Origin of the sequence: Acinetobacter sp. V110_1 (assembly GCF_031798975.1) — a bacterium.
Lineage (GTDB): Bacteria > Pseudomonadota > Gammaproteobacteria > Pseudomonadales > Moraxellaceae > Acinetobacter > Acinetobacter nosocomialis_A.
This window is the reverse complement of record NZ_JAVQNN010000016.1, coordinates 57,672-147,297: the sequence shown is the minus strand read 5'-3', so window position 1 is coordinate 147,297 and position 89,626 is coordinate 57,672. Positions and strand designations below refer to the sequence as shown.

Annotated in this window: 82 protein-coding genes and 1 riboswitch (1 of these 83 running past the window's edge); of the genes, 37 read left to right on the top strand and 45 right to left on the bottom strand. The window is 38.9% G+C overall.

The genetic code is table 11. From position 1 onward, the window contains the following. Nucleotides 1-260 precede the first annotated feature (260 nt). Both elsL and RMA95_RS06100 read right to left on the bottom strand, forming a co-directional pair. Entirely contained in the window at nucleotides 261-764 is a 504-nt protein-coding gene (gene elsL / locus RMA95_RS06105) for a cell wall-recycling L,D-carboxypeptidase ElsL (protein ID WP_263614508.1), read from the bottom strand. A 151-nt stretch (nucleotides 765-915) separates the two neighbouring features. Next, nucleotides 916-1,284, bottom strand: a complete 369-nt coding sequence (locus RMA95_RS06100; RefSeq protein ID WP_311069894.1) for a YbaN family protein — start codon at nucleotides 1,282-1,284, stop codon at nucleotides 916-918. 104 nt (nucleotides 1,285-1,388) lie between these two features. Here RMA95_RS06100 and RMA95_RS06095 point away from each other — a divergent pair, with 104 nt between their 5' ends. From RMA95_RS06095 to dapE, 3 genes are all read left to right on the top strand, one after another. Continuing rightward, nucleotides 1,389-2,282 carry a DUF1853 family protein gene (locus RMA95_RS06095; protein ID WP_311069893.1) on the top strand — a complete coding sequence of 298 codons (894 nt, stop codon included), beginning with the start codon at nucleotides 1,389-1,391 and terminating at the stop codon, nucleotides 2,280-2,282. Nucleotides 2,283-2,394: 112 nt separating this feature from the next. Beyond that, the gene (locus RMA95_RS06090) at nucleotides 2,395-2,538 is read left to right on the top strand and encodes an entericidin A/B family lipoprotein (protein ID WP_002051109.1); all 144 of its coding nucleotides are present in this window, start codon (nucleotides 2,395-2,397) and stop codon (nucleotides 2,536-2,538) included. A 125-nt stretch (nucleotides 2,539-2,663) separates the two neighbouring features. Further along, a complete protein-coding gene (dapE, locus tag RMA95_RS06085) occupies nucleotides 2,664-3,797 on the top strand; it encodes a succinyl-diaminopimelate desuccinylase (RefSeq protein WP_263614511.1) in 1,134 nt (377 codons plus the stop codon). Between the two features lie 143 nt (nucleotides 3,798-3,940). Here dapE and RMA95_RS06080 read toward each other — a convergent pair whose 3' ends face one another. The 8 genes from RMA95_RS06080 to pilG all read right to left on the bottom strand — a co-directional run bounded on the left by RMA95_RS06080 (nucleotide 3,941) and on the right by pilG (nucleotide 15,110). Continuing rightward, nucleotides 3,941-4,822 (bottom strand): alpha/beta fold hydrolase, encoded by an 882-nt coding sequence (locus tag RMA95_RS06080; RefSeq protein WP_311069892.1) that lies wholly within the window; start codon nucleotides 4,820-4,822, stop codon nucleotides 3,941-3,943. 7 nt (nucleotides 4,823-4,829) lie between these two features. Then, nucleotides 4,830-6,239, bottom strand: a complete 1,410-nt coding sequence (locus RMA95_RS06075; RefSeq protein WP_311069891.1) for a radical SAM protein — start codon at nucleotides 6,237-6,239, stop codon at nucleotides 4,830-4,832. 237 nt (nucleotides 6,240-6,476) lie between these two features. Beyond that, nucleotides 6,477-6,944, bottom strand: coding sequence for a hypothetical protein (locus tag RMA95_RS06070; RefSeq protein WP_311069890.1), 468 nt, complete (start codon nucleotides 6,942-6,944; stop codon nucleotides 6,477-6,479). Continuing rightward, nucleotides 6,941-11,470, bottom strand: coding sequence for an Hpt domain-containing protein (locus tag RMA95_RS06065; RefSeq protein ID WP_311069889.1), 4,530 nt, complete (start codon nucleotides 11,468-11,470; stop codon nucleotides 6,941-6,943). Before RMA95_RS06065 ends, RMA95_RS06070 begins: the two co-directional genes overlap by 4 nt. Nucleotides 11,471-11,617: 147 nt before the next feature. Further along, nucleotides 11,618-13,699 (bottom strand): methyl-accepting chemotaxis protein, encoded by a 2,082-nt coding sequence (locus tag RMA95_RS06060; RefSeq protein WP_263614515.1) that lies wholly within the window; start codon nucleotides 13,697-13,699, stop codon nucleotides 11,618-11,620. A gap of 46 nt (nucleotides 13,700-13,745) precedes the next feature. After that, nucleotides 13,746-14,282, bottom strand: coding sequence for a chemotaxis protein CheW (locus RMA95_RS06055; protein WP_263614516.1), 537 nt, complete (start codon nucleotides 14,280-14,282; stop codon nucleotides 13,746-13,748). Between the two features lie 58 nt (nucleotides 14,283-14,340). Next, nucleotides 14,341-14,703, bottom strand: a complete 363-nt coding sequence (locus RMA95_RS06050; RefSeq protein ID WP_004705774.1) for a PleD family two-component system response regulator — start codon at nucleotides 14,701-14,703, stop codon at nucleotides 14,341-14,343. A gap of 23 nt (nucleotides 14,704-14,726) precedes the next feature. Further along, nucleotides 14,727-15,110, bottom strand: a complete 384-nt coding sequence (pilG, locus tag RMA95_RS06045; protein WP_263614517.1) for a twitching motility response regulator PilG — start codon at nucleotides 15,108-15,110, stop codon at nucleotides 14,727-14,729. Nucleotides 15,111-15,392: 282 nt separating this feature from the next. Here pilG and RMA95_RS06040 point away from each other — a divergent pair, with 282 nt between their 5' ends. The 4 genes from RMA95_RS06040 to RMA95_RS06025 are packed head-to-tail and all read left to right on the top strand — an operon-like array spanning nucleotide 15,393 to nucleotide 22,098. Next, nucleotides 15,393-16,031: a hypothetical protein gene (locus RMA95_RS06040; protein ID WP_311069888.1), complete on the top strand. Its 639-nt coding sequence runs from the start codon at nucleotides 15,393-15,395 to the stop codon at nucleotides 16,029-16,031. A 59-nt stretch (nucleotides 16,032-16,090) separates the two neighbouring features. Beyond that, the gene (locus tag RMA95_RS06035) at nucleotides 16,091-17,209 is read left to right on the top strand and encodes an efflux RND transporter periplasmic adaptor subunit (protein WP_311069887.1); all 1,119 of its coding nucleotides are present in this window, start codon (nucleotides 16,091-16,093) and stop codon (nucleotides 17,207-17,209) included. Between the two features lie 15 nt (nucleotides 17,210-17,224). Next, nucleotides 17,225-20,323, top strand: a complete 3,099-nt coding sequence (locus tag RMA95_RS06030) for an efflux RND transporter permease subunit (protein WP_311069886.1) — start codon at nucleotides 17,225-17,227, stop codon at nucleotides 20,321-20,323. A gap of 59 nt (nucleotides 20,324-20,382) precedes the next feature. Further along, nucleotides 20,383-22,098, top strand: a complete 1,716-nt coding sequence (locus tag RMA95_RS06025; protein WP_311069885.1) for a proline--tRNA ligase — start codon at nucleotides 20,383-20,385, stop codon at nucleotides 22,096-22,098. A gap of 45 nt (nucleotides 22,099-22,143) precedes the next feature. Here RMA95_RS06025 and RMA95_RS06020 read toward each other — a convergent pair whose 3' ends face one another. The 4 genes from RMA95_RS06020 to RMA95_RS06005 all read right to left on the bottom strand — a co-directional run bounded on the left by RMA95_RS06020 (nucleotide 22,144) and on the right by RMA95_RS06005 (nucleotide 24,085). Next, nucleotides 22,144-22,485, bottom strand: coding sequence for a YegP family protein (locus tag RMA95_RS06020; RefSeq protein WP_311069884.1), 342 nt, complete (start codon nucleotides 22,483-22,485; stop codon nucleotides 22,144-22,146). Between the two features lie 211 nt (nucleotides 22,486-22,696). Beyond that, nucleotides 22,697-23,041 carry a zinc ribbon domain-containing protein YjdM gene (locus RMA95_RS06015; protein ID WP_019457546.1) on the bottom strand — a complete coding sequence of 115 codons (345 nt, stop codon included), beginning with the start codon at nucleotides 23,039-23,041 and terminating at the stop codon, nucleotides 22,697-22,699. Nucleotides 23,042-23,131: 90 nt separating this feature from the next. Continuing rightward, nucleotides 23,132-23,488 (bottom strand): DUF488 family protein, encoded by a 357-nt coding sequence (locus RMA95_RS06010; protein WP_311069883.1) that lies wholly within the window; start codon nucleotides 23,486-23,488, stop codon nucleotides 23,132-23,134. A gap of 144 nt (nucleotides 23,489-23,632) precedes the next feature. Next, nucleotides 23,633-24,085 (bottom strand): SRPBCC family protein, encoded by a 453-nt coding sequence (locus RMA95_RS06005; protein WP_080746758.1) that lies wholly within the window; start codon nucleotides 24,083-24,085, stop codon nucleotides 23,633-23,635. Nucleotides 24,086-24,297: 212 nt separating this feature from the next. Here RMA95_RS06005 and RMA95_RS06000 point away from each other — a divergent pair, with 212 nt between their 5' ends. From RMA95_RS06000 to RMA95_RS05990, 3 genes are all read left to right on the top strand, one after another. Continuing rightward, on the top strand, nucleotides 24,298-25,020 hold the full coding sequence (locus RMA95_RS06000) for a folate-binding Fe/S cluster repair protein (RefSeq protein ID WP_311069882.1): 723 nt from the start codon (nucleotides 24,298-24,300) through the stop codon (nucleotides 25,018-25,020). A gap of 145 nt (nucleotides 25,021-25,165) precedes the next feature. Further along, complete coding sequence (locus RMA95_RS05995) at nucleotides 25,166-25,876, top strand: DsbC family protein (RefSeq protein ID WP_031981656.1); 711 nt, start codon at nucleotides 25,166-25,168, stop codon at nucleotides 25,874-25,876. Nucleotides 25,877-26,058: 182 nt separating this feature from the next. Beyond that, nucleotides 26,059-26,883 carry a tetratricopeptide repeat protein gene (locus RMA95_RS05990; RefSeq protein ID WP_311069881.1) on the top strand — a complete coding sequence of 275 codons (825 nt, stop codon included), beginning with the start codon at nucleotides 26,059-26,061 and terminating at the stop codon, nucleotides 26,881-26,883. A gap of 34 nt (nucleotides 26,884-26,917) precedes the next feature. On the opposite strand, the gene RMA95_RS05985 is transcribed toward RMA95_RS05990, so the two are convergent. The 4 genes from RMA95_RS05985 to RMA95_RS05970 form a co-directional block, all read right to left on the bottom strand. After that, entirely contained in the window at nucleotides 26,918-27,841 is a 924-nt protein-coding gene (locus RMA95_RS05985) for an AEC family transporter (protein WP_311069880.1), read from the bottom strand. A 62-nt stretch (nucleotides 27,842-27,903) separates the two neighbouring features. Continuing rightward, complete coding sequence (locus RMA95_RS05980; protein ID WP_311069879.1) at nucleotides 27,904-29,013, bottom strand: NADH:flavin oxidoreductase/NADH oxidase; 1,110 nt, start codon at nucleotides 29,011-29,013, stop codon at nucleotides 27,904-27,906. Between the two features lie 9 nt (nucleotides 29,014-29,022). Then, nucleotides 29,023-31,212, bottom strand: coding sequence for a TonB-dependent receptor (locus tag RMA95_RS05975; protein WP_311069878.1), 2,190 nt, complete (start codon nucleotides 31,210-31,212; stop codon nucleotides 29,023-29,025). A 132-nt stretch (nucleotides 31,213-31,344) separates the two neighbouring features. Continuing rightward, nucleotides 31,345-31,911 (bottom strand): DNA-3-methyladenine glycosylase, encoded by a 567-nt coding sequence (locus tag RMA95_RS05970; protein WP_311069877.1) that lies wholly within the window; start codon nucleotides 31,909-31,911, stop codon nucleotides 31,345-31,347. Between the two features lie 75 nt (nucleotides 31,912-31,986). Here RMA95_RS05970 and mutM point away from each other — a divergent pair, with 75 nt between their 5' ends. Together mutM and RMA95_RS05960 are read left to right on the top strand one after the other, a co-directional pair. After that, a complete protein-coding gene (gene mutM / locus RMA95_RS05965) occupies nucleotides 31,987-32,811 on the top strand; it encodes a bifunctional DNA-formamidopyrimidine glycosylase/DNA-(apurinic or apyrimidinic site) lyase (RefSeq protein ID WP_304393750.1) in 825 nt (274 codons plus the stop codon). Between the two features lie 19 nt (nucleotides 32,812-32,830). Then, nucleotides 32,831-33,121 carry a peptidylprolyl isomerase gene (locus RMA95_RS05960; protein ID WP_002051379.1) on the top strand — a complete coding sequence of 97 codons (291 nt, stop codon included), beginning with the start codon at nucleotides 32,831-32,833 and terminating at the stop codon, nucleotides 33,119-33,121. A gap of 14 nt (nucleotides 33,122-33,135) precedes the next feature. Here the strand turns inward: RMA95_RS05960 and RMA95_RS05955 are convergent, their stop codons facing one another. From RMA95_RS05955 to typA, 3 genes are all read right to left on the bottom strand, one after another. Further along, nucleotides 33,136-33,486 carry a gamma-glutamylcyclotransferase family protein gene (locus tag RMA95_RS05955; RefSeq protein WP_311069876.1) on the bottom strand — a complete coding sequence of 117 codons (351 nt, stop codon included), beginning with the start codon at nucleotides 33,484-33,486 and terminating at the stop codon, nucleotides 33,136-33,138. Between the two features lie 139 nt (nucleotides 33,487-33,625). Then, nucleotides 33,626-34,057: a large conductance mechanosensitive channel protein MscL gene (mscL, locus tag RMA95_RS05950; protein ID WP_069124034.1), complete on the bottom strand. Its 432-nt coding sequence runs from the start codon at nucleotides 34,055-34,057 to the stop codon at nucleotides 33,626-33,628. A gap of 255 nt (nucleotides 34,058-34,312) precedes the next feature. After that, nucleotides 34,313-36,148, bottom strand: coding sequence for a translational GTPase TypA (gene typA, locus RMA95_RS05945; RefSeq protein ID WP_004705742.1), 1,836 nt, complete (start codon nucleotides 36,146-36,148; stop codon nucleotides 34,313-34,315). Between the two features lie 178 nt (nucleotides 36,149-36,326). Here typA and RMA95_RS05940 point away from each other — a divergent pair, with 178 nt between their 5' ends. The 5 genes from RMA95_RS05940 (at nucleotide 36,327) to RMA95_RS05920 (ending at nucleotide 41,890) form a co-directional block, all read left to right on the top strand. Further along, entirely contained in the window at nucleotides 36,327-37,685 is a 1,359-nt protein-coding gene (locus tag RMA95_RS05940) for a uracil-xanthine permease family protein (protein ID WP_311069875.1), read from the top strand. Nucleotides 37,686-37,750: 65 nt separating this feature from the next. After that, nucleotides 37,751-38,764 (top strand): class I SAM-dependent methyltransferase, encoded by a 1,014-nt coding sequence (locus tag RMA95_RS05935; RefSeq protein ID WP_311069874.1) that lies wholly within the window; start codon nucleotides 37,751-37,753, stop codon nucleotides 38,762-38,764. A 21-nt stretch (nucleotides 38,765-38,785) separates the two neighbouring features. After that, the gene (locus RMA95_RS05930) at nucleotides 38,786-40,246 is read left to right on the top strand and encodes an amino acid permease (protein ID WP_004705739.1); all 1,461 of its coding nucleotides are present in this window, start codon (nucleotides 38,786-38,788) and stop codon (nucleotides 40,244-40,246) included. A 276-nt stretch (nucleotides 40,247-40,522) separates the two neighbouring features. Beyond that, complete coding sequence (locus tag RMA95_RS05925) at nucleotides 40,523-41,728, top strand: RtcB family protein (RefSeq protein WP_004705738.1); 1,206 nt, start codon at nucleotides 40,523-40,525, stop codon at nucleotides 41,726-41,728. A 3-nt stretch (nucleotides 41,729-41,731) separates the two neighbouring features. Beyond that, entirely contained in the window at nucleotides 41,732-41,890 is a 159-nt protein-coding gene (locus RMA95_RS05920; protein WP_004705737.1) for a hypothetical protein, read from the top strand. Between the two features lie 128 nt (nucleotides 41,891-42,018). Here RMA95_RS05920 and omp38 read toward each other — a convergent pair whose 3' ends face one another. Beyond that, the gene (gene omp38, locus RMA95_RS05915; RefSeq protein ID WP_233930502.1) at nucleotides 42,019-43,062 is read right to left on the bottom strand and encodes an outer membrane protein Omp38; all 1,044 of its coding nucleotides are present in this window, start codon (nucleotides 43,060-43,062) and stop codon (nucleotides 42,019-42,021) included. A gap of 379 nt (nucleotides 43,063-43,441) precedes the next feature. Between omp38 and RMA95_RS05910 the strand changes: the two genes are divergently transcribed. The 3 genes from RMA95_RS05910 to RMA95_RS05900 all read left to right on the top strand — a co-directional run bounded on the left by RMA95_RS05910 (nucleotide 43,442) and on the right by RMA95_RS05900 (nucleotide 45,814). After that, nucleotides 43,442-43,957 (top strand): GspH/FimT family pseudopilin, encoded by a 516-nt coding sequence (locus tag RMA95_RS05910; protein ID WP_311069873.1) that lies wholly within the window; start codon nucleotides 43,442-43,444, stop codon nucleotides 43,955-43,957. 108 nt (nucleotides 43,958-44,065) lie between these two features. Continuing rightward, nucleotides 44,066-45,241 carry a thiolase family protein gene (locus RMA95_RS05905; protein WP_311069872.1) on the top strand — a complete coding sequence of 392 codons (1,176 nt, stop codon included), beginning with the start codon at nucleotides 44,066-44,068 and terminating at the stop codon, nucleotides 45,239-45,241. A 129-nt stretch (nucleotides 45,242-45,370) separates the two neighbouring features. After that, a complete protein-coding gene (locus RMA95_RS05900; protein WP_240288015.1) occupies nucleotides 45,371-45,814 on the top strand; it encodes a VOC family protein in 444 nt (147 codons plus the stop codon). A gap of 51 nt (nucleotides 45,815-45,865) precedes the next feature. Here the strand turns inward: RMA95_RS05900 and RMA95_RS05895 are convergent, their stop codons facing one another. The 6 genes from RMA95_RS05895 to RMA95_RS05870 all read right to left on the bottom strand — a co-directional run bounded on the left by RMA95_RS05895 (nucleotide 45,866) and on the right by RMA95_RS05870 (nucleotide 53,663). Beyond that, nucleotides 45,866-46,219, bottom strand: a complete 354-nt coding sequence (locus tag RMA95_RS05895; protein WP_263614539.1) for a multidrug efflux SMR transporter — start codon at nucleotides 46,217-46,219, stop codon at nucleotides 45,866-45,868. Between the two features lie 73 nt (nucleotides 46,220-46,292). Continuing rightward, complete coding sequence (locus RMA95_RS05890) at nucleotides 46,293-46,778, bottom strand: DUF934 domain-containing protein (protein ID WP_311069871.1); 486 nt, start codon at nucleotides 46,776-46,778, stop codon at nucleotides 46,293-46,295. Beyond that, the gene (locus tag RMA95_RS05885) at nucleotides 46,771-48,414 is read right to left on the bottom strand and encodes a nitrite/sulfite reductase (protein WP_100191803.1); all 1,644 of its coding nucleotides are present in this window, start codon (nucleotides 48,412-48,414) and stop codon (nucleotides 46,771-46,773) included. The genes RMA95_RS05890 and RMA95_RS05885 overlap by 8 nt, the downstream gene beginning before the upstream one ends. Nucleotides 48,415-48,577: 163 nt before the next feature. Next, a complete protein-coding gene (locus RMA95_RS05880; RefSeq protein WP_311069870.1) occupies nucleotides 48,578-50,983 on the bottom strand; it encodes a glucose/quinate/shikimate family membrane-bound PQQ-dependent dehydrogenase in 2,406 nt (801 codons plus the stop codon). A 173-nt stretch (nucleotides 50,984-51,156) separates the two neighbouring features. Continuing rightward, nucleotides 51,157-52,389: a carbohydrate porin gene (locus tag RMA95_RS05875; RefSeq protein WP_077168775.1), complete on the bottom strand. Its 1,233-nt coding sequence runs from the start codon at nucleotides 52,387-52,389 to the stop codon at nucleotides 51,157-51,159. Nucleotides 52,390-52,544: 155 nt separating this feature from the next. Continuing rightward, nucleotides 52,545-53,663, bottom strand: coding sequence for a CaiB/BaiF CoA-transferase family protein (locus tag RMA95_RS05870; RefSeq protein ID WP_311069869.1), 1,119 nt, complete (start codon nucleotides 53,661-53,663; stop codon nucleotides 52,545-52,547). 210 nt (nucleotides 53,664-53,873) lie between these two features. Here RMA95_RS05870 and RMA95_RS05865 point away from each other — a divergent pair, with 210 nt between their 5' ends. From RMA95_RS05865 to RMA95_RS05845, 5 genes are all read left to right on the top strand, one after another. Beyond that, a complete protein-coding gene (locus RMA95_RS05865) occupies nucleotides 53,874-54,884 on the top strand; it encodes an AraC family transcriptional regulator (protein WP_002051267.1) in 1,011 nt (336 codons plus the stop codon). 171 nt (nucleotides 54,885-55,055) lie between these two features. Further along, on the top strand, nucleotides 55,056-56,261 hold the full coding sequence (locus tag RMA95_RS05860; protein WP_063099574.1) for an acetyl-CoA C-acetyltransferase: 1,206 nt from the start codon (nucleotides 55,056-55,058) through the stop codon (nucleotides 56,259-56,261). A 19-nt stretch (nucleotides 56,262-56,280) separates the two neighbouring features. Continuing rightward, nucleotides 56,281-58,416: a 3-hydroxyacyl-CoA dehydrogenase NAD-binding domain-containing protein gene (locus RMA95_RS05855; protein WP_311069868.1), complete on the top strand. Its 2,136-nt coding sequence runs from the start codon at nucleotides 56,281-56,283 to the stop codon at nucleotides 58,414-58,416. Nucleotides 58,417-58,580: 164 nt separating this feature from the next. Then, nucleotides 58,581-58,835, top strand: a complete 255-nt coding sequence (locus RMA95_RS05850; RefSeq protein ID WP_004712023.1) for a hypothetical protein — start codon at nucleotides 58,581-58,583, stop codon at nucleotides 58,833-58,835. A 15-nt stretch (nucleotides 58,836-58,850) separates the two neighbouring features. Continuing rightward, nucleotides 58,851-59,711 carry a patatin family protein gene (locus RMA95_RS05845; protein WP_311069867.1) on the top strand — a complete coding sequence of 287 codons (861 nt, stop codon included), beginning with the start codon at nucleotides 58,851-58,853 and terminating at the stop codon, nucleotides 59,709-59,711. Between the two features lie 29 nt (nucleotides 59,712-59,740). Here RMA95_RS05845 and RMA95_RS05840 read toward each other — a convergent pair whose 3' ends face one another. Together RMA95_RS05840 and RMA95_RS05835 are read right to left on the bottom strand one after the other, a co-directional pair. After that, entirely contained in the window at nucleotides 59,741-60,160 is a 420-nt protein-coding gene (locus RMA95_RS05840; protein ID WP_311069866.1) for a GNAT family N-acetyltransferase, read from the bottom strand. A gap of 12 nt (nucleotides 60,161-60,172) precedes the next feature. Next, complete coding sequence (locus tag RMA95_RS05835; protein ID WP_311069865.1) at nucleotides 60,173-61,384, bottom strand: SAM-dependent methyltransferase; 1,212 nt, start codon at nucleotides 61,382-61,384, stop codon at nucleotides 60,173-60,175. Between the two features lie 126 nt (nucleotides 61,385-61,510). Between RMA95_RS05835 and trhA the strand changes: the two genes are divergently transcribed. Together trhA and RMA95_RS05825 are read left to right on the top strand one after the other, a co-directional pair. Next, nucleotides 61,511-62,152, top strand: a complete 642-nt coding sequence (trhA, locus tag RMA95_RS05830) for a PAQR family membrane homeostasis protein TrhA (RefSeq protein WP_263614548.1) — start codon at nucleotides 61,511-61,513, stop codon at nucleotides 62,150-62,152. 134 nt (nucleotides 62,153-62,286) lie between these two features. Beyond that, entirely contained in the window at nucleotides 62,287-63,597 is a 1,311-nt protein-coding gene (locus RMA95_RS05825) for an MFS transporter (protein ID WP_311069864.1), read from the top strand. Between the two features lie 68 nt (nucleotides 63,598-63,665). On the opposite strand, the gene RMA95_RS05820 is transcribed toward RMA95_RS05825, so the two are convergent. Continuing rightward, on the bottom strand, nucleotides 63,666-64,109 hold the full coding sequence (locus RMA95_RS05820) for a hypothetical protein (protein WP_039246416.1): 444 nt from the start codon (nucleotides 64,107-64,109) through the stop codon (nucleotides 63,666-63,668). Nucleotides 64,110-64,239: 130 nt separating this feature from the next. Next, on the bottom strand, nucleotides 64,240-66,963 hold the full coding sequence (gene secA / locus RMA95_RS05815; protein ID WP_311069863.1) for a preprotein translocase subunit SecA: 2,724 nt from the start codon (nucleotides 66,961-66,963) through the stop codon (nucleotides 64,240-64,242). 406 nt (nucleotides 66,964-67,369) lie between these two features. Here secA and RMA95_RS05810 point away from each other — a divergent pair, with 406 nt between their 5' ends. The 3 genes from RMA95_RS05810 (at nucleotide 67,370) to RMA95_RS05800 (ending at nucleotide 69,741) form a co-directional block, all read left to right on the top strand. Next, a complete protein-coding gene (locus RMA95_RS05810; protein WP_032047687.1) occupies nucleotides 67,370-68,020 on the top strand; it encodes a peroxiredoxin in 651 nt (216 codons plus the stop codon). Between the two features lie 333 nt (nucleotides 68,021-68,353). Beyond that, nucleotides 68,354-69,166, top strand: coding sequence for an MBL fold metallo-hydrolase (locus tag RMA95_RS05805; protein ID WP_311069895.1), 813 nt, complete (start codon nucleotides 68,354-68,356; stop codon nucleotides 69,164-69,166). Further along, entirely contained in the window at nucleotides 69,163-69,741 is a 579-nt protein-coding gene (locus RMA95_RS05800; RefSeq protein WP_311069862.1) for a dual specificity protein phosphatase family protein, read from the top strand. Before RMA95_RS05805 ends, RMA95_RS05800 begins: the two co-directional genes overlap by 4 nt. Before the next feature lie 28 nt (nucleotides 69,742-69,769). Here the strand turns inward: RMA95_RS05800 and RMA95_RS05795 are convergent, their stop codons facing one another. The 5 genes from RMA95_RS05795 to RMA95_RS05775 all read right to left on the bottom strand — a co-directional run bounded on the left by RMA95_RS05795 (nucleotide 69,770) and on the right by RMA95_RS05775 (nucleotide 75,093). Further along, nucleotides 69,770-70,828, bottom strand: a complete 1,059-nt coding sequence (locus tag RMA95_RS05795; protein ID WP_263614552.1) for an SPOR domain-containing protein — start codon at nucleotides 70,826-70,828, stop codon at nucleotides 69,770-69,772. Continuing rightward, nucleotides 70,819-72,105, bottom strand: a complete 1,287-nt coding sequence (gene folC, locus RMA95_RS05790; RefSeq protein ID WP_311069861.1) for a bifunctional tetrahydrofolate synthase/dihydrofolate synthase — start codon at nucleotides 72,103-72,105, stop codon at nucleotides 70,819-70,821. The genes RMA95_RS05795 and folC overlap by 10 nt, the downstream gene beginning before the upstream one ends. Beyond that, entirely contained in the window at nucleotides 72,102-72,998 is an 897-nt protein-coding gene (accD, locus tag RMA95_RS05785) for an acetyl-CoA carboxylase, carboxyltransferase subunit beta (RefSeq protein WP_004705709.1), read from the bottom strand. The genes folC and accD overlap by 4 nt, the downstream gene beginning before the upstream one ends. Next, the gene (trpA, locus tag RMA95_RS05780) at nucleotides 72,995-73,798 is read right to left on the bottom strand and encodes a tryptophan synthase subunit alpha (RefSeq protein WP_016804527.1); all 804 of its coding nucleotides are present in this window, start codon (nucleotides 73,796-73,798) and stop codon (nucleotides 72,995-72,997) included. Before trpA ends, accD begins: the two co-directional genes overlap by 4 nt. A 245-nt stretch (nucleotides 73,799-74,043) precedes the next feature. Further along, nucleotides 74,044-75,093 (bottom strand): AraC family transcriptional regulator ligand-binding domain-containing protein, encoded by a 1,050-nt coding sequence (locus tag RMA95_RS05775; RefSeq protein ID WP_311069860.1) that lies wholly within the window; start codon nucleotides 75,091-75,093, stop codon nucleotides 74,044-74,046. Nucleotides 75,094-75,214: 121 nt separating this feature from the next. Between RMA95_RS05775 and RMA95_RS05770 the strand changes: the two genes are divergently transcribed. Then, nucleotides 75,215-76,090, top strand: a complete 876-nt coding sequence (locus RMA95_RS05770) for a metal-dependent hydrolase (protein ID WP_016804529.1) — start codon at nucleotides 75,215-75,217, stop codon at nucleotides 76,088-76,090. An 8-nt stretch (nucleotides 76,091-76,098) separates the two neighbouring features. Here the strand turns inward: RMA95_RS05770 and RMA95_RS05765 are convergent, their stop codons facing one another. The 5 genes from RMA95_RS05765 to RMA95_RS05745 form a co-directional block, all read right to left on the bottom strand. Further along, the gene (locus RMA95_RS05765) at nucleotides 76,099-77,094 is read right to left on the bottom strand and encodes a DUF2804 domain-containing protein (protein WP_311069859.1); all 996 of its coding nucleotides are present in this window, start codon (nucleotides 77,092-77,094) and stop codon (nucleotides 76,099-76,101) included. A 269-nt stretch (nucleotides 77,095-77,363) separates the two neighbouring features. Beyond that, complete coding sequence (locus RMA95_RS05760) at nucleotides 77,364-77,576, bottom strand: hypothetical protein (RefSeq protein ID WP_311069858.1); 213 nt, start codon at nucleotides 77,574-77,576, stop codon at nucleotides 77,364-77,366. A gap of 152 nt (nucleotides 77,577-77,728) precedes the next feature. Beyond that, nucleotides 77,729-78,238: a DUF1543 domain-containing protein gene (locus RMA95_RS05755; protein WP_016804532.1), complete on the bottom strand. Its 510-nt coding sequence runs from the start codon at nucleotides 78,236-78,238 to the stop codon at nucleotides 77,729-77,731. A 9-nt stretch (nucleotides 78,239-78,247) separates the two neighbouring features. After that, on the bottom strand, nucleotides 78,248-79,477 hold the full coding sequence (trpB, locus tag RMA95_RS05750; RefSeq protein WP_000372734.1) for a tryptophan synthase subunit beta: 1,230 nt from the start codon (nucleotides 79,475-79,477) through the stop codon (nucleotides 78,248-78,250). After that, nucleotides 79,461-80,120, bottom strand: coding sequence for a phosphoribosylanthranilate isomerase (locus tag RMA95_RS05745; protein ID WP_311069857.1), 660 nt, complete (start codon nucleotides 80,118-80,120; stop codon nucleotides 79,461-79,463). The genes trpB and RMA95_RS05745 overlap by 17 nt, the downstream gene beginning before the upstream one ends. Before the next feature lie 126 nt (nucleotides 80,121-80,246). Next, nucleotides 80,247-80,454, top strand: a riboswitch (cobalamin riboswitch). Nucleotides 80,455-80,477: 23 nt separating this feature from the next. Here RMA95_RS05745 and RMA95_RS05740 point away from each other — a divergent pair. The 3 genes from RMA95_RS05740 to RMA95_RS05730 all read left to right on the top strand — a co-directional run bounded on the left by RMA95_RS05740 (nucleotide 80,478) and on the right by RMA95_RS05730 (nucleotide 83,790). Next, nucleotides 80,478-82,328, top strand: coding sequence for a TonB-dependent siderophore receptor (locus RMA95_RS05740; protein WP_080746755.1), 1,851 nt, complete (start codon nucleotides 80,478-80,480; stop codon nucleotides 82,326-82,328). A gap of 96 nt (nucleotides 82,329-82,424) precedes the next feature. After that, nucleotides 82,425-83,003: a cob(I)yrinic acid a,c-diamide adenosyltransferase gene (locus tag RMA95_RS05735; protein WP_068564952.1), complete on the top strand. Its 579-nt coding sequence runs from the start codon at nucleotides 82,425-82,427 to the stop codon at nucleotides 83,001-83,003. A gap of 73 nt (nucleotides 83,004-83,076) precedes the next feature. Continuing rightward, the gene (locus tag RMA95_RS05730; RefSeq protein WP_311069856.1) at nucleotides 83,077-83,790 is read left to right on the top strand and encodes a glycerophosphodiester phosphodiesterase; all 714 of its coding nucleotides are present in this window, start codon (nucleotides 83,077-83,079) and stop codon (nucleotides 83,788-83,790) included. Nucleotides 83,791-83,818: 28 nt separating this feature from the next. On the opposite strand, the gene RMA95_RS05725 is transcribed toward RMA95_RS05730, so the two are convergent. Then, complete coding sequence (locus RMA95_RS05725; RefSeq protein WP_311069855.1) at nucleotides 83,819-84,349, bottom strand: META domain-containing protein; 531 nt, start codon at nucleotides 84,347-84,349, stop codon at nucleotides 83,819-83,821. Between the two features lie 208 nt (nucleotides 84,350-84,557). Between RMA95_RS05725 and RMA95_RS05720 the strand changes: the two genes are divergently transcribed. The 3 genes from RMA95_RS05720 (at nucleotide 84,558) to RMA95_RS05710 (ending at nucleotide 87,937) form a co-directional block, all read left to right on the top strand. After that, nucleotides 84,558-85,730 (top strand): acyl-CoA desaturase, encoded by a 1,173-nt coding sequence (locus RMA95_RS05720; protein ID WP_263614561.1) that lies wholly within the window; start codon nucleotides 84,558-84,560, stop codon nucleotides 85,728-85,730. 113 nt (nucleotides 85,731-85,843) lie between these two features. Beyond that, on the top strand, nucleotides 85,844-87,286 hold the full coding sequence (locus RMA95_RS05715) for a protein adenylyltransferase SelO family protein (RefSeq protein ID WP_311069854.1): 1,443 nt from the start codon (nucleotides 85,844-85,846) through the stop codon (nucleotides 87,284-87,286). Nucleotides 87,287-87,355: 69 nt separating this feature from the next. Then, nucleotides 87,356-87,937, top strand: a complete 582-nt coding sequence (locus tag RMA95_RS05710; RefSeq protein WP_311069853.1) for a L,D-transpeptidase family protein — start codon at nucleotides 87,356-87,358, stop codon at nucleotides 87,935-87,937. A gap of 69 nt (nucleotides 87,938-88,006) precedes the next feature. Here RMA95_RS05710 and RMA95_RS05705 read toward each other — a convergent pair whose 3' ends face one another. Both RMA95_RS05705 and baeS read right to left on the bottom strand, forming a co-directional pair. Beyond that, complete coding sequence (locus tag RMA95_RS05705; RefSeq protein WP_263614564.1) at nucleotides 88,007-88,693, bottom strand: response regulator; 687 nt, start codon at nucleotides 88,691-88,693, stop codon at nucleotides 88,007-88,009. Nucleotides 88,694-88,712: 19 nt separating this feature from the next. Further along, nucleotides 88,713-89,626: the 3' portion of a sensor histidine kinase efflux regulator BaeS gene (gene baeS, locus RMA95_RS05700; RefSeq protein WP_311069852.1), read on the bottom strand. The gene runs 748 nt beyond the window's last position; only the last 914 of its 1,662 coding nucleotides appear in the window; its start codon lies off the right edge, out of view — the gene reads right to left on this strand; the stop codon is at nucleotides 88,713-88,715.

Sequence of the window (89,626 nt, the reverse complement as noted above, 5' to 3'; positions counted from 1 at the left end):
ACCGCCGACATTCTGCTTGTAAGGCAGACGCTCTACCAACTGAGCTAAGCGCCCTTAACGTCTTCATCGTTTGTGAGGTGCATTATAGAGAATCTTTAACAGGTGTCAAACGCTTTTCGACAACTTTTCAAAAAAATGCGAATGAATGATTAAAAATAAGTCATTATTAAGTAAAAAACAATTTTTTGTATTTTATTTAAGCACTTATTTTAATATTTTGATCATTCGACGAATAAAACAAGAATGTTTAAAATCACAATTTAGGTTAAAGATTGTTCAGACAAATAAACAAGAGCATCTTCAGGGACTAAATCAAACAATTCAATGATTTCATCATTACGCATTCGAATACATCCATGTGACATTGGAACACCCATTGGTTCTTTATCAGGAGTACCATGAATATAGATATAACGTTGCATAGTGTCGTGCCCATCTCCTTTGTTAAAGCCCTCTTCTAAACCATCTAACCAAAGAATGCGTGACAATATCCAATCTCGTTCTGGAAATTGTGTAGCGAGTTCACTGCTATAAACTTCGCCTGTTGGCTTACGTGCAATAAAAACTGCATTTTTAGGGGACTGCATACCAAATTTCTGGGCAACACGATGCCATCCACGTGGAGTTTTGCCGGTATTTTCTTGTTCCCCTATTCCATTCTTACCTGTAGAAACTACGTAAAACTTATTATGTTTAGGAAGGCTTAAAGTTTGGTTTGCTAAATCGATAAGAATATCTGCATCTTCAAGTTTAAATTGGGACATGGAATTTCTTCTCTTATATAAACTCAACTCTATTTTGAGCTTTAATAAAAATTAATGGGAAACTTGTCTTACATCGCAAGTAAAAGATTATTAATCCTCTTTTATCTACGCACAGTTTCACCGCTTGTCTTGCGCCAAAAATAAAAGATTATCAATCTTTTATTTTTGGCTCAGGGCGTAGCCATAACCAAATTGCAACAACTAGCATGGTAGTATCGGTGAAAACTTTCACCCAAAATGGCGCAGAGGTAAACAGCATTAAAATACCGCTTGTGGTCATCATAATGCTTGCAATCCATTTTGCCTTACGTGGTACCGTACCATTGGCTCGCCAGTCACGTAGAGTTGGTCCATATTTTGGATGTTTTAATAGCCATGCATCCATCTGAGGCCATCCTTTTGAGGCAGCCCAAGCAGCCAGAATAAGAAACACTGTTGTCGGCATGCCTGGTAAAATTGCTCCAATAATACCAAGCGTGATAAAAATCACGACCAGAGTTCGCCAAAACAATGTTCGCATATATAAACCTTAAGCTATTGTTGATCGTAGTATAAAGTGTTTTTCTGGTATTGTTTTGTTGATCGACCATGAAATTGGGATGAATTATTTCGAGTACTAAATGTATGAATATTGCTTCAGTTAAAACATCCTATTTTGAGCCATGGCTACAGTTCAACCATCCAATGGTAAGGCAATTAGCATTTACTATTGCTAGTCCCAATTTACTTTGTCATCTTCCCCAAAGTCTCGCTATTCAGCATAACTTTCAATTACACCCTGATCAGATTTGGGAACAACATTTTCAGAACTATTTACCACGTTTAAAACAACTCGATGAAACACCAGAACCTTTACTTCAGTTTATGTCTCGGCTGAAAAGCACACGCTTAGGCTTACGTTTTGAAAATTTACTTTGGTTTTGGTTACAAGAAGATCAATATCATTCTTATCAGTTATTAGGTTATAGTATTCAAAAAATCGAGGGTGCAAAAACTTTAGGAGAGCTCGATTTTTTAGTTTTAAATAAAGAAACTCAACAAGTTGAACATTGGGAAGTTGCCCTAAAATATTACTTGGGTGAAGGTCAATTAAATTTAGAACAGTGGATTGGCCTAAACAGAGAAGATACTTTGAGTAAAAAGCTTTATCACTTTACCGATAAGCAGTTTCAGTTTTCAGAAGCTTTAGGTTTTAAAGTTCAACAGCGTTTTGCTGTACTAAAAGGTCAGCTCTACCTTCCCTTAAATTCAGCTCAAGACCAATCGATTCCGGACTGGGTAAATTCAACCCGTCGTCTCGGATTTTGGGGAACAGTGATTCCTAACTCTAATTTTTATCGTCTAGAGAGACATGAATGGCTTTGCCCTAATAAACAAGCAAGCTCAAACACTGCTTATTGGTGGACTGACGGTTTATATTATAGAAACACTGAGAACACTCAGTTTTATATGTTTAGACATCCTTTTCTCTTAAGCTTAGGACTCAACAGCGACGAAAAAATGCCGCTTTACAAGTAGGTATGAGCTTATAGAAACAATTTATAACGTTTTTACTATTAAATAGTCATGTTTCTTTTTGCGTTTGTTTTTTAATCTAAATTTACTTCATTATTAAATTTAAACGGAGAAAATGATGAAAAAAGTTTTAGTCGCGTCTGTAATGATTGCATTTGTATTAACTGGCTGTAATACGTTCAAGGGTTTTGGTAAAGATGTCTCTAAAGCTGGTGATGCTGTAAGTAATACCGCACAAAAAACTGAGAATAAAATGTAAGTTATGCACAGCTTCGGAAAACCTTATCACTTCGATAAGGTTTTTTTATTTTTAAATACCCAACCTTTAGAGATTCGCCTATTATATCGGACTATATTTCACCTACTCATCATGTAGTTTCCGGTATGAACCACTCAGACACTCTCTCGCTTAGTTTAGAACTTTTACAACAGCCTTCTGTTACTCCTATTGATCATACTTGCCAAACGATTATGGCTGACCGTTTAGCTAAAGCTGGTTTTCATATTGAACCTATGCGCTTTGGAGATGTCGATAATTTATGGGCTCGACGCGGCACTGAAGGGCCTGTGTTTTGTTTTGCAGGACATACCGATGTTGTTCCAACAGGCCGTTTAGAAGCATGGAATTCAGACCCATTTGCACCAGAAATTCGTGATGGTAAACTCTATGGTCGTGGTTCAGCTGATATGAAAACTGCGTTGGCAGCTATGGTGGTCGCATCTGAACGCTTTGTAGCAAAGCATCCAAACCATAAGGGCTCAATTGCTTTTTTAATTACTTCAGATGAAGAAGGCCCTGCTGTTAACGGTACAGTTAAAGTTATCGAAACACTTGAAGAGCGTAATGAAAAAATTACATGGTGTTTGGTCGGTGAGCCATCAAGTACAAGTAAATTAGGTGATATTGTCAAAAATGGCCGTCGTGGTTCTTTAAATGGCGTACTACATGTTCGCGGTAAGCAAGGTCACGTGGCATATCCTCACTTAGCCCGCAATCCAATTCATGAAGCTTCGGCTGCCCTAGCACAGTTATGCCAAACTGTTTGGGACAATGGAAATGAATATTTCCCTGCAACTTCATTCCAAATTTCGAATATTCATTCAGGTACTGGTGCAACCAACGTCATTCCAGGTACTTTAGAAGTTACTTTTAACTTCCGTTACTCAACAGAAGTTACAGCTGAACAGCTGAAACAGCGTGTGCATGAAATTTTAGATAAGCATGGTTTGCAATATGAGATTGACTGGAACTTATCTGGTTTGCCATTTTTGACTCCAGTAGGTGAATTAGTTAATGCTGCTCAAACTGCTATTCTAAATGTAACTGGCACTGAAACTGAGCTATCGACTAGTGGCGGTACGTCTGACGGGCGTTTCATTGCGCCAACAGGTGCACAAGTTTTAGAACTCGGTGTTCTAAATGCAACTATCCATCAAATTAATGAACATGTGGATGTACACGATCTTGATCCTTTAACTGATATTTATGAGCAAATTTTAGAAAACTTACTTGCTTAAAATATTGAAGATCATTGACTAGATAAAAAGCATCCTCTTTAGGGTGCTTTTTATTATTTTAAACTGTGAGTACATTGTTTAAAAATCTTAAAATAGGATTCTTATTTATTAATCTGGATAATTTAAATTTATTTTCATACTCTTTATAGAACTTCTTTTGAGTTCTTATCTATCCATTGCAATATAGTGGGCCAAACTTCCCTAGCAGCATTTTGGCTTAAAACAATTCGGCTATGGGAATAATTTTCCAAGTTATTATTAGAGTAACCAAATTCACGAAATACGTTATCTTGATTTTCAAAAGCTTTTAAATATTTATAACATCCTTTAACTGGTGCAATAAATTTATCGCCAGTTCCGCTAATAGAATATATTGGGACTCTAATAGAGCTCATATGTTTTTTATAATCAATATTTTTAAATTCACTCATAAAATTTTGCTTTAAATTCCAGTTAAACCAAGGTCGCATGGTGTAGTAGCTTTCATTTACTCGTCCTAATTTAAATTTATTAGCTGGTATCTGGCCTAGACTTTTAACAACAAGTTTTGCAGAAAAAAGTTTAATAAAGTCAAAAGAGTTATTTACTGCCCCAAATGCTTGGCAAGCTATAAAAGTAATACTTTGGATATTCTTTAAATATTCTGGATAATTAATCAAGAACATTGTTAAGCATAAACCTCCGCCACTATGGGTTACACAGTGTAAAGAGGCGATATTAAAATTTTGATAAATATAATGAAATGCAGTCTTATATTCATATAACGCAACAGTTTCAAAATTAAATGGAATATCTGTTTTTGGGCTTGTACCGTGCCCTCGCCATTCTAAAATAAAACAGATATACCCATGATTTGCCAAATAATCTGCAATACCCATACAAACAGTCTTGTCTGAAAAAGCACCATGAGATAAGAAAATTGCTTCTTTTTTTATCAGAGTGTTTTCGCTTTTAGCAATTTCCCATAAAGCAAACTCGCCATGGTCATCTGTTTTTAAAATATGCAGCTCTTTATGAATTGACATTTATTTTCTACTGTTGCAAAGATTTTATTCTAGGTTGACTTAATAATGCCTGAATAAGTGGAGTATAAAACTCGCCTTCATTAATAAGTTTAATATATTCATCATTATGCTCTACCCAACCTTCTTCAGCTAATGCATCCCAAATAGGCTTATAATCGAGTTTAATATCACTATTAAAAATTTTCTCGTACTTTTTGGTGTTAATTTTCATTTCCTGTAATGCTTGAAATATCCAAATTAATTTTACGTCTTCAAGATCATGAACAAACATACGTTCAACAGGAAGTTTATTTAAAGATATTGCATTGTAGTATTCAGTTAAGTTTCGATGATTCATTGCTGAAACAGATTTAATGCTTGATGAGTTAGGTTGCAGTCTCATATTAACGGCTGCATAACCTAATCCACTCATTGTGGTCATTTTACTTTGGCCATTGGCATCTAAGCAGTCTCTAAGGTTATCTTCATATAAATATTTCTCTGAAATTAATTGGTTATTATCTTCTTTTTCCCAATCATATACTGTTTTTTGTTTATAGCCTTTGCTTATTAAGAACTGTTTAGCAATGTTATACATTTCAATTTTCTTCTCAATAGAGGGCGTATTTTGCTTTTGTTTTGTCGCAAAGTCAGAACGACCAGCAATATTAAGCTCATAGTGTGTAATATGTTTTATTCCTGATTGAACAATACTTTCCAAGTCTCCTAGCATTGCCTCAACTGTTTGATTTGGCCAGCCATAGATCAAATCGACGTTACAAGATAAAGAGTACTTATGGAACAGTTCAATTGCATCAAAAACCTGCTTTCTCGTTTGTTTTCGACCGCTTGTAGCGATTAACTCATCATTAACCTGTTGTACTCCCATACTGACACGGTTAAAACCTGCATCTTTAATTGCTCTTATTTTATCTTCATTAAAAAGTTGAGGGATACCTTCTAATGTCATTTCTATAGGGCTAGATATACCAGCATCGGGAAAAAGAGAAGATACAACCTTAGTCAGTTTTATATAATCATTAGGCTGAAGTAAATTAGGTGTACCTCCTCCTACATACAAACTTTCAAGCGTAGCTCCTTGATAAAATTCTTTATATAAGTGGGCTTCCCTACTTAAAAAATCCAGATAAAAGTCCATTTCCCGCTTACCTTTATAGTCTTGTGTTGGGAAAAGACAAAATCCACAATGAGGTGGATCAGTAGGAATACAATATGGAATGCCTAAATATAAATTTATAGACTTATATTGAGCATCTGTATTTAATAAAAAGTAATTATTTTCTTCTTCCTTTAAATCTGTTTTCCACATTTTAGGTGAGGGATGGGTATGTAGAACTTTATTTGATAAATGTCTTACTTTATTTTTTTGGATGAAATTTTTAATCGAAGCAATATCCATAGTCACTATATTTGTCATTATATATCAATAAATATATTGTATTTAAATATAATAAATTACGCAATTAATTTAATTCTTCCAAACATCAGAATTTTTATTTTTATAAATTTAATCTCGAGTAAAATTTTTGAATTTATATAATAAAAATATAGCCATAAATTTAGATATTTTAAAAAATAAAAATCCATCTTTTAGTATTATTAATATATTATTTAGTCATCATAAAAAAGGAACTCATTTGAGTTCCTTTTTTCTTTATAAACCTAGCGCTTTTTCAATATATTCTAGGTTCGGTATATGGTAGCGTCGATCTTGCATTCGCACATATTTAAATACTGTTGGATGCTGTTCAGCTTCCTGATGCTCATCTATTTCATCGACAATTTCAGAAATACGTAGACGAACAGAAAGTGGCATTGTTTTACACATTAATGCAAAACGCTGACTAATATCTTCCCCTTCAATAACCAGTGCTACAGCATATTGATCAGTTTCGTTATGGACTGAGTAGATAGGGAGCTTTACATCATGCCACTCAATATGTTTTACGCCATTTCTTACGTCCATAGCGGATAACACAATATTTTGGGGCAACAGCATAGGTACCTGATCATTACATTCAATGATATAGGCATCAATAAAACCAGTTGAAACCGTAATAAGATGCTGTAGCTCTTGCTGGTCCATATTACCGATCAAAGATGTATTTACACTACCTTTCATGATTTGACCTCGCTTTCAAAAGCTACAAGTAAAGCATCGATATTCTCTAGTAACTCTTCCTCTTGGAAAGGTTTACCCATATATTGACTTACACCTAACGAGAATGCTCGTTCACGATGTTTTTCACCTGTTCTGGATGTAATCATAATAATTGGCATGTATTGATGCATATCATGATGTCGTACAAGATTAAGTACTTCGAAACCATCCATACGTGGCATTTCAATATCAAGTAGCATTAGATCTGGCTTAATATTTTCTAGCTGCTCTATGGCATCAACACCATCTTTAGCCGTAACAACATCGTAGCCTTGGCGTTCAAGTAATCGGGACGTTACCTTACGTACAGTTACTGAGTCATCGACAATCATAACGAGACGGCGTTCGTCTGATTCACGTTGTCTATATACTGCTTCATTAAGCTGCTTATGACGCGGTGTAGACTGAATTTGTCGCGCAATATTTTGTCCGTCTAAAATTAAGCAAACCTGTCCGTCACCTAAAATAGTGGCACCTGCAATTGCCCCAATGCTAGCGAACTGTTGACCAATTGGTTTCACTACAATTTGTGCTCGAGAACCAATTAACTGGTCAACAAGCAAAGCCACTGTTTGGCCATTATTGGCTTTAATCATTAAGACAGGTAATGAATACATCATGCCATTTAGACGTGGCATTGGTTGATTACCCACAAATTCTGAAAGATAACGTAATGGATAACGTTTATTTTCATACTCGAATAGTTCTTTAGGACTTTCAAAATACTGCTCTAAAGAAGCTGGCGAAACTCGAACAATTCGATCGATTTGAGCAAGTGGAATCGCAAATTGCTGATCTGCTACTTTCACCATTAAGGCATCACTTACAGCTACAGTGGTCGGTACACGAATAGTAAATGTTGTTCCCTTACCGTAAACAGAGTCAACGCTAACATGTCCACCTAAAGCCTTAATATCGCTTTGTACGACATCGAGTCCAACACCACGCCCAGAAATTTGAGTAATCTGTTCTGCAGTACTTAAACCCGGATGGAAGATCAGCTGTAAAATGTCTTGCTGTTCCAAGACTTGTTCGGACTTGATCAGACCCGCGAGTAGTGCTTTCTGGCGCACTTTTTCAACATCAATACCTTGTCCATCATCACTAAAGACAACGACAACATCTGTACCTTGACGTTGAATGTTAAGTTCAATACGCCCTGCTTCCGGTTTATTTGCTTGTTGACGCTGTGCTCGGTCTTCTAAACCATGGTCAATTGCGTTTCTAAGCATATGCTCAAGCGGTGTCACTAAGCGTTCTAAAATGTTCCGGTCTAACTCACCTTCTGTATTATTTACAAAAAGCTCAGCAGGTCTGTTCAATGCGGTAGATGTCTGACGCACAATTCGCTGCAAACGCGGTAACAAACGCGAAAATGGAACCAGTCGTGTTCGCATCAAACCTTCTTGAATTTCTGCCTGAATTCGTGACTGTTGTAAGAGAAGACTTTCTGTATCTCTGATCTTGTGAGATAACGTATTTTTAAAGTCGACTAAGTCCGATGCAGATTCAGCAAGAGATTTCGATAACTGATTTAAAGATGAATATTGGTCCATCTCTAAAGGGTCAAAGTCGGTATAACGAGAATGCTCAATACCATGTTTGGCAATAATCTGTGTTTCTAACTCGCCTTCCATTCGACGTAACTGATCGGCAAGTCGTTGAATAGCCAATTCCATTTCAACCAAGGTATGACCAAACTGGCTCAAATCCATTTCAATTCGTGAACGGTTAATCGAGTTCTCACCAGACAAATCAATCATCTTCTCGATCAAGTCTGCTGAAACACGGATCATTTCATTGTTCTGATCCAGACGTTCTGTTTGCTCCCATACGCCCATCATTGGCGGTGGTTCTGTACCATCACCTTGTATAAAGGTCATCACAGGTTCTGAGCTAAACAAATCAGTTTTCGTTAACTTAGCCGGAATTTGGATATTCGTTTCAAAGAATTGAATATTTTCTAAACTTTGCTGTAATCCATCGAAATGCTGATAGTTGTGCTTGAAAATAGCATCTTTTAGCCATGCAACTGCACTTTCGAGCAAATGGTCATAAATATTCGAGTTGAAGTGATGCAGTGCAAATTGTTCAAAAGTATTTTCAAGTTGATAGGCAATCGCGTAGACGGCTTCTAAACCGACCATTCGTGCACCGCCCTTTAAACTGTGCACAGCTCTTTGTAATTGAAGCAAAATACTACGGTTTGTACGCTGCTCAAACCATTGTTTCAATAGCACACCAGCCATTTCTAACAATTCAGCAGCTTCTTCTAGGAATGTCTGCTCAACAACAGCCGTAATATCCTGTTCTTCAACTACCGCTTCATTCTCTTGCAATGATGTAACAGATGTTATTGCTTCAACTGGCGTAGCTAACTCAGCAACAACAGTATCAAATACCTGATCATGATGAGCTTCTAATTCTGCAAGAACAGGCTCAATTTCTGCCGGTCTTTCATCGATTAATACTTCAGATATCAGCTCCTGTTCAGAGAATATCTCACTTTCAGTATCAAGTGCTTCAACCATTGGTAGAGGTTGGAAGTTAGAGTTTTTACCCGCTTGTTTTAACGCGTTAATGGTGTAAGGAGCTGCATAATCTAGCTGTTGTTCACGCATGATTTGCAGACGGTCAGCCAAGTCATCTTGGACCAAACGAATAAAATCAATTAGAGGTGAAGTTGCAACTAACTGCTTTTGAATTAAACGCTCATATACACTTTCTAATTCATGGGTAATTGAACCAAGATAAGTCGCCTGAACCATATTTGCTCCCCCTTTCAAGGTATGCAAATAGCGCATTAGATTATTCAGGGCTGCAAAGTTTTCTTGCTCACCGACCCAAATATTGAGATCGGTATCAATTCCCTCAAGTAGCTCATCAGCTTCTTCAAGAAAGATATCTAAAAGGTCAGCATCAAAGTTTCGATTTACCTGTGTAGAGGAAATATACTGGCGATCTTGCTGTACACTTTGGCTTAATACAGTCCAGTCAGCAGAGTCTGGTAGACTCTCTACAGTAACAACCTCTGGAACTTCTGTCTCTAATTCAATACTGAATAGTGACTCATCAAAAGTAGAATCTTGCTGAGACAGATCGTTTTGAATGCTCGGAGTATGTAGCGTATAAAGTTTTAATTCTTCTAGAATACTTTGATGTTGCTTAACAATACCGACTCGCTGACCAGCAGCCAAGGCATCGAACAATTGAATAAGCTGTTGATGCGCTTTTTGATAAATTTCAAAAATATAGTCTGATTGCAATAACATAGGTTTATCAAGCAATACATCATAGCTTTCTTTCAGTTGGCTAGTATATTCATGCAAACCAAGCATTGCTTGAGAGTGTGTATGTTGTAACAACAGGTCAGCCTGTTCACTTAGACGTTCAAGATAGCTTGGAAATTCATTACGAATTCCCTTCTCAAAATCTAACTCTGCATCTAGTAGCTCAGAGACATCTAACAGCAATAATTGTGATACCAAGCCATGAGACGGCGTTAATGGATCTGTTCGATCACCATGTTGCTCAACGTAAGCATCCCATGATTGATTAAACTGTTGTAATCTCGCTTCAAGCTGTTCACTTGAACTACGGTTAGATAGCAGTTCTAAGCTATCTCTAATAAACTCACGATATTGTTGTAATAATAAAATCTCATCTGAGTTAGAAGAAAGCTCTTCTTGCAGTAGTATTTTAAATAAGTGCTCAACTTTGGTACTGGCGTCAAAAATTGTTTCGACCTGCGCCATTGCAGAACTACCACGTAAAGTATGTAGCGCGCGTATTAAAGCATTATAGCTCTCATACTGGTGTAGCTCTTGATCTAAGAACTGGTGAATTGTAGCTAAATGCTCCTCCGCCTCTTCCATAAACAAGGTCAAAGTTTCATCTAGATTTATTTCAATTCCAGTATGTGCATCTTGAGTGATTGGCTCAACTAATGAATCTTGCTCGATGTAATCTAGCTCAAGTCCAGTTACTGTTTCAGCAGTAAGCGTATTTGAAAGTTGTAAAAGCTCTTCTAAAGCAGGTTCTAAACTTTGCTGTTGTTGTAGTTGTTGGCCTAATAAAATAAGCGGTCTAAAATCTACTGCATGTGCTCTTTTTTGCTTAAAGTTATCTACTAATTTAAGGAAATAGAACTTAAACACTAACTGAACATAGCTCTGGATAGCTGGAGTCAACTTAAGGCTTTGATTGATTACTCGATTGAGCGTATCTTCAACTGTCCAAGCAAGCTCAGCTGAAGATTTAGCACCGATCATTCTTCCAGAACCTTTTAAGGTATGAAAATGGCGGCGAATTTCAGTGAGCGTAGCAGTATTCTCAGACTGCATCCATTCATTTAGCAATGGTTGCAAATCAACAAAAATTTCTTCAATTTCTTCGACGAAAATGTCAAGAAACTCAGCATCTTGTTCAGAATAGCTATCTTCAGGTAGCGTCATTGCTTCAGTTAAAGTTTTTAATATTTCTTTCATAGCAAAGGCTTCTTTTGCTTACCCCCTGAGTGGGGAAAACTACAGAGTCAACACCAGAAAAATAGCTATTTCCCCAATATTTGTCTGGCGCTGCTCATACTTTTAAAAGAATAGCTATTATGAGAATAGCTATTCTCATCCCCCAATTTAGTCAGGTAATTTAAAGTCCGTTACTGACTCACGTAATGACTCCGACATGTTCGCCAATTCAGATACAGAACGAGCAGTATCGAAGGTTGCCGTTGTTGTTTGTGAAGTAATTTCTTGTACAACTGTCATGGTTGCAGCAATGTGACTCGCAGAAGCTGATTGAAGTTTTGCTGCATCAGAAATGCTCGCAATTAAGTTTGCCAAGTCACCCGATACTTTTTGAATTTCGTCGAGTGCAATACCCGCATCTTTCGCCAAGTTAGCACCACGTACAACCTCAGTTGTCGTTTGTTCCATTGAGATAACGGCTTCGTTAGTATCCGTTTGAATCGTTTTAACGAGCGTTTCAATCTGTTTAGTTGCTGAAGCAGAACGTTCCGCAAGACGCTGGACTTCGTCGGCAACCACGGCGAAACCACGACCCGCTTCACCGGCCATAGATGCTTGAATTGCTGCATTTAATGCAAGGATGTTTGTTTGGTCTGCAATATCGTTAATGAGCGATACGATGTTACCAATTTCTTGTGAAGACTCACCCAAACGTTTAATACGTTTTGAGGTTTCCTGAATCTGTTCACGAATGGTATCCATACCCTCAATAGAACGGTTTACGACTTGTGCACCATTAGATGCAATAGATACCGAACGTTGTGCTACGTGGGCAGATTCAGAAGCGTTCGCAGATACTTGGTCAATAGACAATGCCATTTCGTTCATTGCCGTTGATGCACCTGCAATTTCTTGTGCTTGGTGCTCAGATGCCTCTGCTAACTGGTTGGTAATATTTTGAGTATCTTGCGTATAGCGAGCAACTTCTTGTGATGTTTCATGAATTCGAGATACCAAGTCTCGTAATTGGTCAATCGCAAAGTTAATCGAATCGGCAATCGCACCAGTAAAGTCTTCCGATACTGTTGCATATGAGCGTAAGTCACCATCTGCAAGATCGGCAATTTCGTCAAGTAAACGTAAAATCGCATTTTGGTTACGATCATATTCTTCTTGTAATGTCGCTACACGTTGTTTATCAGCTTTACTACGAAGAGATAAAAGCTTTAAGACAGAACCAATTAAGCCAAGAAGCGATAACGTAAGCAACGCAACTAATGCAAAAGCCTGCCAACCGTACTGTGTTTGCTCTGAAAGATCACCTAATGCAGTTAACATTGCATCAGATTGAGAGAAGATCTCACTAGATGATTGACGTACGTTTACGATCTGGTTGGTATTTTTGAGAACAGATGTCGCGGCAGATTTTAAAACTTTATCATACTCAGTTTTAATACCTTCCAAAGATTCACGCACTTCTGGGGATTCAACTTTAGCTACGCCTAATTCAGCATTTCCGTTTAGCTGCGCATCTAAGTACACACCAAAAGTCTCAATATCGACACTAAAGTCATGCGCTGAGTTTTCAGAGTTCTCTGTACCAACGAAAACGGAGTTAATAGAACGCAAAATACGTTCCGCAATAAATACCTGGTTTTTAGCAATCACGACCTGACTACTTGGTACTTTTTCACGGACCATCTTATCAACCATCAAGTTATATTCAGCTTGAATCTCAGGAATAGAATCACTAATCGAGATATTCATATTATATAACTGGTTAATTACGTTCTGTTGTGATGAAATCAAATCAACGTCATAAGACAAAGATTTCCACAGAGTCGCTACTTTCTTATACTCTTTTGAAGATGTGCCATAAATATTTTCGACATTTTTGATATTTTTGGCGAAAACTTGACGCGATTCAATTAAGTCTTTCATCGCTTGAGGCGAACCAGAAGCTGTTGCTTCCGTAGCCTGTCTAGAAATCGTTTGTGATAATAAACGTAACTCACCCATACTACGGGTTAATTCGTTATGTCGAGGTACACTATAAAATAAATAAGCGAGCGAAGTTGAAGCTAATACTAAACATGCAGACGCTACATAAAGGATAGGCTTGGACTTTTTACTTTCCCCAAATAAACTGGCATATTGGTCAATTTGTGACTGGATTTTCGCAACAAAGTTGACATTCGATTTTTCGTTTACACCACGATTGCCACTTTTCTTTTTAAGTTTAAAGCCCATACAGCTTCTCCCCAGAAAAATACGCTGTTTATTAACAGCATAAAAATTAGTTTATAAATTTTGTCGATGCATTCATATAATGTGGGTTTTGCAATAATCGACTAAATAAAAAGACATGCCAGTGCTGATTGTGCTGGTGAAAATAACCTTGGCAATATTCTTTTAAATTTTCCTCCAAGTTTAAACTTTGAGAAAAAAAGCTTTTTTTATTAAAGTGTTGGATCCCCAAGACCTGATCAACAACCAACCCCACATATTGGTCGTGATGGCTAATACATAACACTTTTTGGGCAGCCGAAAATGAACTTCGTTGCCCTGAAATAAAATGTGCCAAGTCAGAAACTGAAAGTAATCTTCCCCGAATATTTGCCAATCCCTTTACCCAACTTTGGGTATTTGGAACAGGTGTATATTTTGGTGGATAGATTACTTCTGACACTTCCCCAAGTGGTGCGACGAAGTATTGCCCTCTCATCTCAAAAGCAATTCCTGACCATCGCTCTGCTTCATTTTGGACTGAAGCGTAATTCTTGTTACCTCGTTTAGACAAACGAAGTAACTCGATAAATCCGTTCGCGGCCATACTCGATCCTATAAGACGGGTCTAGATCCCGCCATTTATGTTTTTATGAATGGATGAGTTAATTTAGAAATTGTTTAATTACATCGATCAATTGCTTTTCTTCAATCGGCTTAATCAAGTAATCAAGCGCGCCTTGACGTTTGCCCCATACTCGGTCAGTTGCCTGATCTTTAGTACTCACAATAACCACTGGAATATGCTTAGTGTCTTCATCACGAGTAATCTGACGTGTTGCCTGAAAGCCATTTACACCAGGCATTACAACATCCATTAACACTAAGTCAGGCTGTTCTGCTTTTGCCAAAGTTACACCATCTGCACCATTCGATGCTTCAAGTACATCATAGCCATGCTTGGTTAGAATTTCTCTAAAACGATAAGTTTCTGTTGGTGAGTCATCAACAATAAGAATACGTGCCATTTCTTTGCCCTTAAATTACTTAATTATGAACTTACATGATTACGAATCGCATTTAGCAATTCATCTTTGCTAAATGGTTTCGTCAAGTATTCATCTGAACCTACCACACGCCCTTTTGCCTGATCAAATAGACCATCTTTACTAGAGAGCATGATAACGGGAATGTTCTGATAACTTTGAGAGTTCTTAATCAGAGCACAAGTTTGATAACCGTCTAAACGAGGCATCATGATATCTACAAAAACGATATCTGGATTAGCTTCAGCAATTTTAGATAAAGCTTCAAATCCATCGACAGCAGTAATCACTTCACAACCTTCACGTTGCAATAATGTTTCTGCTGTACGGCGAATAGTTTTTGAGTCATCAATAACCATTACTTTCAGATTTTGGAACGCATCTTCCATTTAATCTTCCATCCCCATAACATAAAATATAAATGCAATTTAACTTAAATTTGTTTTTACAGATTTATACGCATTTTTAACATATCTATACTTCTATTTTCAATGAAAGGTTTTTGTCTACTTTCTCATTTATAAACAATAACTTTTAACCTCATCACACTTTCGAAAAAATTATCATTTTTTTTATAATATTAATATTTTTATTCAGTTAAATAATAACTAATATATTTAAGATTAACTATTTAAAAATAAGTGGCTTAGCTTTCTTTTTTGGGGAATTTTATGAATAAGCGGGTGAAATACGCCTTTTATAGGAACTGCTTGTCTGTATTTATAGGCATTGCCTCCTGCGGGGCACTGTTTTTATCTTTCCCAACTTTAGCTGCCAATGACACTCCTAAAGCTGTCTGGTATCGCTATTATGATCAACATGGCATTGCCAATATCAGCACATCTGTAACCCCAGCTCATATCCGCTATGGATATGAAGCACTCGATCAAAATATGCAGGTCATTAAAAGAAATCATCCCTATAATTCAGAGGCTGATTTAAACCAATCCTCTCAGCGTGCATTATCAGCTCGGTACAGAGAAGAAGATAACAAGTTAAAAAAAGCATATAGCAATAGTAAAACTGCGGTAATTAAAAGAGACCAAGCTTTATTGGCAATAAAAAAACAAATGAATTATCAGCAAGAACAACTCAATCAGTTACAACAAGACAAAATTTTATTTAAACGTCAGGAAATGGAATATTTTCGTAAAGGTGAAAAAGTTCCTGAAAGGCATAAAACTTTGATTGAAAATAATCTAGTTAACATTTTAAAAGTTAAACAAACACTTGAAATACTTTCAAAAAATTATAACCGCACTAACAAAGAGTATGAAAATATTATCGAACGTTTAAAAAAGCTTGAATAAGCGCACAGCTTTATCAAGAATAGGGGCAAAATAAAATTTGAATTACAGGATGATGCTGTATGCGCACAACGCATCTCACCCCTTCTACTTTTTTTAAATTAAGCTTGATCAGCCTGAGTTTGATTTTGGCTGCATGTCATCAGCAAGAAGCACCAAAAACAACAGCATCTGAACCTAAAAAAATTGAACTCATTCCTCAAGATTTAATTTCTGTAAAACAAGGTTCGCTTGCTGCTCAAACTGCTTTTACAGGAACTATTCGCGCACTACAGCAAAGTTCTATTCAAGCTCAAGTCAGTGCGACAGCAACATCCGTTAATGCAAATGTAGGTCAAAAAGTACAAAAAGGCCAAGTATTAGTCAGGTTAAATAATCAAGACAATGCTGCACGTTTAGCTCAGGCAGAAGCTAATCTTGCTTCTGCTCAGGCACAAGCAGAGCTCGCACGTAATTTAATGAATCGAAAACAAAGATTACTCAATCAAGGCTTTATTGCCCGTGTGGATTTTGAACAGAGTCAAGTAGATTATAAGGGTCAACTTGAAAGTGTTAGAGCTCAACAAGCCAATGTTGATATTGCTAAAAAAGCTGATCGGGACGGTATCATTACGAGCCCTATTTCAGGTGTGATTACTAAACGACAAGTTGAACCGGGACAGACTGTATCTGTTGGGCAAACACTATTTGAAATCGTTAATCCTGATCAATTAGAAATACAGGCAAAGTTGCCTATTGAGCAACAATCTGCACTAAAAGTCGGTAGTTCTATTCAATATCAGATTCAGGGTAATTCAAAACAATTACACGCCATACTGACTCGAGTCTCACCTGTAGCAGACCAAGATAGTCGTCAAATTGAATTCTTTGCGGCTCCTAAAGAAGCGATTGATTCATTAAGTATCGGTGCATTCATTAATGGCATTATTTTGCAAAATAATCGCAATCAAGGACAAACCATTCCTTTAGATAGTATTCAAAACCTGCAACAAGATCCTTTCGTATGGGTAATACGCAATCAGACTATTCAAAAGGTTAAAATTCACGTAGTTGAGCAACGTTACAATGAAAACATTGCTTTGGTACAAGGTTTACAAAGTACAGATCAAGTAAGTCGTATCCAGTTTGAAGATACTGATATCAATAAAAAAGTGACGCTTACAGCCGAAAAAAATAAATAAGGTAGCAAATAGCTTATGTGGTTTACCCGAATCAGTGTGAAGTACCCCGTTTTTACCATTATGATGATGCTGTGCTTAATGGTACTTGGGTTAGCCTCTTGGAAACGCATGACGGTTGAAGAGTTTCCTAATGTAGATTTCCCATTTGTAGTCGTCACTACGCAATATGCTGGTGCTTCACCTGAAGCGGTTGAGTCTGATATTACCAAAAAACTCGAAGACCAAATTAATACCATTTCGGGCATTAAACAAATTACTTCACGTTCAAGTGAAGGGTCTTCGATGGTCATTGCTGAGTTTAATCTTGATACCTCTTCAGCAATTGCTGCCCAAGATGTCCGCGACAAAATTGCTCCAGTTATCGCTCAATTTCGTGATGAAATTGATACGCCGATTGTGCAACGCTACGATCCTTCATCCAGCCCAATTATGTCGGTGGTATTTGAATCGAATACGATGAGTTTGGCTCAATTAAGTTCGTATGTAGATAAAAAAATTGTGCCGCAGCTTAAAACCGTTTCTGGTGTAGGTAATGTCAATTTACTAGGTGACGCTAAACGCCAAATTCGAATTAAAGTTCATCCTGAACAATTGCAAAGCTACGGTATTGGCATTGATCAAGTCATTAACACGCTAAAAAATGAAAACATAGAAGTTCCTGCAGGAACCTTACAACAAAAGAATTCTGAACTCGTGGTACAGATTCAATCAAAAGTTATTCATCCTTTTGGCTTTGGTGATTTGGTTATTGCCAATAAAAATGGCTCCCCTATTTTTCTAAAACAAGTGGCAACCGTTGAAGATACTCAAGCCGAACTACAATCCAGTGCTTTTTATAATGGAAGAACAGCCGTCTCTATCGATATTTTAAAAAGTTCAGATGCCAATGTAATTCAAGTCGTCGATAAAACTTACCAAACTTTAGAGAAGCTAAAAGCTCAAATGCCTGCGGGATTAAATTATAAAGTCGTGGCAGACAGCTCCAAAGGTATTCGCGCTTCAATTAAAGATGTAGTTCGCACCATTCTTGAAGGGGCAGGCTTAGCAGTTTTAATTGTTTTACTCTTTTTAGGTTCTTTCCGTTCTACCGTCATTACAGGTTTAACTTTACCCATTACCCTACTTGGAACATTAACCTTCATTTGGGCTTTTGGTTTTAGTATTAACATGATGACGCTGTTAGCCCTGTCACTGAGTATCGGTCTGTTAATTGATGACGCGATTGTCGTTCGAGAAAACATTGTTAGACATACAGAGCTCGGCAAAGACCATGTCACCGCAGCTTTAGAAGGCACCAAAGAAATTGGGCTAGCAGTACTTGCAACCACGCTTACCATTGTGGCAGTATTTTTACCTGTTGCTTTCATGGGTGGTTTAATTGGCCGTTTCTTCTACCAGTTTGGCGTAACTGTAAGTACAGCTGTTCTCATTTCCATGTTTATCAGCTTTACACTCGACCCGATGCTTTCAGCGCATTGGAAAGACCCGGTAAAGAAAAAAGAAAGTCGACTACAACATTTCTTTAATCATATTTCTAAATTACTAGATGGCCTTACCCATATTTATGAAAAGCTGTTGAAGCTTGCCCTACGCTTTCGTTTCATTACAGTCATTATCGCGATTGCTTCACTCATCGCTGCCTTAGGTTTATCTAAATTGATTGGAACCGAATTTGTACCAGTCCCAGATAAAGGCGAAATTCGTATTCAGTTCGAAACGCCTGTCGATGCTTCTTTAGAATATACCCAAGCTAAGTTACATCAAGTCGACCAAATTATTAGACAATTCCCCGATGTAGTTTCTACCTATGGGGTTGTAAATAGCACAATAGACGCTGGTAAAAACCATGCTGGTTTAGGGGTGACTTTAAAACCAAAACAAGAGCGTAGTTCAGACTTAACAACGCTCAACAATCAGTTCCGTGATCGTTTGCAAACGGTGGCGGGTATTCATGTTACCTCCGTTGCTGCTGCTCAAGATTCAGTTTCTGGTGGTCAAAAGCCAATCATGATTTCGATTAAAGGGACTGATCTGAATGAACTTCAAAAGATTTCAAATCGATTTATGACTGAAATGGGCAAAATTAAAGGTGTGGTCGATTTAGAAAGCTCATTAAAAGAACCAAAACCCACTTTAGGGGTTCATATTAACCGTGTGCTGGCAAGTGACTTAGGCTTGTCTGTTTCTCAAGTTGCCAATGCAATTCGTCCATTAATTGCAGGCGATAATGTCACAACGTGGGAAGATCGTGACGGCGAAACCTATGACGTTAATATTCAGTTAAATGAATACAAACGCATGCTTCCTCAGGACGTGCAAAACCTATATCTCAACTCAAACAAAACTGGTGCAAATGGACAACGAATATTAGTTCCATTGAGTGCGGTAGCAACAACTGAGGAAAAACTCGGCGCGTCACAAATTAATCGACGCGATCTTGAACGCGAAGTACTCATTCAAGCCAATACGTCGGGACGCCCAAGTGGGGATATCGGTAAAGACATCGATAAAATGCAAAAAGCATTTAAGTTGCCTGCCGGTTATACCTTCAATACCCAAGGTGCCAATGCCGACATGGCCGAGTCTGCGGGTTATGCATTAACTGCTATTACGCTTTCCATTGTATTTATTTATATTGTGTTGGGTTCTCAGTTTAATAGTTTTATTCACCCAGCTGCGATTATGGCATCTTTACCCTTGTCATTGATTGGGGTATTTCTTGCCCTCTTCTTGTTTAGAAGTACCCTAAATCTATTTTCAATTATTGGCATCATTATGCTCATGGGGCTGGTAACCAAAAACGCGATTTTACTTATCGACTTTATTAAAAAGTCCATGGAACATGGGGAAAGTCGTTATGATGCTATTTTACAAGCAGGTAAAACCCGTTTACGCCCAATCTTAATGACCACAAGTGCGATGGTTATGGGTATGGTTCCATTAGCTTTAGGTTTGGGTGAAGGCGGAGAACAAAGTGCGCCAATGGCCCATGCTGTTATTGGTGGCGTAATAACCTCTACCCTGTTGACTCTTGTAGTAGTACCCGTCATTTTCACTTATCTGGATGACTTGAAAAACTTTATGCTGCGTCAAACTCGACGATTCATGTCATAATGCAGCAACTATCGTATAATCTGCGTTTTTATAACGCTTAACTTTTTAGGACTTTTTCCATGCGCGCAAGCCGCTTTTTATTTGCAACGTTGAGAGAAACCCCAAACGATGCTGAAGTGATTTCACATCAGCTCATGTTACGTGCGGGGATGATTCGTAAATTGGCATCAGGTTTATATACATGGCTGCCGATGGGAACACGTGTGCTTAAAAAAGTTGATGCGATTGTTCGTGAAGAAATGAATCGTTCAGGTGCTATGGAAGTGTTCATGCCCGTGACTCAACCCGCTAGCTTGTGGGAAGAATCAGGTCGTTATGAACAATACGGCCCTGAATTATTACGCTTCAAAGACCGTCACGACAACCCGTTTGTGCTTGGTCCTACACATGAAGAAGTAATCACGGATTTAGCACGTAACGAGCTAAAAAGTTATAAACAGCTTCCTGTAAATTTCTATCAAATTCAAACCAAATTCCGTGATGAAATTCGTCCACGTTTTGGTGTAATGCGTTCACGTGAGTTCATTATGAAAGATGCATATTCTTTCCATGCAACTCAAGAATCATTACAAGAAACTTATGACGTGATGTATGACACCTATAGCCGTATTTTTACTCGCTTAGGTTTAGATTTCCGCCCAGTTCAAGCGGATACTGGCTCGATTGGTGGTTCGGCTTCACATGAATTCCATGTATTGGCTTCAAGTGGTGAAGATGACATCGCATTTTCAACTGAATCTGATTATGCAGCAAACGTTGAAATGGCTGAGGCTGTTTTAGTAGGTGAACGCGCAGCACCTGCACAAGAATTTAAGTTGGTTGAAACACCAAACCAAAAAACAATTGATGATGTTTGCCAATTCCTAAATGCTGATCCGAAACAATCTGTTAAAGCATTATTGGTTCAAGGCGTTGCTGATGAAAAAGGCAATGTTCCTGTGATTGCTCTATTCTTACGTGGCGATCACGAACTGAATGAAATTAAAGCTGAGAAACATCCTTTAGTTGCCGCTCCTCTTACATTTGCAACTGAAGAGCAACTTCAAGCATTTGGTTTAACGGCTGGCTTTACAGGTCCACAAGGTTTAGTTGAAAAAGGCTTAACTGTTATTGTTGATCGCGCTGCATCTGTTCTTTCTGATTTCGTTGCTGGTGCAAATGAAGCGGATAAACACGCAGTCGGCGTAAACTGGGAACGTGATGCCCAAATTACTGAAGTTTTTGATTTGCGTAATGTGGTTGAAGGCGACCCATCTCCAGATGGTAAAGGTACACTACAAATTAAACGCGGTATTGAAGTTGGTCATATTTTCCAGCTTGGTACTAAGTACTCTGAAGCTTTAGGCTGTAAAGTTTTAGGTGAAGATGGCAAACCATTTACAGTAACAATGGGTTGTTACGGTATTGGTGTAACACGTGTAGTTGCAGCTGCAATTGAACAAAACTACGATGACAAAGGTATTATTTGGCCTCAAGCGATCGCACCTTTTGAAATCGCAATTGTTCCAATGAATGCACACAAATCACCTCGTACGCTTGAAGCAGCTGAAGCACTTTATGCAGAACTTCAAGCTCAAGGTTTTGATGTATTACTTGATGACCGTAACGAACGTCCGGGCGTTAAATTCTCTGACCTTGAGTTAATGGGTATTCCACACCGTATCGTGATTGGTGAAAAAGGCCTTGATGCTGGTACGTTTGAATATAAAGGTCGCCGCGATGCTGAAGCGAGCAATTTAACTAAAGAAGAACTTTTAGCTAAATTAGCACGTTAATAAATACATAAATAAAAAAGCAGCTTTTAGAAGCTGCTTTTAATTTTACGCCTCAACCGTTAAGTCTTTAATGGTTGCCGAAGATCCATTGGTTTTCACCGATTCAATTCCTTTATCACGTGATGCTTCACTGGCATAGAACTGACTCGTACCAATAATTTGATGATTTGCAGCTTTTAAATTAAAGTAAGGTTTCCCATTTTTTGCAGTTAAACGATCATATCGCCCATCGTCACCACTATTTTTTTGAACTGACTCAATACCATTGACTGCTGATGCTTTCACTTTATATAGCTCACTATTTAAAATAATTTCACCATTACCAGCCTTGAGTACAAAGCGATATTGTCCATCATTCGCTTGTGAAATCTCGTACCATCCTGCCATAAGAACCTCGTTTTTTTGTTGGTGTGGGTATGACTTTCGTTATTATTCTGGACGAAAGTTATTTGTTATTGATGACAATATAAATGAGCTGTGTAACTTTGGGTAGTCTACTTTTTATACATTATCGTAATAAAATTATAAGGATGTTGAAAGTTAAAAAAGGTAGAGGCTTGATGGGTACCTCTACCGAAATGTAATTAAAATTAACAAATTAAGCTTTTTTTACAAATTCAGATTTTAATTTCATCTGACCAATACCATCAATTTTGCAATCAATATTATGGCCATCACTTGCATCGGGAACTAAACGAATTGTTTTTACTTTTGTTCCCACTTTAACAACCGAAGATGAACCTTTAATTTTTAAGTCTTTAATCACAGTGACACTATCACCATCTGCCAAGACATTACCATTTGCATCTTTAATCACTTCTTGTTCATCAGCAATTGAAGCTTCCCCTTCCTTCCACTCATGTGAGCATTCAGGGCAAATTAATAAGTCGCCGTCTTGATAGGTATATTCTGATTGGCATTTTGGGCAATTTGGTAAAGACATAAAAAAATCTCAAAAAGTATATTATGCGAGATATGACTCATTTTTTAAAGTTTTAAATAAAAGACTTTTACCAAAAAAAAATTTATATATTCATTTCTTCTCTTTCTCTAATAAATAGTCTCTTAAAATAACCGCATGGTTATGCTCCACATCTTTTGCCGAATATAAAAGAGTGACTCTATGCTTGGACACAATGTCTTGTAACTCTTTAACTGCTGGGTTTGTTTCTAGTTCTTTTAAATAGCGCTGTTTGAACTCACTCCAATGCTCTAAGGACTCTGCATGAAACCACTTACGCAGTTCAGTTGAGGGGGCTATTTCTTTTAACCATAAATCTAAATGGGCATTTTCTTTACTTATCCCTCGACTCCATAGCCGATCAACTAATATTCGTTTTCCATCATTGGCACTTACATGTTCATAAATTCTTTTAATGTGTATTTCCATCTCTTTTTCTCACTAGACAGCCTCATTGTTTGGGCCTCATCAACTTTAATATTTTGTTCTCTTTTAAGCGTAATTAAAAAAGAAAAAAGTGAGTAGTTCTCTACTCACTTTTTTCTTTAGGATGTTTAAAATTTTAAAAGGCGATTACTGATCTGGAATCTCGGCTTCTACTAACAGTGTTAATAACGACAAAGACTCCTGCCATCCTAAATAACACGCCTCTACAGGAATAACTTCCGGTATTCCTTCTTGGGTAATATGCACCTCTGTACCTACTAATACAGTTTTTAATGTAATGGTGACCTGCATAGTGCCAGGTAAATTGGAATCATCAAATTGGTCGTTATAACGAATTAATTCATTTGGAATGAGTTCGACATAAGTTCCCCCAAATGAATGTGTTGATCCTGTCGAAAAGTTGGTAAAACTCATTTTGTATGAGCCACCTACATTTGAATCAAAACTATGAATTTTCGCAGTAAAACCGTGGGGTGCCATCCACTTCACTAAAGCATCTGGGTCGAGAAAAGCACGATAAACCCGTTCAGCGGGTGCTTTAAATACACGATGTAATTTTACTGTACCTGTTGCCATTATATTCTCCTTGTTTTAAGTCCATTTAAGTTATAAAAATTGTGCTTAATAGCTTAAACCGTAGAATTTCTTTTAACGTATATTTTTGGTGTTTTTCCATTTATACCATCAGTTTCTGACAAAACTAAATTACGAAAACTAAGGCTGATTTTTTGATAAAAATGGAGCAAAATAGTCAGCAATCATAAAGAAACATATTGAATTTGAGATTAATTATGAGTCTGCTCGCTTTCTCCTCATATGCATTAAACGGTGTAGATGCACAGAAGTTTTTACAAGGCCAAGTGACTGTCGATACTGAGCGTTTAGCTGAAAATGAAACACGCTATACAGCCATTTGTGATCTTAAAGGTCGTATTCACTTTGGCCTGTGGCTGAAAAAGATTAACGCTGAAAGTTTTGAGATTGTTGTTACTCAAGATCAAGCTGAAGAGTTCGCTAAGCATATTAAAAAATATGGCGCATTTTCAAAAATGACCTTAAGTGAACAAGGCGCTGTGTTTCCAAAAGTTGTAAATGGACACACTGAGTTCAGCTCTACAGAAACTGATATTTCCGAATGGCAAAAACAAGCCATCATGACAGGTCAAGCATGGATTGCTCAAGCAACTGAACATGAGTTCCAACCACAAGAATTACGTTTACACCAACGTGAAGGTGTCAATTACGATAAAGGCTGTTATTTAGGTCAGGAAATTGTCGCACGCCTTTGGTTTAAAGCAAAACCAAAACACTGGTTACATTTAATTCAAGGCACAGGTGAAGCACCGGCTCCAGCAACTCAATTAAATAACGATATTGAAGTGGTTAATAGTACTCAAACTACTGACGGATATATTGCATTGGTTGTTGCGAAACCAGCCGCTTTAGCAGAACTCGGTCTTCAAGTTCTCGATTTGCCAGAAGCTTTAAGTGGTGATGTTGCTAGACCACAATAATTATATTTAGCAAATAAAAAGCCCGCGGATGCCCCTGCGGGCTTTTTCATAGATACAAAATTCTAATAAATTCATTTAATTAGGGCATCAATTTTTTAATTTTTCTATGCCATCATAATCGAGGTTGAAATCTAAGAGAAAAAATATGAAAACTAAACTTGCCACACTCATGTTAAGTTTGGCTTTTTTCGGTTCTGCTCATGCTGATGTGAAAACACTTGAACAAAATCTGAAGACAAATTATCCAGATTTACCTGTAAAGGGTGTTTATCAATCACCTGTACAAGGTATTTATGAAGTATATACAAGCGGTCGTATTGTTTATACCAATCAAGATGCTAAATACTTCTTTGTAGGCAATTTAGTTGATATCAAACAACAAAAGAATATGACAGAAGAACGAATTGCCGAATTGGGTAAAATTGATGTTAAAAGTCTTCCGCTAAATCAGGCAATTAAATATGTAAAAGGTAAAGGGGAACGTACTCTTTATATTTTCAGTGATCCTGATTGTCCTTACTGCCAACGTCTAGAACAAAATATGGTTGGGGTGGATAACGTAACGGTATATGTATTCTTATACCCACTTACCAGTTTGCACCCAAATGCTGAAAAAGTTTCAAACCAAATCTGGTGTTCAAAGAACCCGTCTGAAGCTTGGACCAATTATATGCTTAATCGCAAATTGCCGACTAATAGCAAAAGTTGCTCAAGCCCAATTCAAAAGAATATTGCTTTAGGTCAAAAATTAAATATCGATGGAACACCAACATTGTTCTTGCAAGATGGACAAAGAATCTCAGGTGTACCAAGTGATGCAAAACAAATTGAAGCATTACTTAAGTCAGTAAAATAAGACTACATGCCACTCTCTTAGCCAGAGTGGCATATCATTTTTCTCCACAGTTTGCTTTATAGACATCGTTTTATATACAAATCGGCTGTTTACTTTCATCCACCACTATTTATGATGAGAAGTTGAGTTGATTCAATACATCGACGGAATGATGTCGCTACGAAGTAAAAGGTTAAAAAGAAATGAAAAAATTACTCATTGCCAGCCTAATCGCCATTTCAAGTTCATCCATCTTTGCGGCAGACAGTACGGCATCTGCGGCAAAAAATGATGTCTTTAAACAGGCAGAACAACTGTATGCAGCAAAAAATTATCCTGCTGCCTTTCAAGAAGTCCAGCGCCTTGCACAGACAGGAAATGCTCAAGCGATCTATAACTTAGGCTATATGACGCAAATGGGCCAAGGCACCCCTAAAGATAACGCCAAAGCTGTTAAATATTATGAAGATGCTTCAAATAAGGGCTATGCTCAGGCCAGTTATAGACTTGCGCAAATTTATGAAACTGGTGAATTAGGCGTTGCAAAAGACAGTAATAAATTTAGCCAATATGTACAAAAAGCATCAGCTCAAGGCTCTGATGATGCAACGGTAAAAATTGCGACCATTTTATTTGCACAGAAAAAGCCTCAATCTCATCAAATTGCTTTACAAAAGCTAGCACCTTTGATTAGAAAAGGAAACTACCCTGCTATTCAGGTCAAAGCACTTTATGATATTAGCCAAGGGGTTGAAAATAAAAACCCGCTAATGAAACGCCAAGGCATTGAAGCATTACAAGCGATCGCCCAAAAAGGTTATGCGCCAGCATCTATGGCTTTAGCGACCATGATGGCAAATGGAAATATCATTCCTCAAAACTTGCCTCAAGCAAAACAGATTTTTACTGAGCTTGCTAACCAAAATGTTCCTAACGCTAGAGAATCTTTAGCTTCAGTCGAAAAGATTATTGCTGAGAAGAATAAACAAGCTGCAGCTGCCCCTACACAGCCAGCATCTAAAAAATAGTAAAGAAACAATAGCCCCGCATGGGGCTTTTCTTTTACCACCACAAAGCGATAAGCCCACTTACTCCAATAAAACCAATAATGGTGCTTATCATCAAAGGTGTTAATGCCCTTTCATTTAAACCGTATGCTTGCCCAAAAATACCAAAAGCAATTGGCATCGGCAGCGCCGCAATTAATGTTCCGGCATACAGCATTTCTCGGCTCACATTTGGAGTCACTAAAAAAAGTGAAAATATTACAGTTGGCATGAAAACAACTTTAAACATGGCCAGCAATATACTTTGTAAATTTACTGCGGTAATACCAATACCAACCAAGCTGCCACCAATAGCAAATAATGCTAATGGCGAGGCTGTCTTTCCTAACAGTTCTAAGGCTTGAGCAAGTTTTGAAGGTAGATGAATACCGAGTAAAATACAGCTCATTCCAATCAGAATTGCAATAATTACAGGGTTTTTAAGTAAGTTAATAAAAGTCTTTTTAAGAAGTGGTAAAAGTTGCTGTTGTTGATGCAAACCGGCTTCAGCCAAAATGAGCATTAAAGCGACGATTAATAAGTTTTCAATAATTAAAGTTAAAGATATATAGATCGCAGCATGGCTACCAATGAGCATAGTCAAAATAGCCGTACCCATAAAGCCTGTATTCGACATAGAAGCCCCCATAGAAATGACGGCGCTATGGGTTAGGCTATTCTTAAAAAACTTTCGATAAATGATAAAAGCCAGAGTAAACAAGATTAAAGAGCCACCACCATAAGCAATAAAATAAGCGGGGTGCCAAATCTCTTGTAAGTTTTTATTGGCTAAAGACTGAATTAAAAATGCAGGAAGAGCAATTTTAATAACAAATGCGCTCAGGGCCTTAATCTGCTCAGGTGTTACCAATTTAATAAGGACACTACAGTACCCCATCAATAACAAAAGTAAGATTGGTAAAATTACCTGAAAAACCACAGAATGTTCCCTCACTCATCTCAAAATAAGAACGGGCAAATCTTAATTTGCCCGCTGATAAACTAAAAAGAATCAAAAAGCTGTTTTAAGCCATGTGGCTGACAACGCAAATATTGAGGTGCAATTTTAACTTTTGCTCCAAGTGTAGCGGCTGCATGCCACGGCCAACGCGGGTCATATAACATAGCACGAGCAAGGCCTATTGCATCAGCTTGCTGATTTTCTAAAATTTGTTCAGCATGTTCTGGCTCGGTAATCAGCCCTACCGCAATCACAGGAATAGACACATGCTTCTTAACCTGTTCTGCAAACGGAACTTGGTAGCCCGCTCCAATGGTAATATTTTGATGTTCATGTAAACCACCGCTAGACACATGAATATAAGCTGCTCCTAGCTGCTCTAAAGCTTTTGATAAACCAACCGTAGATTCAATATCCCACTGTTCGTTACCATCCATCCAATCAGTTGCAGATAGACGTACTCCTACTGGATAACCTTCAGGAACCGCGAGCTTAATTGCTTGAAGTACTTCAAGTGTCATACGCATACGGTTTTCTAAAGAACCGCCATATTCATCTGTTCGTTGATTCGCAATTGGCGATAAAAATTGATGCAACAAGTAGCCATGTGCTGCATGTACTTCAATTAGCTCAAAGCCAGCTTCAACTGCACGTTTTGCCGCAGCGGCGAAGTCTTGTTGAACTTGTTTAATTTCATCGATTGTTAATGCATGTGGCGCAGCATCGTGAACTGAAAAAGTACTTGTACTTGGAGCAACTGTTTGCCAGCCATGTGGCTGATTTTTTGCAATTTGTCCTTTACCCAACCAAGGCTTTTCAGTCGATGCTTTACGTCCAGCATGCGCTAACTGAATTCCAAATGGCATAGGAGAAAGTGTTTTAACTTTCCCTAATAAAGTTTTGATCTGGTCACGTTGCTGATCATTCCAAAGTCCAAGATCTGCATAACTAATTCGACCTTCCGCTTGTACAGCAGTAGCTTCCACAATACATAGGCCAGCTCCAGACAACGCGTAATTTGCCCATTGCTGTTCATGCCAATAGGTAATTTCGCCTTCATCAGTTGCCGAATACTGGCACATTGGGGCAATTACAATTCTATTGACCAGTTGTAGTGAATCAAAATTAACCATTTCAAATAATTTTGCCATTTTAAATTCCTAGAATTGTTTAATTACACGTAAACCTGCGCTCCAGTTACGCCCATCAGCGGGTTCAAAGTAGCGTCCAACTGGTTGAGTTGAATCGTTTACGATCACTGAACCCGCATAGTTTTTATCAAACAAGTTATCTACACGAGCAAAGCTTTTGACTTTCCAATCACCTAAATCCCATGCATAACCAATATTTGCTGAAGTTACACTGTAGCTCGGTGCTGCGTCACTGTTGGTATCATTCACGTATACTTTGTCCATATACTGTACATCTACACCACCATATAAGCCGTGGCTTGGTTGCCAAGCTAAAGAGACAAAAGCCTGATTTTTGGCAATACCCGGAATTGCATTTCCTGATGGAATTTGCTTAGAACTGCCAGAAGCGGATATATCGGCATCAAAAGTCGCATCTAAATACGCATAACTTGCAGTCGCTGTTAAATCTCTCCACAACTTTTTGTTCCATGCAAACTCTACCCCTTCACGTAATGTTTTATCTGCATTACGAAAGGTTGCACGCCCGTTTGAATTTCCTGCCGAAACAATATCATTCTTCGTTTTGGTTTGAAAAACAGCTAAAGTAAAATCGCCTAATGAGTTTTGTGATTTTAAGCCAGCCTCATAGGTATCACTGGTCGATGGCTTTAAATCAAAGTTAAAACCTGGCTTTGTTGTATCAGTTTGATACGCCATTTCAGTAAAGGTCGGTGTTTCAAACCCTTTGGCATAACTCATATAAGCCATGAGTTCAGGTAAAATTTGCCAATTTAAAGCAGCAGAAGGCAAAACTTTATCGTAATCTGTTTTACCACTATCATCACCGTTAACAGTTCCATACTGATCAGGTCCTGAAGTAAAATGATCTTTTGACTTGTAATGCACATTACTATAACGCACGCCTGTATCTAAACGCCATGTGGGTAAGAACTGCCAAGAAGCTTGTAAATATGGATCGATATTCCACAAAGTATTATCTTCATCACGGCGTAATTTACCTTTCACACCATAAATACCATTCGCATTAAAATTTTCATAACCTTTACGGTCTTCATCCATTGCATCGAGTGCAACCCCGACGCTTACAGTGGTATTTGGCAGTAGTTCTTTTCCTGTCCAACGGAAATCAGCACCATAGTAATTACGATCAAAATCAATCACACCACCCGCATGATTAGGATTTGCTTGGCCTGTATAAATAGGCTTACCATCCTTTAATGTTACATCGCCTTTGGGAATGGATTGATATTGAGTAACTTGGCGATTACCTAAATATGCCATGGCATAGAGTTCATTTTTATCATTAATAGGCTTAGACCATGTCACCCCTGTCTGGGTTTGCTCAATATCTTTACGAACCTTATAAGTATTATCCGCATCATTAACTTGTTTAGGATTCGCTTTCCACTGAGCATGGGTTAAACCTTGCGGGTCATCTGCATTCATTTTGACATAGTTAGTCACCCAGTTGATTTTGCTACCATCATCAAGATTCCAACTGAGCTTGGCGTTATTTAAGATTTTATCTGCACCGCTATGTTCTCGGTAACCATCAGTGTCGAAGTATGATGAACTAATAACATAACTTGGTTCATTCGCACCCTTTGCTCCGCCTTGGAGTACTAGCCCAGCTCGGCTTTTATCGTGGCTGCCTCCCGAATAGCTCAGCTCAATTGAGTCTTTCCCTTGCCCTTCTTTAGTAGAAGTTAAAATTGTCCCACCCGATGAGTTTCCATAAAGTGAAGAAAAAGGTCCCGTTAGAACTTCGACATGGTCGAGACTACTTAAATCAATATTAGACGTTTGGCCTTGTCCATCTGGCATAGTAGCGGGAATACCATCCACATAAAGGTGAATGCCTCGAACACCAAAAGTAGAACGTGCACCAAAACCACGCATAGATAGCTGTAAATCTTGCGCATAATTTTCACGATTACGAATCTGTAAGCTCGGTATACCTTTGACAACTTCAGTTAAATTCACTTGTGAAGAAGTATCAGCTTGAGGTACATCTATTCGAAAAACCGAAGCAGGTGTTTGTAAGTAAGTCGTATCGGTACGCGTTGCTTCCACATGTAAAGTAGGCAATTTGGCAACGTCTTGGGTTAAGTCTTCTGCCCAAACGAGTGGACTCGAAATGCAGCCCATACTCATCAAAATACAGTAATGAAGTCGGTCTAAGCGTAATAAGGACATGCTTATTTCCTTTATTTATATTGTAGTTATCATAACAAAAAGCGGTGTCTTGTCTGGATATTGAATTTGACCCACATAGTTGTAAATTTAGAACACTATTTCGTTATTTAAAAATTAATTTCTAAATTTTAATTATCGACTTAACGAAGGATGATCTTTCCAGCAATATCGTTCAGGCCAGTCTTTTGCTTCTTCAGCGTAATCAATACCAATACGTGGCGTTAAAACAACTTCTGGTTGTGTAATGGCCGCTTCAATCCACAATCCAGATTCCTCACCCAAAGTCTGCCCCTTTAAGGTCCGGTCAATGCCTAAATAACGTGTCAGTTTGCCTGGTCCAGCTAAAAGCTTATATTCTTTTTTTGTTGAAGCATTACTTAAAAATACAGACCGAATCATCACTCCTTCAGGCACACCTTCTGTTTGAGTAATAATATTAAGCATTTCATACATGCCATAAATTAAGTAGACGTAAATCGTACCACCATGGCTATACATTACATCTGTTCGAGCTGTACGTTTATCATTGTAACTATGGCAAGCTTTATCTCGAATGCCCAAATAAGCTTCTGTTTCACTAATTGTGCAACGGATGACTTGACCATCAGGCTGTCGCTTACACAATACGCAGCCGATTAAATCATACGCTACTTCTGAAGTTTCTCGTTGAAACCAGCTTAATGATAAAATATCTGACATAGTATTCTCTGAAATATTACATACCACACGTTATACTTGATTAATCCAGTATATCTGTTAATTCTGCGAGTTGGCATGCCTGAGTTACCCGAAGTCGAAACCACCAAAACCAGTTTATTTCCTCTATTGAATCAAAAAGTTCTAAGTGTTGAAGTACGTAATCCGAGCTTACGCTGGCCTATACCAGAAGACATTCAAAAACTCGTTGGGCAACGCCTCACTGGTTTAAATCGGCGTTCAAAATATATTCTGGCTGAGTTTGAACAAGATCAAATGCTCTGGCATTTAGGTATGTCAGGAAGTTTCCGTCTGACCGAGCCAAATGATGAGCTAAGAAAACATGACCACCTAATTATTCAATTTGAAGATCAGCAGTTACGTTACCATGACCCACGTCGTTTCGGTTGCATCCTTTGGCTTAATCCTGAGACTCAAGGCAAACTCATAGATACTTTGGGACCTGAACCTCTAAGTACTGACTTTCATGCAGAATATTTAGCTTCTAAGCTCAAGAACAAATCTGTCGGCATAAAAATTGCACTTATGGATAATCATGTAGTGGTTGGTGTAGGCAATATCTATGCAACTGAAAGCTTATTTAATGTTGGCATTCACCCAGCTCAGCCTGCTGGCGATTTGACCATGCAACAAATTGAGAAACTCGTTGTCGAGATTAAACGCATTTTGAAATCGGCAATTGATTTAGGTGGCTCAACGTTACGTGACTACAGTAATGCTATGGGTGAAAATGGTTATTTTCAGCAAACACTTCTTGCTTATGGCCGTGCTGGAGAAATGTGTGTTAACTGTGAAACCCCATTAGAAAACTTAAAACTTGGTCAGCGTGCCAGTGTATTTTGCCCACAGTGCCAACCACTTAAAAAGCTGAGAAAGCCTTAATTTTTTGGAGGAAGACAACATGCAAACAGCAATTGTCCGACATATTTTAGTCAAAGATAAAGACTTAGCTGAACAGCTAAAAAAGAAGCTACAAAGTGGTGCAGACTTTGCCAAACTTGCCAAGCAATATTCCACCTGTAATTCAGCAAAACGTGGCGGTGAACTTGGCGAAGTCAAAAAAGGTCAATTAGTACCTGTCATCGACAAAGTTGTCTTTACAGCTGCTGAACGTGTGTTGCAAGGCCCTATTAAAAGTCAGTTTGGCTATCATCTTTTAGAAGTTAAATTCCGAATGGGCAGCTTACGCTGATTCCATTAATTTAATTATGGTTTTTCAGAAGTTTTAGCCTGTGCATTCATTTGATATGTCCAGGCTTTAATATATTCACCCGACTCTAGTTTTACATCTGCGATGACACGCTGGTATTGAAAACCTTCAAAATCATCCAGCATCTGCCAGTTTTCAGCAAGTTTTTCTGTGCTAAACACATAACCTTCTATCCAATCAGCTTGCGAATCTAACTCAAGTGCTTTTAAACCTTTGTCAGGTCCCCAATCTAAAATATGAATTAAGCCTCGTACGCTGGCTTTTGTCCAGTGACCATCGATTTGTTCTAAAATATGAGCATTAGCTTGATTCGGACATAAAGTGCCATATACAAATAGCTGATTCATTAATTCTTCCCCCTTTAACAAGATGACCAGTTAAAATGAATTGTAAGTTTATCAATATATAGGGCCATACTTAAAATTAAAAAAATAATTGATCAATAAAAAACGGTACGCTAGGTACCGTTTTTTATTTGAAATCTGCTTAAGCTTTCTTTTTCAACTCATCACGAATTTCGCGCAGTAATTGCACGTCTTCAGGCGTTGCAGCTGGAGCTTCTGGCTCATTCTTATCACGGCGAAGTCTGTTTAATAATTTCACCATTAAGAATACAACCCAAGCCAAAATAAGGAAGTTAATTAAAATGGTCAGGAAGTTACCATAAGTTAATACATTGATACCTGCCTTTTGCAAGGCATCCAAAGACTGTAAATTGTTAGGGTTTGCACCTAACACAATGAATTTTTGTGTAAAATCAACGCCGCCACCAGTAATTACACTGATAATTGGCATGATAATATCTTTCACCAAAGAGTCCACGATTTTGCCAAAAGCACCACCAATAATCACACCAATGGCTAAATCCATCATATTGCCTTTAATGGCAAATTCTTTAAATTCTTGAATAATACTCATCTAAACATCTCCAGATGTCGGGGGCCGAAACACGTCATATTTTTCTTTTTCATTGGCATCTTATCGAATTAGATAGTACTCGCCATGATATTGATAATTTAATATTTTTATCAAAAAAAAGAAAACTATCTCACACTTTAACAACATATTCGTTTAGAAGAAAAATATGAATTTAAGGTTAATTTAATTTCAAATATAACAATTAAAAAACCGCTAAATTAATTTAGCGGTTTTTTCTTTTTCAATTAAGAAAAATTATTTATCACGGTTACGTTTACGTTCGTTTTCAGTCAAGTAACGTTTACGGATACGGATTGATTTAGGTGTTACTTCTACTAACTCATCATCTTCAATGAATTCAAGCGCTTGTTCAAGCGTATATTCAATTGCAGGAACAAGAGTCAACGCATCATCTGTACCAGATGCACGAACGTTAGTTAATTGTTTCGCTTTAGTTGGGTTTACAACCATATCGTCTGAACGAGAGTTAATACCCACGATCATACCTTCGTAAACTTCTAACTGTGGCTTAGCAAATAAACGACCACGGTCTTGTAAGCTGAACAATGCATAGCCCAAGCAAGTACCTTGAACCATAGAAATCAACACACCGTTTTGACGCTTCGCAACAGTACCTTGTTTAACAGGACCATAATGCGAGAAGCTTGAAGTCATGATCCCTGTACCAGAAGTCATGGTCAAGAATTCAGAACGGAAACCGATTAGACCACGTGAAGGAACAGTCGCTTCAATACGGATACGGCCTTTACCGTCAACTTCCATATTAGTCATTTCGCCTTTACGGTGACCCATTTGTTCCATTACAGCGCCTTGATGCTGTTCTTCAACGTCAAACGTTACGTTTTCGTAAGGCTCTTGTCTTTCACCATCAATTTCTTTGATGATTACTTGTGGACGTGATACGCCCATTTCGAAGCCTTCACGACGCATGTTTTCAATTAAAACTGAAAGGTGAAGTTCACCACGACCAGATACTTTGAAACGGTCTGGACTGTCAGTGTCTTCAACACGTAAAGCTACGTTATGGATTAATTCGCGATCAAGACGTTCACGGATATTACGTGAAGTTACGAATTTACCTTCTTTACCAGCAAACGGAGAGTTGTTTACTTGGAAAGTCATAGATACTGTAGGCTCATCTACAGATAAAGCTGGTAATGCTTCAACATTTTTCGGATCACAGATCGTGTCAGAAATGTTAAGTGCATCAATACCAGTAATACATACGATGTCACCAGCAGATGCTGAATCTACATCAATACGCTCTAAACCGTGGTAACCCATGATTTTTAAAATACGACCGTTACGTGTATTGCCATCTTTGTCAATTACAGTAACAGGAGTGTTTAATTTTACTGAACCACGTTGAATACGACCAACACCGATAACGCCTACGAAGCTGTTATAGTCAAGTGATGAAATCTGCATTTGGAATGGACCATCAACGTCAACTGCTGGTGGTTCAACGATGTCTACAATCGTTTCGAACAACGGAGTCATGTCTTCTGCAAGTTCTTCAGGAGCTGGACCCGCTACACCACGTAAACCTGATGCATAAACGATTGGGAAATCTAATTGCTCATCAGTTGCACCAAGGTTATCAAACAAATCAAATACTTGATCGATTACCCAGTCTGGACGTGCACTTGGTTTATCAACTTTGTTGATAATAACGATTGGCTTCAAACCACGAGCAAAGGCTTTTTGCGTTACAAAACGAGTTTGTGGCATTGGGCCTTCTTGAGAGTCAACAAGAAGTAATACACAGTCAACCATCGACATAACACGTTCTACTTCACCACCGAAGTCGGCGTGTCCCGGGGTGTCCACAATGTTGATACGGTAAGTTGTATCAGTACGCTTATCCAACCAAGTAATAGAAGTGTTTTTCGCTAAGATGGTAATACCACGTTCACTTTCAAGCGCATTCGAGTCCATGACACGCTCAATCTCGCCTGCTCGGTCACCGAGAGCACCTGATTGCTGAAGTAGTTTATCGACAAGTGTGGTTTTCCCGTGGTCGACGTGCGCAATAATTGCGATATTACGGAGATTTTTGATATCTGACATGAAAATTAGAAACGCCTGAAATTTGAGGGCAAATTATACAGAAAAACACTACTCTTGAGTAGTGACAGTTTATTGACATTGACAAAAAAATTTCCCAATAGCCTGTATTTCGTTTTGTAAAGATAGGTATCTCGATTAGAATAGCGCCAATTTGCGAAATTGTGGCGTATCTACTCCCATGTCCAATCAACCATCACCAGACCATCTTGACCTTGTTTATGGACTAGATGACCGACCAAAACCCTTCGTGGCTTTTCTAGCTGCTTTTCAACATTTGCTTGCAATTATTGTCCCAATTATTACACCTGGACTTCTTATTTGTTTAGCTTTGGGTGTTTCACGTACCGAAACCAACATGATTTTATCCATGTCTTTGGTCATTTCAGGAATTGCAACTTTCTTACAATGCAAAAAAGTTGGTCCTTTCGGTGCAGGTCTACTCATTGTTCAAGGTACTAGTTTTAACTTTATTGGCCCAATTATTGGTATTGGGAGTGCAATGGTTGCCGCAGGTACACCAGTAAATCAGGTTATGGCTGCTATTTTTGGTGTGGTGATTGCTGGTTCCTTTATTGAAATGGGTGTGTCACAAATCCTGCCATGGGTAAAAAGACTTATTACTCCGCTTGTGACAGGTATTGTTGTACTGCTGATTGGCTTAACACTTATTAAAGAAGGCCTCATTAGTATGGGTGGTGGTTACCAAGCTATGCAAGATCATACTTTTGCAAGTTCTGATAACCTTATAATGTCTTGTACAGTTCTAGCTATTATTATTGTTTTAAATCGCATACGCGTAGTGTGGATTAAAAGCTCGGCTATTTTGATTGCTTTGGTTATTGGCTACATTCTTGCCGGCTTCATGGGGTACCTAGATTTTTCTGGTCTAAAAGACGCTCCTGTTATTCAAATTCCGACACCTATGCACTTTGGCTTAAGCTTCTCATGGGGCTTATTTATTCCAATGGCATTCATTTATCTGGTGACTTCATTAGAAGCAATTGGTGATGTCACAGCAACAAGTAAACTTTCAAACCAACCTGTAGATGGTCCTCAGTGGATGCAACGCATCAAAGGTGGCGTGTTAGTGAATGGCGCAAACTCTTTACTTGCAGGATTATTTAACACCTTCCCTAGTTCTGTTTTCGCTCAAAATAATGGTGTAATTCAACTCACTGGTGTGGCAAGTCGTTACGTAGGGGTCTGGATTGCTGCTTTACTCATTATATTAGGTCTATTCCCTGCTGTAGCGGGTGTAATACAAGCCGTACCACAGGCGGTATTAGGCGGAGCAGTTATGGTAATGTTTGGTGCGGTTGCTGCCTCAGGCATTAACATTCTTTCATCTATTCATTTAGACCGTCGTGCCCTTTTAATTATCGCGATTTCACTTGCACTAGGTTTAGGTGTTGCTCAAGTTCCACAAATTTTGGAACACTTACCAGAGTTATTTAAAAATATTTTTAGTTCTGGTGTAGCAACAGGTGGTATTGCGGCATTAATTTTAAATATTGTACTTCCTGAAACACATAAATAACCCTTTTTTAATTTTTTGATTACTGCCCAGTTTCCACTGGGCATTCTTCTTCATGAGAGATGTACATGGATCCTAGAAGTGAAGTGGTATTAAGACAACAAGACTATTTAAAAGGTAAACTCTTGTTAATTAATGCACCCAATGATGCCTTAGTCAGTCAATTACCATCTGGGGTTGATGCATCAGTCTGGACGTGGAATTATGCGGATTATCAAGGCTTTGTTAATGCAGGCACGACAGCACATTTCTCGGTTGAGTTCCCATCACAAGAATTTGATCAGGCTATAATTTTTGTTCCAAAATCAAAAGAGCTTTTAAACTATATATTGCATGTGGTGATGAGCCATCTAAAAACTGACCAATCAGTTTTTTTAGTAGGTGAAAAAAAAGGTGGTGTTGAAAGAGCTGCCAAACAACTACAAAGCTTTGGAAAAATTCTTAAACTTGATAGCGCTCGACATTGTCAGTTATGGCATTTAAAAATTGAGAAAACTGAAAACATCAAACCTCTTGAAAGCTGGTTAAAAACCTATACGGTTCAAGCAAATGGACATGAACTTACCATTTGTGCTCTACCGGGGGTTTTCAGTCAAAATCATCTAGATGTGGGAACTGCTGTTTTACTCCCTTATCTTCATGACGTGAAATCAGGTAGAATTGCCGACTTCGGGTGTGGTGCGGGAATTATCAGTTGCTATTTGGCAAAAATAAATTCAAGTAATATTATTCATGCCTTAGATATTGATGCTTTCGCTTTACGGTCAACGGAAATGACTTTTAGTCGAAATGGAATAGGTTCAAACCAGTTGAGATTGCAACCTGTTATAGGAATTGCAGATGCCCCAACAGAACTTGATGCCATTGTCAGTAATCCTCCCTTTCATCAAGGTATTCATACCAACTATGATGCAAGTGAAGGACTCTGCCAGAACGCTAAAAAACATTTAAAGGCATCGGGTGAGCTATGGATTGTAGCAAACCGTTTTTTAAACTATCCGATCTTAATTGAGAAGCACTTTGGTCAGTGTGAGATTAAAACTGATCTTCAAGGCTTTAAGGTGTTATATGCCTGTGCATAACAAACTATGTAAGGAATCTCCATGAGCGAAACACATGCTCCTGAAAAACTCCAGCGAAAGCTTGGAGCTCGTCATCTGAATATGATCGCCATTGGTGGTTCCATTGGTACAGGTCTCTTCCTTGCTTCTGGATCAACCATTGCAAACGCAGGCCCTGGTGGGGCTCTACTCGCTTACTCTCTTATTGGTATTATGATTTACTTCTTAATGACCAGTTTAGGTGAGCTTGCGACTCATACCCCAACATCTGGTGCATTTTTTACCTATGGCAGTCGCTATGTTGAAGATGGCTTTGGTTTCGCTCTAGGCTGGAATTATTGGTACAACTGGGCAATTACGGTTGCATTTGAACTTGTTGCTGTACAGTTTATTATGAAATTCTGGTTTCCAGATATTCCCGGATTTTACTGGAGTGCCCTTTTCCTCGTTATCATTTTCATGATTAACGCAATGAGTGTAAAAGGTTTCGGTGAAAGTGAATTCTGGTTCTCAATGGTTAAAGTTATTGCAATTATTGCCTTCATTATCATTGGTATCGCCATGATAATTAAGCTGATGTTGACACCGGGAGTAGCGACTTTTGGCAACTGGACCTACAAAGATGCGCCTTTTGTGGGTGGTTTACAAGCTATGATTGGGGTCGCCATGATTGCAGGATTCTCATTTCAGGGAACCGAAATGGTGGGTGTTGCTGCGGGTGAATCGAAAGATCCAAAGAAAACTATTCCACTTGCAATTAAACAGATTTTCTGGCGAATTTTATTATTCTATATCTTGTGTATTTTCATTATCGGCACACTTATCGCCTACGATGATCCAAATTTATTACAAGCTGCAACAACAGAAAATGTTGCCCTTTCTCCTTTTACCTTGCTTTATGAAAAGGTAGGCTTTGCTTTCGCTGCGAGCTTAATGAACGCGGTTATTTTGACTGCTATTTTGTCGGCAGGTAACTCGGGCATGTATTCTTCTACCCGTATGTTATTTGATATGGCTCAACAAGGCCGTGCACCAAAATGGTTTGCAAAACTCGATAATCGTGGTGTTCCAATGAATGCGCTATATGCAACGACATTTATTGCTGCATTCTGTTTCTTAACGACATTTATTGGTGAAAAACAAGTCTTTAACTGGCTACTTAACATGTCAGGGATGTGTGGTTTTATTGTCTGGTTAGGTATTGCAATTTCACATTATCGCTTCCGTAAAGGTTATATTGCTCAAGGGTATAAACTTGAAGATTTAGCATATCGTGCCAAGTTTTTCCCATTTGCGCCTTGGTTCGCATTCATTCTGTGTTCAATCATTATCTTAGGCCAAAATTATCAAGCTATTTTGGGTGGAAAAATTGATTGGATCGGCTTACTTTCTACTTATATTAGTTTGCCTTTATTCTTAGTAATTTGGCTCGGATATAAATGGAAATATAAAACCAAATTAATTAGTTACGACAAAATGAATGTAAAACCAGAGCAAGATTAACAGTAAGTTTAAGTCGTTAATTAAAGTAAACTGAAGATCCAAAGCTTGATCTTTAGTTAAAAACAGGTAAAATGCCGTTCAGATTTTCAACGGCACTTTTTAAAAAGGAGGACATCATGCCAACACTACAAGGTAAAAAACAGTAACGATTTGGCACGATGTCAGCTCACGGACAAGTGTACAAATTTAATTCACTTGTCCGAATGCTCGAATTTAAGACCTAGCATTCGCTAGGTTTTTTTATGCCTATTCGGACAGAAAAATAAGAGAAAAATTATGGGCATACAAAAAATATTAAACGAAGAGGCACTTTACGGTGTCCCCGTTAAAATTTTCACTCAAGATATAGATAGTGAAAGTATTGAACAATTGAAGAAAATGGCACAACTGCAATTTATATATTCACATATTGCTGTTATGCCAGATGTTCACGTAGGAAAAGGTGCAACTGTAGGAAGTGTTATTCCGACTAAACATGCCATTATTCCAGCTGCAGTCGGTGTAGACATTGGCTGTGGAATGAATGCAATTCGTTTAAGTCTAAAGGCTTCACAGCTACCTGATAACTTGAGTCGTTTACGTGATGCAATTGAACGTAAAGTACCAGTTGGATTTGCTTTACATAAGCAGGTCAAAGCTAAAGCATCGAGTATTATCCCACTCGAAAAGCGCTTACAACCGATTGTAAAAAAGCATCCTGGTTTAATTCGAATGCTTCGGCAGTTTGATGCGACTTGGCAAAAACAATTAGGCACATTAGGAGGTGGCAATCACTTTATAGAGTTATGTATTGATGAAAATCAAGATGTATGGGTAATGCTACATTCAGGTAGTCGAGGACTTGGTAACGTCATTGGTACTTATTTTATTGAACTTGCCAAGAAAGAAGCACAACATCGCTTTGGGCATGTACCTGATAAAGACTTAAGTTATTTTGCTGAAGGTTCAAACAGTTTTAATGATTATGTAGAAGCTGTGGAGTGGGCCCAAGAATATGCTTTTGAAAATCGTAAAGAAATGATGCGATTAGTCTTAGAAGCAATTCGACCTATTCTACCCTCGTTTCAAATGACAAAAGAAGCAATTAATTGTCATCATAATTATGTAAGTCGAGAAACCCATTTTGGTGAAAATCTTTTAGTTACCAGGAAAGGGGCGATTAGAGCAGGTTTAGATGAGTTAGGAATTATTCCTGGCTCTATGGGAGCACGCTCTTATATTGTTAGAGGAAAAGCTAATCCTGAGTCTTTTTGTTCATGTTCTCACGGAGCTGGGCGTAAAATGAGCCGTAGCAAGGCAAAAATTCTTTTTAATCAACAAGACTTAATTGAGCAAACCAAAGGTATTGAGTGCCGTAAAGATAGTGGAGTTGTCGATGAGATCCCAAGTGCTTACAAGGATATTGATGAAGTCATGGCGAACCAATCAGATCTTATTGAAGTGGTCCATACACTTAAACAAGTTTTATGTATTAAAGGTTAAAACATGAAAATTAAAGAAATGCCAAAAATTAAGGTCCGTAACCACGTAGCTCTGTCCCCTTTACTTCAAAAAGGTGGTATGCATGAGACAGAAAAACCTCGTGCACAGCATCGTCGAGATAGACAAGATACTAAACAGCAATTAAAAAAAGGTGTTTGGTAAAAACTTATCTATAAACAATTAACTGAATAGATATTATTGAGGAGATATAGAAATGAAAAAATATTTGAAAAATCGCAATAAAAAAAGCGACTCGTTAGAGTCGCTTTTTTACTGTTCAGAAACTCAAATTATTGAGCTTGTTGACCAGGTTGAACTACTACAGTACGGCTACCAGTGATTGTCGCGAATACACGACGGTTCATAGCACGACCTTCTTTAGTTTTGTTGTCAGCAATCGGTTGATCCCAAGCGAAACCTTGAGTAGACAAACGAGAAGCGTCAACATTGTATTCGTTTACAAGAGCTGATTTAACAGAGTTAGCACGAGCTAAAGATAAACGTTCGTTCAACTTACGTGGACCAGTGTTATCTGTGTGACCTTCGATACGTGCAGTAGCGTTAGGGTATTCAGTTAACTTCTCAGCAACTTTAGCGATTTCTGGCTTGTATTGGTCTTTGATGTTTGACTTGTTAGTATCAAAGAACACACGAAGTTCCATGTTAAGGTCTTCAGTTAACTCTTGTGGTTGTGGAGCAACTGGAGTTGGTTCAACTGGAGCAACCTCTACTACAGGAGCAGCAGGCTTCAAGTGACCACCAAGAACTACGTTTAAACCAGCAAGAGCTGTATAGTTCCAGAATTGTTCGTCAAAGTTATAAGTACCACGAGCTTCTGTACGAAGAGATAAAGCATCGTTTAAGCGATAGAAAGCACCGATACCAGCGTTACCTAAAGTACCTTCTTCACCATTATGATAAGCTAAACGAGCATCATCAAAGTCATATTTATAATGACCAGCACCTAACAATACGTAAGGCTTAAATTTGCTGTCATAGTTTTTAGTGATTAAATCAGAAGTAACATAGAAGTTACCATTGATTTGTTTTTGTTTGTATTCACCGTAGCTCGGATCTACATCACCTTTAACTTGGTTATATTCAGCTTCAAAACCTAACCATGGTGTTAACTCAATACCTAAAGCTGCACCAACGAATAAATCATTTTGAAGTTCAGGGCTGTTTGTTAAACTACCTTTGTCACCACCATTGTTGTGTTGACTGTCTTGGAAAGTGTAACCAAGCAATAATGGAGTAACAGTTACGCCAGCATTAGCAGCAGCTAATGGAGCAGCAACCAGCATAGTAGCAAGTGCAATACGACTCAATTTCATGGATATCCTCCAGAGATAACAATTGTTGTTCAAGCTCAGCCTAAATTTATTGGCCCCTGAGATATTTTTACCCCAGTATTATTTTTAAGCTATTCACATTTGAATCATACAAACACTTGATAAACTTTCCAAGTGCTTGATAATTTTAATCAAGTAAATTATTGACAAAATTACTTACAATTTCCGTTGTAATTCGGTAATTTTTTACTCAACTAGCAAATATGAACGACTTCTTTGTTTCGCTTGCCGTGATTTTACCAGTATTCTAGCCAACTGATAACCCTTATTTAATTTTGTGTTTCCTTATTATAAAAAATAATATAAATCATTGTCAGAAAACATAAAATTACTCTATTTATACATATATTAAGGTTTATTAATGTTTAAATCTCCTGGTTTTACTATAGTTGAGCTCTCTATAACCCTCGTAATTCTTGTGATTATGTCAGTTATAGCCATTCCTTTATACCATCAATTTATGGCATCTGCAGAATTAAAAAATACGCCGCGTGTACTCACAATTCACATACAAAAAGCCAAGTCTGACGCAATTACTAAGCATAAGAACATTGTTATTTGCCCAAGTTCCGATCAACTGGTTTGTAATACAAACTGGAATAATCGCTTAATCAGCTTTGTAGATAACAATCGCAACCTACAACATGATTTAAATGAAGAATTATTAACTTCTATAGATCTTAACCATACTTATGGCTCTATGAAATTACAACGTTTTGGTAAAAAACAAAATAGTATTGTTTTTCAAGGTAGCTCGGGACTACCAATCGAGTCTAATGGTAGTTTTATTTATTGTTCTTATGATCAGCTTAAAAATTTTAAATTAGTTCTTAGCAAAATGGGACATGTACGCTTAGAAGAACTTCAAAATTGTTAGAACTCTACAGTCTAATACAGAATCCAAGCTATCCCCCATTTTGCAATATACTGCTTAAGTTTTAATGTTTTCTTAATTTGAGATAAAGAACAATCGGAGATTACAACAATGACTGACATCGTAATTGTTAATGGTGCTCGTACTGCTATGGGTGGTTTTCAAGGATCACTATCTGGTCTCACTGCTCCAGAATTAGGTGCAGTAACAATTAAAGAAGCAATCGCACGAGCAGGTTTGCAGCCTACTGATGTCGAAGAAGTCATTATGGGTTGTGTACTGCCTGCTGGTCTAAAGCAAGGTCCAGCACGTCAAGCGATGCGTAAAGCTGGCTTACCAGATTCTACCGGTGCTGTAACGATTAACAAGCTTTGTGGTTCTGGCATGAAAGCTGTTATGCAAGCCGCTGATATGATTAAAGCAGGTAGTGCTGAAGTTGTCGTTGCTGGTGGTATGGAGTCAATGACAAACGCACCTTATGTTTTACCAAAAGCACGTGCCGGATACCGTATGGGTCATGGCGAAATTAAAGACCATATGTTTTTTGATGGACTTGAAGATGCTGAAACCGGTCGTTTAATGGGTTCTTTTGCTCAAGATATGGCAAATACTCGTGGCTATACACGTGAGCAAATGGATGACTTTGCGATTCGCTCTTTGAAACGTGCTCAAACTGCAATTACTGAAGGCTATTTCAAAGATGAAATCGTTCCGGTTACTGTGTTTACACGTAAAGGTGATGTCATTGTCGACCAAGATGAACAACCTTTAAACGCAAAAATTGATAAGATTCCTTCGCTTAAACCAGCCTTTGCAAAAGATGGAACAATCACCGCAGCAAATGCGAGTTCTATTTCAGATGGTGCTTCTGCACTAGTGTTAACATCAAGTGAAGTGGCAACGCAACGTGGCTTACAATCACTTGCTAAAATTGTCGCGACAGCTTCAAACTCTCAGCACCCTTCAGAATTTACCATCGCTCCTGTTGGCGCTATTGAAAAAGTACTTAAAAAAGCTGGATGGAATGCTCAGGACGTTGACCTTTGGGAAATTAATGAAGCATTTGCTATGGTTACCATGTGCTCAATTGATGATTTCAAACTTGATGCAGAGAAAGTCAATATTCACGGTGGTGCATGTGCACTTGGCCATCCAGTAGGTTCTACAGGTTCACGTATTATTCTTACCCTTATTCATGCACTCAAACGTACTGGTGGTAAAAAAGGTATTGCTGCACTTTGTATTGGTGGCGGTGAAGCAACAGCTGTTGCCATTGAACTTATTTAATTCAATTTCCCTATTTAGGAATCCCACTTCGGTGGGATTTTTTATGGAAAATTTACAAAAAAAGACCCACAAAATCACTTTTAAGTTTTAACTTATTCCTTTAAACGAAAACAACAATGGACAATAAAAATGCAACTCAATCACTATCTCAATTTCCAAGGTCAGGCAGAGCAAGCCTTTAATTTTTATAAATCGGTCTTTGGTGGTGAATTTGCTATGCTGAGCCGTTATAGCGATATGCCACCTAACGAGGGTGTAACCTTATCGGAAGCCGAAAAAAATTTAGTGCTGCATGTTTCTTTACCGATTAATGAATACACAGTACTCATGGCATCAGATACTATCGATCAGTTCTGCACGCCAAATAGTGTATTTACTAAAGGTAATAATCATTACATCGCAATCAACCTTGAAAAAGACGAGCAAGAAAAAGCGAAACAGCTGTTTGATGCTTTATCTGTAAATGGTCAAATCGAAATGCCGTTAGAAAAAACGTTCTGGGGCGCATTGTACGGTGCATTTACTGATCAATTTGGCATAAAGTGGATGGTTAACTGCCAGCTTGATACATAATATTTTTAATATCTGGCCCTTATAGAGATACTTATTATTTTTATAAGGGTTTTAAACATTAATATTAGAATATTTCGCAATAATCATTAAACCAACTGTAATAAAACTTATCCCTATCCATCCAGCCACATCAATATTCTGCCCAAGAAAAACCTTTGCTAGAAAGGCCGTCGCCAATACCCCCACCCCGGACCACAATACATATAAAATTCCCGCCTGCATATATTTCAAAGCAATAGCAGCACATGCAAAAGACACAATATATAAAATCAGCGCAATCGCCTGAGCAGTTTTATTAACTAATCCATTGCCTTTAGCAGAATAAAATGTTGAGAGCACATCTGTCGCAATAGCAAATATTAACCACCAAGCACCGGGATTTATTTTTGAAATTAAGCCTAACATTCTTATTCTTCATTTATTAAAAGGTATTTATAAAAAAGCTGAACCTGAGTTCAGCCTTTATATTTAAAACGATTTAAGCACCAGTTTGATAACTTGCTTGCGGTACAGCTGTTGAAGCTTGATACGGGTTGGTAAAATCTTGCAAACCTGCCGCAGCTTCTTGTACGTCTTTGCCTTCTTTTACGACAAAGCTATCAAAACCAGAACGCTTTAAGTAGTTTAGGACATCTTTAAATACATCACCTGTTGCACGTAATTCACCTTGGAAACCTTGGCGACGTAATAGCGCAGCAAACGAATAACCACGACCATCACCAAAACCTGCAAACTCAATGAAGATTGCATCAAGTTCATTTAATGGAAATGTATGGTCTTCAGGTGAATCATTTACAGTTACATACAAAGCTTTTTTGCCTTGAACGTTAGCTAATTGGTCTAGTTGAGCTGTTGTTACCACAACGTCACCCTGAGGAACTACACCATCTTCAGCAATGATTTGATAAGTATTGTCTGTAATCGTGCCGTCTTTATAAAGCACAGGTAGAGCTGTATTAAGCATATGCACGCTCCTTAAATGGTTGAATTCCTACACGGCGATATGTGTCAACAAAACGCTCACCTTCTGTACGCAAATCAAGATAAGTATTTAATACTTCTTCAATAACGTCTGGCACAGCATCTGCTGCAAATGATGGCCCTAAGATGTCACCGATCGATGCATCATGGTCTGAATTACCACCTAATGTAATTTGGTAGAACTCAGCGCCTTTTTTATCTACACCTAAAATACCGATGTTACCTACATGGTGGTGACCACAAGCATTCATACAACCAGAAATATTTAGATCTAAATGGCCAAGATCATAAACTTTGTCTAAGTCATCAAAACGACGTGTAATCGCTTCAGCAATAGGAATTGATTTCGCATTTGCAAGTGAACAGAAATCACCACCTGGGCAACTAATAATATCGGTAATAAAGCCAATATGTGCACGTGCCATATTTTGTTGTTCAAGCGCTTGCCATACATCGAACAAATCTTTTTGAGGTACATCTGCCAAAGCAATGTTTTGTTCGTGAGTGGTACGAAGTTCACCGAATGTATATTTATCTGCAAGATCTGCAATAAAGTTCATTTCTTCAGTGGTCATATCGCCCGGTGCGATACCTGCACGTTTTAGAGAAATCGTAACAATACGATAGCCTTTCACTTTATGCGCATGCGTGTTGATATTGAACCATTGCTTGAATTTTGGATGCTCAGCAAATAAAGCCGTAAAGTCTTCATCTGCTAAATCTTGATAATCAAATGGAGTGAACTCTTCATCCAGTTTTTTCAAGATTTCTGGCTGAATTTTCAATGCTTCACGTGTATGTTCAAATTCAGCTTCAACTTTCTGTGCAAACACTTCAGGAGTTAATGCTTTAACTAAAATCTTGATACGCGCTTTATATTTGTTATCACGACGGCCATGCAAGTTATAAACACGTAGAACCGCTTCTAAGTAAGCAATTAAATCTTCACGTGGTAAAAACTCACGAATAACGCTACCAATGATTGGAGTACGGCCTAAACCACCACCAGCCATAATTTTATAGCCGATCTCGCCCGCTTCATTACGCACGATGTAAACACCAATATCGTGGAATGCAGTTGCCGCACGATCTTTTTCTTCAAGTGCAGAAACTGCGATTTTGAATTTACGTGGCAAGAATGCAAATTCAGGGTGGAATGTACTCCACTGACGAATCAACTCACATGTTGGACGTGGGTCTGCAATTTCACCAGCAACCACACCTGCATATTGGTCAGTTGTGGTGTTACGAATACAGTTACCACTGGTTTGAATGGCATGCATTTGTACAGTTGCGAGTTCTGCCAAAATATCTGGCACATCTTCAAGTGCAGGCCAGTTTAACTGGATGTTTTGACGTGTAGATACGTGTGCATAACCACGGTCATACTTTGTTGAAACTTCAGCAACTTTACGTAATTGTTTAGAATTCATTAAGCCATACGGCACGGCAATACGCAGCATAGGCGCATAACGTTGCACATATAAACCATTTTGCAAACGTAATGGACGATATTCATCTTCAGAAAGTTTGCCAGCTAAATAGCGTTCAGTCTGATCACGGAACTGAGCAACTCGTTCATTAACCAGCTGCTGGTCGAAATCGGTATATAAATACATGGCGTATGGCTAGTAGATTCATTATTAAGGCGGATAGCATAGCGAGCTTTTATTCATCAATAAAATGCTTTTTTTGCATATTTAATAACGATTTTATTGATAAGCTTATATAAATCGACATAAAAAAGCCCAGATCGATCTGGGCTTTTTTTATAGCAAAGGTTTATTTGTTATCTGGCAATGCATAAGCCACTAAATAGTCGCCCATTTTTGTACCAAATGAACCATGACCACCGGCCATGATCACAACATATTGCTTACCGTTGATTTCATAAGTCATTGGTGTTGCTTGTCCACCTGCTGGTAAACGCGCTTCCCAAAGTTTCTTACCATTCGTAACGTTAAAAGCACGGATGTAGTTATCTTGAGTTGCACCAATGAACATGACATTACCTGCGGTAGAAATTGAACCACCTAAACCAGGAACACCAATTTTCACAGCTGGTAATTGGAACAGTTTTGGCAAGCTATCACGGATAGTACCAATACGTTTTTTCCATACAACCTGATGCGTTTTCAAATCTACGCCAGCAACATAACCCCAAGCTGGTTGTTTACAAGGTAAACCAAGCGGAGATAAGAATGCGCTGATTTCGACACCATAAGGTACACCATACATTGGTTGTACACCCTGCTCAGTTCCCGCACCTTTTGCAGTTTCTGCACGGTTTGGATCAGCAGGAATTAAACGGCTTACGAATGGCAGACCAATCGGGTTCATTACAGCAACTTGACGGTCAGGGTTAACCGACATGCCACCCCATTCAAACACACCTAAGTTACCAGGGAAAACTAAAGTACCGTTTTCAGATGGTGGTGTATAAATACCATCGTAATTTAGACGTTTGAAAGATACACGACACATGAGCTGATCAAGCATTGTGGCACCCCACATGTCTTTATCAGTCAATTTGTCTTGTGGTGCCAAGTTCAAGTCAGAGAATGGCTGAGTTTTTGAATAATGCTCGCCTTTGGTTTGTGGTCCGCGTTTCACTGTTTGTGGAACTGGTTTTTCAGTTACAGGAACAATTGGCTGACCATTACGACGGTCAAGAACAAAGGCATTACCTGTTTTAGTCAATACATAGATTGCTGGAACAGTTTTACCTGTTTTGTCTTTAATATCTGCCAAAGATGGTTGAGATGGTACGTCCATATCCCATAAATCGTGATGGGTTGTCTGGAAATTCCATATCAATTTACCAGTTGAAGCATTAATCGCTAACATTGAGTTCGCATAACGTTCTTTCAACTCAGTACGGTCACCACCCCAGATATCTGGAGTACCTACACCTGTTGGAACATAAACGATATCAAGTTTGGCATCATATGCTAAAGGTGCCCAAGCATTTGGCGAGTTATGAACAAAGGTCGTACCTTCGCCTGGCATTGCATTTGGATCTGCTGCACCCGTGTCGAATGCCCAAAGAAGCTTACCAGTGTTAACATCGTAGCCACGAATTACACCTGATGGCTCTTTACTTGAATAGTTGTCTGTTACAGAACCAGCAATTACAACAGTCGAACCTGTCACAACACCAGGAGATGTTGGGTTATAACCACCTGGATAAGCATATGGCATGAATTTTTGTAAATTCACTTCACCATTTTCACCAAAGTCAGTACATGCTTTACCAGTGTCAGCATTCACAGCAACTAAACGTCCATCGTTGACTGGTACAAATACCTTACGTGGACATTGTGTAGAGCTAGATTTCTTGCTTTGAAGACTCGTTGCAAACTCAGTTGTATTGTTTGCATCGTAGTACATTACACCACGACAAGTTAAATGCTGGAACGATTTATCCGTTTTAAGCTTCGGATCAAAACGCCATTTTTCTTTACCAGTCGCTGGATCAATCGCAATTAACTGTTGGTGAGCTGTACAGATAAACATGTTATTGCCAATTTTAATTGGCGTAACCTGATTGGTTGTTTCACCCGAATCATTATCTGTCTTGAAATCGCCAGTACGTAGTGTCCAAGCCACTTTCAAATCTTTGACATTTTGGTCATTAATCTGTTTAAGTGGAGAATAACGTTCGCCTGCTTGAGTACGACCATAAGCTGGCCAGTCACTCTCAGCTACACCTGGAACGGCTTGAGCAGTTTCTGGTTGTGGTGTTTTAATCTCACCATTAATTTCTTGCGGATCGTTAAAGATAGAATAAACCATCAATACGATTGCAATCGCTAAAGTTGAAGATAAGGCAACTTTACTTGATCCAAGGTTGTTGATTCCACGAGTCACAGCCGGAACCAATAACCATAAACCAAGAATACCTAAAATATCTAAACGTGGTGCAAGCGCCCAAAAGTCTGTTCCAACTTCCCAGACACTCCAGATAATGGTACCTAGCATTAATGCGGCATAAACCCACAAAGCAGTTGAAGCACGCTTGTAGAGTTGCCATGTAACAATGAGAAGTAAGACTCCAGCTACAATGTAGTAAATTGAACCGCCTAGTGTAGCGAGCCAAATACCTCCAATTAGAAGGAATAACGCCAATAACCCAATAATAATTACGGTAAAAGTCGTTAAACCTGATCTTGAAGAAGGTTGATTCATAAACCACCTCTTATTAATCATCATTTTTATCGGAAAGATGTGTCAAAAATCTTAGAGAGAAATGACATCATCAATACATCTAAAACAAAATTCAGGCACGAAGAAAAAACGGAAGGTCTGGATACTTCAATTAATGATTTAGCCATCGACAATCCGTTTTTCGGAATAGTTACTTAGAATACGGTTGAGAATTTAATACCGCCTACCCAAGTGTTATCACCATTTTTTAATGCACCAACATGACGAACATATTGCACATTTGGACGAATAGTTAGCCAGTTAGTGGCATGAATACCGTAATAAAGCTCGGTATTGTATTCAGTGTCATATTCTTTGGCTTGAATATCGCTCCAGTCATCATTGATATGAATACGAGCAACACCAAGTGCTAATTCATCTTGAGGACGTTGATTGAGCAAACCTTTGTAGACCAAGCCTACATTTTGCATGTTGTCGACTTTATTGGTATCTGAGTCATGGAAAGTCAGATTCACAAAACCTGTTAAACCACGATCAGTTTGGTCAGCTGGTTGGAATAGTTTTTGTTTTGCAGTTACCCAAACACCTTGTTTATGCGATGTTTTGGTTGGATTGGTAATTTCCTCTGCATCAGCAGTGCTGTAGTAATAACCTAAACGGTATTCACCAGGCATGCTTTGCACACCTAATTTAGGTGACCAAACGACCTCTGCTGGAATAATTGCTCCGTGAGAACCGTCTGTGCTCAGGTTAAAGCCTTTGCCTCGTTCCAGGTTCTCTGGGTTATATTCATATACACCGACTTGCGTATATAGATCAGGTTGCACGTTATATTTAACACGCATTGCCCATTGGCTCACTGGCCAGTTATACCATTGGTCGCCAACCCAGTTACCCACTTGTGAACCACAAAGTGCCAAGTTCTGGAAGTCACAGTCAAAACTATTAAAGTCTTCGCCTTCACCAAAACGACCAACTTTCACATCTAACTTTTGATCAAGGAATTTTTTCTTAATCCATAAATCAGTTAAACGCCAAGTTTGCTCACGACCCCACACTTCTTGTGCAGAACTAATGTGTCCAGCTAAAGCTGGAGAATGTTCAGAAAGCGATTGCCCATCACGATAAGTTAACGTGATTTGAGCTTCTGTATCTTGCCACCCTAAAATTTTACCTAGGTCCAAATGCGAACCTAAAGCGAGTTGCCCTGTATAAGCACTGCCATGCGAAGAAGTATTCTTTGAATCTAAAATACCAGCATATTCACCGGTATATCCAAAAGAAAAATCATAACCTTGTGCTTGTAACGCTGTGCGTTGCCCGTTCCAATCACCCAACATCCAAGAACCATTTGGGTCAAATGCAGCAGCAGCTTGTGCATGCTGAACAAAAAGAGTAATTGATAAAACGGATAAACAGGAAACCATCAAAGATTTATGCGTTTTCATGTTTACGTACCTTTTATGTCTTTGTTTATAAAGGTTACGCTAATTTTATGTAAAGAAATTATTCAAAATGTTAATCAATTGATTAATCAGATAATAATCTTAATACACACTGTATAAGAAATAGCCCTAAGACATTACCACTGTCCCTCGCCAAGCTTTTGACCTACAAAGGAATATCGCATTTGTGAACGTGAAAACTTTATTGGGCATGCGATCTGTGGTTCTGTATCTGTTGTATTATTTTGCAAAGGAACATCCACAATCCATCCACGTTGTTGTGATAATGGCGAGTTTAAAGCCTCAATCAAACTCAATACTGGCTCTACACAAACATCCAAATTTGCAAAAATTTCATGCCATTCTTTAAATGTTTTGGCTTTAATTTTTTCTTGAATAGCTTGCTTCACTTCTTGTCGATCTTGGATATCTAATGACGCGCCTTTTTGTAACAGCACGGGTAAATCTAATGCAGCAGACAACCCAGCCATAAATTGTGGCTCAAGACTACCAATAGAAAGATAACGCCCATCTTGAGTTATATAATAGTCATAGAAAATGCCACCGTTGAGCATGCCCTGCTCTGGCGCCTGCTCAACTTGACCTGCAAGAGCGGCTGATGCTGCCATGCTATTTAGACTCGCCACACAGTCGGTCATGGAAATATCAATATATTGTCCCATACCGCTACGACTGCGTTCGACGACCGCAGCCAAAATAGCAATAACTGCATGTAATGATCCGCCTGCAATATCGGCAACCTGAATGCCAAGCGGTGGCGGACCACTATCTTGTCGGCCGCTATAACCTGCAATACCCGCTAAAGCTAAATAATTAATGTCGTGCCCAGCTCGATCTTTATAGTTTCCAGTTTGTCCATAACCTGTAATTGAGCAATAAATTAAACGCGGGTTAATTTCTGCAAGTGTTGCATAGTCTAGCCCTAAACGACGCATAACATCTGGCCGAAACTGCTCAATCACAATATCAAACTCAGAAATCTTGGCTTTTATCAGATCAATACTGGCAGCATCTTTTAAATCAAGAACAATCGACTGTTTATTTCGATTTAGATAACTATGTGCAGTCGCCTGTCCATTGGCATAGGGCGGCATAATCCGGATGAGATCTGGACGTGATGGAGATTCGATATGGATAACTTCTGCGCCCATATCGGCTAAGTACATTGTGGCAAAAGGTCCAGGTAAGAGCGTCGAGAAATCGAGAACTTTAAGTCCGTTTAATGCTGTCGTCATCGTATTTTTAACCACTATTATTCGAATTTTCTTTTATATTAGTTAAGCAAATATTCTAAAACAATGTCATGTTCAGCCATTTACCTTGATCATTTCGGCAATTTAACATGTAAAAAGTGCTTTTACTCTGTTGTAAATCGCCAATTTATTTTTTTAGACGGTCATTTAGGTCAATTTAAAGTGAACATCAAAGAGACTGAAGGATTCAATATGAGTCGCGATACGATTAGCATCCACTTCGTGAATGCGGCTTTGACAGGCGTAAAACGCCTTGGCATGGATGTCGAGACGTTACTTTCACATGTGGGTATCGAAGCGGAACTATTACGTCAACCTAAAGCTCGAATCTCACCAGAACAATATACCCGTTTTATAAAAATGCTATGGATGGTCACCCAAGACGAACATGTCGGTTTTGATGTACAACCGCGTCGTTTGGGCACTTTTGCCATTATGTGTCAGTTGATTATTCATGCAAAAACCTTGGGACAAGCTCTCGAACTTTCATCTCAATTTTACAAGTTATTTGGTGATGAATGGTCGGTAACGCTAGAACGTGACAAACACGAAGCGCGTTTGGTTCCTCTCATTCCAAAAACATTAGATCCAGATCATTTCATTACTGAAAGTATGCTCATGATTTGGCACGGTTTGGCGTCGTGGCTTATTGAACGTCGTTTACCTTTAGAGCGTGTTCATTTTAGCTATCCACGTCCTGCACATGCAGATGAATATGATGCATTATTCTTTGCACCAGTCATGCAGTTTGATGCACCTCGCACCGAAATAACTTTTGCAGCTGATTATCTTGACTTACCAATCCGCCAAGATGAAAAAACGCTTGAAGAGTTCCTAAAAGCAGCGCCTGCTCAGCTTTTAGTAAAATTCAAAAACACCAACTCATTGACTTCTCGTATTCGTGACGTACTTAAGAGTCAAATTGGCGAAGAAATGCCAACGCTTAATGATGTTGCATCAATGCTGTATTTATCTCCACAAACCTTACGTCGCCGCTTAGCTGCTGAAGGTAAAAGCTACCAAGGCGTAAAAGACGCTTTACGTCGAGATGCTGCTATTCACTTGTTACTCAACCCTGAGTTAACACTTGAAGATGTTGCTCAACAGGTTGGCTTTAGTGAAACCAGTACCTTCCATCGTGCATTTAAAAAATGGACTGGTGTAACTCCTGGTTTATATCGTCAGCTACACGGTTACCACTAATACTTAAATCTCTTTAGTTTCACATTTAGCTCAAGTTCAACTTGGGCTTTTTTGTATCTCTATTGGCAAAAATCATCACCTGACTGGTGCGCTTATCGTCATTGCACTCGCTCTTAAAACCAGTACACTCAAAACACAAATAAATTTTAAGCAATAAAAAAAGGAACTGTTATGAGCGAGGCTTATATTATTGATGCCATTCGCACACCACGCGGAAAAGGAAAAAAAGACGGCTCTCTTTACGAAGTAAAACCAATCACATTACTCACCACCCTATTAAACGAATTACAGCAACGCCATCAGCTTGATACATCTAAAGTGGACGACATTGTTCTAGGTTGCGTAACACCAATTGGCGATCAAGGTGGTGACATTGCCAAAACCGCAGCAATTGCAGCAGGTTGGAATGATGATGTTGCTGGTGTACAAATCAACCGTTTTTGTGCTTCAGGTTTAGAAGCAGTCAATATGGCAGCAATGAAAGTTCGTTCAGGTTGGGAGGATTTAGTGGTTGCTGGTGGCGTTGAATCAATGTCACGCATTCCAATGGGTTCTGATGGTGGGCCGTGGGCTTTAGACCCAGAAACAAACCTTAAATCATCATTTGTTCCGCAAGGCATCGGGGCCGACCTCATTGCAACTTTAGATGGCTATAGCCGTGAAGATGTCGATAACTTTGCAGTGAAGTCACAACAAAAAGCAGCAGCAGCTCAAGCAAATGGTTATTTTGACCAATCAGTTGTGCCAGTCAAAGATCATTCAGGTGTGGTGATTTTAGAGAAAGATGAATTCATCAAAGGTAATACCACACTAGAAGGTCTTGCAAAGCTCAACCCAAGTTTTGAAATGATGGGGCAAATGGGCTTTGATGCAGTTGCTTTACAAAAATATCCAGAAGCACAAAAAATCAATCATGTTCATCACGCAGGTAACTCATCAGGTATTGTCGATGGAGCAGCTGTAGTTTTATTAGCTTCAGAAAAAGCAGTGAAAGAACAAAATTTAAAACCACGCGCTAAAGTTTTAGCGACTGCACTAGTCGGTACTGACCCAACCATTATGCTGACTGGCCCTGCACCTGCTGCACGCAAAGCTTTAGAAAAAGCTGGCCTTACTATTGATGATATTGACCTCTTTGAAGTTAATGAAGCCTTTGCAGCTGTTGTTATGCGTTTTATTAATGAGCTCAACGTCCCCGCTGAAAAAGTCAACGTAAATGGCGGTGCGATTGCTTTAGGCCATCCGCTAGGAGCAACAGGTGCCATGATTTTGGGCACACTACTTGATGAGCTTGAACGACAAGATAAAAAGCGCGGTTTAGCGACGCTCTGTGTTGGCGGTGGGATGGGTATTGCCACCATTATTGAACGCGTATAAAAATTTAGGGATATAAAAAATGAGTGCAATTCAATACGAAAAAAATACCGACAATATTGTCATTTTAACGCTTGATTCAACTGGTCAATCTGCGAACACCATGAATGCCGAGTTTCGTGACTCGCTTGATGAGGCGACTCAGAAACTTAAATCAGAAACAGAACTTTCAGGTGTTATTTTCCGCTCAGCTAAAAAAACTTTCTTTGCTGGCGGTGACCTAGATGAGCTGATTCAAGTTCAGCCAGAACATGCGACTGACTTTTTTAATATGGTTGAAAAGCTAAAAGGTCATTTACGTACAATTGAAACACTAAGGATTCCAGTTGTTGCAGCATTGAATGGAACGGCACTGGGCGGTGGATGGGAAATTGCATTAAGTTGCCATCACCGTATTGCAATCAATGACCCGAAAAGCAAATTTGGCCTGCCAGAAGTTACTTTAGGTTTACTACCAGGCGGCGGCGGTATTGTCCGTATGGTACGTCTGCTTGGCCTTCAAAATGCATTTCCATTTTTAATGGAAGGCAAGCAGTTCGGTGTCGATAAAGCAAAATCCTTAGGCTTAATTCACGATACTGCTGAAAATGAACAAGAGCTTTTAGATAAAGCAATTGCTTGGATCAAGGCAAATCCAAAATCTCAGCAGCCTTTTGACGTGAAGGGTTATAAAATTCCGGGTGGCGATCCAAAAACTCCAGCAGTTGCACAAGTTCTTGCAATTGCACCAGCCATGTTAAAAGACAAAACTAAAGGCTGTTACCCTGCTCCTGAAGCGATTATGGCTGCCGCAGTTGAAGGCGCTCAAGTTGATGTAGATACTGCTTTACGTATTGAGTCTCGCTACTTTACTCAACTTACAACAGGCCAAATTTCTAAAAATATGATCGGTACTTTCTGGCATGGTCTAAATGCAATTAAGTCTGGTGCTAGTCGTCCTGCTGACGTTGCAAAATGGCAAGCCACTAAAGTGGGTGTGTTGGGTGCAGGCATGATGGGTGCAGGTATTGCATATTCAACAGCCATTAAAGGCATTCCTGTTATCCTTAAAGATGTATCTGTTGAAAATGCTGAGAAAGGCAAAGCTTATTCACAAAAACTTCTAGATAAACGTGTTTCACAAGGCCGCATGACGGCAGAAAAACGTGATCAAGTTTTATCTCTGATTACAGCAACAGCTGCTGCTGAAGACTTACAAGGCTGTGATTTAATTATTGAAGCAGTATTTGAAAATCAAGAACTCAAAGCGAAAGTCACTCAAGAAGCCGAGCAATATTTAGCATCTAATGGTGTAATGGCATCGAATACATCAACCCTACCAATTACAGGTTTAGCTCAAGCAAGTAAAGATGATAAAGCTTTTATCGGTCTGCATTTCTTTAGCCCTGTTGACAAAATGCAGTTGGTTGAGATTATTAAAGGTAAAAATACCTCCGCAGAGACACTTGCTAAAGCCTACGACTTTGTACAGCAAATTGGAAAAACACCAATTGTTGTCAATGACAGCCGTGGCTTCTTTACCAGTCGTGTATTTGGTACTTTCATTCAAGAAGGTATGCGCTTGCTTGCCGAAGGTGTCCATCCAGCACGTATTGAAATGGCAGCACTGAAAGCAGGCATGCCTGTGGGACCACTTGCGATTCAAGATGAAGTGTCTTTAACCTTAACCGAGCATGTTGCTAGCGAAGCACGTAAAGCTTTACAAGCCGAAGGCAAAGAGCTACCGAAAACACCAGTAGATGAAGTGATTCATACCATGATTCATGAACTAAACCGTAAAGGTAAAGCTGCTGGTGCAGGTTTCTATGACTATCCTGAAAATGGCAAAAAACACCTATGGGAAGGCTTAAACCGTTGGCAGAAAGATCACGATATTTCTGAACAAGACATGATTGATCGCATTTTGTTTGTACAAGCCTTAGATACCTTACGTTGTTACGAAGAAGGTGTGTTGGAGTCGGTTATTGATGCTAATGTCGGTTCTATTTTTGGAATTGGTTATGCACCTTGGACGGGTGGAGCGATTCAATTCCTAAATCAATATGGTATTGATAAAGCAGAAAAGCGCGCAGAAGAATTAGCTGCCAAATATGGTGAGCGATTCACACCACCAGCATTACTCAAAACCAAAGCTGAGCAGAAACAAAATATTCAATAATATAAATCTATTAAATATTTAAAAACTGCATAAACCTTACCCATATAAATATATTTTATTTATATGGGTTTTTCTTTATGACCTTTAAGATTTCAGCCTACTACCTAAATATGCTATAAATAGACTTCATTTTTGTGCTTCTACAGCACATTCGAGAAATCCTTATGTCCGATAAAAATTCTTCCGAATCAGCAGTTTTAGGCTGGAAATTTGTTCTGATCGTTGGTGTTTTAAGTGCGATTTTCCTTGGCTTTTTCTATTTAGCAATGAGTAATGAACCTGACTATATGCCAGGTGCTCAGCGCAAAGCTCAACAGCACGAAATGCAACAAAAAGCTGAAAAATCGACAGATCAACAAAGTCAGCATGACAACATGCCTGAAATGGACATGCAAGAACATCAGCATTCACATCAATAATCAGATATTTTTCAAATGACAGATTTTTCCCGCAATGCACTGGTTGTAGAAGGTGGAGGCATGCGTGGTGCCTTTACCAGTGGTGTACTTGATGCTTTTCTACAACAACAGTTCAATCCTTTTGACTTATACGTTGGTGTATCTTCTGGTTCAACCAATGTGGCTAATTACTTAGCAGGTCAACAAGGCCGAACTTTAACATTCTATGTTGATCATTCATTACGTCCTGAATTTATCGATTACAAACGCTTTTTCAAAGGTGGCGATTTACTCGATTTAAAATGGATGTGGGAAATTGGTGAAAAAGAACATCCTCTTGACCAACAGAGCCTCTTTGCCAAAAATCCAGATTTTTATATGGTATTGACGCATGCTAAAACAGGCCATGCTGAGTATCTTCGTGCTGGTAAAGATAATCTGTTAAATGCACTGCGTGCTTCTAGCTCAATTCCGGTTTTAACACGTCATCCCGTCGATATTATGGGTGAACCCTACTTTGATGGTGGCGTTGCAGATGCCCTACCCGTTCGCTGGACAGCACAGCAAAGTGGCGTTAAAAAACTATTAGTTTTACGCACTCGTCCTAAAAATTACTTTAAGGGCAGTAGCCGAGGGGATCAATTCCTCGCGAAATATGCGTTTAAACACCACTATGGTTTTGCAAGTAGTTTGCGTAATCGCTGCGCCCGCTATAACGCTTCGGTAGATTTTGTTCGTGGTCAAAATCCAGACCAGCAAATTTTAGAAGTGTGTCCACCTCCTCTTAAAAATATGGCTGGCCGTTTAACTACCAATCCGAAAAAGCTTCGCTACAGTTATGAAGTTGGTTTAGAGACTGGCTTACAGGCCATCGAAAGTTGGAATGCAATGAAATAAATTAAAATTGAGATTTCTAAAAAGAAGTCTCAATTTAACTTCAAAACCATATCAACATGTGGAATGCCACAGTCCTCGTAAACTTCGCCTTGTGCTTTAAAACCTAAAGCTTCGTAAAAAGCGGTTACATAGGTTTGCGCTGAAAGCTTTAGGTAAGACAGTTTATGATGACGCGCATATTCAATAATATACTGCATTAAAATTTTACCTATACCCTGCTTTCGATAAGGCATCAAAACAGCAACACGCCCTACGCTATGCTGTGGCAACAAACGTGCTGTAGCGATAGGCTGCTCTTTGTCATAGACAATAAAATGTAGAACTGTGGCATCCAAGTCGTCCCATTCATCTTCAGGTGCAATTCCCTGTTCTCGGATAAAGACTTGTTCACGGATGTGTTTCGCATCTTGCTCAAGCTGTTCCCAACCACCCTCTACAATTTTATACATCCATTCACCGTCCTAGCACTTACAGCCAATATTTTCGATTGGCAACTGATCTTGTAATAGCAATTCCAACGTTTGTTTTTTAATACCATACATTTCTTTCAATGCTTGGATTTGAGCCATAATCTTGGGATCAGGTTGTGAAACATTTTTGCGTTTTGTCGCCAAAATCATTTTATTTTTGCTGGTATGTTCAAGCGATACAAACTCAAAAACTTTGGTTTCATAACCATACGCTTTTAAAAGTAACGCGCGTAAAGTGTCGGTCAACATCTCGGCTTGCTGCCCAGCATGAATACCAAACTGTAGCATTGGCTGTAAAACTTCTGGGCTGTGTAATTGAGGGCGTAACTCTTTGTGGCAACATGGCGCGCACATAATCATTGAAGCGTTCAAACGAATTCCGGTATGAATGGCAAAATCAGTCGCAATATCACACGCATGCAAAGCAATCATAACGTCCAGTTTTTCTGGTTGATAACTACGAACATCGCCTTCAAAAAAGTCCAAATGATTAAAATGCACTTTGTCTGCCACATTCTGGCAGAACTCCACCAAGTTACGGCGCAGCTCTACACCCGTAATTAAAGGAATCTTTTGTTGTTCTTGTAAATAATCATACAAAGCAAAAGTTAAATAACCTTTTCCTGAACCAAAATCGACAATGCGTAACTCTTTTTGCTCTGCATCAATCTGCTCATACGCACTCGCAAAAATTTCGATAAATTTATTAATCTGCTTCCATTTACGAGCCATACTTGGAATGATTTGAGCTTTCTCATCAGTAATACCAAGCTCTTTTAAAAATGCACTACTCTGCTGTACATAACGCTGTTTCTCACGATCATGCGCTTGTACAGTTGGAGCCGTATTTACAGTTTGCTTTTTACCCATATTAAGCATGGCTTTTTTCTTATTTTTTTTAAGCTGAATTTCTTGAAGAGTTGAAAATAAATTTGCTTGTTTGCATTGAACAATCAGTGTTGCGATCTGTTCTAGACCCTCTTCAAAGGTATAGTTTTTGGTCACATCTTGAGTAGTATAATGATATAAAGCTGAAAGCTGCTTTTTCCCATTTAACTCTACAATGCGGAAAGTGATTTTTTCTAGCTGTGCCAACTCTCCTTTATATTGGCTCAAAATCAAACGCTCAAAACTCTGCTCATCAAGCATTTGTTTGATTTCATGAAAGAATTGCTGTTCTTGCTCAAAGGAGAAAACCGACACAGATATACCTAAAGAATGGTGACTCATATAAACTGAAAGTTTAAAGGGTATAGGATTAAAAATAAAATAACTTTACGACTGTTTTGTATTTCTATACATTTGTATTTTTAATCAAAAAATAAACTTATGAGCAAATCGGTGTTAGAAACTTACGATCCTAAAGAAGAACTTTTTAATGCCTACAGTCATGGTGCTGGCGTTGTTATGGCCGTGGTTGCCTCTATCCTTTTAATTATGAAAGGATCTTATCTTTCCACCGGGCAGTGGATCGGTTTATGGGTATACTCATTTAGTCTGATTCTCGTTTTTACCAGCTCGACTCTGTATCATTTTGCACAGACCCAAAACTTACGTTACTGGTATAAGAAACTCGACCACACAGCTATTTATTATTTAATTGCCGGTACATATACCCCATTCTTAAGCATTGCGATACCTACACAAAAAGCCCATGTTTTACTTATTGCACTCTGGAGCATTGCTGCAATTGGTACACTTTTCAAGTTAGTTTTTATTCACCGTTTTCAGAAAATTTCATTACTTGCTTATGTTCTTATGGGGTGGCTTGCCGTTTTTGTAATGGATGATATGCGTACCTATTTAAGTAAAGATGCTTTGATGTTATTGATTACTGGAGGTTTAGCTTACACTGTTGGAGCATTGTTTTACGCGTTAAAAAAGGTAAGATATACCCATGCGATATGGCATATTTTTGTGCTTTTAGGTGCAGGTGCACACTTTCTTGCAATCTATTGGTACGTTGTTTAATCCATTTTTCACTCATATTCAGTGATCCTGAAAGAGTCATGGATGATGTTCTTTCACACTATTCTTTTGAGAAAAATATGCCTTTAAAGAGAATAGTAAACTAAAAATAAATTTTAACTTATATAAGGACTTATATGGAGTCAACCTCTGCGACAGCTGCTCCTGTAGTAGCCACCAATTCGAAAACACGAGTTTTATTTGCAAGCTTAGTCGGTACAACCATTGAGTTCTTCGACTTTTACATCTATGCAACTGCTGCCGTGATTATTTTTCCTCACCTATTTTTCCCTGCCAGCAGTGGCAGTGCTGCCGTTTTACAATCACTCGCAACATTCGCAATTGCCTTTATTGCCCGCCCTATTGGTGCAGCACTATTTGGTCACTTAGGGGATCGAATTGGCCGTAAAGCAACACTAGTGGCAGCTTTACTGACTATGGGTATATCAACGGTATGTATTGGCTTACTTCCGACTTATGCTCAAATCGGGATTGTGGCTCCATTATTATTAGCAACCTGCCGTCTAGGACAAGGCTTAGGTCTAGGGGGTGAATGGAGTGGCGCTGTACTACTTGCAACCGAAAATGCACCAGAAGGTAAGCGTGCATGGTATGGCATGTTCCCACAGCTTGGCGCGCCTATTGGTTTTATTTTAGCAACGGGATCATTCTTACTTTTAAGTGCGGCTATTCCTGAACAAGCATTCATGCAATGGGGCTGGCGTATTCCATTTATTGCGAGTGCAATTTTGGTCATTGTGGGTTTATATATCCGTTTAAAACTCCATGAAACTCCAGCTTTCCAAAAAGTTTTAGATAAACAAAAAGAAGTTAATATTCCATTTAAAGAAGTCGTTACCAAACACACAGGTAAACTTATTCTTGGCACGATTGCCGCAATCTGTACCTTCGTTGTGTTTTATCTGACTACAGTGTTTGCACTTAACTGGGGAACGACGAAACTGGGTTATGCGCGTGGTGAGTTTTTAGAACTTCAACTTTTTGCGACACTTTGTTTTGCAGCTTTCATTCCTTTATCTGCTATTTTTGCAGAAAAATTTGGACGTAAAGCAACATCAGTTGGCGTATGTATCGCTGCTGCGATCTTCGGATTATTCTTCTCTAGCATGTTAGAGTCTGGAAATACGCTCATCGTCTTTCTTTTCTTATGTACTGGCCTATCAATTATGGGTTTGACCTATGGCCCGATTGGTACAGTTCTTTCAGAGATTTTCCCAACTTCAGTTCGTTATACAGGTTCAGCATTAACCTTTAACTTAGCTGGTATTTTTGGTGCATCGTTTGCCCCACTCATTGCTACAAAACTTGCTGAAACTTATGGTTTATATGCAGTTGGTTATTATCTGACAGCGGCATCACTTTTATCATTAGTCGCATTTTTATTAATACGTGAAACAAAGAACGTAGATGTGAATAATCAGATTTAACTTTTTTCAAACATCCTCATATAAAAAAAGCCGGTTCAAAATTGACCGGCTTTTTTTATATATGAAAATTAATTCATTGAAGCAGGGTTTGCTGGCGCAACACTGTTTGTTGGTGCTGGAGCCGTTACATTACTTGCTGCTACAGCTGCTGCACCCGCAACTGCTGCTTCACCAATTAAAGCAATTTTTGCTTTTTCTTGGCTTTTTGCAGATAAAGCTGGGTTAGTTGCCACAATACGATTAATGTTTGCAGAGTTTGCTGGAGCAATCGCAGCAGTTTGTAAAATGATTGGGCGATTACCTGTATTACCCAATGTATAACGAATACCTGTACGAGGGCTAATTACCGTCGTATTCTCTTGTTTCACTACAGCCTGAGCCGAAGTTGGGCCTTTTGCGGCAAGAACCTTATCAACCGTTGTGGTTTGAGGGGCTGAAGCTGTTTCTGCTGCGAAAACAAAACTTGGTACAGCAAGAACAGTTAAAAATAAAGGTTGTAATACTTTTTTCATTGTCTTTCCAACATACACTCTGGATGAGAAGTAAATAGCATTTAATACTTAAAACTGCAAACATTATTCACAGGCTTACTACAAACATAAAAAAAGCAGAACAATTGTTCTGCTTTTTTTATCAAGCAAATTAAATTTTGCCGTGACACTGCTTATATTTTAAACCAGAACCACATGGACATGGTGCATTACGGCTTTCTGGTACTGGGAACATTTGTTGTTCATCAGCCGACTCATTGAGAGCTTCTTGAGAGGCAGTCACTGCACCTGTTAAGCCATCCACATCATCATGTTCAAAAGAAAGCTTCATCGACTCAGCTTGCTGCTGCTGTTGAGCTTCCATTTCTGCAAGTTCTTCTGGTGTTGGAATATGTACACGAGACAAATCAGTCACAACATCAGTTTTAATGACGCCTAACATGTTCACAAACAAGTTAAATGCTTCTTTTTTGTATTCCTGTTCTGGGTTCTTTTGCGCATAGCCACGTAAGTGGATACCTTGACGCAAATAATCCATTGCAGCTAAATGATCTTTCCAGTGGCGATCAAGAGAATTTAGAACGAAATGACGCTCAAGCATTGCTGCTGACTCATCACCCATTTGCGCACGGCGTTGACGATAACGCTCAAGCACTTCGTCACTAATACGCTCAACCAGACCTTCTTCATCAAGACGACGATCTTGTTCTAACCATTCTTGAACTGGAAGCTCAATACCTAAATCAATACGTAAAGCATTTTCTAAACCTTCAATATCCCATTGGTCATGAATTGACTCAGGTGGAATAAAGTTGGCAATCATGGCTTGCATAACTTCACGGTGCATTTCTTCGACGTAATCTTGTAAAGTATTTTCAGCTAACACTTCATCACGTTGTGAATAAATGATCTTACGTTGTTCATTATTCACGTCATCGTATTTCAACAAGTTCTTACGAATATCGAAGTTACGTGCTTCAACTTTACGCTGAGCATTTTCGATAGAACGACTTACCATTTTGTGTTCAATCGCTTCATTTTCTTGTAAGCCCATTGCACGCATCATGGCAACGACACGGTCACCTGCGAAAATACGCATGAGGTCATCTTCAAGAGATAAATAGAAACGAGAAACACCAGGGTCACCTTGACGGCCCGCACGACCACGTAACTGGTTGTCAATACGGCGTGATTCATGGCGTTCAGAACCAATAATGTGCAAACCACCTGCTTGCAATACATCTTCGTGGTCCTGCTCCCACTGTGCTTTCAGACGCGCTTCATCTTCTACTGTTGGGTTTTCAAGCTTGGCAAGTTTCGCTTTCCAGTTACCACCCAAGATAATATCTGTACCACGACCAGCCATGTTGGTTGCGATTGTTACTGCATTCGGGCTACCCGCCTGAGCAATAATGTCTGCTTCACGTTCATGTTGTTTAGCGTTCAACACTTCATGGTGAATACCAGCTTGCATCAACTTAGAAGATAGAATTTCACTGGCTTCAATGGTTGCAGTACCAATCAGAATCGGTGCAACACCTTGTTCGCGAATATTCATAATTTCTTGAATAATCGCATTATATTTACCATTACGGTTTAAATAGATTAAATCGTTTTGGTCATTACGAATCATTGGACGGTGAGTTGGAATAATCACAACATCAAGACCGTAAATTTCTTTCATTTCCGCAGCTTCAGTATCAGCAGTACCTGTCATACCTGAAAGCTTTTTATAAAGACGGAAATAGTTCTGGAATGTAGTTGTCGCTAAAGTCTGGTTTTCAGGCTGAATTTCTAAACCTTCTTTTGCTTCAACAGCTTGGTGTAAACCTTCTGACCAACGACGACCTGGCATTGTACGGCCAGTATGCTCATCAACAATAATGACTTCGCCATCATGAATAATATAATGAACGTCACGTTGGAATAAGAAGTGCGCACGAATAGCAGCAGACACATGGTGAACAAGGTTTAGGTTTGTTGCTGAATATAAGCTTTCGCCTTCAGCTAACAAGCCCATTTGAATGAGTTCTTGTTCTACAGTTTCATAACCGATTTCAGTCATTTCAACTGAACGCTGCTTTTCATCAATCCAGAAATGGCCACCATCAGCAACTTTTTCTTCTTTTTGCGGACGTAATTTTGGTGGAATCGTATTAATTGCAGTATAGAGGTGTGAAGAGTCTTCACTTTGACCAGAAATAATTAATGGAGTACGCGCCTCATCAATCAAGATTGAGTCAACTTCATCGATAATGGCATAGTGCAAACCACGTTGTTTCTTTTCTGCTAAAGAAAACACCATGTTGTCACGTAAGTAGTCAAAACCAAATTCGTTATTGGTACCATAGGTAATATCAGCAAGGTAAGCCGCTGCTTTTTCTGACGGTTCTTGCATTGAATAAATTGTACCAATGCTTAAACCTAAAAACTCAAATAATGGACGGTTTAACTCGGCGTCACGCTGTGCCAAGTAATCGTTCACAGTAATCACATGAACGCCTTCGCCACTTAATGCGTTTAAGTAACACGCCAAAGTACCCATAAGGGTTTTACCTTCACCGGTACGCATTTCGGCAATTTTGCCTTCGTGAAGAGTAATACCACCAATCAATTGCACATCATAATGACGCATGCCCATTACACGTTTTGCTGCCTCACGACAAACCGCAAACGCTTCTGGGAGTAACTTATCTAAACTTTCGCCATTGTTATAACGTTGTTTGAATTCTGGAGTTTTTGCAGATAAGTCTGCATCGCTTAAAGCTGATATCGTCGGCTCGAGCGCATTGATTTGCTCAACAATTTTGCGCATGCGTTTGAGTTCACGCTCATTTTTTGTACCGAAGATACCTCCGATCAGACTTGCCAACATGGATAAACTCTCTAAATCTTGCTTGGTCAAATGAATAAATTTTTTCTCAGTCGTTTATTATGGTGTCAGAAATTTGAAGTACAAGGGGTTTGCACAAAACCCATAAAAAAAATCTGATAGTTAGATAAACGGTTTTACCGTTTCTCTAAGCCCCTTTAATGCATCTGGCACCCAAAACTCAACATTAACGCTTATCTATTGAACACAACTTCCGAGAAATCTAATTTAGCAAATTTATCTTAAAGTTACATTGATTCAGTCCATAAATTAACGAGTTTTAGTCATATATATTTACACTTATATAAAAAGTTCATAATAAAATACAAAAACAATAATTTTAATAATAAATAAATTGCGGCATAGTCATTTCAACATATAACAAATTTTAAGCAACTGAGGACAGATCATGACATTACGATTAGGAGACACTGCCCCTGATTTTCAACAAGAATCAAGCGAAGGCACAATTAGTTTTTATGATTTTCTAGGTGATAGTTGGGGCATTTTATTCTCACATCCCGCTGACTATACACCTGTATGTACAACAGAGTTAGGCTATACAGCAAAATTAAAAGATGAGTTTGAAAAACGTAATGTTAAAGCGATTGCCTTATCGGTAGATGATGTAGAGTCGCATAAAGGCTGGATTAACGACATTAACGAAACTCAAAATACTACGGTTAATTTTCCAATTATTGCTGACAAAGACCGTAAAGTATCTGAGCTCTATGGCTTTATTCATCCAAATGCCAGTGAAACACTTACCGTTCGTTCTTTGGTCATTATTGATCCGAACAAAAAAGTTCGTTTAATTATTACCTACCCTGCTTCAACTGGTCGTAACTTTAACGAAGTCTTACGTGTAGTGGATTCATTACAATTAACCGATAAGCATAAAGTGGCTACTCCAGCGAACTGGCAGCAAGGTGAAGATGTTGTGATTGTTCCTTCTTTAAAAGATGAAGAAGAAATTAAACAACGCTTCCCTAAAGGCTATACCGCAGTAAAACCTTACTTGCGCCTCACACCACAGCCTGAAAGCAATAAAACTGACTAAAGGTTTTATTGCTTGCAAGGCAAGCGAAGCGCGTAGGCAAACATTTGAAAATTTGACTACAAGACAAACGCAGTGCGTAGGCAAGCATCTGAAAGGTTCCCTGCAAGACAAACGTAGTGCGTAGGCAAACATTTGAAAATTGACTACAAGACAAGCGAAGCGCGTAAGCAATAATGAGAAAAAGCAAAGAAAAATAACTAAAGCACATACACGAATGTTTCCATCTCCAAGCCATCTCACCCGATGGCTTTTTTTTGCATTATTGAATACACATGGTTTTTACTGTCGAGATCAGTTATAACTCCCAAGGAGTTTGTGCAAAAAACAACAATCATGATCCATAAAATTCATCATTTAAAATGCGGCAGTATGTGCCCTGTCTGCGCGCCTTTATTTGGGCAGAAAGGCTGGAAAGCCGAAGTTGTATGTCATTGTCTTTTAGTAGAGACGGACCGCGGGCTTGTACTGATTGATACAGGATTTGGTCTTCAAGACTATTTACACATGCAACAGCGCCTTGGCTCTTTAGTCAAACGTTTGGGGAAAATTGAATCGAATCTTGAATTCAGTGCAATCCAGCAAATACAAAAACTGGGATTCCATCCTAAAGATGTACAACACATCTTTGTGACTCACCTCGACTTTGACCATGCAGGAGGCATTTCAGACTTTCCTCATGCCACTGTTCATGTCTTAGCTACTGAATATAATGCTGCGCAATTACCTAATTTTAAAGGTAAGCTTCGCTATAGAACCAATCAATATAATCAGCATCGATACTGGAATTTCGTTGAATATCAGCAAGGTGAAAAATGGTTTAATCTTGAAAAAGTAAAAGGTTTCCCGTTATTCCAAGATGAAATTTTAATGGTGCCATTATTAGGCCATTCCGCTGGACATTGTGGTATTGCCATCAAACAACAAAATCAGTGGTTATTATTTTGCGGAGATGCTTACTACTCACACCTAGAGCTAAATCCTGCAAATAAATTAAGATCGCTGACCCTTCTGGAAAGAACATTTGCAGAAGATAATGAAAAGCGTCTTATTAACCTTAAAAAATTACAACATTTGGCTCAACACGAGCCAACGATTGAAATTATTTGCGCCCATGACCCTTATGAGCTTCGACGGTATCAAACATGAAAAAATTCTCACTCATTGCCCTAGTTCTGTGTTTAAACCTACAGGGATGTATGCAACATGAAAGCATTGCACATGAGCACAGACCCAAAGATTGGGGAACTTTAGTTTCTCAAACACATAATTTCTATCAAGTGAGTAATGATGTTTTTCGTAGCGAACAACCAAATGCTGCAATGATTCCCGAATTAAAACGTTATCAAATCGGAACTATTATTAATTTAAGAGCTAAAGACTCAGATGAATTAGTATTTAAAAATGAGAATTTTAATCTTGTTCACGTTCCTATCGACACATGGGCAATTAACCGACAAGACCTGTTAGAAGTCATGCAGCAAATTAAAATTGCAAAGCAAAATAACCAACGTGTTTTATTACATTGTTACCATGGTTCAGACCGTACTGGTGCCAGCGTTGCGATGTATCGAATTATTTTTGAACACTGGGCAATTGATGATGCAGTTAAAGAAATGAAGGAAGGCGGATATGGTTATCATATTATTTGGAAAAATATTGACCGATTATTCACCCCTGAAAATGTAAAATGGATTCAACAACAATTGTCGAATCCATCTTAACTAGATCTTGAATAAACCTTAGATCAGATTAGCGCTGATCTAATGGCACCCAATCAATGACCCAAGCTGACTTCATATTTAAACTAGAGTCAGACGTAATTTTCTTACGAGCTGCATCTGCTGTATCACGGTCTTTTGCTGGTCCAACCATAATACGAATACCTTTACTGGTTGGGCTTGTCGTGACCTTATAACCTTTAGCGCGTAGTTTAGAAACAACTGCATCTGCATTTGCCTGATTAGCAGCCAATGCAACCTGTACCATCCACTTTTTATCGCCATTTTCAAGCAGCTCACGCGCTTTCTCAGCTTCAGCTTTTTTCTCAGCCTCGGCTTTATGCTTAGCTTCAGCTTTCTTTTCTGCTTCAGCATGTTTCTTAGCTTCAGCTTTCTTGTCGGCTTCAGCCTGATGTTTAGCTTCTTCAGCCTTTTTCTCAGCTTCAGCCTTATGCTTTTTAGCTTCAGCAGCTTTCTTTTCAGCCTCGGCTTGTTTCTTAGCCTCGGCTGCTTTTTTATCAGCTTCAGCCTGACGTTTTGCCTCAGCGGCTTTTTTGTCGGCTTCAGCTTGTTTCTTTGCTTCAGCAGCTTTTTTATCTGCATCTGCTTTAGCTGTATCTACTGGCTTTTTTGTATCAGTCTGCTGTCCTTTTGCCTTACCTTCCCCACCTGCAACCTCAGGAGGGATATTATCCGAACTTTCTTGTGCAGCAGCACGACGAGCGTTAATCGCAGCATATTCTGCAGCAGCTTTACGAGCTGCGTCTGCCTCTGCCTGTTGCTGCATTGCCAAGAATTCGGCAGCACGAGCTTCTTGTTCCGCTACAGCTTTTTCACGCGAACGGCGTTGTTCTTCAAGAAGACGTTTTTCTGTTTCCACATCCACTGCAAGCGGCTGTAGTTGTACCATCTGCCCTTCTTGTGCTGATTGCTTTGGTTTAGCTTGTGGCTTCGGTGATGTAGAGGTTTGTGGTTCAGCACCCACATGTTTTATTTCTTCATTTCCTTTTAGAAGTAATGCTGCCAATAAAACACCACCACCTAATAAAACAACGCCACCCATCCAGCGTTGTTTGTTATTCATTGACATTCTTCCAAATACTCCCAAATCGCTTCTAAAGTATGAAACGAACCACAGGCTAAAATCAGCTGATTGTTATTTGTTTGCTCAAGCGCTGATTTAAAAGCCTCTTTGATATTGCCAAATTGTTGTATTGTCTGGCCTTGTAAGGCGTCATTCAATTGCTGAATCGGTGCAGCACGCGGCACATTCAACTCAGCAATTTTCCAATGTAAAACAGTAGGTTTCAATAAATCGACTACTGATTTTATATCTTTATCTGCCAGCATTGAAAATACTGCGACAACTTCTGTGTACTGTTTATTGTATTCTAAGAAATTTCGCAATTGCTTTAACAAAAATTCAACACCATGTGGATTGTGTCCGGCATCAAAAATTATGGTTTTTCCATTGACTTGACGCACTTCAAAGCGTCCTGCCAAGCGTGCATTTTCAATACCCTGCTCTAGCGCCGATTGTGAGATTTCAAGGCCACTATTTAATACGGCAGCAACCGCTCCTGCAATATTTTCAATTGCAAGTGACCCTAATGGCAGTTTTAAAGTAGTTCCTTCACTTGCAAAATACCAGTGTTTTCCATCACTGGCGAGTTTATAAAAATAGTCTCTATTGATCGCGTATAACGTCGCTTGTGAACTATTGGCTTTCTCTTGTATAGCTTGAGGTAAAACTTGCTCACCTGCAAAAATTACAGGAATATCAGGGCGTATAATGCCTGCTTTTTCAAAAGCAATTTTCTCGATGGTATCGCCTAACCAGTCAGTGTGATCAAGGCCGATATTGGTGATTACAGCAATATTAGGGTCGATGACGTTGACAACATCAAGACGTCCGCCTAAACCGACTTCAAGCACCCATACATCGCATTGTTGCTGCTTAAAAATGACAAAAGCAGCCAAAGTGGTTGCTTCAAAAAAAGATAGGCTTAAATCACAATCGCGACGAGCCTGATCAACTTGTACAAAAGCGTCAATCAGGCTTTGATCATCAACCTCGACTCCACCTAACTTGACTCGCTCGTTAAAACGATAGATATGCGGTGATTGATACAACCCAACTTTATAGCCTTGCGCTTTTAATATAGACGCAAGTGTAGTTGTGGTTGAACCTTTCCCGTTTGTTCCGGCAACAGTAAAAACTTTGGCAGCGGGTTTAGTCACGCCTAATTTTTCTGCTACGGGAATAACACGTTCCAGACCAAGATCGATCCCTGTAACGTGAACATGGCTCCAATAATTGAGCCATGTATCTAACGAGTCTGTTGAAAGTGGAGCTTGTTGTTTCAAGGTAAGTTCATCAATTTCGATACAAGTCGAGATACAGTATCACGTAAAGCATGACGATGAACAATCTGATCGATTACACCATGATCAAGCAAATATTCAGCACGTTGGAACGGTTCTTCCAATGTTTCACGTACAGTTTGCTCAATTACACGTTTACCAGCAAAGCCGATCATTGCTTTAGGTTCTGCAATATGGATATCACCCAACATTGCTAAAGAAGCTGTTACACCACCATATACTGGATGTGTTAACACCACGATATAAGGTAAACCCGCATCTTTTAATTTTTGAATTGCAGCAGAAGTACGCGCCATTTGCATAAGCGACAACATACCTTCTTGCATGCGTGCACCACCAGAAGCTGCAAAGCAGATTAATGGTTGGCGTTTTTCAATTGCAAGCTCAGCCGCCTGAACAAAACGGTCACCTACTACAGTACCCATTGAGCCGCCCATAAAGTCGAACTCAAAAGCACATGCAATCATGTCTACGCCATTTAAGTTACCTTGCATGGCAATTAATGCTTCCGTTTCACCAGTTTTAGTTTGCGCTTCACGCATACGTTCTGGATACGGTTTGCTATCAACAAACTTTAATGGATCTTTCGCACTAAACTCTTGACCTAATTCAGTCACAACATTGTCGAAGAACCAGTTTAAGCGATCGCGAGCTTTCATTTTTAAGTGTTCATCACACTGTGGACATACATACGCGTTGAAAGATATAGCGGTACGTGTCACTAAAGCATGACATTCAGGGCACTCAATAGTCGGCTCAGTAAATGTTGCTTTAAGAGTCTGTTGCTCATCTGCAACTTCAATACCTGGAACTGGACGCTGTGTCCATGGCGTCGAAGGGCTAAGAACTTTCCCTGATTTCACTTCTTGATTCATACTAACTCATCGAGCGCTGCTCGAAGCTCCTTGACTTTATTCACCGTCTGTTCAACAGCTTCATCAGCTGTTAACGTTGCAAAAGATTTAACGAAAGCACTACCTACAATCACGGCATCTGCAACGCTACCCATCGCTTTCGCTGAAGCAGCATCACTAATTCCGAAACCAACGCCAACTGGAACGTTAGTTACACTTTTGATTTTTTCAATACGCGCAGCCGCTTCAGAGGTATCTAAAGTCGCTGCACCTGTTACACCCTTAAGTGAAACATAGTAGATAAAACCGCTTGCCTGATTTGCTACGTGTTGAATACGTTGATCGGTTGAAGTTGGTGCAAGTAAGAAGATTTGGTCCATATCATGCTGTTTTAAGATCGCACCAAACTCTTTTGACTCTTCTGGTGGTAAGTCCACAAGTAATAAGCCATCTACCCCACATTGTTTCGCATAAGAAACAAACTTCTCATAACCAATCACTTCAACAGGATTGAGATAACCCATCAAAACTACAGGTGTTTCCTGATCCTGTTCACGAAACTCTTTTACCATATTAAGAGCATCTAATGTGTTAGTCCCTGCCGCAAGTGCGCGTTCCGCAGCAAGCGCAATAACCGGACCATCAGCCATTGGATCTGAAAATGGTAAACCAAGCTCAAGAACGTCTACTCCTGCCGCAACCATTTTATGAAGTAACGGAACAGTTACTTGTGGCTGTGGATCACCCGCCATAACATAAGATACAAGCGCTTTACGTTGTTGGGACTTAAGCTTTTCAAAACGGGTGGCAAGACGTGACATAGGGTTGTGCTTTCCTTGAATTATTTAAAATTGAGGAGTTGTTTGTAGAAATACAAGAACACCGCATTTTAACGCTATTTTTTGCTCATTGAACAGGTCTAACGTTATGGCGATATTCGATTGTATGATTCATACAACCCATGGCGTACATTTATCAATATTTTGAAACTTTTCTCAATGATCAAAGCTTCCTATTTTTGGACCATTATTCGTTTGCAATTTGAATAAAAAAAACATCAAAAACTCTATTTCTCTGTATTTTTATGGGTGAGTTGCAATTGCTTTTTACGGGTTAATAACGTTTGCCCTGTTAAATTTTTATGTGCCCTTGCAAGTGCAGACTGATCGGAATAACCCAACTGGTCAGCAATTGCAGTAAGACTTTCATTTTGACTTAACAATATCTCGCAGCGCTTCATGCGCTCAGTATCTAAAATTAATTTAAATGAAGTGTTTAAGGCCTGTAGTTGACGCTGCAAGCTTCGTACTGAAACATTAAGTTCGATGGCAATATCTTCTATTTTTGGAGCCTGCTGCTTGTGCTTCAAATATTCTTGTACGATCCAATGTATTTGCTGAACTAAATCAGTATGTATTTTTCGTTGAACCAAAGCTTCTTCAGCTTGTTTCACTAAAAGCTGCACTAAAGTTGGGTCTGCATGCTGGGGACGAACATTTAAACTTTCACTTGCAAAAGTTAATGCATAGTACGGTCGGTCAAATGACAATTTGCACTGAAAGAAGCGTTGATAATGAACCAATGGTCCCCGAGGTCGGTGTACAAACTCGACATGCTGTAAAAGAAAATCATGCAAGGGAGCAATCTCTTTAGCAAGCTGTACCATTGAGGCTAAGGTTAACTCACTAAGTACAATATTACTGTCATCAACCAAAGGCCAATACAAGCGAATTTTGGAAGCATCTTGCTCAATTTGTATAGGGACAACTTGCTCCCCATCAATGACTAGACGGTGGAATTTGGCAATATACTTAACCACTTGACCTAAGGTATCACTTCTAGATGCCATGTAACCCAGCACGCCAAAGTTGGCAGGTGTAATACAAGCTGCCATTTCTAAAGCTAAATTGGTCACTTGTAATTGAGATTCAGTCAGTTCTAAAAGCTCAATAAAAAGATGCAAAGAGGACTGAGCATCAATAGAGGCAGATAAAATATTTTGTATTTGCCGAGTTTGAGTATCATTTAAATTGAGTGACTGCCAAGTGATTCCCTTTTCTTTTAAATACGTATTCCAAAGATAAAAGTATCCATTTGAGATCGTAAACTCTTGCATGGCGTTTCCTTTTTTTACTGCCATCTTGTCGCAAACTGTATAAAAATTGGCGATAACTGTCAAAACAAAGCCGACCATTCACGACATACTAATGAAAAGCTTAGTTGCGAGAAATACAAAGATGAACGCACATGTTTCTTATCAGGTCGAGCCCGTGGTTCGCAAAGATCTAGATTTCCATTTAAACGAAGCGCCACGCTTTTGGTTTAATAACGATCCTTTTTTGACTCGCATGTTTGATGCACTCAGCTTAACCTTTCCCGATGGAGAACGTTACTTCATTGAATGTGTGCGGATGTTCCGTGACAAAATTGATGACCCAGAACTACAAAAGCGAGTTGCAGACTTTATTAAACAAGAAGCTCAACATGGTATTGCCCATGACAAAATGAATCAGCTCATGAAAGAACAAGGTATGCCTGTAGATGAGTTCACAAGCACACTTAAAAGGATTTTCCGTTTTGAGCTCACCAAACGTTCACCGCAATACAATATTGCCATGACAGCCGCAGCTGAACATTTAACAGCATTAATGGCAGAAACCTTTTATAGCAATAAAAAAACCTTGGAAAATGCTCATCCTTATGTACGCGCGCTGTTTGCGTGGCATGCCATTGAAGAAATGGAGCATCGCGATGTAGCATTTGATGTCATGAGACAAGTAGGTGAAGTTCCAGAGTCAACACGTCGCTTTGTACTTGTTTTAACAACTGTACTCATGTTTGGTTTTACACTTTATAGAACCAACATTATGTTGAAATGTGATGGCTTTAGCCCTAAAGAAAGGTTATCAATGACACTCAAAGGTTTACCTTGGTTCTTTGGGAAAAATGGCACATTAACGGCTATGAAAAAACAATATCTGGACTGGTTTAAAAAAGATTTTCACCCAAGCCAACATCCTGTTATTCGTCAGTATCCTGTTTGGATTGAAACTTTAGAAAAAACAAATGACCCAATTGCAGCGGGTGAAGCCTTTTGGCAAGCAGGTTTATAACCTGCTTATTACCATTTTGCATAATGTTGTTCTAGTAGCCCGTATTGCTCATTGCAATTAATTGTATCAATTGCCTCATGCTCAATAGTGCCACTAATTTTGGCTTGCCACTGATTGAACTGGCTTCCAATCATTCTTAAATTTATATTTTCATATCGGCACCAGCCAATCTGCACTTGTAAATTAAGCTTTTGATCTAAAGAGCTAATTTTCCATGTCTCATCATTTATTTTTTCAAATAAGACATCTGTAAGTGAAAATAAAACGCCATTTACCCATAAACAGTTTTCATTGCCAAAACTTTCATTGACCCCAGAAGCCAAATTTAGCCCAATACGTCTCCCCTGCTCATCCCAAAAATTACATGAAAGCCAAAACCAAGCGGTCTCAGGGCGTAAAAAACCACAAGTATCATCAAGCGATGCAAATGTCTTTTCATCGAATTGTATAAGTTGATTCTGTTTATTAATGAACATTCCCTCTACAGCCAAAGTGGTCTGCTTTTGGGTATACGTCCAACCATTAATACCTGTTGGGGTACACAAACTTAAAATATCTGTTCCAGCACAAAAAATACGGGCACTCAGGCAAATTTCACCATATTTAGTCACCCGAATGTATCGCACACCATTGGCATGCTGAATATCGATCTGATAAGGCGATTTAGAAAAATAGCTTTGATTAAACAATGGCTGCTCATCAAGATGAGTTTTATGGCCTAAAGGTTGAATGGCGTTCCACTCAATGACTTGCCCCGTTTCATGATCATAAATATAGAAAAAGCCATGCCCAACCCAACCAATATCTGCAATTGCGAGACCAATACTGTAATGCTTATGCTGAATGCCACAGAATTTAAATTTTTTATACTTTAATTGCTTACGCCAGCCCTTTAAGACCTTGCCATAAGGCGTTTTATAGATATAACGTTGTACATGAATGGTCGACGGTACAGATTCAAAACGCCCATAACGAGGCTGTCCATTTTCTTGAATTAAATCCATTAGTTATTATCCGTTGATTTCCTGCTCATCTATTGACTAATAATAGACTGATCACTGACCAATTGGCTACCCATCTGTTTTGATCTTCAAATGACTTTTGTTGAGCCATAAAAAAAAAGAGCATATTGATATGCTCTTTTTTCTATTATTCACTTAAATCGATATACGATAACTTAAACTCTTTGAGGGTCTATTTCAGTAGCTACGACCCCATTCATCAACAAAATCAAATTCAACTCATGATTTAAGTGTAATTCAATTTTTAAAAGTTAAGCGTCATCATCACTTGCTTGTTCTGGCTCTGGCTCTGGCTCGTTACTGTCCTGATTTTCCAATTTTTTCTCAGCGATTTTTGCTGCTTCATAGCCAGCAAAAGCACCTACTGCTTTTTCTAGAAAACCTGCATCTGGATCTAATTTATCGACGCCTTGTTCCGCGATAATTGCACCAGCAATTTTACCTACTTCATCTAGAAGACCCATTTTGATTACTCCAAAGAGCTTATATTGAGCTTCTAGTCTAGGCAGATGGATTGTAAATAGTGGTACAAAAAAGTTGCGATTTGAGAGAGCTATAGATGAGATCAGCAACTTTTTATATTTTATTTTTGCCTTTAAGCTTTTTTTAAGAACAGTTAAAGAAGTAAATAAGTATTTTCCCAACGCGTTGGATTGAACTCACCTTGTACTAATTGGATATAACGGCCTGCAATATGGTCAATCGGAATACAATCATCAATATCTACTACACGGTCGGTATGTGGTTTATGCCATTCCTGATCAATAAACTGTTTACCTAATTGTTTGGCACTTACCGCATCTGATGCCACAATCAAATGATAACTATGTAACTCACCAAAAGCTTGAGGTGTATAGCCACCCAAATTAATCAAATACAACTTTAAATCTGAAGCTGACGGCGCTGCATCAGAAAACTGGATTTGATAGTTCTGCCCTTGAGAGTTAACACCAGAGAGCTTGGCCCAAGCATCGATATGCAACCCTTGAGCCTCACCAAACCAAGCCTGTTTAAGTTGAGGGTAAACTTCTTCCAAAGTATCCCCTACAGCCATAACAACGTCATGGACTTCTGTATTAGCACGTGCATGACGGCCACCTAACATCACCATAAACAAGCTTGGCATTTTTTCCTCTTACATCTCAACCATTTCTACGCCATCAATGCGTGCAACTGTCATTAAATCTTTATCGCCACGGCCTGAAACAGTCGCAATAATAATCTGATCTTTAGACATGGTTGGTGCAAGCTTAGAGACATACGCCATTGCATGTGAGCTTTCAAGCGCAGGAATAATCCCTTCGATTTTGGTTAAGTCACGGAAACCTTGAAGAGCTTCTGTATCGTTAATTGGCACGTATTCTACACGCTTCATATCTTTCAAGAAGCTATGTTCAGGACCAACACCCGGATAGTCCAAACCTGCCGAGATACTATGTGTCTCGATAATTTGGCCTTGTTCATCACTCATTAGGTAAGTACGGTTACCATGCAATACACCCACATGGCCTGCATTTAACGGCGCAGAGTGTTTACCAGTTTCAATACCAAAGCCAGCAGCCTCAACACCATACATTTTTACATTGGCATCATTTAAGAATGGATAGAACAAGCCCATTGCATTTGAACCACCACCAACACAAGCAACTAATGCATCTGGTAAGCGACCTGCTTGCTCCAAAATCTGTTTACGAGCTTCACGGCCAATAATTGACTGGAAGTCACGAACAAGTTGAGGGTAAGGATGCGGACCTGCAACTGTACCAATGACATAGTAAGTCGTATCAACGTTGGTTACCCAGTCACGCATTGCTTCATTCATGGCATCTTTTAATGTCTTAGAGCCACTTTGCACAGGTACAACAGTTGCACCCAACAAACGCATACGATACACGTTCATGGCTTGACGCTTAACATCTTCAGCACCCATGTACACAACACATTCAAGACCTAAACGTGCTGCAATGGTTGCTGTTGCTACACCATGCTGCCCTGCACCAGTTTCGGCAATAATACGTTTTTTACCAGAAAGCTTTGCAAGTAGTGCCTGACCAATCGTGTTGTTTACCTTGTGTGAGCCTGTATGGTTCAAGTCTTCACGTTTAAGGTAAATTTGCGCACCACCTAACTCTTTTGACCATCGCTCAGCATAATAAAGTGGACTAGGACGACCTACATAGTAGGCGAGGTCACGGTCGAATTCTGCCAAAAACTGTTCATCATTTTTCATGCGGGAATAGAGATTTTCTAAATCTTCTAATGCCGCCATGAGTGTTTCTGACACAAAACGTCCGCCATGGATACCGAAATGCCCATTTGCATCTGGGAATTGGGTATAGTCAATCACATTATTTTGCTGATCCACGTTGGACTCCTTGCATAAATCGTTCAATGAGTTGTTGGTCTTTTATACCTTTTGCGGACTCTACGCCTCCGCTCACATCTACTGCAAAAGCACCGGTAGTATGAATAGCGTCAATGACATTGTCAGGGGTTAAACCACCTGCCAAAATTAATGGAATATCAAGTTTCGGGAATTTAGACCAGTCAAACTGATGTCCTGTGCCCCCTTTAAGCTCAGGATGCCACGCATCGAGCAATACAGCACTGGCACCAGCTACCTGATATTTTTGAATTTCAGCAACTACATCCAGATCAGGTTTGACCTGAATCGCTTTATACCAGCGACGCTTACAATGGCGAGCAATATCTTGGCATTGTTCTGGAGTTTCATCGCCATGTAGTTGTAATACATCTAGGGGAACACAATCAAGTACATCCTGAATTTCAGCAGCACTCGCATTTACAAACAAACCTACCATTTGTACATAAGGCGGAACGTGTTTTGCTAATTCTTGTGCTTGTTCAACTGTTACATTTCTTGGACTTGGCGGGAAAAAAACAAAACCTATCGCATCTGCTCCAGCTGTGACTACTGCTTGAACATCCTGCTTACGAGTAATTCCACAGATTTTTGCTCGTGTACGTTTTTGGTTTGATGGGCTCATGATCTGCCTAAACTACAACCATTTTTTAAAATAAACGCCATTGTAATGCAATTTTTGCCCCTTGCGTAAAAGTTCTCTGGGAATTGCTCGAAATGACATTGTAGGAAGTAATTCGGCACTTTATACTGCGTTCAAATGGAAGCAAGTGTAAGCAATTGATGCTTTAGGGAAGCTGGTGAAAGTCCGGCACTGCCCCCGCAACGGTAACAATGTAAAGCATATTTTTTAAGTCGAGATCGACTTACACCACTGCAGTGATGTGGGAAGGTGAATATGTCCATAAATGATTTATGGCGCTGAAGTCCGGAGACCTGCTTGTTTCATCTATCTACCCGATCATTCACGTGGGGTGAATGTATGGAGCATGTTATGTCTAAGTCTTTTCAACCTACTCGTCTGGTAGGGGCTATCGCTATTGCGATGGGGTGTTCACCTGTTATTTTTGCTGAAGATACAACTACCGCAACTCAGCTCGATCCAATTGTAGTGACTGCTTCAAAAAGCGCTGAAAAAGCAAGCGAAGTTCCGGCTCGTATTTCAGTGATTGATGAAAAAACCATTGAGCAGAATCCATTATTAAACGTTTCAGATATTATTCAACGAGACCCATCCATCTACGTAAAACAAAGCGGTGGTCTAGGTCAGATTTCTGAAATTTCTCTTCGTGGTACTAAATCAGTTCATACATTGGTTCTTAAAGATGGCGCTCGTTTAAATAGTCAAAATGAACTTGGTCCTTTATATCCAGCATTTTTAGATACAACAGATGTTCAACAAATTGAAATCTTAAAAGGCCCAGCATCAGTTCAATATGGAAGCGATGCTATTGGCGGTGTAGTTCAGTTAATTTCTAAAAAACCTGAGAAAACAAGTGCTGAGCTAACAGGTATTTATGGTGAAAATAATACCTATAAGACTATTGTTAATGCCAATCTTGTAAGTGATCAAGGTTTCTATGCTCAAATAGGTGGACAACGCTTAGAAAGTGATGGAACACGTATTTTTGAAAGCCAACCAGAAAATGAAAAGGCTGGATATGATCAAAAAGGTTATCACGCTAAAGTAGGCTTCTTTCAAGAAAACTTAATAGATGCTTCTGCTTCAATTAGTGAAAATAAAGGCACTAATGTTTTCAGTAATGATTACATAACCAACACAGCACAGCGCCTATTCGAAAATCGAGTTATCAACACGAAAGTTGCTTATAATATTTTGCCTGATCTCATCATCAATGCACACTATGCAAATGTTCAGGATAAACAAAATGTTCCTGCTTACGACTCATATTACAATACTGAAAACAATGAAAGCGATCTAAACCTGAAATGGAAATTTACTCCAAATCAGAACATTTTGGTTGGTGCAACATATAACGATGCAAATTATAAAAGTAATACCATTCTTAACTCAGATAAAAGTGTAAATAGCACGGGATATTATTTACAGCATCAACTCAAAAATGATCTTTTTGACACCCAAGTTGGCGTTCGCTTAGAAGACAACCAACGCTTTGGTACTCATACTGTTGGACAAGGTGCTATCCGCTATCATTTCTTACCTAATGCTAGTGTATATGCAAATATCGGCAGTGCTTTCAGAGCTCCAACCTTGAATGAACTATATTCACAATGGGGAGGTAATGAAAACTTAGCGCCAGAAAAAAGCACTTCTTATGAAATGGGTGTGAACTATGATCTTACCTCTAATGTGAGTACTAATTTTTCTGTTTATCATACAAAAATTAAAGATCTTATTGCCTACAATGCAGGCACTAATACAAATATAGCTAAGGCGAATTTTACTGGTGGCGAAGCTGGAGTAAAGTGGCATCAAGATGATCTGTTCTTATCTACTGAATATGCTTACGTAAAAACAGAAAATGAAAAAGACAATACAGAAATTGCTTATCGCCCTCGCCAGACTCTCACTGTAAGCACAGGTTTAGAGAATGCAGTGTATGGAATTAGTGCCTCGTTAATCGCTAGAGCTAAATCTTATGCAGATTCTGCAAACTCTATGCGAGTACCAGGTTACGCAACAGTAGACTTAAATGCTTATTGGAACGTTATTCCTAACGTAAAATTATTTACCAATATTCAAAATGTAGGTGATGTTCAATATCGTGAAGTATTAAATACATATCCTTCAAATGACTGGTATGTTAATTCAGGTCGCCAAGCTTCTGTTGGCGTAACTTTCCGTTATTAATTTTTCAATCTGATTATAAAAATATTTTATTAACTCCAGTTTCGGGGTAATGTTTTGACCGACATTATCCCCTTTTTTATGTTCAGGATATCCATCATGGGACACCGTTTAAGCAAAATCTATACACGCACAGGCGACTCAGGCACAACAGGTTTAGGCGATGGCTCTCGTGTTGCCAAAGATGATTTACGAATTGCGGCACTTGGTGATGTTGATGAACTGAACGCAATTATTGGTGTACTCCGTGCACAAATCACAGCCAGCCAAGTGACTAATAAAGCAGATTGGGACAAAAGCCTGAGCTTGATTCAACATTGGCTTTTCGACTTAGGTGGCGAAGTCTGTATTCCAAATTACAATTTACTTCAGCCCGTTTGTATTGAGTTTCTGGAAAAAGAAATTGACCGTATGAATGAAGATTTGCCTATGCTGAAAGAGTTTATTCTGCCATCTGGCTCTTTATCTTGCAGTTATGCTCATCAAGCGCGTGCTGTTTGCCGTCGTGCAGAACGGTCACTCATGTCAGTACAAACGCGTGATCAAAATATTCAAGCCACGGCGCTCCAACTTTTAAACCGTCTATCAGACTGGTTATTTGTCGCATCTCGTGCTCTACAGCGTGCCGAAGGTGGACAAGAAGTCCTTTGGCAAAAAAATATTAATGAGATTATTTAAAAATAGACTAACTTAAGTATGGTCTCTACTTTTGAAGAGACCATAACCAACAATAACTGAATAGAAGAAAATTATGCGCATTATTGGTCATCGTGGTGCACGCCGAGAAGCTCCTGAAAATACATTAGGTGGTTTTCAGCACATAAAAAACTTAGGTATTCGTGGTGTCGAATTTGATATTCGTCAGCTTCAGGACCAAGAATTGGTCGTTATTCATGACGATAATTTTTTACGTACAGCTGGAGTCGACCAAATTGTTGAGCAGTCCACTTTGGCTCAAGCTTTAACATTTGATCATCGCCAAAACTGGCCCAACTGGCCAAATTCAGAGCCAACACCCACTCTTACAGATGTTTTAAACCTGCTTGATAACTTCGATCATATTGAAGTTGAGGTTAAAGCTGTCAGAGATATGGCTTTTGCAGAAAAGTTAGTTCAAAAGCTTGAGTCTGAATTACAGGGTTATGAAAAAGTCGTAACTATCACAAGTTTCGATCTTCAAATTTTAACTGCCTTACGTGATATCAACTCACAATTTAAGCGCGGTTTGTTAGTTGAAATTCCAGTTGGAGCCACAGCAATTGAACTCGCTCATCAATTTGGTTGCTGTCATATTGGTTGGTATGACCAACTTGCTACAGATGAAATGATTCAACTATCTCATCAAGCAGGTTTAAACATTAGTGTCTGGACAGTTAATGATGTAGAAAGAGCAAAAAAGCTCCGTGATTTAGATATTCAGGGGTTAATTACAGATATTCCCACAACAATGCTCGAAGCACTTTAAATATAAAAAAGGTGGTATTAACCACCTTTTATTTTTTCTCTGCCTGAATCAGGCGTTGTCCGCTCTGATCAAGTAAATACAAGGTATTACCTACCAACTGGAAGCGTTGAATACGTTGTAAAGAGTCAACTAGTTCTGCTTCTTGAGCCAAAGCGCCATCACAACTTGAATGACCCGCATTCACTTCCATATCAAGTTTCTTTTGGTTGAAATCGAAAGTATAGCGTCCAAAAACACGATTACATCCCGTATGACCAGACACCGTTTTGACTGCTGAGTTCAATGAAAGAGTCGGCCATTGGTTAAAGAATTTTGCCTTATGACCGTTGATTTGAGTAATTTGCCAGTCAATATCTTGAATACCTTCTGGGCTCACTTTCTTTTTGACTACTGGTGTTTGTACATGGTGAGTTGGTTTTACATGGCCTTTTTGAATATTTTGTTGCGGCGCGCTTTGACATGCTGCCAATACAAGGCTGATTGCGATGAAAAGACATTTCAATGGCAATTTTCCTGCAATATCAATGCTATTCTTTTTTCTCAATCGCTGTATTTTCATTACACAACTTCTCCTATCTGAAATGTTGCCAAGCATGGTTTAATTCTGTTACGGTTCTTTCAATACATCTGTACAATAATGTTAGTGATTCTCACTATGCACGTGCTAATATGATGTGCAAAATAGCAATAAATCTTGATGATTGGTTTTGCTATGTCGTTTTGTCTTTTTACCTTGTATGACAAGGTTTCTAGGAGCGCTGCCGGATATGACTTCCGCCCCACTCAAGGCCCCAATTAACTGGACCGCTAGCATTACCTTAATTGGTTTACCAATTCTTGCTGCAATCATAATCCCGATTTATGCGTATTATTATGATTTTAGTGTAAGCGCATGGGTAAGCTTATTTTTTCTTTTAGCTTTAAGTAGCATGGGGATTACTGCTGGTTACCACCGTCTTTGGGCACACCGTGCTTATGAAGCGTCATTACCACTTAAAATTCTTTTAATGATTGGCGGCACATTTGCTGTACAAAACAGTATTCTGTTTTGGGCATCTGGTCACCGTACTCACCACCGCCATGTTGACCATGTGGATGAAGATCCGTATTCAATTGAACGTGGTTTCTGGTATGCCCATATGGGTTGGATGATCCGCGATCATTCTCCATCTAAACCTGACTTTAAAAATGCACCTGATTTGCTCAACGACAAACTCGTGATGTTCCAGCATAAATACTATGCTTTGCTGGTTGTAGCAGTTCATGTCGGTATTTTAGGTTTAGTTGGTTGGGCAACTGGCGATTTATGGGGAGTTGTTCTTCTCGGTGGCTTATTACGTTTAATTATTAGCCATCAAGTAACATTCTTCATTAACTCACTTTGCCATATGTTTGGTAAACGTCCTTATACCGATGAAAACTCAGCACGCGATAACTTCTGGTTAGCGATTGCGACATGGGGCGAGGGTTACCATAACTATCACCATATTTTCCAATACGATTATCGTAATGGTGTGAAATGGTGGCAGTATGACCCGACTAAATGGTTAATCTGGACATGTTCTAAAGTTGGTTTAGCAAAGAACTTACGTCGTATTCCAAGCTTTAATATTAAAAAAGCAGAATTGGCAATGAAGTTTAAATATGCTGAACAAGACCTTGCTATTTATGGACATGATGTAAATGCCGATATGAGTCAAATGAAGCAACGTATTGCTCAAGAATATGAAGCATTTACCCATACTTTAAATGACTGGGCGAAACTCAAAGAACAAGAGTTACAAGCGAAGAAAGCAGCTATGGCTGAAAAGATTCATAAAATGGATCATAAGTTAAAAGTTGATTTCCAATTGCTTGAACATCGTTTGAGTCATCACCGTGAGTGTTTAGAAACTTTAATGCGCAACATTAAAAAGAACACAAACGTCGTACCAGACTAATACGACTCTAGTTTGAAATAGCGTCTGTAAAGCCATGCTTTGCAGGCGCTATTTTTTTGGCTCGTTTTTAACTATGGTATAGTGAAGTTCGCCTCAAATATTTAGTCCAGCCTATGCAATTCAATCCGCTTTATTCATCACTCAATCCAAAGCTTTTTCATATACAACAGCCTTCTCCTCTGCGTGGTGCGAAAGCTGGTCACTTCAATTTAGCTTTAGCCGAAGAGTTACAATGGACAGATGAAGAAAAACAAGCTTGGGTAGAAATTTGCAGTGGTCAGCGGACTTTCTCAGAGTTTCCCCCTTTAGCAATGGTTTATGCAGGCCATCAGTTTGGACAATGGGCAGGTCAGCTAGGCGACGGACGTGGTTTACTTATTGGCCAAATTCTGAATAAAAAAGGCCAAACCATCGATTTGCATTTGAAGGGTGCAGGCCCTACTCCCTATTCGCGTATGGGAGATGGTCGAGCAGTTCTACGTTCAGTTGTTCGTGAATATTTAGCAGGTCATGCCTTAAATGCGCTAGGAGTCGCTTCAAGTCATGCAGTAGGTTTTACAAGCTCTGCTCAAGGTGTACAGCGTGAAAAACTAGAGCCTGGCGCAATGCTGCTCAGAACATCTGAATGTCATATCCGTTTAGGTCATTTTGAATGGATCAATCAATATGCGCCTGAGTTATTGGCAGAGTTCACTCAAAAATGTATTGAATGGCACTATCCAGAATGCAAAAAAGAAGAACAACCCATTTTAGCTTTTGCTAAAGCTGTGATTAGAAATACAGCCATCATGATTGCCAAATGGCAGCTGGTCGGTTTTGCTCACGGCGTGATGAATACCGATAACTTAAATATTACAGGTTCTACACTCGATTTTGGTCCATATGGTTTTATGGAACGCTTTCGCCCCAATTGGATTAACAACCATTCTGACTACCAAGGGCGTTACACCTACCAAAACCAGCCAAGTATTGCACACTGGAATTTATGGACTTGGTTAAATAATCTTATTCCACTTGCTGAACCTGAGCAAAAAGAGCAATTCAAAGAAGAATTAGCTGCTTGCTTAGAAGAGTTTGAACCCACCTTTATTGAGTACTACACCACTGGATTGTGCAAAAAAATGGGACTTCCTCATTTCCATAAAGATAGCCTTGATTGTAGTTTTGCTTTTTTAAGAATCTTACAAACCGAGCAGCTAGATTACACTCAAAGTTTTATTCGACTACAAAATAAAGAGTATAAGGCTCTACGTGATGATTGCCTCGATATTCGACAGTTTGATGAGTTTCTTACCCAATATGAAAGCATTCGTGAGCATCAAGATACAGATGAACTTGATGCAAACATGCAAGAAGCAAATCCAATTTATATTTTACGTAATCACATGGCACAACGAGCGATTGAAGCAGCGGAGCGAGATGATTTTAGTGAAGTAGACCGTTTGTTTAAGCTACTCAATCATCCTTATACACGACAGCCAGACTTGGAAAAACCAGAAGATTTAGGTCCATTACCAAGTGATGTACCTGATGTAGCAGTGAGTTGTTCGTCTTAAAATTAAAAAACTAAAACTCTCTTAAGTGGCTTAGCTTAAGAGAGTTTGTTAATCATCAAAGAATAATATATGAAAATTAGACCTATCATTATTTGTACACTTCTATTCATTCCACTCGGAATTGCTTTTTATAAGTATGAAAAATATTTACCTACTTTTACAGGCTCTCATGAAGCACTTACAAGTAATGAGATATCCCATCTTATAAAGACAAAACCTGTAACCTCAATTGAAGTGTTTAAAAATCAACGCATACTTCTACTCAAAAGTAATCAGGAAGTAATTCGTCGTTATCCTATTCGTTTAGGCTTCAACCCTGAAGGGCATAAAAATTTTGAAAATGATGGTAAAACACCTGAAGGTGTTTATTCTATAGACTGGCGCAATCCCAAAAGTGCTTTCTATAAATCATTGCATATTTCCTATCCCGATGCGAAAGATATTGCTTATGCCAAACAGCATAACCAGCCAACAGGCGGAAATATCATGATCCATGGATCCGTTCCAAAATCCTTACTCTCGATGCCTTTTAGTTCAACCTATATGCCCCACAAAGATTGGACTTTAGGTTGTATCGCAATTAGAAATGTAGATATAGATGAAATTTGGCAGTTAGTTCCCAATCACACCAAGATTATAATTTATCCATAATCTCTGAAAACTATCCACATTTTCTGTGGATAACATTGTGGTTATCCACAGAATAACTTTTCCAAGCAATTATTCTTCTGGATATTCGAAGCGATACCCTACACCGTAAACTGCTTGAATCCACTCATGACGGTTACCAGTTTCCGCTACTTCCGTGATTTTTCGACGCAAGTTTTTAATATGGCTATCAATAACTCGGTCAGCAACATCAAAGCTATCCGGATTAATATGGTCTAATAATTGTGCACGTGAATAAACTTGCCCCACATGTTCTAAAAATAGCTCAAGTAGGCGAAATTCTGTCGGCGTTAAACTTAAAGATTTTTGTTGATACCAAATTCTTTGTTGAGCTTTATCGATGCGGAACGAATCATTTTGTTCTGGCTCGGCCTTACGTTCCAAACGACGTAAAACTGCTTGTACACGGGCAACTAACTCTTTTGGACTAAAAGGTTTGCACACATAATCGTCTGCTCCCATATTTAGACCTAAAACACGGTCAATTTCTTCAGTACGCGCAGTCACCATAATAATCGGTAAATCTGACTGTTCACGTACCTTACGGCAAATCGTTAAACCATCCATTCTTGGAACCATTAAGTCCAGAATCATTAAATTAGGTTTGCGTTGTTGAAAGCTCGTATAAGCATCTTGACCATCATGAAACATGCTAACTTCGAAACCAGCAGCCTCAAGATAATCACGCACTAGCTGCGCTAACTCGACTTCATCCTCAACCAACATTACATGTTTCATGGGCCATTTTTCCTTTTATTTAACTCTGCTTTTCAAAGGTCAGTACACAACGTAGACCACCTAATGGTGAGTGCTCAAAACTGAGTGTACCACCAAGCGCTTGCGCAATTTTACAAGATAAAGCTAAGCCTAGTCCTGTTCCACCTGTACTACGCGTGCGCGAATCATCGACACGATAAAAACGTTCACCTAAACGAGACAATTGTTCATCATTTAAACCAAATGGGCTGTCATCGACATATAAAGTCCAATCTTGGGCGGTTTGACGTGTATGAATATGAATTTTTCCACCTGTTTCGGTATAACGAATACTATTACTAATCAAATTGACGATAATTTGTTTAAAACGGTCACGGTCTAATAATAATGGAACGCCCTCACCTTCAACCTCAATTTCTAAACCTGCCTGTTCGAGTTTAGGTCTAAAATTTTCGACCTCTTGTAATACAACGTCCCATGGATTGACCGAACTAACATAACATTTAAGTTGCTGAGCATCGGCCTGAGCCAAGTCTGCAAGATCTTGAGTGAGTTTCTTTAAACTCGAAACTTGTCGCATCATGGCATCAAGGTGTTCAGGGGTCGCCTTTCGAATACCATCTTGCATTGCTTCAATTTGTGCTTGCAATACAGCTAATGGTGTTTTCAATTCATGAGATGTATCTGCAACCCATTGACGGCGTGATTCTTCATGCTGATGTAGAATCTCGGCCAAATGGTTCAATTGAGTTGATAAATCACCAAGTTCATCATTTCGTTTAATAACCACTTGATGTTGGTAATTACCCTTAGTTAACTCCTTTGTTGCATTTAATAACCGTTGAATTGGCTTTTTAAAATAAGTTGCCATTAAAAGTGCTGCAACTAAACTCGATAGTAAAGTTAAGGCATAAATTAAAAGTAAATAACGTTTTTGATTACTAAAGAAATTAA

Excerpts from the sequence above, each read along its gene's own strand:
- RMA95_RS05895 (WP_263614539.1), bottom strand. The coding sequence starts at position 46,219 with ATGTTAGGCTTAATTTCAAAAATAAATCCCGGTGCTTGGTGGTTAATA.
- typA (WP_004705742.1), bottom strand. The coding sequence starts at position 36,148 with ATGTCAGATATCAAAAATCTCCGTAATATCGCAATTATTGCGCACGTC.
- RMA95_RS05885 (WP_100191803.1), bottom strand. The coding sequence starts at position 48,414 with ATGTATTTATATACCGATTTCGACCAGCAGCTGGTTAATGAACGAGTT.
- RMA95_RS05840 (WP_311069866.1), bottom strand. The coding sequence starts at position 60,160 with ATGTATAAAATTGTAGAGGGTGGTTGGGAACAGCTTGAGCAAGATGCG.
- RMA95_RS06010 (WP_311069883.1), bottom strand. The coding sequence starts at position 23,488 with ATGGAAATACACATTAAAAGAATTTATGAACATGTAAGTGCCAATGAT.
- RMA95_RS06065 (WP_311069889.1), bottom strand. The coding sequence starts at position 11,470 with ATGAAAGAAATATTAAAAACTTTAACTGAAGCAATGACGCTACCTGAA.
- RMA95_RS05900 (WP_240288015.1), top strand. The coding sequence starts at position 45,371 with ATGCAACTCAATCACTATCTCAATTTCCAAGGTCAGGCAGAGCAAGCC.
- RMA95_RS05935 (WP_311069874.1), top strand. The coding sequence starts at position 37,751 with ATGGATCCTAGAAGTGAAGTGGTATTAAGACAACAAGACTATTTAAAA.
- RMA95_RS05980 (WP_311069879.1), bottom strand. The coding sequence starts at position 29,013 with ATGGCAAAATTATTTGAAATGGTTAATTTTGATTCACTACAACTGGTC.
- RMA95_RS05855 (WP_311069868.1), top strand. The coding sequence starts at position 56,281 with ATGAGTGCAATTCAATACGAAAAAAATACCGACAATATTGTCATTTTA.
- RMA95_RS05740 (WP_080746755.1), top strand. The coding sequence starts at position 80,478 with ATGGAGCATGTTATGTCTAAGTCTTTTCAACCTACTCGTCTGGTAGGG.
- RMA95_RS05995 (WP_031981656.1), top strand. The coding sequence starts at position 25,166 with ATGAAAACTAAACTTGCCACACTCATGTTAAGTTTGGCTTTTTTCGGT.
- RMA95_RS05875 (WP_077168775.1), bottom strand. The coding sequence starts at position 52,389 with ATGGTTTCCTGTTTATCCGTTTTATCAATTACTCTTTTTGTTCAGCAT.
- RMA95_RS06060 (WP_263614515.1), bottom strand. The coding sequence starts at position 13,699 with ATGGGCTTTAAACTTAAAAAGAAAAGTGGCAATCGTGGTGTAAACGAA.
- RMA95_RS05880 (WP_311069870.1), bottom strand. The coding sequence starts at position 50,983 with ATGAATCAACCTTCTTCAAGATCAGGTTTAACGACTTTTACCGTAATT.
- RMA95_RS06070 (WP_311069890.1), bottom strand. The coding sequence starts at position 6,944 with ATGAAAGGTAGTGTAAATACATCTTTGATCGGTAATATGGACCAGCAA.
- RMA95_RS06030 (WP_311069886.1), top strand. The coding sequence starts at position 17,225 with ATGTGGTTTACCCGAATCAGTGTGAAGTACCCCGTTTTTACCATTATG.
- RMA95_RS06000 (WP_311069882.1), top strand. The coding sequence starts at position 24,298 with ATGAGTCTGCTCGCTTTCTCCTCATATGCATTAAACGGTGTAGATGCA.
- RMA95_RS05905 (WP_311069872.1), top strand. The coding sequence starts at position 44,066 with ATGACTGACATCGTAATTGTTAATGGTGCTCGTACTGCTATGGGTGGT.
- RMA95_RS05825 (WP_311069864.1), top strand. The coding sequence starts at position 62,287 with ATGGAGTCAACCTCTGCGACAGCTGCTCCTGTAGTAGCCACCAATTCG.
- mscL (WP_069124034.1), bottom strand. The coding sequence starts at position 34,057 with ATGAGTATTATTCAAGAATTTAAAGAATTTGCCATTAAAGGCAATATG.
- RMA95_RS05910 (WP_311069873.1), top strand. The coding sequence starts at position 43,442 with ATGTTTAAATCTCCTGGTTTTACTATAGTTGAGCTCTCTATAACCCTC.
- RMA95_RS06075 (WP_311069891.1), bottom strand. The coding sequence starts at position 6,239 with ATGACAAATATAGTGACTATGGATATTGCTTCGATTAAAAATTTCATC.
- RMA95_RS05725 (WP_311069855.1), bottom strand. The coding sequence starts at position 84,349 with ATGAAAATACAGCGATTGAGAAAAAAGAATAGCATTGATATTGCAGGA.
- RMA95_RS06055 (WP_263614516.1), bottom strand. The coding sequence starts at position 14,282 with ATGGCCGCGAACGGATTTATCGAGTTACTTCGTTTGTCTAAACGAGGT.
- RMA95_RS05940 (WP_311069875.1), top strand. The coding sequence starts at position 36,327 with ATGTCCAATCAACCATCACCAGACCATCTTGACCTTGTTTATGGACTA.
- dapE (WP_263614511.1), top strand. The coding sequence starts at position 2,664 with ATGAACCACTCAGACACTCTCTCGCTTAGTTTAGAACTTTTACAACAG.
- RMA95_RS05845 (WP_311069867.1), top strand. The coding sequence starts at position 58,851 with ATGACAGATTTTTCCCGCAATGCACTGGTTGTAGAAGGTGGAGGCATG.
- RMA95_RS05730 (WP_311069856.1), top strand. The coding sequence starts at position 83,077 with ATGCGCATTATTGGTCATCGTGGTGCACGCCGAGAAGCTCCTGAAAAT.
- RMA95_RS06050 (WP_004705774.1), bottom strand. The coding sequence starts at position 14,703 with ATGGCACGTATTCTTATTGTTGATGACTCACCAACAGAAACTTATCGT.
- mutM (WP_304393750.1), top strand. The coding sequence starts at position 31,987 with ATGCCTGAGTTACCCGAAGTCGAAACCACCAAAACCAGTTTATTTCCT.
- RMA95_RS05975 (WP_311069878.1), bottom strand. The coding sequence starts at position 31,212 with ATGTCCTTATTACGCTTAGACCGACTTCATTACTGTATTTTGATGAGT.
- RMA95_RS05820 (WP_039246416.1), bottom strand. The coding sequence starts at position 64,109 with ATGAAAAAAGTATTACAACCTTTATTTTTAACTGTTCTTGCTGTACCA.
- RMA95_RS06100 (WP_311069894.1), bottom strand. The coding sequence starts at position 1,284 with ATGCGAACATTGTTTTGGCGAACTCTGGTCGTGATTTTTATCACGCTT.
- RMA95_RS06025 (WP_311069885.1), top strand. The coding sequence starts at position 20,383 with ATGCGCGCAAGCCGCTTTTTATTTGCAACGTTGAGAGAAACCCCAAAC.
- RMA95_RS05930 (WP_004705739.1), top strand. The coding sequence starts at position 38,786 with ATGAGCGAAACACATGCTCCTGAAAAACTCCAGCGAAAGCTTGGAGCT.
- RMA95_RS05970 (WP_311069877.1), bottom strand. The coding sequence starts at position 31,911 with ATGTCAGATATTTTATCATTAAGCTGGTTTCAACGAGAAACTTCAGAA.
- RMA95_RS05890 (WP_311069871.1), bottom strand. The coding sequence starts at position 46,778 with ATGCTTAATACAGCTCTACCTGTGCTTTATAAAGACGGCACGATTACA.
- omp38 (WP_233930502.1), bottom strand. The coding sequence starts at position 43,062 with ATGAAATTGAGTCGTATTGCACTTGCTACTATGCTGGTTGCTGCTCCA.
- RMA95_RS05870 (WP_311069869.1), bottom strand. The coding sequence starts at position 53,663 with ATGACGACAGCATTAAACGGACTTAAAGTTCTCGATTTCTCGACGCTC.
- RMA95_RS05810 (WP_032047687.1), top strand. The coding sequence starts at position 67,370 with ATGACATTACGATTAGGAGACACTGCCCCTGATTTTCAACAAGAATCA.
- RMA95_RS05735 (WP_068564952.1), top strand. The coding sequence starts at position 82,425 with ATGGGACACCGTTTAAGCAAAATCTATACACGCACAGGCGACTCAGGC.
- RMA95_RS05795 (WP_263614552.1), bottom strand. The coding sequence starts at position 70,828 with ATGTCAATGAATAACAAACAACGCTGGATGGGTGGCGTTGTTTTATTA.
- accD (WP_004705709.1), bottom strand. The coding sequence starts at position 72,998 with ATGAATCAAGAAGTGAAATCAGGGAAAGTTCTTAGCCCTTCGACGCCA.
- trhA (WP_263614548.1), top strand. The coding sequence starts at position 61,511 with ATGAGCAAATCGGTGTTAGAAACTTACGATCCTAAAGAAGAACTTTTT.
- RMA95_RS05745 (WP_311069857.1), bottom strand. The coding sequence starts at position 80,120 with ATGAGCCCATCAAACCAAAAACGTACACGAGCAAAAATCTGTGGAATT.
- RMA95_RS05765 (WP_311069859.1), bottom strand. The coding sequence starts at position 77,094 with ATGGATTTAATTCAAGAAAATGGACAGCCTCGTTATGGGCGTTTTGAA.
- RMA95_RS06095 (WP_311069893.1), top strand. The coding sequence starts at position 1,389 with ATGAATATTGCTTCAGTTAAAACATCCTATTTTGAGCCATGGCTACAG.
- RMA95_RS05865 (WP_002051267.1), top strand. The coding sequence starts at position 53,874 with ATGAGTCGCGATACGATTAGCATCCACTTCGTGAATGCGGCTTTGACA.
- RMA95_RS05920 (WP_004705737.1), top strand. The coding sequence starts at position 41,732 with ATGAAAATTAAAGAAATGCCAAAAATTAAGGTCCGTAACCACGTAGCT.
- RMA95_RS06015 (WP_019457546.1), bottom strand. The coding sequence starts at position 23,041 with ATGTCTTTACCAAATTGCCCAAAATGCCAATCAGAATATACCTATCAA.
- elsL (WP_263614508.1), bottom strand. The coding sequence starts at position 764 with ATGTCCCAATTTAAACTTGAAGATGCAGATATTCTTATCGATTTAGCA.
- RMA95_RS06090 (WP_002051109.1), top strand. The coding sequence starts at position 2,395 with ATGATGAAAAAAGTTTTAGTCGCGTCTGTAATGATTGCATTTGTATTA.
- RMA95_RS05800 (WP_311069862.1), top strand. The coding sequence starts at position 69,163 with ATGAAAAAATTCTCACTCATTGCCCTAGTTCTGTGTTTAAACCTACAG.
- RMA95_RS05955 (WP_311069876.1), bottom strand. The coding sequence starts at position 33,486 with ATGAATCAGCTATTTGTATATGGCACTTTATGTCCGAATCAAGCTAAT.
- RMA95_RS05760 (WP_311069858.1), bottom strand. The coding sequence starts at position 77,576 with ATGGGTCTTCTAGATGAAGTAGGTAAAATTGCTGGTGCAATTATCGCG.
- RMA95_RS05770 (WP_016804529.1), top strand. The coding sequence starts at position 75,215 with ATGAACGCACATGTTTCTTATCAGGTCGAGCCCGTGGTTCGCAAAGAT.
- RMA95_RS06080 (WP_311069892.1), bottom strand. The coding sequence starts at position 4,822 with ATGTCAATTCATAAAGAGCTGCATATTTTAAAAACAGATGACCATGGC.
- RMA95_RS05860 (WP_063099574.1), top strand. The coding sequence starts at position 55,056 with ATGAGCGAGGCTTATATTATTGATGCCATTCGCACACCACGCGGAAAA.
- RMA95_RS05720 (WP_263614561.1), top strand. The coding sequence starts at position 84,558 with ATGACTTCCGCCCCACTCAAGGCCCCAATTAACTGGACCGCTAGCATT.
- secA (WP_311069863.1), bottom strand. The coding sequence starts at position 66,963 with ATGTTGGCAAGTCTGATCGGAGGTATCTTCGGTACAAAAAATGAGCGT.
- RMA95_RS05710 (WP_311069853.1), top strand. The coding sequence starts at position 87,356 with ATGAAAATTAGACCTATCATTATTTGTACACTTCTATTCATTCCACTC.
- RMA95_RS05805 (WP_311069895.1), top strand. The coding sequence starts at position 68,354 with ATGATCCATAAAATTCATCATTTAAAATGCGGCAGTATGTGCCCTGTC.
- RMA95_RS05775 (WP_311069860.1), bottom strand. The coding sequence starts at position 75,093 with ATGCAAGAGTTTACGATCTCAAATGGATACTTTTATCTTTGGAATACG.
- RMA95_RS06040 (WP_311069888.1), top strand. The coding sequence starts at position 15,393 with ATGAATAAGCGGGTGAAATACGCCTTTTATAGGAACTGCTTGTCTGTA.
- RMA95_RS05925 (WP_004705738.1), top strand. The coding sequence starts at position 40,523 with ATGGGCATACAAAAAATATTAAACGAAGAGGCACTTTACGGTGTCCCC.
- RMA95_RS05715 (WP_311069854.1), top strand. The coding sequence starts at position 85,844 with ATGCAATTCAATCCGCTTTATTCATCACTCAATCCAAAGCTTTTTCAT.
- RMA95_RS05850 (WP_004712023.1), top strand. The coding sequence starts at position 58,581 with ATGTCCGATAAAAATTCTTCCGAATCAGCAGTTTTAGGCTGGAAATTT.
- trpA (WP_016804527.1), bottom strand. The coding sequence starts at position 73,798 with ATGTCACGTCTTGCCACCCGTTTTGAAAAGCTTAAGTCCCAACAACGT.
- RMA95_RS05755 (WP_016804532.1), bottom strand. The coding sequence starts at position 78,238 with ATGCCAAGCTTGTTTATGGTGATGTTAGGTGGCCGTCATGCACGTGCT.
- RMA95_RS06035 (WP_311069887.1), top strand. The coding sequence starts at position 16,091 with ATGCGCACAACGCATCTCACCCCTTCTACTTTTTTTAAATTAAGCTTG.
- pilG (WP_263614517.1), bottom strand. The coding sequence starts at position 15,110 with ATGGAAGATGCGTTCCAAAATCTGAAAGTAATGGTTATTGATGACTCA.
- RMA95_RS05960 (WP_002051379.1), top strand. The coding sequence starts at position 32,831 with ATGCAAACAGCAATTGTCCGACATATTTTAGTCAAAGATAAAGACTTA.
- RMA95_RS06020 (WP_311069884.1), bottom strand. The coding sequence starts at position 22,485 with ATGGCAGGATGGTACGAGATTTCACAAGCGAATGATGGACAATATCGC.
- RMA95_RS05705 (WP_263614564.1), bottom strand. The coding sequence starts at position 88,693 with ATGAAACATGTAATGTTGGTTGAGGATGAAGTCGAGTTAGCGCAGCTA.
- RMA95_RS05990 (WP_311069881.1), top strand. The coding sequence starts at position 26,059 with ATGAAAAAATTACTCATTGCCAGCCTAATCGCCATTTCAAGTTCATCC.